This window comes from Occallatibacter sp. FHG110214_02, assembly GCF_059115385.1.
Map to the genome: position 1 here is coordinate 346030 of NZ_JBZYWK010000001.1, position 115343 is coordinate 461372.

At 57.3% G+C, this 115343-nt stretch carries 92 protein-coding genes (2 of these 92 only partly in view); 43 read left to right on the plus strand and 49 right to left on the minus strand.

Translation table 11 applies throughout. The annotated features are described in order from the left end of the window. Positions 1-92 carry the end of a serine hydrolase domain-containing protein gene (locus tag AC5S3R_RS01435; protein ID WP_494264824.1) on the plus strand. Its footprint begins 1552 nt before the window's first position, so the window shows 92 of its 1644 coding nt (coding positions 1553-1644); the start codon falls outside the window, past its left edge; the stop codon is at positions 90-92. On the opposite strand, the gene AC5S3R_RS01440 is transcribed toward AC5S3R_RS01435, so the two are convergent. Continuing rightward, positions 89-241 (minus strand): hypothetical protein, encoded by a 153-nt coding sequence (locus AC5S3R_RS01440; RefSeq protein ID WP_494264825.1) that lies wholly within the window; start codon positions 239-241, stop codon positions 89-91. The two genes, AC5S3R_RS01435 and AC5S3R_RS01440, sit on opposite strands and share 4 nt — an antisense overlap. Before the next feature lie 58 nt (positions 242-299). Between AC5S3R_RS01440 and AC5S3R_RS01445 the strand changes: the two genes are divergently transcribed. Then, positions 300-1889, plus strand: coding sequence for an EAL domain-containing protein (locus AC5S3R_RS01445; protein WP_494264826.1), 1590 nt, complete (start codon positions 300-302; stop codon positions 1887-1889). A gap of 149 nt (positions 1890-2038) precedes the next feature. Here the strand turns inward: AC5S3R_RS01445 and AC5S3R_RS01450 are convergent, their stop codons facing one another. The 8 genes from AC5S3R_RS01450 to AC5S3R_RS01485 form a co-directional block, all read right to left on the minus strand. After that, positions 2039-2758 carry a M15 family metallopeptidase gene (locus AC5S3R_RS01450; protein WP_494264827.1) on the minus strand — a complete coding sequence of 240 codons (720 nt, stop codon included), beginning with the start codon at positions 2756-2758 and terminating at the stop codon, positions 2039-2041. Positions 2759-2808: 50 nt separating this feature from the next. Next, on the minus strand, positions 2809-3990 hold the full coding sequence (locus AC5S3R_RS01455) for a cation:proton antiporter (RefSeq protein ID WP_494264828.1): 1182 nt from the start codon (positions 3988-3990) through the stop codon (positions 2809-2811). Between the two features lie 209 nt (positions 3991-4199). Beyond that, entirely contained in the window at positions 4200-5843 is a 1644-nt protein-coding gene (locus tag AC5S3R_RS01460) for a M28 family peptidase (protein ID WP_494264829.1), read from the minus strand. A gap of 9 nt (positions 5844-5852) precedes the next feature. Next, positions 5853-6896, minus strand: coding sequence for an A/G-specific adenine glycosylase (locus AC5S3R_RS01465; protein ID WP_494264830.1), 1044 nt, complete (start codon positions 6894-6896; stop codon positions 5853-5855). 119 nt (positions 6897-7015) lie between these two features. Beyond that, a complete protein-coding gene (gene alaS, locus AC5S3R_RS01470) occupies positions 7016-9706 on the minus strand; it encodes an alanine--tRNA ligase (protein WP_494264831.1) in 2691 nt (896 codons plus the stop codon). Between the two features lie 296 nt (positions 9707-10002). Continuing rightward, positions 10003-11316: an ABC transporter permease gene (locus AC5S3R_RS01475; RefSeq protein ID WP_494264832.1), complete on the minus strand. Its 1314-nt coding sequence runs from the start codon at positions 11314-11316 to the stop codon at positions 10003-10005. Further along, positions 11317-12270: an ABC transporter ATP-binding protein gene (locus AC5S3R_RS01480; protein WP_494264833.1), complete on the minus strand. Its 954-nt coding sequence runs from the start codon at positions 12268-12270 to the stop codon at positions 11317-11319. Between the two features lie 81 nt (positions 12271-12351). Continuing rightward, positions 12352-12822 carry a regulatory protein RecX gene (locus AC5S3R_RS01485; RefSeq protein ID WP_494264834.1) on the minus strand — a complete coding sequence of 157 codons (471 nt, stop codon included), beginning with the start codon at positions 12820-12822 and terminating at the stop codon, positions 12352-12354. 368 nt (positions 12823-13190) lie between these two features. On the opposite strand from AC5S3R_RS01485, the gene hutI reads away from it, so the two are divergent. The 4 genes from hutI to hutU are packed head-to-tail and all read left to right on the plus strand — an operon-like array spanning position 13191 to position 18759. Beyond that, the gene (gene hutI / locus AC5S3R_RS01490; protein ID WP_494264835.1) at positions 13191-14438 is read left to right on the plus strand and encodes an imidazolonepropionase; all 1248 of its coding nucleotides are present in this window, start codon (positions 13191-13193) and stop codon (positions 14436-14438) included. Continuing rightward, positions 14435-15580 (plus strand): M20/M25/M40 family metallo-hydrolase, encoded by a 1146-nt coding sequence (locus AC5S3R_RS01495; protein WP_494264836.1) that lies wholly within the window; start codon positions 14435-14437, stop codon positions 15578-15580. The genes hutI and AC5S3R_RS01495 overlap by 4 nt, the downstream gene beginning before the upstream one ends. Before the next feature lie 18 nt (positions 15581-15598). Continuing rightward, the gene (locus AC5S3R_RS01500; RefSeq protein ID WP_494264837.1) at positions 15599-16975 is read left to right on the plus strand and encodes a formimidoylglutamate deiminase; all 1377 of its coding nucleotides are present in this window, start codon (positions 15599-15601) and stop codon (positions 16973-16975) included. A 59-nt stretch (positions 16976-17034) separates the two neighbouring features. Further along, positions 17035-18759: a urocanate hydratase gene (gene hutU / locus AC5S3R_RS01505; protein WP_494264838.1), complete on the plus strand. Its 1725-nt coding sequence runs from the start codon at positions 17035-17037 to the stop codon at positions 18757-18759. Positions 18760-19041: 282 nt separating this feature from the next. Here hutU and AC5S3R_RS01510 read toward each other — a convergent pair whose 3' ends face one another. Further along, positions 19042-19536 (minus strand): RidA family protein, encoded by a 495-nt coding sequence (locus AC5S3R_RS01510; RefSeq protein WP_494264839.1) that lies wholly within the window; start codon positions 19534-19536, stop codon positions 19042-19044. Positions 19537-19642: 106 nt separating this feature from the next. Beyond that, positions 19643-20407 carry a GAF domain-containing protein gene (locus AC5S3R_RS01515; protein ID WP_494264840.1) on the minus strand — a complete coding sequence of 255 codons (765 nt, stop codon included), beginning with the start codon at positions 20405-20407 and terminating at the stop codon, positions 19643-19645. A gap of 280 nt (positions 20408-20687) precedes the next feature. Here AC5S3R_RS01515 and AC5S3R_RS01520 point away from each other — a divergent pair, with 280 nt between their 5' ends. Then, positions 20688-21959 carry a pyridoxal phosphate-dependent aminotransferase gene (locus AC5S3R_RS01520; protein WP_494264841.1) on the plus strand — a complete coding sequence of 424 codons (1272 nt, stop codon included), beginning with the start codon at positions 20688-20690 and terminating at the stop codon, positions 21957-21959. 278 nt (positions 21960-22237) lie between these two features. Continuing rightward, complete coding sequence (locus AC5S3R_RS01525) at positions 22238-23788, plus strand: flavin monoamine oxidase family protein (protein WP_494264842.1); 1551 nt, start codon at positions 22238-22240, stop codon at positions 23786-23788. Between the two features lie 18 nt (positions 23789-23806). On the opposite strand, the gene AC5S3R_RS01530 is transcribed toward AC5S3R_RS01525, so the two are convergent. Both AC5S3R_RS01530 and AC5S3R_RS01535 read right to left on the minus strand, forming a co-directional pair. After that, positions 23807-24940, minus strand: a complete 1134-nt coding sequence (locus AC5S3R_RS01530) for a P1 family peptidase (protein WP_494264843.1) — start codon at positions 24938-24940, stop codon at positions 23807-23809. Positions 24941-25088: 148 nt separating this feature from the next. Further along, on the minus strand, positions 25089-25952 hold the full coding sequence (locus AC5S3R_RS01535) for a ThuA domain-containing protein (protein WP_494264844.1): 864 nt from the start codon (positions 25950-25952) through the stop codon (positions 25089-25091). 223 nt (positions 25953-26175) lie between these two features. On the opposite strand from AC5S3R_RS01535, the gene AC5S3R_RS01540 reads away from it, so the two are divergent. Genes AC5S3R_RS01540 through AC5S3R_RS01560 form a run of 5 tightly spaced genes read left to right on the plus strand, consistent with a single transcriptional unit; the run spans position 26176 to position 30995 of the window. Next, the gene (locus AC5S3R_RS01540; protein ID WP_494264845.1) at positions 26176-26709 is read left to right on the plus strand and encodes a hypothetical protein; all 534 of its coding nucleotides are present in this window, start codon (positions 26176-26178) and stop codon (positions 26707-26709) included. Then, positions 26703-28046, plus strand: coding sequence for a Gfo/Idh/MocA family oxidoreductase (locus AC5S3R_RS01545; RefSeq protein WP_494264846.1), 1344 nt, complete (start codon positions 26703-26705; stop codon positions 28044-28046). Before AC5S3R_RS01540 ends, AC5S3R_RS01545 begins: the two co-directional genes overlap by 7 nt. A gap of 8 nt (positions 28047-28054) precedes the next feature. Further along, on the plus strand, positions 28055-28708 hold the full coding sequence (locus AC5S3R_RS01550) for a discoidin domain-containing protein (RefSeq protein ID WP_494264847.1): 654 nt from the start codon (positions 28055-28057) through the stop codon (positions 28706-28708). Continuing rightward, positions 28692-30155, plus strand: a complete 1464-nt coding sequence (locus tag AC5S3R_RS01555; RefSeq protein WP_494264848.1) for a flippase activity-associated protein Agl23 — start codon at positions 28692-28694, stop codon at positions 30153-30155. The genes AC5S3R_RS01550 and AC5S3R_RS01555 overlap by 17 nt, the downstream gene beginning before the upstream one ends. A gap of 3 nt (positions 30156-30158) precedes the next feature. Then, positions 30159-30995: an FAD:protein FMN transferase gene (locus AC5S3R_RS01560; RefSeq protein WP_494264849.1), complete on the plus strand. Its 837-nt coding sequence runs from the start codon at positions 30159-30161 to the stop codon at positions 30993-30995. 7 nt (positions 30996-31002) lie between these two features. Here the strand turns inward: AC5S3R_RS01560 and rbsK are convergent, their stop codons facing one another. Together rbsK and AC5S3R_RS01570 are read right to left on the minus strand one after the other, a co-directional pair. Beyond that, positions 31003-31926 (minus strand): ribokinase, encoded by a 924-nt coding sequence (gene rbsK / locus AC5S3R_RS01565; RefSeq protein ID WP_494264850.1) that lies wholly within the window; start codon positions 31924-31926, stop codon positions 31003-31005. A gap of 27 nt (positions 31927-31953) precedes the next feature. Beyond that, positions 31954-32946, minus strand: a complete 993-nt coding sequence (locus tag AC5S3R_RS01570) for a GRP family sugar transporter (protein WP_494264851.1) — start codon at positions 32944-32946, stop codon at positions 31954-31956. A 210-nt stretch (positions 32947-33156) separates the two neighbouring features. Between AC5S3R_RS01570 and AC5S3R_RS01575 the strand changes: the two genes are divergently transcribed. Both AC5S3R_RS01575 and AC5S3R_RS01580 read left to right on the plus strand, forming a co-directional pair. Beyond that, positions 33157-34188, plus strand: coding sequence for a galactitol-1-phosphate 5-dehydrogenase (locus AC5S3R_RS01575; protein WP_494264852.1), 1032 nt, complete (start codon positions 33157-33159; stop codon positions 34186-34188). A 9-nt stretch (positions 34189-34197) separates the two neighbouring features. After that, positions 34198-34980 (plus strand): SDR family NAD(P)-dependent oxidoreductase, encoded by a 783-nt coding sequence (locus AC5S3R_RS01580; protein WP_494264853.1) that lies wholly within the window; start codon positions 34198-34200, stop codon positions 34978-34980. A 7-nt stretch (positions 34981-34987) separates the two neighbouring features. Here the strand turns inward: AC5S3R_RS01580 and AC5S3R_RS01585 are convergent, their stop codons facing one another. The 3 genes from AC5S3R_RS01585 to AC5S3R_RS01595 form a co-directional block, all read right to left on the minus strand. Then, positions 34988-36121: a hypothetical protein gene (locus AC5S3R_RS01585; protein WP_494264854.1), complete on the minus strand. Its 1134-nt coding sequence runs from the start codon at positions 36119-36121 to the stop codon at positions 34988-34990. 122 nt (positions 36122-36243) lie between these two features. Next, entirely contained in the window at positions 36244-36423 is a 180-nt protein-coding gene (locus AC5S3R_RS01590; RefSeq protein ID WP_494264855.1) for a hypothetical protein, read from the minus strand. After that, complete coding sequence (locus tag AC5S3R_RS01595) at positions 36416-41485, minus strand: beta strand repeat-containing protein (protein ID WP_494264856.1); 5070 nt, start codon at positions 41483-41485, stop codon at positions 36416-36418. Before AC5S3R_RS01595 ends, AC5S3R_RS01590 begins: the two co-directional genes overlap by 8 nt. A gap of 511 nt (positions 41486-41996) precedes the next feature. On the opposite strand from AC5S3R_RS01595, the gene AC5S3R_RS01600 reads away from it, so the two are divergent. The 4 genes from AC5S3R_RS01600 to AC5S3R_RS01615 are packed head-to-tail and all read left to right on the plus strand — an operon-like array spanning position 41997 to position 44153. Beyond that, on the plus strand, positions 41997-42500 hold the full coding sequence (locus AC5S3R_RS01600; protein WP_494264857.1) for a phage tail protein: 504 nt from the start codon (positions 41997-41999) through the stop codon (positions 42498-42500). Between the two features lie 44 nt (positions 42501-42544). After that, positions 42545-43048 (plus strand): phage tail protein, encoded by a 504-nt coding sequence (locus AC5S3R_RS01605; RefSeq protein WP_494264858.1) that lies wholly within the window; start codon positions 42545-42547, stop codon positions 43046-43048. Positions 43049-43072: 24 nt separating this feature from the next. Continuing rightward, positions 43073-43594: a phage tail protein gene (locus AC5S3R_RS01610; protein WP_494264859.1), complete on the plus strand. Its 522-nt coding sequence runs from the start codon at positions 43073-43075 to the stop codon at positions 43592-43594. 46 nt (positions 43595-43640) lie between these two features. Next, positions 43641-44153: a hypothetical protein gene (locus AC5S3R_RS01615; protein ID WP_494264860.1), complete on the plus strand. Its 513-nt coding sequence runs from the start codon at positions 43641-43643 to the stop codon at positions 44151-44153. Positions 44154-44157: 4 nt separating this feature from the next. Here the strand turns inward: AC5S3R_RS01615 and AC5S3R_RS01620 are convergent, their stop codons facing one another. Both AC5S3R_RS01620 and AC5S3R_RS01625 read right to left on the minus strand, forming a co-directional pair. Further along, positions 44158-44595: a GNAT family N-acetyltransferase gene (locus tag AC5S3R_RS01620; protein WP_494264861.1), complete on the minus strand. Its 438-nt coding sequence runs from the start codon at positions 44593-44595 to the stop codon at positions 44158-44160. Between the two features lie 125 nt (positions 44596-44720). Next, positions 44721-46988, minus strand: coding sequence for a Tex family protein (locus AC5S3R_RS01625; protein ID WP_494264862.1), 2268 nt, complete (start codon positions 46986-46988; stop codon positions 44721-44723). Positions 46989-47173: 185 nt separating this feature from the next. On the opposite strand from AC5S3R_RS01625, the gene AC5S3R_RS01630 reads away from it, so the two are divergent. Both AC5S3R_RS01630 and AC5S3R_RS01635 read left to right on the plus strand, forming a co-directional pair. After that, a complete protein-coding gene (locus AC5S3R_RS01630; protein ID WP_494264863.1) occupies positions 47174-48145 on the plus strand; it encodes a hypothetical protein in 972 nt (323 codons plus the stop codon). A 1045-nt stretch (positions 48146-49190) separates the two neighbouring features. Continuing rightward, the gene (locus tag AC5S3R_RS01635) at positions 49191-52910 is read left to right on the plus strand and encodes an Ig-like domain repeat protein (RefSeq protein WP_494264864.1); all 3720 of its coding nucleotides are present in this window, start codon (positions 49191-49193) and stop codon (positions 52908-52910) included. Positions 52911-53012: 102 nt separating this feature from the next. Here AC5S3R_RS01635 and AC5S3R_RS01640 read toward each other — a convergent pair whose 3' ends face one another. From AC5S3R_RS01640 to AC5S3R_RS01665, 6 genes are all read right to left on the minus strand, one after another. Next, positions 53013-54470: a NapC/NirT family cytochrome c gene (locus AC5S3R_RS01640; RefSeq protein ID WP_494264865.1), complete on the minus strand. Its 1458-nt coding sequence runs from the start codon at positions 54468-54470 to the stop codon at positions 53013-53015. Positions 54471-54539: 69 nt separating this feature from the next. Then, complete coding sequence (locus tag AC5S3R_RS01645) at positions 54540-54848, minus strand: c-type cytochrome (RefSeq protein WP_494264866.1); 309 nt, start codon at positions 54846-54848, stop codon at positions 54540-54542. Positions 54849-54879: 31 nt separating this feature from the next. Further along, positions 54880-57423, minus strand: coding sequence for a hypothetical protein (locus AC5S3R_RS01650; protein WP_494264867.1), 2544 nt, complete (start codon positions 57421-57423; stop codon positions 54880-54882). Positions 57424-57464: 41 nt separating this feature from the next. After that, entirely contained in the window at positions 57465-58367 is a 903-nt protein-coding gene (locus AC5S3R_RS01655) for a DmsE family decaheme c-type cytochrome (protein ID WP_494264868.1), read from the minus strand. Between the two features lie 242 nt (positions 58368-58609). Next, complete coding sequence (locus AC5S3R_RS01660) at positions 58610-59755, minus strand: TIGR04053 family radical SAM/SPASM domain-containing protein (protein WP_494264869.1); 1146 nt, start codon at positions 59753-59755, stop codon at positions 58610-58612. 176 nt (positions 59756-59931) lie between these two features. Further along, entirely contained in the window at positions 59932-62352 is a 2421-nt protein-coding gene (locus tag AC5S3R_RS01665; RefSeq protein WP_494264870.1) for a S9 family peptidase, read from the minus strand. 323 nt (positions 62353-62675) lie between these two features. On the opposite strand from AC5S3R_RS01665, the gene AC5S3R_RS01670 reads away from it, so the two are divergent. Then, on the plus strand, positions 62676-65168 hold the full coding sequence (locus AC5S3R_RS01670; protein ID WP_494264871.1) for a TonB-dependent receptor domain-containing protein: 2493 nt from the start codon (positions 62676-62678) through the stop codon (positions 65166-65168). A gap of 66 nt (positions 65169-65234) precedes the next feature. Here AC5S3R_RS01670 and AC5S3R_RS01675 read toward each other — a convergent pair whose 3' ends face one another. The 4 genes from AC5S3R_RS01675 to AC5S3R_RS01690 all read right to left on the minus strand — a co-directional run bounded on the left by AC5S3R_RS01675 (position 65235) and on the right by AC5S3R_RS01690 (position 68155). Then, the gene (locus AC5S3R_RS01675) at positions 65235-66164 is read right to left on the minus strand and encodes a substrate-binding domain-containing protein (RefSeq protein WP_494264872.1); all 930 of its coding nucleotides are present in this window, start codon (positions 66162-66164) and stop codon (positions 65235-65237) included. 48 nt (positions 66165-66212) lie between these two features. Continuing rightward, on the minus strand, positions 66213-66692 hold the full coding sequence (locus tag AC5S3R_RS01680; protein WP_494264873.1) for a GAF domain-containing protein: 480 nt from the start codon (positions 66690-66692) through the stop codon (positions 66213-66215). 30 nt (positions 66693-66722) lie between these two features. Next, a complete protein-coding gene (locus AC5S3R_RS01685; RefSeq protein WP_494264874.1) occupies positions 66723-66962 on the minus strand; it encodes a hypothetical protein in 240 nt (79 codons plus the stop codon). A gap of 107 nt (positions 66963-67069) precedes the next feature. Beyond that, positions 67070-68155 (minus strand): thioredoxin family protein, encoded by a 1086-nt coding sequence (locus tag AC5S3R_RS01690; protein WP_494264875.1) that lies wholly within the window; start codon positions 68153-68155, stop codon positions 67070-67072. Positions 68156-68208: 53 nt separating this feature from the next. Between AC5S3R_RS01690 and AC5S3R_RS01695 the strand changes: the two genes are divergently transcribed. The 3 genes from AC5S3R_RS01695 (at position 68209) to AC5S3R_RS01705 (ending at position 71569) form a co-directional block, all read left to right on the plus strand. Next, positions 68209-68913, plus strand: coding sequence for a M24 family metallopeptidase (locus tag AC5S3R_RS01695; RefSeq protein ID WP_494264876.1), 705 nt, complete (start codon positions 68209-68211; stop codon positions 68911-68913). Between the two features lie 292 nt (positions 68914-69205). Beyond that, complete coding sequence (locus tag AC5S3R_RS01700) at positions 69206-70093, plus strand: aldo/keto reductase (protein ID WP_494264877.1); 888 nt, start codon at positions 69206-69208, stop codon at positions 70091-70093. A gap of 33 nt (positions 70094-70126) precedes the next feature. Next, positions 70127-71569 (plus strand): PQQ-dependent sugar dehydrogenase, encoded by a 1443-nt coding sequence (locus AC5S3R_RS01705; protein WP_494264878.1) that lies wholly within the window; start codon positions 70127-70129, stop codon positions 71567-71569. Positions 71570-71642: 73 nt separating this feature from the next. Here AC5S3R_RS01705 and AC5S3R_RS01710 read toward each other — a convergent pair whose 3' ends face one another. The 5 genes from AC5S3R_RS01710 to AC5S3R_RS01730 form a co-directional block, all read right to left on the minus strand. Next, on the minus strand, positions 71643-73031 hold the full coding sequence (locus AC5S3R_RS01710) for an MlaD family protein (protein ID WP_494264879.1): 1389 nt from the start codon (positions 73029-73031) through the stop codon (positions 71643-71645). A gap of 4 nt (positions 73032-73035) precedes the next feature. Further along, positions 73036-73779, minus strand: coding sequence for an ABC transporter ATP-binding protein (locus tag AC5S3R_RS01715; protein ID WP_494264880.1), 744 nt, complete (start codon positions 73777-73779; stop codon positions 73036-73038). Beyond that, complete coding sequence (locus AC5S3R_RS01720) at positions 73776-74507, minus strand: MlaE family ABC transporter permease (protein ID WP_494264881.1); 732 nt, start codon at positions 74505-74507, stop codon at positions 73776-73778. Before AC5S3R_RS01720 ends, AC5S3R_RS01715 begins: the two co-directional genes overlap by 4 nt. A gap of 123 nt (positions 74508-74630) precedes the next feature. Beyond that, positions 74631-75113, minus strand: coding sequence for a hypothetical protein (locus AC5S3R_RS01725; RefSeq protein ID WP_494264882.1), 483 nt, complete (start codon positions 75111-75113; stop codon positions 74631-74633). 227 nt (positions 75114-75340) lie between these two features. Beyond that, a complete protein-coding gene (locus AC5S3R_RS01730) occupies positions 75341-77134 on the minus strand; it encodes a hypothetical protein (protein ID WP_494264883.1) in 1794 nt (597 codons plus the stop codon). Positions 77135-77421: 287 nt separating this feature from the next. Between AC5S3R_RS01730 and AC5S3R_RS01735 the strand changes: the two genes are divergently transcribed. The 8 genes from AC5S3R_RS01735 to AC5S3R_RS01770 all read left to right on the plus strand — a co-directional run bounded on the left by AC5S3R_RS01735 (position 77422) and on the right by AC5S3R_RS01770 (position 86204). Continuing rightward, complete coding sequence (locus tag AC5S3R_RS01735; RefSeq protein WP_494264884.1) at positions 77422-77784, plus strand: hypothetical protein; 363 nt, start codon at positions 77422-77424, stop codon at positions 77782-77784. 257 nt (positions 77785-78041) lie between these two features. Beyond that, on the plus strand, positions 78042-79190 hold the full coding sequence (locus AC5S3R_RS01740; protein ID WP_494264885.1) for an HlyD family secretion protein: 1149 nt from the start codon (positions 78042-78044) through the stop codon (positions 79188-79190). A gap of 38 nt (positions 79191-79228) precedes the next feature. Further along, a complete protein-coding gene (locus AC5S3R_RS01745) occupies positions 79229-80827 on the plus strand; it encodes an MFS transporter (RefSeq protein WP_494264886.1) in 1599 nt (532 codons plus the stop codon). Positions 80828-80880: 53 nt separating this feature from the next. Then, positions 80881-82236, plus strand: coding sequence for a TolC family protein (locus tag AC5S3R_RS01750; protein ID WP_494264887.1), 1356 nt, complete (start codon positions 80881-80883; stop codon positions 82234-82236). 80 nt (positions 82237-82316) lie between these two features. Continuing rightward, positions 82317-82793 (plus strand): hypothetical protein, encoded by a 477-nt coding sequence (locus tag AC5S3R_RS01755; protein ID WP_494264888.1) that lies wholly within the window; start codon positions 82317-82319, stop codon positions 82791-82793. Between the two features lie 463 nt (positions 82794-83256). Beyond that, positions 83257-85116 (plus strand): hypothetical protein, encoded by a 1860-nt coding sequence (locus AC5S3R_RS01760; protein WP_494264889.1) that lies wholly within the window; start codon positions 83257-83259, stop codon positions 85114-85116. Positions 85117-85351: 235 nt separating this feature from the next. Next, positions 85352-85549, plus strand: a complete 198-nt coding sequence (locus AC5S3R_RS01765) for a universal stress protein (RefSeq protein ID WP_494264890.1) — start codon at positions 85352-85354, stop codon at positions 85547-85549. Positions 85550-85613: 64 nt separating this feature from the next. Then, positions 85614-86204, plus strand: a complete 591-nt coding sequence (locus AC5S3R_RS01770; protein ID WP_494264891.1) for an RNA polymerase sigma factor — start codon at positions 85614-85616, stop codon at positions 86202-86204. A gap of 99 nt (positions 86205-86303) precedes the next feature. Here the strand turns inward: AC5S3R_RS01770 and AC5S3R_RS01775 are convergent, their stop codons facing one another. The 4 genes from AC5S3R_RS01775 to AC5S3R_RS01790 form a co-directional block, all read right to left on the minus strand. Continuing rightward, positions 86304-87263: a helix-turn-helix domain-containing protein gene (locus tag AC5S3R_RS01775; protein ID WP_494264892.1), complete on the minus strand. Its 960-nt coding sequence runs from the start codon at positions 87261-87263 to the stop codon at positions 86304-86306. 591 nt (positions 87264-87854) lie between these two features. Beyond that, positions 87855-90980, minus strand: a complete 3126-nt coding sequence (locus AC5S3R_RS01780; RefSeq protein WP_494264893.1) for an efflux RND transporter permease subunit — start codon at positions 90978-90980, stop codon at positions 87855-87857. Then, the gene (locus tag AC5S3R_RS01785; RefSeq protein ID WP_494264894.1) at positions 90980-92158 is read right to left on the minus strand and encodes an efflux RND transporter periplasmic adaptor subunit; all 1179 of its coding nucleotides are present in this window, start codon (positions 92156-92158) and stop codon (positions 90980-90982) included. The genes AC5S3R_RS01780 and AC5S3R_RS01785 overlap by 1 nt, the downstream gene beginning before the upstream one ends. A gap of 11 nt (positions 92159-92169) precedes the next feature. Beyond that, entirely contained in the window at positions 92170-93462 is a 1293-nt protein-coding gene (locus AC5S3R_RS01790; RefSeq protein WP_494264895.1) for a TolC family protein, read from the minus strand. 186 nt (positions 93463-93648) lie between these two features. Between AC5S3R_RS01790 and AC5S3R_RS01795 the strand changes: the two genes are divergently transcribed. Both AC5S3R_RS01795 and AC5S3R_RS01800 read left to right on the plus strand, forming a co-directional pair. Next, positions 93649-94809, plus strand: coding sequence for a sensor histidine kinase (locus tag AC5S3R_RS01795; RefSeq protein WP_494264896.1), 1161 nt, complete (start codon positions 93649-93651; stop codon positions 94807-94809). Next, on the plus strand, positions 94799-96175 hold the full coding sequence (locus tag AC5S3R_RS01800; protein WP_494264897.1) for a sigma-54-dependent transcriptional regulator: 1377 nt from the start codon (positions 94799-94801) through the stop codon (positions 96173-96175). The genes AC5S3R_RS01795 and AC5S3R_RS01800 overlap by 11 nt, the downstream gene beginning before the upstream one ends. A gap of 102 nt (positions 96176-96277) precedes the next feature. Here the strand turns inward: AC5S3R_RS01800 and gyrB are convergent, their stop codons facing one another. Next, positions 96278-98881 carry a DNA topoisomerase (ATP-hydrolyzing) subunit B gene (gene gyrB / locus AC5S3R_RS01805; protein ID WP_494264898.1) on the minus strand — a complete coding sequence of 868 codons (2604 nt, stop codon included), beginning with the start codon at positions 98879-98881 and terminating at the stop codon, positions 96278-96280. A 366-nt stretch (positions 98882-99247) separates the two neighbouring features. Here gyrB and AC5S3R_RS01810 point away from each other — a divergent pair, with 366 nt between their 5' ends. Beyond that, positions 99248-99412, plus strand: coding sequence for a hypothetical protein (locus tag AC5S3R_RS01810; RefSeq protein ID WP_494264899.1), 165 nt, complete (start codon positions 99248-99250; stop codon positions 99410-99412). A gap of 469 nt (positions 99413-99881) precedes the next feature. Then, complete coding sequence (locus AC5S3R_RS01815; protein ID WP_494264900.1) at positions 99882-100649, plus strand: hypothetical protein; 768 nt, start codon at positions 99882-99884, stop codon at positions 100647-100649. Positions 100650-100887: 238 nt separating this feature from the next. Here the strand turns inward: AC5S3R_RS01815 and rpmA are convergent, their stop codons facing one another. Together rpmA and rplU are read right to left on the minus strand one after the other, a co-directional pair. Beyond that, the gene (gene rpmA, locus AC5S3R_RS01820; RefSeq protein WP_494264901.1) at positions 100888-101151 is read right to left on the minus strand and encodes a 50S ribosomal protein L27; all 264 of its coding nucleotides are present in this window, start codon (positions 101149-101151) and stop codon (positions 100888-100890) included. Between the two features lie 129 nt (positions 101152-101280). Then, positions 101281-101601 carry a 50S ribosomal protein L21 gene (rplU, locus tag AC5S3R_RS01825; protein ID WP_494264902.1) on the minus strand — a complete coding sequence of 107 codons (321 nt, stop codon included), beginning with the start codon at positions 101599-101601 and terminating at the stop codon, positions 101281-101283. A 416-nt stretch (positions 101602-102017) separates the two neighbouring features. Between rplU and AC5S3R_RS01830 the strand changes: the two genes are divergently transcribed. Then, on the plus strand, positions 102018-103208 hold the full coding sequence (locus AC5S3R_RS01830) for a glycoside hydrolase family 27 protein (protein ID WP_494264903.1): 1191 nt from the start codon (positions 102018-102020) through the stop codon (positions 103206-103208). Positions 103209-103278: 70 nt separating this feature from the next. Here AC5S3R_RS01830 and egtD read toward each other — a convergent pair whose 3' ends face one another. Then, positions 103279-104271 carry an L-histidine N(alpha)-methyltransferase gene (egtD, locus tag AC5S3R_RS01835; RefSeq protein ID WP_494264904.1) on the minus strand — a complete coding sequence of 331 codons (993 nt, stop codon included), beginning with the start codon at positions 104269-104271 and terminating at the stop codon, positions 103279-103281. A gap of 35 nt (positions 104272-104306) precedes the next feature. Then, the gene (gene egtB, locus AC5S3R_RS01840; RefSeq protein ID WP_494264905.1) at positions 104307-105632 is read right to left on the minus strand and encodes an ergothioneine biosynthesis protein EgtB; all 1326 of its coding nucleotides are present in this window, start codon (positions 105630-105632) and stop codon (positions 104307-104309) included. A 151-nt stretch (positions 105633-105783) separates the two neighbouring features. Between egtB and AC5S3R_RS01845 the strand changes: the two genes are divergently transcribed. Then, positions 105784-106617: a tetratricopeptide repeat protein gene (locus AC5S3R_RS01845; RefSeq protein WP_494264906.1), complete on the plus strand. Its 834-nt coding sequence runs from the start codon at positions 105784-105786 to the stop codon at positions 106615-106617. Between the two features lie 107 nt (positions 106618-106724). After that, positions 106725-107519, plus strand: a complete 795-nt coding sequence (locus AC5S3R_RS01850) for a DUF5666 domain-containing protein (RefSeq protein ID WP_494264907.1) — start codon at positions 106725-106727, stop codon at positions 107517-107519. Positions 107520-107692: 173 nt separating this feature from the next. Here AC5S3R_RS01850 and fabG read toward each other — a convergent pair whose 3' ends face one another. Beyond that, positions 107693-108439 (minus strand): 3-oxoacyl-[acyl-carrier-protein] reductase, encoded by a 747-nt coding sequence (fabG, locus tag AC5S3R_RS01855; RefSeq protein ID WP_494264908.1) that lies wholly within the window; start codon positions 108437-108439, stop codon positions 107693-107695. A gap of 1100 nt (positions 108440-109539) precedes the next feature. Here fabG and AC5S3R_RS01860 point away from each other — a divergent pair. Next, positions 109540-110172, plus strand: coding sequence for a PadR family transcriptional regulator (locus AC5S3R_RS01860; protein WP_494264909.1), 633 nt, complete (start codon positions 109540-109542; stop codon positions 110170-110172). Between the two features lie 12 nt (positions 110173-110184). Beyond that, positions 110185-111192, plus strand: coding sequence for a hypothetical protein (locus AC5S3R_RS01865; RefSeq protein WP_494264910.1), 1008 nt, complete (start codon positions 110185-110187; stop codon positions 111190-111192). Positions 111193-111323: 131 nt separating this feature from the next. Here AC5S3R_RS01865 and AC5S3R_RS01870 read toward each other — a convergent pair whose 3' ends face one another. After that, on the minus strand, positions 111324-112133 hold the full coding sequence (locus tag AC5S3R_RS01870) for a YqjF family protein (RefSeq protein WP_494264911.1): 810 nt from the start codon (positions 112131-112133) through the stop codon (positions 111324-111326). A 98-nt stretch (positions 112134-112231) separates the two neighbouring features. Here AC5S3R_RS01870 and AC5S3R_RS01875 point away from each other — a divergent pair, with 98 nt between their 5' ends. Then, the gene (locus AC5S3R_RS01875; RefSeq protein WP_494264912.1) at positions 112232-113761 is read left to right on the plus strand and encodes an FAD-dependent thymidylate synthase; all 1530 of its coding nucleotides are present in this window, start codon (positions 112232-112234) and stop codon (positions 113759-113761) included. 3 nt (positions 113762-113764) lie between these two features. Here AC5S3R_RS01875 and AC5S3R_RS01880 read toward each other — a convergent pair whose 3' ends face one another. From AC5S3R_RS01880 to AC5S3R_RS01890, 3 genes are all read right to left on the minus strand, one after another. Beyond that, positions 113765-114313 carry an ExbD/TolR family protein gene (locus AC5S3R_RS01880; RefSeq protein ID WP_494264913.1) on the minus strand — a complete coding sequence of 183 codons (549 nt, stop codon included), beginning with the start codon at positions 114311-114313 and terminating at the stop codon, positions 113765-113767. Between the two features lie 108 nt (positions 114314-114421). Next, positions 114422-115060: a PadR family transcriptional regulator gene (locus AC5S3R_RS01885; protein WP_494264914.1), complete on the minus strand. Its 639-nt coding sequence runs from the start codon at positions 115058-115060 to the stop codon at positions 114422-114424. Between the two features lie 281 nt (positions 115061-115341). Next, positions 115342-115343: a 2-nt sliver of a hypothetical protein gene (locus AC5S3R_RS01890; RefSeq protein ID WP_494264915.1), read on the minus strand. The gene runs 718 nt beyond the window's last position; only 2 of the gene's 720 nt are visible here; its start codon lies off the right edge, out of view — the gene reads right to left on this strand; only part of the stop codon is in view: it crosses the right edge, with 2 bases visible at positions 115342-115343.

The following is a 115343-nucleotide window of genomic DNA, read 5'->3' on the forward strand; positions in this document are numbered from 1 at the left end:
TCCTGCGTGATTCGAGCGGCCACGTGAATGGGTTAAGTCTTGGGGACTCCCGCATGTGGGATCTGCGTTTCCGGCGAGTTGTATCGCACTAGATTCTTTCGGCTTTTGCGGTCTTCGACATTGCGCCGGCATTGAGGATGCGGACCTTCAGCAGAACCTTTGCCCATCCAACAAAAAATGCGGTGACGAGGATAAGGCAGCAAGATAAGGGAATCTGCCGCTGCCGTTTATCGAAAATCATAAGCAGTGCTAGAATGTTTTCCTTCCCCCGGGTAACTATTTTTCCTTTGGAGCGAAGGATGGCGATCGGTTCTGCGGACGGTCTGGGCCTGAAGTCGCGTGCAGGAAGGCGGGATGTTTTTTTTCTCTTCCTGATGGCGCTGGCAGGTGCGGTGATTGCTGCGGCTGTAGGGCAGTATGCGTTTTTGCGGATATCACGGGCGCAGCTTGATAACTATACAAATGCGCTGTTGAACCAGGCTGCCGATGTGGCGTCGGTGAGCATGGAAACGCTGACGCTGGTGGGGAAAAGCCAGGAGCAGGTGTGCTCGGATGCGAACCTCAACGAGATGCGCTACCTGCTGTTTCAGCGGAAAGAGCTTTATGACATTGGGCGCGTGCAGGATGGCCAGCTTGTTTGTACGGCGGACTGGGGGAGGTTCAAAACACCGCTGCAACTGCTGCCTCCGCAACGTCAGGAGGCGAATGGCGATTTGCTTTGGCGGCGTGTGGAGGATGCTGCCGACCATCGGCTGATTGTGGATATGGCGAGCCATGGCACTGCAATTGTTTTTACTTCGCCGAGCATTTTTGAAAACTATGAGAAGTTTGACCCCTTGTTCAGTGCGATTGTTCTCACGTCCGATGGGAAACATATTTACCGGACGCTGGGGGATACGCGTGGGCTGCTGACGCATTTTCGGAAGAGCGCGCCGGCTTTTGAATGGGATATGCGGATGACGGGCTGGCAGTGCGACAAGCGGGTGGACGTTTGCATTGTTACTGGGCTGGCGAATGTGAACATTCTGACGCGGTCGCCGCTGACGGCCGCGGAGGTTGCAGGGGCGGGCGGCTTGGTTGCGGTCTGTTGTGGGTTGCTGGCGATTCGGAGACGGAGGCGGCAGTCGGTTCCGGCGGAGCAGGTGAGGCGGGCCATTGCGGATGACCGGCTGGGCATGGTTTACCAGCCGCTGGTGCATATTCGCAACAAGCGCATGGTGGGCGTGGAGGCTTTGCTGCGGCTGCGCGATGAAGAAGGCGAGACGGTTCCGACGGCCTTCATTATCGACATTGCGGAACAGGCGGGATTGATTGGTGCGATTACGCGCATTGTTATTCGCAAGGCGCTGACGGAGATGCACGATCGGCTGACGGGTGCGGAAGAGTTTTGCATCAATATCAACGTTGCGGTGAGCGATGTGATTGATCCCGCTTTTCATCGCTATCTGGAGAAGGAGACAGACCGGCTGAAGATACCGTGTCATCGAGTTGTGCTGGAGTTGACGGAGCGCTCTGCTACGGATGAAGAGAAGCTGCTGTTTGGCGTGGCGATGATTCGCAACCTTGGCTATGGGCTTTACATCGATGATTTGGGGACGGGGTATTCGAGCCTTGCTTATCTCTCCAAGCTGCCTATTAATGGAATCAAGGTGGACAAGATTTTTACGCAGTCGATGGGCAAGGAGGCTGTTAGCTCGACGATTGTGGAGAAGATATGCGCGATTGCCGAGACGCTGGGTGTTGCCGTTGTGATTGAAGGAATTGAGAGGCATGAGCAGATTGCTTATATTCGCGAACTGGCGCCGGATGCGATTGGGCAGGGATGTTTCTGGGGAATGCCGGTTGGCGCGGATCAGTTGGCTACGCTGGAGAAGAGCTGGGCGGCTTAAAGGCAGGGTATAGGGTATGGGGTATAGGGGATAGATAAAAATCAACGGCGTTTTAGATAAAGGGCAAAAGGCTAAAGTAAAAGCGCTATAAAGGGCGAACGCCTCATTGGGATGAGGCGTTGTTGGTGGATGGATAAAGCTAAGGTGGGCTATTGGCCCAGGTCTTCGTATTTTGTGTTGAGGATTGGGTATTGTTTCCATTCCTTATAGTCGAAGTGCCACCACTCCTTGGGATTGACGGCGAAGCCCTGGGCTTCCATGGCGTCGCGCAACAGCGTGCGGAGAGTATGCTCGGCTTCTGTGCCGCCGGGGTAGTTGGCGAAGGCTCGCTCGGTCATTTCGTCGTAGCCACTTGGCATCTGCACTTCCATGCCTGTTTTCAGGTCGTATAAGGACAGGTCTACGGCGCAGCCGCGGTTGTGGACGGAGCCTTTGGAGGGATCGGCGACGAAGATTTTCTGCTTGTCGGGCGTGGCGTCCCAGAAGATTTTTGTTACGTACCAGGGACGGTAGCCGTCGTGGATGATTAGGCCGTAGCCGTGTTGCTTGAGCTCGTGGTGAGCGCGGACGAGGGCTTCGGCGGCGGGGCGCTGGAGGAAGGCACGCGCCTGCGTGTAGACGGGCGTGCCGAGGAAGTCGTTGGTGGTGGCGTAGCGGATGTCGAGCTTGATGGTGGGGTCGAGTGTGATTAGCTCCACCAGTTCAGGCCTGCGGAAGGGGCCCGGTTCTTCCGGTGGATGGGCTTTGAGGGCTTCCGCTCGCAGCTCTTCGACGGGGCGCAGGGGCGTGATGTGGAAGCTGACCTGTTGCGCATGGCTGGTTGCGAGCAGCAGGCAGAGGCAGCAGAGACTACGCGTGAATGAGTTCATAGGGCTCAATAGAACGATATCGCAGAGTGCGCATTTGCAGGGAAGCAATTTTAAGAGGGGGTCGATGCGGACTCGGTGGAAGTGATGGGGTCTTCTGCTTCGGCAATCTTCAGTTCGGGCAGAATCAGCGAGGGCAGGATGGTTGTGACTGCTGCGTAGATGAGCAGTCCGCCATAGAGCGCATCGTTAATGTGGAAGGAGTCGCGGAGGATTTCTGCAACGACCAGCGTGAAGATGAGCGTGGGCACAAGCGATATCGAAACGCGAAGTGCGCCTTTTGCCGTGCGGCGGGAGATATAGCGTGCCTGCAGCCAGTTTTTGGCAAGGCGGATGGGGATGGCGATGATGCAGATTCCCGCGCCCCAGAGTAGCGAAGACCATACCAGCGCGTCGGCGGGAGCCTGCATGCCTTCATGGAAGAAATAAAACGGAATGAAGAAGGAGGCGAAGAGCCGGACGGCGTGCAGGTTTTCGCCGGATGCGAGAGTGGCGAGGCGCGTGCGCAGCAGGCTGGCTACCAGCCCGGCAATGAATGCGCCGATGAGGTAATGCACGCCGATGTTTTGCGTGATGACGGCGCAGACGATGCCCGCGAGCAGAAGCAGGGAGAACTCCGAGCCGGGCGCGTAGGGGACAACGTGCTTGCCAAGAAAGAGGAAGAAGAACGGCGTGATTACGATAAGCGCGAGAAGAATGATGCTGGAAGTGCCGAGCGTGGCTGCGGAGCTTGCCTGCGAGACGAGGAAGAGCACGAGGAGCGCGACGACTTCTCCGGAGATGGCGTTGATGGTGACTTCGGAGCGCTCCTGCTCGTCGAGCCCGGAGTTGGGGAGATTGTCAAAGATAAAGCCTGCGGATGGCGTCATGATTCCGAGACCGAGCAGTAATGCGGCTTGCCAGCCCAGGTTGAGGAATCGCGTGGCGATGACGGCAACGCCTGCAAGAAAGACGGCGAAGAGAACGAGGTAGACGCTGATTCGGCGCAGGTCGCGGCGGATTTCCGAGAGGTCCACTTCGAGGCCAGCGAGGAGGAAGAGCGATGCGATGCCCATGGTCGCCATGACCTCTGCACCGCGGTCTGCGGCGAGCGGCTTATAGAAGATGGAGACGAGAACGCCGAAGACAAAACAGGTGAGCTGTGCGGGCAGCCGGAAACGCTGCAGTGCACGGGGAATCACGAGAATGATGAGGACGATGGCTAGCTCAATCAGTGTCGCGGTCGAGAAGTGCACAGATATTGTTCTTCCTTCAATGAGAGAGTCAGGGCAAGCATTTCATCCAACAGGCTAAACGGACGGCCTCTTCCTACGGAATGGAGGAAGTAGGTGATGAGATGCCGTCCCGGTGCGAGATGTTGGCTTGTGAAGCGAGGCAAATAAAAACCCCTTCCTTTTCTTTGTCATGCAGAAAAGGAAGGGGTTTTTAATCTGGATGGCGAGCTTTATTGCTGGCTCTTTTTGCGGGCGGCTTCAAACTCGTCGCCGGAGTTCCATTGGATAGATTGAGGTTGTTCGCTGGCGAGCCACCCGAGGACGAAGCCGAAGCGGGCGAGCTTGGCGTTGCCTCGGAAGTCCCATGTGGGGTCGTACTCGTCGGAGGGCTGGTGGTAGTGGTGGGCGTTGAAGTCGGAGGCTTTTTCGCGGCCCCAGGCTTCATCGTGGCCTTCAAAAAGCTCGCCCTGGTCGAGCGAAAAAGCGGGAATGCCTACGCGGGCGAGGGAGAAGTGGTCCGAGCGGTAGTAGTGGCCCGCGCCGGGAGTGGGGTCGGGAAGTAGTTCGAGGTCGAATTGTTTGGCGACGGATTGTACGGTGGGCCAGAAGTTGATGCGCTCGGCTCCGCCAAGGGAAACGGAGCGCGGAATGCCGACAGGGAGAAGCATGTCGTAGTTGAGGTCGAGCGTGATCTGGCCAGCGGGAACGGGCGGGTGCATGCCGAGGTATTGCGAGCCGAGGAGGCCTTGTTCTTCTGCAGTGACGGCGGCGAAGTAGACGTCGTGCGGCGGCTTGATGGAAGACTGCGCGAAGGCGCGAGCCATTTCAATGAGGATGCCGCAGCCGGTGCCGTTGTCGGCGGCTCCGTTGTAGATGCCGTCGCCTTTGGCGGCTGGGTCGATGCCTAGGTGGTCGTAGTGGGCGGTGTATAAAACTGCGTTGCCGCCTGTTGCTGCGCCGGGAACTTTGGCTACTACGTTGGTGGAGATGTAGCGGCGGACGCGGCTCTCGATGTGGGCCTTGAGGTGGACGGGGAGCTCAATGGCGTGGAAGCCGGGCTTGCCTGCGCGGTCGATGATTTCGTCAAGGTTGCCGCTGCCGTGGATGGTGGTGACCAGCTTCTGCGCTACATCGTGCTGAATCCATGCGGCGGCTCGGAGAGTGGCGAGCGGGTCACCTTCGAGGTAGCTCTTCTCGATGATTTGCGAGTCGCGGACGACCTGCCAGCCGTAGCTTGCGAGGTCTGTGCGATGAATGATGAGCACGCCGATGGCTCCGCGGCGGGCGGCTTCTTCGTACTTGTAGGTCCAGCGGCCGTAGTAGGTCATGGCGCGGCCTTTGAAGAAGTTTTCGTCGGTGGAGGGCGGCTCATTGACGATGACGATGACGACTTTGCCTTTTACATCCACGCCAGCGTAGTCGTCCCAGTGGTATTCGGGCGCGTGGATGCCGTAGCCGACGAAGACTACGGGGGCGTCGAAGTCGGCGGTGGGATTGCCGGTCTGGTCCTTGGCTACGATGTCGGTGTTGTACGCAAGCGGGATGGAACCGCTCTTTGTCTCGAAGGAGAATGTGGTTTTGTCTTCGAGCGTGTGGACGGCGTAGAGCGGGACCTTCTGGAAGTAGCTGCCGTTGTCGCCAGCGGGCTTGAGGCCGTTGAGCTCGAATTGCGTGGCGATGTATTCGGCGGCGAGCTGGTCGCCGCGTGTGCCGGGGCCGCGGCCTTCGAGCAGGTCGCTGGAGAGGAACTTTACGTGGGCCCGCATGTGCTCGGGGTTGATGGAGTCGGCGGCTTGCTGGGCTGCGGGCGGGATGGTTTGGGCTTGTGCGGAGATGGCCAAGGCGGCAGCTAGAGCTAAGAGAGAGACGCGCATGGGTACAGATTATCGCGGCAGGAGTTTGAGTCGCGTGAGGATTTTGCGGGCGAGACCGGTGAGGGGGAGCGTGGCGGCTTCGGTGAGTAGCACCCAGCGGCGGTCTCCGCTGGCTACGGTGAGGGCGTTAATGGACTGCGCGGGCGTGGTGCGGACGCGGACATCGTAGTTGACCTGCATGATGGAGTGGCGCGCGGTGAGGGCCAGGTGCTCGGCGGGGACTTCCGGCGATTGCAGCATGGGCAGCTCCCAGAGGCCGGGCATGACGGATTGGGCAGCGGTGCGCTGTTCGAGGAGGACTTCCTGCTCGCCTTTGCGGGTGCGGAGTGCGAGCGCGTAGCCGATGGGGCGGGTTTCCATTTTGGGGCGCGGGGTGGTGGGGTGCTCGCCGCGGGTTTTGCAGACGGAGTGGAAGGGGCAGGTGAGGCACTGCGGATTGCGCGGGAGGCAGAGGGTTGCGCCCAGCTCCATCATGGCCTGGTTGAAGTCGCCGGGTTGCGCGGGGGCTAGGAGATAGGCGGCGAGGTCTTCGATTTTGCGGCGGATGCCGGGGGTGTCTTCGCCCCATCCGGCAAGGCGGGAGAGGACGCGCTCGACGTTGCCGTCTACTACGGCGGCGGCTTCGCCGTGGGCGATGGATGCGATGGCGGCGGCAGTGTAAGAGCCGATGCCGGGGAGCTTGCGGAGCTCGGCTGCGGTGGCGGGCAGGGTGGCGTGGCTATGGGCTACGAGGTGTTGAGCGGCCTGATGCAGGAGGCGGGCGCGGCGGTAGTAGCCGAGACCGGACCAGAGGGCCAGCACGTCCGGTTCGGGCGCGAGGGCGAGCGAAGTCACGGTTGGGAAGCGCTCCATGAAGGCGGTGTAGCGGTCGATGACGGCGGCTACGCGGGTCTGCTGGAGCATGATTTCCGAGACCCAGATGGCGTAGGGATCGCGTGCGCCGCGCCAGGGGAGGTCACGCTTGTTGGTGTGGTACCAGGCCAACAGCGCGGCACGGAGTGCGGGCGCAGGGAATTCTGAGAGAGACTGCGATGAAGTTTTGTGAGGAATCACTGAAATTAGATTAAGGTATCTTGCAGCGGAAACGAGTTCAAGGAAGAAACAGGGCGGTACGAGAGTACTGTGGCGAATATATGTTGCAAAAGGCCGCCCGCAAAGGCGGCCTTTTGTGGTTAGCCTAGCAGGTCGGAGAGGAGCTGCGGGGCGGCTTCGAGGGCTGCGGGGATTTGGGACTGATCCTTGCCGCCGGCTTCGGCGATGTCCGGTTTGCCGCCGCCTGCGCCGCCGACTAACTTGGCTACTGCGCCTACAAGCTTGCCGGCCTGGATGCGCCTGGTGAGGCCTGGAGTGACTCCGGCGATGATGGCGACTTTGCCTTCGGGCTGGGCTGAGGCGAGGACGACTACGGCTTCGCCGGCCTTCTGCTTGAGGTTGTCTACCAGCGTGCGGAGCTGGCCGCGGTCGAGTGAGTCGGCGCGGAGGCGGAGGAGCTTGATTCCCTTTATTTCCACGGCGGAGCTTAGGGCTTCGTCGAGGGTGCCGGAGGCGGACTTCATGCGGAGCTCATCGAGCTCGCGGCGGAGCTTTTTGATTTCCTCTTCCTGCGATGCGAACCTCTGGTCTAGCGCTGTCGCCGGGCCGAGGTCTTGCGACGGGGCGAGGCGGGCGGCGAGCTTTTCGACTTCAAAGTCGCGGCGGAAGGTGTCGAGCGAGCCGTAGCCGCTGATGGCCTCCACGCGGCGGACGCCGGAGCTGACGGCGGATTCGCCGGTGAGCTTGAGCAGGCCGATTTCGCCGGTGGCGGAGGTGTGCGTGCCGCCGCAGAGCTCGGTGGAGAAGCCGTCGGTGAGCTTGACGACGCGGACCTTGTCGCCGTACTTTTCGCCGAAGAGGGCCATGGCGTGGTACTCGTTGACGGCTACGTCGATGGGCACGTCTACGAGGGTCTCGACCTTGGCGTTGGAGAGGATTTCGCGGTTGACGATGGTTTCGATTTCGGCGAGTTCTTCGTCGGCGACTTGCGCGAAGTGGGAGAAGTCGAAGCGGAGGCGGGTGGGATCGACGAGCGAACCGGCCTGCTTGACGTGGGTGCCGAGGACTTGCCTGAGAGCTGCATGCAACAGGTGTGTGCCGGTGTGGTTGCGCTTGATGGCGTCGCGGCGGGGGGCGTCCACGAGAGTGTTAACGTGGTCGCCTACGGCGAGGTCTTGCTTGAGGAGCGCTTTGTGGGCGCGGACGCCTTGGACGGGGAGGACGCAGCCTTGGATTTCGGCGACGGTGGTGTTGCCGTCGGTTGAGACGAAGAGGCCGGAGTCGCCGATCTGGCCGCCGGAGTCGCCGTAGAAGCTGGTGTGGTCGAGGACTACATCGACCAGCTCGCCTGCCTTGGCGGCGGGGACGCCTTGGCCGTCTTTGACGATGGCGAGGACTTCGGAGTTCGTCGAGTTGAGCTGCTTGTAGCCTTCGAAGATGGTTTTGGGCAGCTCGCGGAAAGCGGGGCTGGCGGTTTTCTGGTTGCCGCCTTTCCAGCTTGCGCGGGCGCGGGCTTGTTCTTCGGCGCGGGCTTTCTCGAAGCCTTCTTCATCGAAGGCTACGCTTGCGTCGCGAGCTGCATCGACCATGAAATCGAGGGGCAGGCCGAAGGTTTCGTAGAGGTGAAAGGCCTTTGTGCCATCGAAGTTGTTCTTTAGCTCTTCATCTAGCTTGGACATGCCGAGCTTGAGGACGCGGTCGAATTGTTTTTCTTCCGCTTCGATGACTTTGGCTACGCGGTCGGCGGAGTCGTTGAGTTCGGGGTAGGCTCCGCTCATGAGGTCGCGGACGGCGTAGACCATCTGATAAAGGAAGGGCTTTTCCTGACCGAGGAGGCGGCCGTGGCGGATGCCGCGACGAAGGATTTTGCGGAGGACATAGCCGCGGCCTTCGTTGGAAGGGAGCACGCCGTCGTTGATTAAGAATGTTGCGGCGCGGGCGTGGTCGGCGATGATGCGCAGCGAAGCGTTCGATACTTCATCCGCTACGCCAGTGAGTTTGGCTGCTGCGGTGATGAGCGGCGTGAAGAGGTCCGTCTCAAAGTTGCTGATTTTGCTTTGCAGGACGGCGGAGACGCGCTCCAGGCCCATGCCGGTGTCGATGGAGGGCTTGGGGAGCGGGGTCAGTTTGTAGCTGGTCGCCTTGGTGACGGGATCGACTATGGCGCTGCGGTCGAACTGCATGAAGACGAGGTTCCAGATTTCTACGTAGCGGGCGTCGTCCTGGCCGAAGGGTAAATCCTTGCCTGTTTCGCTGGCTTCTAGGCCCATGTCGTAGAAGATTTCGCTGCACGGGCCGCAGGGGCCGGTTTCGCCCATCTGCCAGAAGTTGTCCTTGGCTCCGTACTCGAAGATGCGCTCCTTGGGGACGCCGACTTCGATCCAGAAGTTTTCGGCTTCGGTGTCGCGGGGGACGTCTTCGGTGCCTTCAAAGATGGTGACGTAGAGCTTGTCCCTGAGGATGCCGAACCACTCGGGGCTGGTGATGAGCTCCCATGCGTAGGCGATGGCGTCCTTCTTGAAGTAGTCGCCGAAGGAGAAGTTGCCGAGCATCTCGAAGAAGGTGTGATGGCGGCGGGTGAAGCCTACGTTTTCCAGGTCGTTGTGCTTGCCGCCCGCGCGGACGCACTTTTGCGAGGTGGTGGCGCGGGAGTAGTCGCGCTTTTCGGCTCCGAGAAAGACGTCTTTGAACTGGTTCATGCCAGCGTTGGTGAAGAGAAGCGTGGGGTCGTTGGCAGGGACCAGAGAAGACGAGTGCACGCGGCGGTGCGACTTCGACTCGAAAAAGCGCAGAAATGTTTCGCGGATATCGTTTCCGGTGCGGTATTGCATGGCTTTATTAGTTTACTTGGGGAAACTGGCGGTGGTGAAAGGGACTGGGGGACTAAAGGGACTAAGGGACTGAAAGGCAAAGGTGGGTCTGCGGGGGGATTGGGTTTGGGATGTGCACCCGGCGCTTGATGCGGTTGCCTGGACGTCTAGTCCTCCTGCCGGAGGGGCCCACTGCGCGTGGGGCGGGTGCCGTGGGCACCTTTTTACTGCGCCTTTGGCGCGGGGAGGCTTTTGTGGCGCTCCCGTTGGTCGCGGATATGGTTGTTTTTCTTGTCCCTTGTTCCCTTGTCCCTGCTTTAGGAAAATTCCCAGCGGCGGGCGAATCTTCTGGCTAAGAGGAATAAGGCTGCGCCTGCGGCTAGTAAGACCGCTACTTGCGGCCAAAGGGCCGAGACTGGCTGGTCACGCCAGAAGACCTTGGTGAAGCCGTCGATGGCCCAGGCGTTGAGGGTGAAGAGGCCGGCCTTTTGCATGGCGGGGCTCATGAGGAAGCGTGGGAACATGCTGCCGCCGATGGACGACATGGTGAGGATGAGCAGCGTGGAGATGGCTCCGAGCTGGGCGCGGGTTTTGGCCAGGCTGGCCAGCAGCATTCCAAAGGCGGCGACGGCGAAGGCCGTGCTGAGGCCCATGACGAGGAAGCCGGGGATGTGGCCCCAGAGATCCACGTGGAAGACGGCCCAGGCGTAAACGAACATGGCGGTGAGTTGCGTGAAGGCGAGCAGCATGTTGTAGGCAAGCTTGCCGCCGAGCAGCGTGGTCATGTTGATGCGTGAACTGAGTACGCGGTCGAGGGTGCCGCTTTCGGCTTCGTCGAGCAGCGCGCCGGCGGCGCCAGAGGAGGTGAAGAGCAGGAACATGACTCCGACAGCCGCGGCGTAGAAGGAGAGCATGGGCTTGTTCTGGGTTTCGCCAAGGACGGCGCGGGTTTGGACGGCGACGGGGCCGGCGAAGCTGTCGCTTGTGCTGGTGGTGGAACTGGTTGTAGCGGCGGCGTTGGTTTGCTCGCGTTGTTGCTGGAGGTTTTTGAGGTAGGAGAGGTTAGATTCCCACTTGCTGCGCTGCTCGGGTGTGAGCGTTCCGACGTACTTTTCGGTGTATTTCTGGCCCAGTTCGGCCATGGTGGCGGGCATGGAGGTCATGGCGGATTTCTGGAGCATGCCGCTGACGACCTGCGGGGCGATGGCGTCGCTGGAGTCGTAGAGAAGCTGGATTTTCGGGTTGGTGGAGTTGGTGTCGCGGCTGAAGTCGATGGGGTTGGCTCCCCAGCCTTGCGGGATGACGAGCGCCACGGAAACGTCTCCGGCTTTGACGGCAGCTTCGGCGGTCTGCGCGGTGTAGTTGGGCGGTTGGGGCTGGCCTTTACGCGTTTCAGGATGGGTGCGGACGATTAGGGTGTCTTCTTTTTCGAGAGCGTCGACGAGGCTGCGGGAGGCTTCGGAGTTGTCGGCGTCTACGACGATGATGTGGACGCGGGGGACGGTGTCGTGCTGCGAGCCGAAGACCATGGCGAAGATGGTGAAGAAGCCGATGGGCAGGATGAAGGCGAGGGCGAGCGCGGCTTTGTCGCGGCGCAGGCTGGCGATGGCGGTTTGAATGATGGCTAGCATTTAGTCACGTAACTCCCTTCCGGTGAGGTGGAGGAAGACGGATTCGAGATTGGGGCGTTTGAGGGAGAGGTCGTCAAGGTCGATGCCTGAGGAGGAGGCGTCGGAGAGGATGCTGGAGATTTCCGTGGGCTGGTTGATGGTGAACTCGGCTGCTTCGTCCTGCATGCTGCCGTTGTGGCGGGCGAGCCATGCGGCGATGGTTTCGGGCGAGCCGGTGATGCGGGCGGTGACCTGGCTGCGGGTTCCAAAGGCGCTGCGGACGAGGGCTTCATGCGTGCCTTCGGCGATGATGTGGCCGTGGTCGATGATGGCGATGCGGTCGCAGAGGCGTTCGGCCTCTTCCATGTAGTGCGTGGTGTAGATGAGCGACGTGCCCTGCGTCTTGAGGGCCTCAATCATTTCAAAGATGCGGTTGCGGGACTGGGGATCGACGCCGACGGAGGGCTCGTCGAGGAGCACGATGCGCGGGGCGTGGATGACGCCGGCGGCCATGTTGAGGCGGCGCTTCATGCCTCCGGAGAGCGTGCCTGCGATGGTTTTGGCGCGGTCGGTGAGGGCGGCCCATTCCAGGCACCATCGGGATTGCTCTTTGAGCTTGGGGCCCGACAGGCCGTGGTAGCGGGCGAAGGCTTCGAGGTTTTCTGCGCAGGTGAGGCGCGGGTAGATGGCCAGGTCTTGCGGAACCCATCCGAGGGCGCTGCGGGCGGCGGGGCTTTGGGCGGGGCTGCCGAAGATGGAGACAGTGCCGGAGTTGGGCAGGACGCGGCCAACAATGCTGCGGATGAGCGTGCTTTTGCCCGCGCCGTTGGGGCCGAGCAGGCCGAGGCATTCGCCGGGCGCTAGGGTGAGCGAGATGCCGTCTACTGCGGTGAGCGTGCCGAAGCGCTTGATGAGGGCATCGACCCGGAGCGGCGTGGCTGTGCCGGAGATGACGGCGGCAATGGTTGTGGACACGATGCGGGACTCCTTATTCCGAAAATGGGGGCGGAGTTTGCGGCAATCGTATATCAGGTACGGATGGATGGCGGAGAAAGTTCAGTCTTCCTGCGGTGGTTCGTCTTCGAGGTTGTCGAGGGCGCTGAGGGTTTCGTCGGGGATGTCCCACTGGCGGAGCACTTTATAGATGGTGCGCGTCGAGAATCCCGCAGCTATTAAGCGGCGCATGATGCGGGCGGTTTCTTTTTCGTTTTCGGGCTTTTTGAGGCGCTTGCGCTCGATGTGCTGGCGGGCGAGGGTTTCTTCGTCGGTGTTGGCATAGCGGGATTCGATGGCCTCGTTGGCGATGGCGTTGGGAACGCCTTTTTGCGCGAGCTTCTGGCGGACGGTGCGGGAGCCGAGCTTTTCGTTTTCTACGCGGAGGCGGGTGTAGGTTTCGGCGAAGGACTGGTCGTTGAGGTAGCCGTGTTCTTTGAGGCGGGTGATGACGGTGTTGATGGTGGATTCGCCGGAGTCACCGGGCTCAGCGCGCTGGCGCATGAGGCGGCGTAGTTCGGCTTCGGTGCGCATGGAGCGGCCTAGCGACTTGAGGGCGTAGTCGTAGAGGCCTTGCTCGTTGAGCGGGGCTTTCGGCTTGGCGGGCTTGAAGGGCAGCTTTTTGCTCCTGTTTTTGGGTTTGGGCCTTCTCTTTTGTAGAAGGCTCCGGTTTTCTGGGGCAAGGGGAAAGTCTACACTGCTGCGGGATGATGGGTGGCTACAGGTTTATCGAACGACAGATTCTGGAGGGAGTGCATTTTCATCTTCGCGATAGAAAGAAGTCGCAAGGATGGCGGCGCTTTGTTTGGTGGGATAGCGGTGAGGCGGGCTTGGTTGGAGGTGGGAGAATCTAGCTGAGTGCTGGCTTGAGGAATGTGAGGGGGATTGTTTTGGGAGAGATTGTGGGGCGGTCTGTATTTGTGGTGAATTGTGGGCAACTGTTGACGCTGGCGGGGCCGGGGCGGGCTCGGGTAGGGGCGGAGCTTACGGAGTTGGGGATGCTACGGGATGCGGCTATGTACGTGGTGGATGGGTGCATTGCTGCCGTGGGGAGCTATTCGGAGCTGAAGGGGCGGGTTGCGGCGGATGCTGCTGTTGTGGATGCCGGTGGGCGCGTGGTGATGCCGGGGTTTGTGGATGCGCATACGCACCTGGTTTTTGGCGGGAACAGGATTGGGGATTTTGAGCTGCGGGTGGGCGGGAAGACTTATTCCGAGATTGCGGCGGCAGGCGGGGGGATTGTTTCGACGATACGGCAGACGCGGGATGCCGGCGAAGACGAGTTGCTGGCGGCGGCGGGGCGGTATGCGGAATGGTTTTTGCGTGGGGGCACGACGACGATTGAAGCGAAGTCAGGGTATGGGCTGAGCGAAGAGGCGGAGTTGAAGATTTTGCGCGTGCTGCGAAGGCTGAGCGCGGAGACTCCGCTGGAGATTGTACCGACGCTGCTGGCGGCGCACATGGTCCCGCCGGAGTATCGCGAGAGGCGGGCGGAGTATGTGCGGCTGATTGTGGAGAGGATTCTTCCGAAGGTGGCGGACGAGGGGCTGGCGCGGTACTGCGATGCGTTTTGCGATGCGCATGCGTTTACGCTGGACGAGGCTCGGGAGGTGTTGCGCGCTGCCAAGCAGCATGGGTTGGAACTGCGCGTGCATGTGGAGCAGTTTGCGGCGGATGGCGGCGCGGCGCTGGCGGCGGAGCTGGGAGCGAAGACGGCGGATCATCTGGAATACACGCGGGAAGATGGCATTGCGGCGTTGAAGCGAGCGGGAGTGCAGCCGGTGCTGTTGCCGGGGTCTGTGTTTGCGTTGAGCAGGACGGAGTATCCGGATGCGCGGGCGATGATTGCGGCGGGGCTTGCGCCGGTGATTGCTACGGACTTTAATCCGGGGTCTTCGCCCACGGTTTCGATGCCGTTTGTGCTTTCCTTATCTGCTCTTTATATGAAGATGCTGCCTGCGGAGTGTATTGTTTCTTCAACGTTCAATGCGGCATGCAGCCTTGGGCTTGAGAGCGGGATTGGCTCGCTTGAGGCGGGGAAGCGCGCGAACTTTGTAATTCATGAGTGCGAAGACTACCGCGAGCTTTGCTATTTTCTGGCTACGCCGGTGAGGCCGCGCGTGTTTGTGGAGGGAAGGGAACTGGTTTGAGCGCGATTGGCTTATCTGTTGTGGAGATATTGGAAAAGCTGGTGGCGATTCCCAGTGTTTCTTCGATGTCGAATTACCCTTTGCTGGATGCGATTGCGGGAATGCTGGAGCCGCGTGGGTGGGTTGCGGTTCGGCAGGCGTATGTGGCGGCGGATGGGCTGGAAAAGGCCAATATGGTGGTGGTTCCGGAGCGGTTCAAGGATGCGCTGCCGCGGGTGGAACTGCTGTTTGTTTGCCATACCGATACGGTTCCGTACCAGGCGGGGTGGGCGGATGCTACGCGGTTGCATGAAATAGATGGGCAACTGCATGGGTGCGGTGCTTGCGACGTGAAGGGCGCGATGGCGGGGATGCTGGCGGCGGCGCTTGCTACCGATACGGCTGTGCTGCATGCGCCGGTGGCGTTTGCGTTTACTGCGGAAGAAGAGATTGGATGTGTTGGCGCTACGCGACTAGTGGGGAGTGGGCTTATCCAGGCAAAGCGCGTGATTGTTTGCGAGCCTACTTCACTGCATCCGGCTACGGCTGGTAAGGGGTATGGGCTGGCGGAGGTAAGGGTGCGCGGGCATGAGGCGCATTCGGCGTTGCCTGCGCAGGGTGTTTCGGCGATTCATGTGGCGGCGCAATTGATTACTCGGCTGGAGCGGGAGATGGCGGAGGGCGGCGTGGTGGATGCGCTGTTTACGCCGCCGCAGACTACTTTCAATGTGGGTGTGATTCGCGGCGGGACGGCGAAGAATATTCTTGCGGGGGAGTGTGAGTTTCTTTTTGAGTGGAGGCCGGTTCCGGGTGAGGATGCACAGCGCGGCGGCGAGGTGTTGAAGCGGGTTGCGGCGGATGTGGCGGCGGAATGGAAGTGCGGAATTGATGTGGATGTGAAGCGGGCGGATGTGGGCTTTCGGAATGCGGATTCCTCAAGGCTGGGGGCGGGGCTGGAGAAGCTACTGGCGCGGAGGCAGACGGGGATTTCGTTTGGGTCGGAGGCTACGCGGTTTGCGGCGCTGGCGGATGAGGTTGTGGTGATTGGGCCGGGCAATATGGAGACGGCGCATAGTGAGCGGGAATGTGTTCCGGTGGCTGAGCTGGAGGAGTGGGCGGCTGCTGTTGGGGAACTGCTGCTGTATGGTGTGCCGGTAGCATAACGGGAAGAAGGGGTTGGGATGGCGACGCTTTATCTGCCGGAGTTGATGTATATAGATGGGTGCTTTCAGGCAGGCGCGGGCCTGCTTGTGGGCGAGGATGGCGGCATTGTTGAGGCGGGGCGCGGGATTGCGGTGGATGGGCATGAGGTTGTGGCGATGCCGGGGCGCGCGGTTTTGCCGGGGCTGGTGAATGGGCATTCGCATAGCTTTCAGAGGCTGATTCGCGGGGCGGCGGAGCATGGCGGGCCGAATGGGGATGACTTCTGGGCGTGGCGGAACCGCATGTATGCGGCGGCGGAGCGGCTGAGTCCGGAGCAACTGTATGACGTGGCGCGGATGGCGTTTCTGGAGATGGCGCTGAGCGGCATGACTACGGTGGGCGAGTTTCATTACGTGCATCGCGATGTGGATGGGAAGGCGTATGCGGACCCGAATGAGCTGGCGAAGGCGGTGATTCGCGCGGCGGGGTCGGTGGGGATAAGGATTGCGCTGCTGCGGGTGGCGTATTTTCGGGCGGGGTTTGAGCTGCCGGAAAATCCGGGTCAGAGAAGGTTTTACGAGACAGCGGATGAGTTTCTGGAGGCTGCGGCGCGGCTGGAAGGCGAGTTGCCGGGACCAGGGAAGCTGGTTTCGATGGGGATTGCGCCGCACAGTATTCGCGCGGTGGAGCTGGGGGATTTGAAGCGGGTTTGTGGGTGGGCGAAGGAGCGCGGGTTGCCGTTGCATATGCACGCGGCGGAACAGCGGGCGGAGATTGCGGCTTGCCGGCGCGAGTATGGCGTGAGGCCGATTGCGCTGCTGGAGCGGGAAGGGCTGCTGGATGAGCGGTTCACGCTGGTGCATGCGATCCATACGGAGACGGAAGAGGTGGCGGCGATGGCTGCGGCGGGGGCTACGATTTGCTCGTGCCCGACGACGGAGCGGAACCTTGGCGATGGGATTATTGATGCGCATGAGGCTGCGGCGAAGGGCGTGCGGTTTTCGTTTGGATCGGATAGCCAGGCGACGATCAATCTGCTGGAGGATGCGCGGGAGCTGGATTACCACTTGCGGCTGAAGACGGAGCGGCGGGTTCCGCTGGATGCGATTGGCGGAGAGGATTTGTCGGCGCGGCTGTTTGGGTATGCCACGAAGGGTGGAGCGCGGAGCCTGGGGTTGCCGGTGGGTGAGTTGGCTGCGGGGCGTGCAGCGGATTTTTTTGCGATTGATTTGCATGATGTGGCTCTTGCTGGCGTGACGGTGGAGGAGCTGCTGCCGATGGTGGTGTTTTCACTGGAGCGGGCGGCGGTGAAGGATGTGTTTGTCAGCGGGAAGGCCGTGGTTCGCGAGGGACAGCATGCGTTGGCGGGCGAGATTGTGGCTCGTTATGAAGAGACGGCGCGGGTTGTGCAGTAGGGGCTTGCGCGTGGGTACGTTGGCTTCAACATTTTGATTTTTCTATGAGGATGGTTTTTATGTCTGTTTCTGCTGAGGCTGCGGGCGTGACGCCTCGCTTTGATTCTTCGCGCAGGGTGCGCGCGCCGCGCGGTACGGAGTTGAGCTGCAAGAACTGGCTGACGGAAGCGGCGTTCCGGATGATCCAGAACAACCTGGATGCCGAGGTTGCGGAGGCTCCGGAGAGCCTGGTGGTGTATGGCGGAATTGGGCGGGCGGCGCGGAACTGGGAGTGCTTTGACGCGATTCTGGATTGCCTGAAGAAGCTGGAGGCGAATGAGACGCTGCTGGTGCAGTCGGGCAAGCCGGTGGGTGTGTTTGAGACGCATGAGAATGCGCCGCGGGTGCTGATTGCGAACTCGAATTTGGTGCCTGCGTGGGCGAACTGGAAGCACTTTCATGAGCTGGACCGCAAGGGGCTGATGATGTATGGCCAGATGACGGCGGGGAGCTGGATTTATATCGGTTCGCAGGGGATTGTGCAGGGGACTTACGAGACTTTCAACGAGGCGGGGCGGCAGCACTATGGCGGCGACCTGCGCGGGCGTTGGATTTTGACGGCGGGGCTGGGCGGCATGGGCGGCGCGCAGCCGCTTGCGGCTACGTTTGCGGGTGCGGTTTCGCTGACGGTGGAGTGCCAGCAGTCGCGGATTGATTTCCGGTTGCGATCGGGATACCTGGATAAGCAGGCGAAGGATTTGGATGATGCGCTGGAGCTGGTGAAGCATCACACGGAGCGCAAAGAGGCTGTTTCGATTGGGCTGCTGGGGAATGTGGCGGAGGTTTTGCCGGAGCTGGTGCGGCGGGCGGACGCTGGTGGGCTAAGGCCGGATCTGGTTACGGACCAGACTTCGGCGCATGACTTGATTCATGGGTATCTGCCAGCGGGGTGGACTGTGGAACAGTGGAAGGCTGCCTCCGCTAACGCTGCGCAGCATGAGACTCTGCGCAAGGCTGCGGCGGAGGGCTGCGCGGCGCATGTGCGGGCGATGCTTGCGTTTCACAAGATGGGGATTCCTACTGTGGATTACGGGAACAATATCCGGCAGGTGGCGCTGGAGCAGGGCGTAGCGGATGCATTTGATTTTCCGGGGTTTGTTCCGGCGTATATTCGTCCGCTGTTTTGCGAAGGCAAAGGGCCGTTCCGGTGGGTGGCGCTTTCGGGGGATCCGGAGGATATCTACAAGACTGACGCGAAGGTGAAGGAGCTGTTTCCTGAAGAGCAGCATGTGCACAGGTGGCTGGATATGGCGCGGGAGCGGATTCGGTTCCAGGGGCTGCCGTCGCGGATTTGCTGGCTGGGGCTGGGGCAGAGGCATTTGGCGGGGCTGGCGTTTAACGAGATGGTGCGCAAGGGTGAGCTGAAGGCTCCGGTGGTGATTGGGCGCGACCATCTGGATACGGGGTCGGTGGCGAGTCCGAACCGCGAGACGGAAGGGATGATGGATGGGTCGGATGCGGTTTCTGACTGGGCGTTTTTGAATGCGCTGCTGAATACGGCTGGCGGGGCGACGTGGGTGAGTCTGCATCATGGCGGCGGCGTGGGAATGGGGTATTCGCAGCACTCGGGTGTGGTGATTGTTTGTGATGGCTCGGCTGAGGCGGATGAACGGCTGCGGCGGGTGTTGTGGAATGATCCGGCTACGGGTGTGATGCGGCATGCGGATGCCGGGTATGAGCTGGCGCGGGAGACGGCTAAGCGGCAGGGGGTTAAGTTGCCGGGGGTGCCGAATGTTGCTCCGTGATTGAGGCAGGGTGCAGGGGACGGGGTGCGGGGTACAGGGTTTTAGATACACGGCTAAAGGCTGTAAAGGGCAAAGACTGTAAAAGGCAAAAACTATAAAGGGCAACCGCAGATCCTTCGCTCCGCCTACCCCAATGCGCTTCGCTCAGGATGACACTACCTTCTTTTGTGGGAGAACTAGGGTGGGGAGGGCTCGCAGTATTGATATCCCACCCATGCGCGATGAAACTGCGCATGGGTGGGGCACCCAAGTTTTGTGGGGTGCGGCGAAGAGAATTGGCGATTATTTGGCGGGGCGGACAGCCAGGACTTCGATTTCTACTAATGCCCAGGGGGCTACCAGTGCGGCTACCTGCATGGCGCTGCGGGAGGGCTTGTTGGGCTGGTCGGGAGTGCCGAAGAACTTGTTGTAGGAGGCGTTCATGCCGGCGAAGTCCAGCTTGCCGCCCTTGGCTGGGTCGCCTGCCATGTAGACGTGCATCATTACTACGTCGCCCATGGTGAGGCCCTGCGTCTTGAGGATGGCCTGAATCTTGGTGAGGGCGCTTAGGGACTGAGCTTCGGTGTCGCCGTAGACGGCGGTGGTGCCTTTGGCCGGGTCGGCGGGTGTGACGGGCGAGGCTAGCTGGCCGCTGACGTAGAGTGTGTCGCCTGCCCATACGGCTGAGGCGATGGGGCTGGTGGGCGTTTGGATGTGCGTGACTTTTTGCTGGGCTGCGCCGAGTGTGGCGGCGGAGAGAAGCGCAATAGCTGCGGCGCAAAGGCGAAGTGAGTGCATGAAGGTCTCCTGTGAATTTGTGTGCGTGCGCGGTTAGATTGTTTGAAGACTGTTTTGGGGAGAGTTTGCGTACGTGGAAGTACGTGCGTGAAAGTGCGCATGGCTTTTAACTGGATACCTGAGGTTTGCTGCGCTTGACGTCTTCGATGAGGATGATGGCTTCCGCAATTTCACGGATGGGCTTGCGCTTTTGACGGCTTTGTTTTTGCAGGAGCAGGTAGGCGGCTTCTTCGTTGATGCCAAGGTCACGCTGCAGGACGCCTTTGGCGCGCTCCATCAGCTTGCGTGTGGCTAGCTGGTCGGCCAGCTTGGATTTTTCATCTTCGATGCGGGCGAGTTCGAGTTCTGCGCCTACGAGATAGCCGATGAGGGTAATCAGCCGGATTTCGCCCTGGGTGTGCTGGTGGGGATTGCGGTGCTGCAGGTTAATGACGCCAACGACTTTACCGCGACAGAGGATGGGAACGGAGAGGAAGGCTTCAAAACGGTCTTCGGGTAGACATCGAACGCGGGTGAAGCGCGGGTCCATCCACGCCTTGGCGGGCAGGGCTACGGTTTGGGAGTGTTCGGCAACCCATCCGGTGACTCCGTGGCCGACTTCGATTTCTAACTGGTCTACGACGTTGGCGTGGGGGTTTTTAGAGGCGCGCAGGACCAGCTTATTTTTATCGAGCATGTAGATAAAGCACGAGTCACAGGCGATGGCCTCGGTGACCATGTCCATAATCCACGTAAGTACTTCATGCAGTGAGTCGGCAGCATCCCTATGAGTGCCAATGTGATGCAGGAGGTCAATCTCATAGGATTCACCGCGTGTATGAGTTGAGTTGTCCAAGGGGAACGCCTCTGCTCCTTCGGAGACCTTTGTCATGTGCCAATTTCTTGACTTTTGTTTGGCTGTGTGAGTAATGTAGGACAACTTAAGCTTTGTGACAAGTTTGTTAAGCTTAGAAACAAGCTTAAGTTCTCCCCGCGGATTTCATGTTGCTTTTCCCCGTCCGAAAGGCATGTCCTGCGGCCATCTTCCATGTTGAAGATTTCCTCATAGTAATTCCCTACGTTGCAAGACAGGTGCGCCTTTTTTCGGCGCCGCTCGAAAGTATTTTTCCATCCAGGTGCAGTTTCAGTTGAGAGGAGATTTCTTCATGGGCATGGAGCAACTTCATTCCGCCGTATCCCGCCGTAACTTTGTGCGCTTGTTTGGCGCTGGAGTTACCGTCGCCGCAACACTACCTGGTCTTGCTCAACAGGCACAGCAGGCAGCCAGCAGCCCCGCGGGCGCTCCGCGCCGCAGGATGGGTATGGGCATGGGCAACATGCCGCAGCTTGCGCCGGACACTGTCATCATCAGCTCGAATGAAAATCCGCTTGGGCCTGCGTCTTCGGCGTTGTCGGCGATGACCGATGCTGGTCCGACGGGAGGCCGCTACGACAAGTTTGGCGTGGCGCGCGCTACGGTGAAGACCATCTCCGAGCAGTTTGGACTGAAGCCGGACTATGTGGAGCTTTATCCCGGTTCGGGCGGGCCGCTGGATATGGCGCTGATGTCGAATATCGGCCCGGATCGATGTTTGGTGTGCGCTGATCCCAGCTACGAGCAGGGACCTCGCGCCGCAGAGGCTTGCAAGGCTCCGCTGAAGATGGTTCCGCTTACAAGTACCTATGCGCATGACGTAAAAGCAATGCTTGCTGCCGGTGGCCCAAACGCTGGCGCTTATTACATAGTGAATCCGAACAATCCTACCGGCACAATGACCCCCAAAGAAGACATTGTGTGGCTTGTTAAGAACAAGCCGAAGGGCTCGGTTGTGATTGTGGATGAGGCTTATCATCACTTCTCCACGCATGAGTCGGTGATTGACCAGGTGGCTGCAGACCAGGACATTATTGTGCTGCGCACCTTCTCGAAGATTTATGGCATGGCGGGAATTCGCGCAGGGTTTGCCTTTGGGCGGCCTGACCTGCTGGAGAAGTTCCAGGCGATTTCACCGGATATCCGCTTGCGCAATGTAGCTTCGGTTTCGCTGCTTGCCGCGGCGATGGCGGGAGCCAGCTTGCGTGACCCGAACCTTGTGCCTACGCGGCGCAAGCTGAATACCGAGGTTCGCGAATCGACGGTCGAGTTCCTGGATAAGAAGGGCTACAAAGTTGTCCAGGGTTCGCAGGCGAATATGTTCATGGTGGATGTGGGCCGTCCGGGGCATGAGTTCCAGGCGAGCATGCTGAAGGAAAAGATTGCCATTGGCCGCACGTGGAAGGCGATGCCGACGTACGTTCGCGTTACGGTTGGCACGGCGGATGAGATGGCGAAGTTCCAGTCGGCATTTGTGAAGTGCATGGATATGCCGCCTGCTCCGGTTACGGCGTACCTGGAACCACATCACTCGGGGCTGTATGTTCCTTCGGAATTTGACTGGGCTTAACTTGTAATTAACTGCGAAGCGGGTCCGGGAGACTCGCTTCGCGGTCCGTCTCTTTTACTCTACTTTCACCCATTAACAAGTTTGCGAAGTTGTGCTGCGGGCAGCAGAGGCATTCTTCAGGGCTAAAGCCTGGTGCCTTTTGTGTGTCCTTGATTGCCGGGGTAAATCCCCGGCCTGCCAGTCGTGTTTTGACACTTCTTACATGCTTGAGGATTTGTCGGGCGCGGGCTGGTTGTCGTTATTCGATGGAGAGATTTCTGAATACGGGGAGAGATTTGATGGGAATTTCAAGACGTGAATTCATCACGCGTGTGGGACAGGCTGGTGGTTACGGCGCGGCATTTGCGGTTATGCAGAATCTTGGGTTGTTGCCGGCTGCGGCATCGACGGTGAAAGAGATTACGGCGGCGCCGGGAATTGGGAAGGGAATCAAGCTGGTGGTGATTGGCGGTGGCGTGGCTGGGCTTTCTACGGCCTATGAGGCGCGCAAGCTGGGGTATGACGTGACTCTGCTGGAGGCGAGGCACAGGCCCGGAGGGCGTGCGTGGAGCGCGCGCGGCGGCGACGTGGTGGAGTTTGTGGATGGGACGCAGCAGCACATTACATGGAGCGAAGGGTTGTATCAGAACATGGGGCCGGCGCGGTTGCCTTCTGTGCATACCACGATGCTGAATTACTGCCGCGAGCTGAAGGTGCCGCTGGAGGTGGAGATTAACACTTCGCGGTCCACGATGCTGCAGAACGACAAGGTGAATGGTGGCAAGGCGTATGTGCAGCGCAAGGTGGTTTGCGATACGCGCGGGGTTTTGAGCGAGCTGCTGGCGAAGGCGGTGTCAAAGGGCGCGCTGGATGCGGAGATTTCCGCGGAGGACCGCAGCCGGTTGCTTGAGGCGCTGGGGCGCTATGGCGCGCTCGACAAGACGGGCATGTACAAGGGGTCGGACCGCGGGAATATTTTGCAGTATCCCGGAGCAGGAACGCAGACGATGGAGTTTGATACGGACCCGATTTCGCTGCATGCGCTGCTGGATGGGAACTTCTGGAACGCGGAGATGTATGAGGAGGCGTGGGACTGGCAGGCGACGATGATGCAGCCTGTTGGGGGCATGCAGCAGATATCGAATGCGTTTGCGAAGGCGCTGGGGCCGGTGGTGGAGTTTTCGGCTCCGGTGACGGAGATTGCGAAGACGGCGAAGGGCGTGCGCGTGAGCTATACGAAGGGCGGAGCGTCGCACTCGATTGATGCGGACTATGCGGTTTGCGCGATGCCGCTTACGATTCTGCGGAAGATCAAGGCGGACCTTGATGCGGATCATCGCCGAGTGGCGCAGTCGGTCCAGTACAGGTCGTCGTTCAAGATTCCGTGGGAGTCGAAGCGGTTCTGGGAGACCGATTACAACATTTACGGCGGACTGTCGTTCCTGGCGCAGGGGCCGAGCCCGATCTGGTATCCGAGCGCGGGGCTTATGTCTGAGCGCGGGATTGTGGTTGCGGGCTACATGGACGAGTTCAACGAGGGCTTTGACAAGCTGACGATGGAGCAGAAGTTTGCGGCATCGCGGGCACAGATTGAGAAGCTGCATCCGGGGCATGGGAAAGAGCTGGAGAAGCCGATCTTCTGCGGATGGCGGCATATTCAGTGGAATGAGGGGTCGTGGATTGGGGGCATCTCGCAGCAGGACTATGACACGCTGAGCACGCCGGATGGGGCGATTTATTTTGCGGGCGACCATACCAGCCACCTGGTTGGATGGCAGGAGGGCGCGGCGCTGAGCGGCAGGCGCGCCGTGCAGATGATTAGCGACAAGGTGAAGGCGGCTCACGCCTAGGGCAATGGCAGGCTTTGCTCAGCCTGGTTGCGGTTGTGCGTTGAGGAGCGCGGCCAGCTTATCTAGCGGCAAGGCTTGAATGGTTTTGCCGTTGCTGGTGGTTGTGGTGGCGAAGAGCAGCGAGTTATAGACGGATTCCTCTACGGCTTCGAGCACAGCTTCAAACAAAGGCGAGATGGAGTTGTTGGAGAGCACGGTGTTCTCCGCATTTCCCTGCGCGGAGTTGGAGACGCGGTTGGCGGCGTGCGTGCTGAAGGCGATGGCGAAGTCTCCGCTGCCGTTGGAGTAGGCAGAGCCGGCGCGCGCGAGGCCGAAGACGGCACGTTTGGCGAGGCGATAGAGGTTGCGGTGGTCGAGCGGGGCGTCCGTCGCTACAACAATCATGCAAGAGCCGTCAGCAGGATAGAGCTTGTTGCCGAAGGCTTTGCCGACGGGGTGGCCGTTCATGGTGAGCAGTCCGCCGAAGTTGGTTTGCAGTAGTGCTGCTACTGTGTAGCCGCCATAGCGAACGGGCAGAAGGCGTGACGCGGTGCCGATGCCGCCCTTCCAGCCGAAACAGACCGTTCCTGTGCCTGCTCCCACGCAGCCTTGCGGTACGGGGCCTGTGGTTGCGCTGGCGATTGCGGCGAGCGCGTCGTCGGGCGTGACGCGCATGGCGCGAATGTCGTTGAGAACGCTGTCATTGGTTTCCCCAACGATGGCGTTGACGGAGACTACCTTTTCATTGCCGGGTTGGCGGAGGGTATGGAGGATGGCTCCTTCGATGCCCGCGGCGACGTTCAGCGTGTTGGTGAGAAGGATGGGTGTTTCGATGTTGCCCAGCTCATTGATCTGCGTGGAGCCGGCGAGCTTGCCGAAGGCGTTGCCGACATAAACGGCTGCGGGGACTTTCTGCTGGAAGAGGTTTCCCTGATGCGGAAGGATGGCGGTTACGCCGGTGCGGATGGAGTCACCTTCGATGATGGTTTTGTGGCCGACGGAGACGCCTTCTACATCGGTGATGGCGTTGTTTTTTCCGGTTGGAAAGACGCCGGGGCGCAGCTTTTCCGATAGTGCAATTGGTGTTGGCGGTACGGCGCTGGCGGGGAATGCCGGGTTTGCTCCGAGGAAGGATGCGCCTGCCATGAGCCGGGAGAAGTTTCTTCGATTCATTGGTTGTGTCCTGCTTGTTTTGCCGGGTTGAGGATGATTGTAAGCGGCCTTGATGGTGTGGATTTGTTTTGCTGGGAAAATAGAAAAGGTGAGACGCGATGTGTGGGGTCTCACCTTTTCTATTTTTGCTTTTAATGCGGAGGCTGGGTTATTTCTTCAATCCCAGTGCCCACTCGATGCCGCCGAGAAGATGCTTTTGATAAAGCTGGGCGGTCTCTACGGAGTTGATGCGGTTGGGAAGGCTGGGATCGGTGTCGCTAATGTCTTCGCGATGGCCAAATGAGGTGTAGAAGACGCGGCCTTTGCCGTAGCTCTTTTCCCATGAGACGGGGTAGAGGCCGGGGACGTGGGTCTGTGGGTGCTTGTCCATGGTGAGCAGGTTGTGGACCTTGGCGGGGTCGTAGTTCTTGAACTCGTAGATTTCTTCCTGCGGGATGGTCCAGGTTTTTGGGAGGTTTTTGGTGGCCGGGTTTGTTAGGTCCTGGTTGAGTGCGTCTACGCTGACCTGTTTGCCGTGTTCTAGGAACTCGCCGCCGATCATGTCGATGTATTCGGGCCAGTGGTGGAAAGTGTCGGAGGCTGCGTGGACGCCGATGAAGGCGTGGCCGGCTTTAATCCAATCGAGGAAGCCTTGCTTGTCGGGGATGGGCAGGTCGCCGGTGGTGCTGTCGAAGAAGACGCCGTCGTAATTTTTTAGAGATGCAGGCGAGAGTTTTTCGAGCACGGGTGCGAGGACGGTGGTTTCCCACTTTTCTTCTGCGGCCTGATAGGCGGCCTTGTCCGCGTCACTGGCGTTGGGGCCGGGCTGTGCGGGGCGGCCTTCGGGCTGGCGTACAAAGTCCAGTGTGAACTCGCTGGTGGACTGTGCGAGTTGGGTGAGGACTTTTTCAATGGTGGGAATAGAGCTGTGGCGGAAGCCGGTTGTGGTTTCTACAACGAGCAGCTTCTTCGGCGCGGCGTGGAGTGCCGCGGCGCATGAGAACAGGATGAGAAGCGCGATGGTCTTTTTCATAAGCCTCGTGGGAGATGGCGAAATTTGCGACAGCAAATTTTACGCCAATGGATTTGGGTTGCGTGAAGACGGATGTGATGCAGCTTCTTGCGCCGAGAAGCCGAGCCATGCAGGCGGTGAGGACGTATATATTGGTTGCGTACAGTTTTTTGCCCGGAGCGGGTAGCAAAACGCTTGCCTGCTGAGATATGCGGCAGATTTTTTCCGGAGTTAACGAATACAGATGAGCGATTCCACTGCAAAGGCCGGTTTTGCCGGTAATTTCGATTTCTCGCTGGCGTTCCTGGTGCTGCGCCTCTGGCTCGGCGTGCGGGCGTTGTTTGCCGGCGTCGAGAAATTTGGCGTATACCAGTCGGTGGCCGTGCCGGTGATTGATCCAACCACCGGACAGCCTGACGCCAGCGGCGTAATGGTGAATGTCAACGTCAAGCATTACGCGTTTTCCAGCTATGCGGGCGTGCCTGCGGGACTGCGCGATAAGTTTCTGCATGAGGTGCTGCTGCCGAAGTTTGCGCTGACGGCTTTTGACCATGTGCTGGGGCCGGCGCTGATTGTGGCGGGCATTATGCTGCTTATCGGTTTGGGCACGCGCATCTCGCTTGTGCTGCAAGCCGTGATCTATGTGGCGCTGACATTTGGCCTCATTCTTATCAACCAGCCGGATGGCATTTCGTACCTCGGAATTCATATCGGCCTGATTGCCGCCGCGCTTGTGCTGGCAAAAAGTAACAAATTTACAATTCTTAACAAATGGTAGAGAAGCCTCTGAATCGCCGTGAATTTTTGAGCGCGACGGCTGTGGCCGGCGCTGGCATGCTGTTGTCCGCTTGCAAAGACGATGCTGCGTCAAAGCAGGCGGCCGCGAGCACGTCTTCCGTTAACAAGCTCAACATTGCTCTCATTGGGTACGGCGAAGAGGGCAAGGTTTTGCTGGAGTCCTTGCTGAATATTCCCAGCGTGCGCGTGGTTGCGCTGTGCGACATCTGGGATTATCACCGTGAAGAGGGCGAGCGCTACCTGAAGAAGGTTGGCAACGAGGTCCGCGCGTATGAGAATTACGAGGACCTGCTTTCGAAGGAGAAGGACCTGCAGGCGGTGGTTGTCGCTACGCCGGACTTCTGGCATGCGCCGATTACGAATACCTGCCTGAAGGCCGGTCTGCATGTGTATTGCGAAAAGATGATGAGCAACACGATTGACGGTGCGCGCTCGATGGTGAAGACCATGCGCGAGACCGGCAAGCTGTTGCAGATTGGTCATCAGCGGCGCAGCAATCCGCGCTATCTTTTTGCGCTGAACCGCTTGTTGCATGGCGCGAATTTCTGCGGCCAGCTTACAGCGATGCAGGCGCAGTGGAATCGCGCGGTGAAGGAAGATTTTGGCTGGCCCAAGAAGTTTGAGATGCCGCAGGCTCAGCTTGCCAAGTATGGCTACAAGGACATGCACCAGTTCCGCAACTGGCGCTGGTTCAAGGGGCTTGGCGGCGGTATGCTTTCCGATTTGGGCGCGCATCAGATTGATATTTTCAACTGGTGGACGGGAACTACGGCGAGTTCGGTGATGGCCAGCGGTGGCCTTGATTACTACAAGAACCACGACTGGTATGACAATGCGATGGTGATTTACGAGTTCAAGCTGCCGGAGAGAACGGCTCGTGCCTTCTACCAGGTGCAGACTACGACCAGCGCCGGCGGCGGATACTTTGAGCAGTTCATGGGCGATGATGGCACTATCAAGATGTCGGAGGATCCGGCTATCTGCGCGATTTATCGCGAGGCTCGCGCTACCAGCGGCTCATGGGACGACCTGATTCAGAAGGGGCTTGTAGCTGCTAAAGAGACTCCTGCTGTGGATGCAAGCAAGGTGGATGTGCGCGAGACGGCGCAGCTTGCGCAGTATGAGATTCCAGTGTTCTTTAACAAGCCGCCGCACCAGCCGCATCTTGAGAATTTCTTCAACGCGATTCGCGGCACGGCCAAGCTGAACTGCCCCGGTGATGAGGCTTTCAGCAGCGAATACATTATTCACAAGGCGAATGAGTCCATCGCCCAACAGGCACGCATTGTTATTACGGAAGAAGAGGTAAAGGCTTGAGCGTAGTTATGAACAAAATTTCTCTCGCAATTCTGGCAGTCCCGTTTATTGCGGCTGTCTCGTCCGCACAGAATGTTCCGCTGAAGATTACGCTGCCGCCGCCGAACATGGTTGGCACGCCGGCGCCGATTAACGTGCCGAATCTTGAGCCGCCGATTAAGGGCAAGCGGCCTGACATGATGGTTCCCGCAGGTACGGTAAACCTTGCCAAGGGTAAGAAGGTGACTTCCAGCGATGACAGCCCGGTCACGGGCACACTTGACCTGATTACCGATGGCGACAAGGCCGGCGATGAAGGCTCGTGGGTTGAGCTTGGACCGGGCAAGCAGTGGGTGGAGATCGATCTGGCCAAGGAGTCGCATATCTTTGCTCTGGTTGTGTGGCATTTCCATTCGCAGGCGCGTGTGTATCGCGATGTTGTGGTGCAGGTGTCGGATGACCCGTCGTTCAAGAGCGGCGTTACGACTATCTTCAACAATGATTCAGGAAACCAGCTTGGGCTTGGCGCGGGAAAGGACCTGAACTATATTGACACGTACCAGGGCAAGCTGATTGACGCCAAGGGCGTGAAGGGCCGCTATGTGCGCCTTTACAGCAATGGCAATACAGCGAACAAGCTGAACCACTACATTGAGGTAGAGGTGTTTGGCAAACCAGCCTAAGCTGCTGCGCTGGGGAACTTTCCTCGTGCTTGCGCTGGCTGCGCTTGCGCTTCGCCTTCCGGGGCTTGGCGCGCGGCCAATGCACACGGACGAATCAGTCAACGCTTATCTAGTTGGACAAATACTGGCCGGCGCAGCGTTCCATTACGATCCTGTGGATCGTCATGGACCGGCGCTGGCCGCTTTTGCTTTGCCGCTGGCGAAGCTGGAAGGCGCGCGCGATTTTGCGGGGCTTACGGAAGCGGGGCTGCGGCTTACCTCTGTAATTGTGGGCGCGGCTACGGTTCTGCTTTTTGGCGCGGCTGTGGAATTGTTTGGGTTTGTTCCGCCGTTGGTGGCTGGGTTGCTGTTTGCTGTTGCTCCGCTGACTGTTTATTACAGCCGCGACTTTATTCACGAAACATTTTTTGTAGGCGCTACGCTTGGGCTGCTTGTTGCAGGCTGGCGTGCGGTGTATCGCTCTTCTACGCTTGCGGCTGGGATGGCTGGCGCTTGTGCGGCGTTGATGCTGGCGACGAAGGAAACGGCTGTTCTGCATTTTTTTGCTTTTGTTGTTGCGGCATGTGTTGTTGTGTTTGTGCGGAGAGCAGGCGCTACGCTGAAGCTTTTGCAGGCGCGGACTGCGTTGATTGTTGTGGCTGTGTTTGCTGTGTTGAGCGTGTTGCTCTTTACGTGGTTTGGTCAGAACTGGACGGTATTTTCTGACTTGGTGAAGGTTGCGCCGGACGTCATGGCGCGGGCGCATGGGCAGGGGCATGAGAAGCCATCCTGGTATTATTTTCAGCTTCTTGGCGGAGGGTGGTCGGGGGCTGTTCTTTGCGTGCTTGCGCTTGGCGGAGTTGTATTGGCGCTTCGTAGGACGATTCGGCGCACCTGGCTATGGCTTGCTCTCTACTTTGTGCTGATTACGGTTATCTATTGCATGATTCCGTACAAGACACCGTGGCTTGCGCTTAATTTGTGGCTGCCTGTCGTTTTGCTTGTGGGGCTTGTTGTTGAGAGTCTTTGGCGGGCGTCTGCCAAGATTGCTTTTCGTGCGTTGTTGATGGCGCTTTGTGTTGTGGTTTGCGTGCTTGTTGCGCATGATACGCGCAAGCGCGTTTTTGTTGAGGCTGCTGAAGAAACTAATCCGTATGCTTATGTGCAGACCTCAGAAGACCTGCTTGGTTTGCCGGACCGTTTGAATGAGCTTGTGCGGCAGCGCCATCTTGCGAATCCACGCATTGCGGTGATTGCTGCTGATCCGTGGCCGCTGCCGTGGTATCTACGCGGGTATTCGCAGACGGGGTTCTGGCAACCGGGGCAGCAAACCGGGGCCGCGGATTTTTTTGTTACTTCGACGGATGCCGCGGAGCAGTATCAAGAGCAGTTGAAGGATTTTCGCCCGGAGTTCTTTGGGCTTCGTCCGAATGCGCTGATTATTTTGTGGACTCCGGCGGATCAGTGAGCGATGAGCGAGATACATTCCTTTCGGCATAATGCGATGGCGACGCATTACGAGGTGCGCATTGCGAGTGAGGAGCGCGCTTATGTGGCGCAGGCTGCGCAAGCTGCTTTTGATTTGCTCGACCAGCTTGAGTCGCAGTTGAGCCGCTTTCGCAAGGGGAGCGTGATTACTCGCTTAAGCGAACTTGCTCCGGGAGAGCAAATGCGCGTGCCTGAGGCGGTGTTTGATTGCCTTGAGATTGCGAAGAAGATGGAAGTGGCTACGCGTGGGGCGTTTTCTATTTCTGCGGCGGCGTTGAAGACGCAGGTTACGATGCCGCAGTGGAGCTTGCTTGTTCGCGAGTCTTCTGTGCTTTGCGAGAGTGGCAAGTTGGAATTCGATTTAGGCGCTGTTGGCAAGGGGTTTGCATTGGACAAGATGGCGGGGCTACTTCGCGATTGGGATTGTGAGCCTTTTCTGCTTGTTGCGGGTGGCAGCAGCATTCTTGCGGGGGCTGCGCCGGAAGCGCGTGCGGGGTGGTCTTGCGGGCTTGGTCCAGATAATGCGCCGCAGCGGTTGTTGCTTGAGCATGCCTCATTGAGTGGTTCGGGGTTGGCGGTGAAGGGGCGCCATATCTTCGACCCGCGCAGTGGGCAGCCTGCTTTGCGGCAGAGCAGGGCATGGGCACTGGCGGATACTGCGGCTGAGTCTGATGCGCTCTCTACGGCTTGCATGGTGCTTACGGAAGAGGAGATTCAGGCCGTGGTGGAGGGTGAGCCTTCGTGGCTGGTTTTTCTTGAGGAGACACTGCTTGACCGTCCGTTGGGGGGACGCGCGCTGCCGCTGCGGGATGGGGTTTGAGTGCGGCTTATTGAGCCGCTAAGAAGGCTTCGACTTCTGGCATGGTGGGCATAGAGGCTTGTGCGCCCGCTCGCGTGACGGATATGGCTGCTACGGCTGAGGCGAAGAGGGCGCTTTCGTGCGGAGACTTGCCGAGCATGAGTGCGACTGCGAAGCCGCCGTTGAAGGCGTCACCCGCGGCGGTGGTGTCGATTGCTTTGACGGGGAATGCGGGGATGGTTTCGTGTTTTGCGGACGATGCGGCGAGATAGACGCCTTCGGAACCACGCTTGAGGATTACGTTGCTGGCTCCTTTGTTTCGCAGGGCTTCTGCGATGGCGGGAGGCTCGGCGCTTGTGACCTGGGAGTGGATGTAGAAGGCGGCTTCGGATTCGTTGGGCGTGAACCAGGTGGTGTGCTCGATGAGGCTTGCGGGGAGTTCGCGTGCGGGGGCGGGGTCAAGCATGAGAGGCACGTTGGCTTTGGCGCAGACGTTGGCTAGGAAGTCTACGGTTTCAAGAGGGATTTCAAGCTGTGCGAGGACAATGCCTGCGTTTTGAATGAGGGGGAGATTGCTGGTGATGTCCTGCGGCGTGACTTGGGCGTTTGTGCCGGGGGCTACGACAATGCTGTTCTCGCCTTTTTCTGAGACGACGATTACGGCTACGCCGGAGGGGCCTTCGGTGGTGAGCACGGCGCTGGTGTTGACGCCGATGCTTTCTAGATGAGCTCGCAGCTCTGTTCCGAATGCGTCCGTGCCTACGCGACCAATCATGTGAACTGGATAACCGAGGCGTGCGACTGCGACTGCCTGGTTTGCGCCTTTGCCACCGGGGTTGGTTTGGAAGCCGGTGCCGAGGATGGTTTCTCCGACGGAGGGGATTCGTTGTGCGTGGGCTACGAGGTCCATGTTGATGCTGCCGACGACGACGATGGGCTTAGGTGCGGACAAGGCGTGGCTCCTGATGATGTGGGATGGTTATCCGAAAAGTGGCGCTACGGCTATGGAGGCGAGGCCGCATAGGAAGAGGATAAACATCCAGAAGAGGAAGGTCTTGGAACGGGTGGGCGCGGAGGCGAATTCCTTCCAGATGAAGACTCCCCAGCAGGCGGAGACCATGGTTGCGCCCTGGCCGATGGAGTAGGAGACGGCGGGGCCTACTTTGTGGGCTTCTGAGGCTACGAAGTTGAGGACTGCGCCTGTACACCAGATTCCGCCGCCGAGGATGCCCCATAGGTGATGGAGAGACGGGGCTTTCAGGTAGCTTGCGAAGGCGGCGGGCTCGCGGCCGTCGAGTGGCTTGCGCATGAGCAGCCAGTTGAAAGGGAGAGCGGACGCTATGACGCCGATGGCGAAGAAGAAGACTGCTGCGTAGGGGCCGAGCGCGCCTGTGCCGGTCATGGATGCGGAGACGAAGGGGTAGAAGCAGCCCATGAGGATTCCGGCGATGAGGCTGATGAGGATTCCTCTGCGGCTGGTGGCGGTGGTGGTGGTTTCGCGCAGGCGGTAGGCGATGGCGTCAAAGACAATGGCCGCGACAACGAGCGCGATGCCGCCGAAGAGCAGCAGAGGATTTCCTTTGGGCGTGATGATGTAACTGCTGATGGCTCCGATGATGAGTGCGAGGCCGATGCCGATGGGAAAGGCTACGGCGAGGCCTGCTATATCAATGGCTGCGACGAGAAGCAGGTTGGCTATGTTGAATAAGATGCCTCCGGCGAGGGCCAGCAGGGCGAAGTGTGGAGTTGTGCTGGTGATGTCGGCGAGGAAGGATGTGCCTGTGTTGCCGATGCTGCCGAGGGTGAGGCCCCAGGCGCAGGCCACGAGGAAGAGGCCAATGACGTAATCCCAGTAGAAGAGCTGGAAGCGGAAGCCGGGGCAGAGCTTGAGTGTGTTGGCCCACGAGCCCCAGCAGAGCATGCTGACAATCATGAACGAGAGTACGATGATGTAGCTTTCCGGTTGATACATTCTTCGTGCCGCTCCTGTGGACTCTACGAGTGTAGCGTTGCTGACGGAGGGACTTTATTCTGCGTGTGAGGCAAAGTCAAATTTTCTGATGGGTGTGGTGATTTCTGCATGAGAAAGCGCTGTGCTTGACGCGCAGAATAGTGACAGGATGGAATACTTGCGTGAGGACAGCGCTGAGAAACGGCTTCTGTGGAGAGTGGGAGGAATGTTATGAAGGCACTTGTGCTTTCGGAATATAAGCAGCTTGAGCTAGTTGAGATGCAGAGGCCGGAGCCTGCGGAGGATGAGCTGCTGATTCGCGTACAGGCTTGCGGCATTTGCGGCAGTGATGTTCATGGGTTTGATGGCAGCACGGGGCGCAGGATTCCTCCGCTGGTGATGGGGCATGAGGCTGCTGGAGTTGTGGAGGCGGTTGGCGGCGCGGTTGCGGGGTTTCATGCGGGCGACCGGGTTACGTTTGACTCTACTGTTTATTGCGGGAAGTGCTTTTTCTGCCAGCGTGGGCAGGTGAATCTTTGTGACCAGCGTGAGGTGATTGGGGTTTCTACGCCGACGTTCCGGCGCATGGGCGCGTTTGCGGAGTACATTATTGTTCCGGCGCGGATTGCTTATCATCTGCCGGATAATTTGCCCTTTGAACATGCTTCGATGATTGAAGCGGTTTCTGTTGCGTATCATGCGGTGGCTTTGACGCCAATTGCGCAGGGGGATTCTGTTGTTGTGGTGGGTGCGGGCATGATTGGCCTGCTCACGCTGCAGTGCGTGCTGCATGCGGGTGCGGACAAGGCGATTGTGATGGATGTGGATGATTCGCGGCTGGCGCTGGCGCGCAGCATGGGGGCTACGCATACTTTCAATTCGCGGAATAGTAAGGCTGTTGCTTCCGTGCTGGAGATAACGGAAGGGCGCGGCGCGGATGCGGCGCTGGAGTGTGTGGGGATATCAGCGACGGTAGGGCTGGCGGTGGATAGCGTTCGCAAAGGCGGCGCAGTTACGCTGGTTGGCAATGTTGCGCCTACGGTGGAGTTCGGGCTGCAGTCGGTGGTGACGCGGCAGATTCGCTTGCAGGGCTCGTGCGCTTCTTCGGGGGAGTATCCGGAGTGCATTGCGTTGATGTCGGAGGGAGCTATTCGGGTTGCGCCGCTGATTTCTGCTGTTGCTCCACTGGAAGATGGGGCAGCTTGGTTTGAACGTTTATATCAACGGGAACCGGGATTGCTGAAGGTTGTTTTGCAGCCTTGATTGAGGATTATGACGAATCCATTGTTTGATTTATCGGGTAAGGTTGCGCTGGTGACGGGAACAAGCCGCGGGCTTGGGCAGTATTTTGCGCGAGCGCTGGCACGGGCTGGTGCGGATATCGCGATGACGAGCCGCGATGCGAGTACGCTGGCATCGTTTGAGCAGGAGATTCATGCGCTGGGGCGAAGGACGTTTGCAACAGCGCTGGATGTTCGGGATTTTGACAGTATTCAGCGTGCGGTTGCTGATGTTGAAGGGCACTTTGGGCGGATTGATGTTCTTGTGAATAATGCCGGGTGCAATATTCGCAAACTTGCGCTGGATGTGACATGGGATGACTGGAACACCATTCTGGATACAAATCTGCGCGGGTCATTTTTTGTGGCGCAGGCAGTGGCGCGTGGCATGGTGAAGCGCGGCTATGGGCGGATTATCAATATTGGCTCGGTGACGAGCGTGGCGGGTTATGCGGGGCTAGCTCCGTATGGCGCGAGCCGCGGCGGGATTCGGCAGCTCACGATGAGCCTAGCGGATGACTGGGGAGGCGATGGCGTGACGGTGAACTGCCTTGCGCCGGGATGGTTTCGCACGAATCAGAATACGGCGCTTTATGAGAATGATGCGTGGGTGAAGTATCTGACGGACCGCATTCCGGTAAAGCGGCCGGGGCTTCCGGATGATTTGGATGGTGCGGTTGTGTTTCTTGCTTCGGAGTCAAGCAGGTACATTACGGGGCAGACGCTGCTGGTGGATGGCGGCATTTCTACTGGGGCCACGAAGATTACGGCTTGAGTTGTAGCTAGGAAAGTGTGCGCAGGAGATTTGTAGCTGCAGGCAAGGAAGAGAAGGGCAGCGCGAATGCCGGGGTTTGGCATACGAGGAGAAGGAAGCTCTCAAAGGTTTCGCGTGTGCTGCCGGGCGCTAGAAGCATTCCTCCGGCATCGAGTTGGTGGAGTGTGCGTAGGGGGGGGAGGCGTTCTAGCTGCGCGGTGGCGGATGGAATGTAGCTGGGAAAGATGATGTGCGTGAGCGGCGTAGGCTGCCGCGCGATGTGTTGTTCGGGCGGAAGAAGCAAGCGGATGAGCTTGCCATCAGAACGCTTGTGGAGCGGCGCGTCGGCGAGGGATGGGCAGACGGGCTCGATGTAAGGCCAGCTTCCGGCTTTCAGGCTGATGGCGAGAGGAAGCGGCTGCGCTGTGCGTGAACTTAGCTGCAGCGGCACTGGTTCGTCTGCGAGGAAATTGAAGCCGTTGGCTGTCAGGTATGCCGTGAGCGTGCTTTTGCCGCTTTCGCATGGGGCGCATAGAAGGATGCCGTGGTTCTGTTGCGCGACCATGGCTGCATGAAATGCGATGTTATGGCTGCCAAGTTGATAGAGCGCGGAGCGCGTGGCGTGCAGGAAGCCCAGACCGAGTTGTTCTTCCCATTGAATTGGCATCCATAACTGGCCGTTTACGAAGATGGCCCAGCCGCGCTCTGTGTGGTGTGCGGAGATGTGGCACTGTGGTGGGTGTACTGTTGGTTGGCAGCCACGGAAGGGCGCGCGGCATAGTTCTTCAAGTGGGCTGGTGGGAAACTGCAGAGAAACTGAGATGCTTCCTATCTCTAAGGTTTCGCCGTGCAGGTTTGCGTTGAAGGCGGGCCACTCGGGTTGCGGTTCTGTTGCGGGGAAGATGCCCATGGCAAAGGCGTGGATGGATTCGATTGCATGGCCGGGGACGGGGGCTGCATGGGGATCTGCGTCGAAGGTGAGATATGCGGCGACACCTGCAGCATCGAGGCCTGCGAAGCGGTTGTGAGTTTCTGAGTAGACAATGCCGCCTTCACTGCCGAAGAGATAGAGCGACTGGCGCGGTTGAGTGCATGGGATGCGCTCGATGCCGTGGTTGTGCAAGGAGTCGCCGCTAAGCTGCACGTGAGGGGCCGAAGACATATGAGGCTAATGTATCAAGGCTGAGTAGGTTTATTGCTGCGGGAGGGTTTCAGTTTGTTTCCTGGTTGATTGAGAAGCGGAGAGCCGCGGCTCTCCGCTTTTTGCATGGGCGATAGCCCAATTTAAGGAGGGGTGTGAATGGCATGCGCCTTGGATACAAACAACAGCATGGGGCCGGCTACAAGTGCGTATTTTGTGTAGCGCTGAATCAATTCGCGGCGAGTGGACGTGTTGCTGTCCTGCGTCTCCGGGGTGTTTTTCGGAGCTGCCGGAGGATTTTGCATGTTGTTTGTTTTATTCATGTCGGACGGTTCTCCTTGATTTTTGAACTCCATCTCGCAATACGGAGCGTGGGAGGGCGTTGGGGGCGACAGCGTTCGGAGAATTGCTGCTGCCGTACTGGCTGGCGCTGTCGCGTGTGTAGGTGGCCTGGAGTGAGTCACCGGGGGTGAGAGAGAGGCCTGTGACCGGCGTTGAAATTTGAACTCCGCTCTGCAAGGTTCCGAGCGAGTTGCTGAAGCAGTTGGAGGTGACAAGGTCTGGCGTGCCATCGAGGTCAAGATCACCTACGGCGGCTGAGTAGGGATTTGAGCCAACGGGGAAGGAGCCCAGCGAAGTATAGGTTCCGTCGCTTGCGGCCTGCAGTAGGGTTACGTTGCTGCTGTCGTAGTTCGTAACCACCAAGTCGGGCAATCCGTCCCCGTTCAGATCGGTAAATCTTACGTCATCTGGCCCAGATCCGGTTGCCGTGACTGTTGGCGTACTAAAGGTGCCGTCGCCGTTGCTGTTCATCACGCTCACCGTGCTGTTTAAGTAATTAGCCACGGCGAGTTTCAAGCTGGTGCTGGTGCCGGTTATTGCGAGGGCCTGCGGGCCGGCACCAACATTCACTGTGCTTCTTGTGAACTCTCCATTCTGGCGGTTCAGCAGGATGGTTACTGTGCCATCTTCAAAGTTCGCGATGGCGAGATCACTATATCCGTCTCCGTTAAAATCTCCAGCGCGAACTGCCTCCGGGTCACGTCCCACGAGCGTTGGAGCACCAGAGGATTCAAGTCCTCCTGATCCGTCACCGAGCAGAACAGAGACCGTGTCATCTATGGTGTTTGCTGCCGCTACGTCCAGCTTGCCGTCATGATTAAAGTCGCCGGTCGTCAGAGACCATGCCCAGTTGCCAGCCGTGCCAGCGGTGTAGAACACGGGTGTCTGGAATGTTCCATCCCCGTTGCCGAGTAGCACTGCAATCTGGTTGGTGTTGAAGCTGCCGACAATGAGGTCCAACGTGCCGTTGCCGCGCAGGCTCACCAGGTGAGCTTCGGCTGGACCGTAACCGGCGCCAAGAGAGATCGTGGTGGCGGTCTGGAATGAGCCGTCCCCATTGCCAAGCTGCACGCTAACGGAGTCTGTTCCGTAGAGCGAAGCCACTACGTCTGGCTTGCCGTCTCCGTTCAGATCGCCTACCTCCGTCCAGACCGGGAAAGTGTTCGAGCCGGTGGAGGAGGTTCTCATGGGAAGCAGGGTGGGAGTGGCGGTGGCTGTATCGAGTGTGATGGGAGCTGTGGCGGGGGTGCTTGCTGTGATGTCCGTGAGCGTCACCTGGCCGGAAGGCGCGGCGGTTCCAAACCCGAAGACGTTCAGGGTTGCTGAAGTCGCGGTGAGATCGGAGATTGTTGCCCGGGCGAGCCGGAGGTTGGTGACCGGGAAGTTGTTGGTGAGTGTGCCGAGCGTGACTTGAACGTTGTATGGCCCGCCGGGGATGTTGTTGGCGGTGATGGCGCCGGAGCTGGCCTGGCCATTGACGTCCGTTGTTACGCTCTCGGTGGCTGTTGTGTTGGAGAAGGTCAGAGAGGGAGTCTGTCCGGATGGAGCGGTGAAGATTAGAGTCTGTCCGGGGACGGGGACTCCGGCGGCGTCTGTGAGTGTTGCAACCAGAGGGCTGGGGAATGCGGTGCTGATGGTTGTGACCTCACCGCTGCCGCTTGTGATTGCAAGATTGGCGGGCACCTGAAGAACGGATACGGTATCCGTGTTGGATTGGGAAGCTGTTGCCGGGGTAGTGTGGTGCAGATCTCCGCCGCCATAAACAGAAGCGATGTTACTTACCGAAGCCGACGAGTTGGCGGGGATGTTGACGGTAAGAGTAATTGTCGAATTTGTGCCTGCGGGGATGCCGGGCGTCGCCGTGCAGGTGATAGCGTTGGCGCCGGTGCAGGTCCATAGACTGCCGGTCGAAGTATATGAGTTCAGCGTGTAACCGGAAGGCAGCGTGTCCAGCACCGTAACCTGTCCGTAGGTCACTCCGTTTGCGGCGATATTGAAGACAGGAATGATCCATTGTCCCGTTCCACCCTGCTTGAATCCGCCAGAGTCGGTGAGGCCGGGATTCGTTATCGACAGGATCGGGGCCGAATCGATCGTAATGGTGTCGGAGGCTGTGGTGGCTGTAATGCCCCCTCCGCTGACGTTGACGCTGTTGTTAATGGTGCCGCTCCCGCTCTGCGAAACATTCACGTTGAGTACCAGCGTGGGATAAGCGCTATCCTGCGCCACCGCGCTGTCATTTGTGCAGGTGAGCTGGTTACCTGATGCTTCTGAGCAGCTCCATCCGGTTCCCGAGAAGCCGGTGTAGGTAAATTGCGAATTCAGCGTATCGACCACTGTGAGCGGGTCTGTGCCGGACGGGTCGCCAGTGGAGCCTGTGCCGAGGTTGGTGATGGTTGTGGTGATCTGCGCGTTGCTCTGGCCCTGCTCAAAGTTGCCGTTTATTCCGGCGCCGCTGTGGCTTTCGTTCACAGCTACGGTTGGAAGCTTTTCCGTGAAGTTCAGGCACCAGCCATTTGCAGTGCCCGCGGCATTGTCCGCGGTGGCCATGTTGAAGAACAGGCTCCATACTCCATTGGGACTTGTCCCGCCAAAGGTGCTTGCAAACGTACCTTCGCCGACGGGTTGCGAGTAGCTGAACGAAGGCGGCTTGTTGTAGAGGCCGCTCAGGCTGGATGTGAATGCATCTGTTGTGTTGTAGCTTGTGGGCTTGTATGAACCCGGGCCAAAGGTGCTGGCGGGCACTGCTTCGCTGGCGTCGTCTGTAAAGGTGTAGACGCCCTTGGTGATTGCGCCAGAGGTGGTTCCGCCTGTTCCCGAGAAGAAGTCCAAGGCGGCCTTTGTCGGGCCTTCCAGCATTGATTGGACCTGGTTAATCATGTCGGCTGTTGACGTGTAGAAGTTGTTCAGCGTTAACGACATGTCGGAAATGGTTCCCGGCACGTTAGGTACGAAGATATTCGACGGATTCGGAGCAAATGGACCTTTATTTCCCTGACTGGAGTAAATCGGTCCCGCATTGCATTCGCCATAGACATTCGTTCCTTTGGTGTGCGTAATTGAGCTTGCATTATCAATGCGCTCGACCATCGAGCCAAGGCTGGGATTGTCTGTGGATGTGCCGCTGTAGGTGGCGCTGATTGTGTGGTCGCCTTCATACACCTTGGTAGTTCCCGCTGAGCCAAGGTCAATCGGGATAGAGAGTGTGCTGGAGGAGAATGTGGCTGTGCCAGTTGCGCCCAGGCTCACTATGTTGTTGCCACCTACAGTGCCGTCCGGCGTTGCGTTGTTATCCAGGAACGTAATCGTGCCGCCTGACGTGACCGGGCTTCCGCCGCTGGTTACTGCTGCCGTGTACGTAATCAGCTGCGAGGGTGTAGTGAGACTATTGCTTGAAGTTACCGTGGTGGTTGTTGGTATGCCGGTGTTCAGCGTGAGGTCAACGCACCAGCCATTGGCAAGTGTTGAAGCTCCCGCGCCGTTAGCGTTTGTTATGTAGAGCGCCCAGTCGCCATTGGCCGGGGCGTTGTTGAAGTTGGAAAAGAAAGTCTGTGAGGCGCTGCCGAATGGCGCGGGATAGTGAATTGCTGATGGGGTCTGCGGAACGGCTGAGTCAATGGATGGAGCGCCGGAAGCAGGGAAGCTATCCTGCGAGCCTGCGGCTTGCGCGTCATAGGGTGTATAGCTGCCGGTCCCCGCAGTGCCTGTGGGGAGTTGGCCTGCGTCGTCCGCAAAGGTCAGGTTCACGGGGCCCTGGCTTGTCGTGCCGAAGGCGTTGTCCATAAAGTCCAGGTTCTGCCCGCTGCTGCCTGGCGCTACCAACAGGTATTGCCCGTTGATTCCACTGCTGCCTGACAGTCCGTTTAGATGCACCGCGACTGTGGAAACCGTTTGCCCGGCTGGGTATCCATTCACCTTGATGATGGATGGGTATACCTGTCCCACGGCATCATTGGGAACTGTAAGCGATGTGTTGTTGCACCATGTGTCCCCAGATATATTGACGGAAGCTTCTTCTACAAGCTGATTTGTTGATCCCTGGCTAGCCAGGAATCCGGATGTCGGCGCATAGGTTGCAGTGATTAGGGAAATTCCCTGTCCGAGGTTGCTTGCAGTCGCCGAGCAAGTTGCAATGCCGTTGCTGACTGCCGCTGCGGTGCAGAGCGTTGTCGCGGTTGTGCTTCCGTTTGGAGTTGCGGTAAACGTGACTGTGCCGCCATTTACTGGGGTGCTGTCCTGAGCATTTGTTACTGCCGCGGTAAACGTCACGGTGTTGGCGGCATTTGCCGGGTTAAGCGACGAGGAAACCTGCGTTGTTGTTCCCACTGTTGTAGGATTTTGCACGTAATTCAGCGTCAGCGTCCAGTTGCTTACCTGGATAGGCGTCTGGACCACGAAAGTCTGCGCCCACAGCGTCCATGTTCCGGCCGCAAGGTTTCCGGCTGTTGAAGTGGGGCCAAAAGCACTGGCCAGTGTGGCGCTGCCGTCGGTGGAAGGATACAGAACGCCGCTCAACGGCGCGCTGCCAAACACCGAACTGGCGTATGACGTTGGCTTCACTGTGAATGTGCCGCCCTGCGGGCCCCAGAATGCAGTAGTGGCGTTGTTCGCGCCTGGCGCGGATACGCTTGCGCTGTCGGCAATCGTGATGGTCGCGTTCTTCAATCCATTACCCGACGAGCCCTGTATATCGTTACCGTCAAAGCCGTCGCCGGTTGCGCCCAGCAGCACAAACTTCTGCCCGCTCGGAGACTGCAGCCAGAACATTGCGGTTTCCATGCTGTAGCCATCCAAACCGTCCGCGCTAGTTCCCATCGTCGTAACGCCGTTTAGCTTCACGGAGACAGAGCTGACCTGTGTGCCGTTTGGATTGCTTACGGTGATTGCCGAACTGTGCGCGCTCGAATCCGTTCCTGAAATGGTGATGGTGGGCGATGTTCCGGTCAGCGGAAAGGTCTGAGCTGCTTGCGCATTGGCAGAGGGCGCTGCACTTGTCAGCACAAAGAACGCAGCTGCCGCAGAAAGAAACGCTGATTTCAGCAAGGTGGATCGTCTGCCAGCGGCAGTCAGAGCACAGCACGGCATGGTAGTACCCTTTCGCTTTCCCGTGTTCTCAAGCCGCGCGGTGATTGTTTCGCAACAAGGCCGAGGGCGAGTGATACGGTTCTCAGTTTTTTCGGAGGGGTTGGGGAAGTGCTTGCCTCAGAATCACCCCGATTCGAGGAAAGCGGTCAAGTAAAGCGGCTTGCAGTGCCGAATCAGAGAATCAATTCTTGCTGTTTATCGGATGCTCTCTGGCTTCGTGACACTCAGATGAAATTTCCGGCACACTTACTCTGGGAAATGGAACAAGGTTACTGCAGCAATTCCATGATGAATTTTTCTGACCTGGCTGCTTTGTACATAAGCATATTCAATTTGCTCGACAAAGCAATAAAAATAGTAATGAAAAATTACTTGTCACGAAGTACGGGCGGGTGTTACTTATGTTTACGAATCTTCCTTTGGTCCATTGCTGCTCTTTTCCCCTCCGCTAACTAAGGAGAATTGCGTCATGAGTGAGCCGTTTGTCGGCGAAGTCAGGCTTGTCGGCTTTAATTTCAATCCCCAGGACTGGGCGCTGTGCGCCGGGCAGCTTCTTTCTATCGCGGAGAACCAGGTTCTGTACACGCTCATCGGGACTATCTACGGTGGCGACGGCGTAAGTACCTTCGGGCTGCCTGACCTTCGCGGCCGTGTCCCTGTCCATCAGGGCAACGGATATGTCATTGGACAGACAGGCGGCGTGGAGTCGGTGACACTCACCGCGAGTAATTATCCGGCTCATAACCACCTGGTTCCGGTCTCCGCCTCCGCGTCTAGTCCTGTCAGCAACCCGGCAGGGAACACGGTCGTCGGTGGTGTGGAGATTTACACCAGCCAGCAGCCTGCCTCTGCGATGAACAGCGCTACATTGAGCAGTTTTCCCGGCGGTGGCCTGCCGCACAGTAACATGCAGCCGTACCAGGCGCTGAACTGGGTTATCGCGCTGTACGGTATCTTTCCCAGTCAAAGCTGAGCTTCTCTGTTGGAACCGCGCATCACGCGGGTAAGGAGGAAAGTATGTCAATGCCGTTTATCGGCCAGTTGACCCTGGGTGCATGGAATTTTGCCCCAAAGAACTATGCGCAATGTAATGGGCAAACCTTGTCGATTGCACAGAATCAGGCGTTGTTTTCTTTGCTGGGCACATATTACGGCGGAGATGGAAGGGTAACTTTCGGATTGCCGAATCTGCAGGGACGCACCCCAATCGGTTTCAATAGTACGTTTCCGCTGGGACAGGCAGGCGGAGAGGCTAGTCACACGCTTAGCATCGTGGAAGTCCCGAGCCACACGCACACGCTCAATGCGGCTTCTGATAGTGCCAATGTCAATTCACCGGCTGGCGCGTCTTTAGCGAGCAACGGTCTGGCGGCGTATGGCCCTTTAAGCAACCCGCCGGCGCTCATGAATCCGCACGTGGTAGGTACGTTCGGCAACAGCCAGCCGCATGAGAATAGGCAGCCGTTTCTTGTTATGAACTGGTGTATCGCACTCACTGGAATCTATCCATCGCGCGGTTAAGCGCAATGATTTAGGAGAAACATCATGTCCGATGTATTTCTCGGTCAGCTCATGCTCGCTGGCTTTGATTTTGCGCCCCAGGGCTGGGCGCAATGTGCTGGTCAAATCATGCCGATTTCTTCCAATACCGCCCTGTTTTCTTTATTGGGTGTCTATTACGGCGGAAACGGAACGTCGAATTTCATGCTGCCCAACCTGCAGGGAGCCTGTGCGGTTGGAGCAGGGCAGGTGGTGGGACTCAGTAGCTACGAGCTGGGACAGTCCGGAGGATCGCCGACAGTGACACTGACGGCAAGTGAGGTTCCTCCGCATACTCATCCGTTCCAGGCGCAGAAATTTCTCAGTAATGCAACGACTCCTACCAGCAATGCCTTCGCGGATTCGCGGCCCGGAGATCTCTACACGAACGCGGCTTCTCCGCATACGGTTCCCCTGACCTCAGTTACTAATGCTGTGGGAGGCGGACAGGCTCACAACAACATGATGCCGTACCTCGCACTGAACTGGGTTATTGCGCTGCAAGGCATCTATCCACCGCGTTCCTGAGTTTGGTTGTACTGCATGTGTGGATAGGTTCTGGCTGACATTCTTTATGCCTCACGGATTTGATTTCTTCCGCATCTTTCTTTCTGCGCCGGGCGATCTGGAAACAGACCGCCGGGCTTGTCATGATGTCATTACTGAAACTAACGAAGCTGTTGCGATGCCAGAAAAGATGCTGCTCGCGGAAGTGGGGCTGTGCGACAACGCGCACATCGAGAGTTTTCGCAGTGCCGTTTCAGACAATGTGCGGTGGTGTACTTACTTCATCCAGATTTTTCAGGACGACTGGGGGCCTCGCGACCTCTTCCGCAAGCTTTTCTTGCTGGCGCAGGAGTGCCGCGAGAATCCTGAGATGCCGATGCGGGAGATTCTTGTCTGCCTGAAGGATGCGCCGCATGAAACGGATGCGCAGATTCTTGGCTTTCGCAAAGAGTTGGAAGAGTGCGCGGGTGTGCACCTTGTTCGCTATCAGACGCAGGACGAGATGAAGGCGCAGATTGCGCCTATTTTGACTGGCTGGGTGCAAGCTCTTATTGCGGAGAAGACGGCTGTTGCTTCCTGATGGTTTACGTGAATAACGGGATGGGCTTCCATTCCATGACGTGGTTCATCTCATCTTCTCGCACAACTGCAAAGCCCAGACGCTGGTGAAAACGCAGGGAGCCGGGATTGAATCGGTTCACAGTGGAAGAGATGGGGAGGCGCGTGGCGGCTGCTTCCTGTTGCAGGCGGCGCACCAGCGCGCTGCCGATGCCTTTCTTCTGCTGCGCGGGGTGTACGCCGATATCGACCAGATGGAATTCGCGTTCGGTTTGCGCTACCCATAAGCGACCTACAGGTTTTCCGTCGAGGAGAACGATGTGGTAGCAGGAGTTGGGATAGGTTTGCGTGTAGGCTGCTAGCTGCCCGTGGAATTGCATGCGGAGAAGATGGGTTCTCTGGTCGGCAGAGATGGGCATGAGCGCGAACTCGGGGCCGCGAATAGCGGTGTAGAGCTCGTACATGAAAATCTCATCCTGCGGAAGCGCAGGGCGGACTGCAAGGGTGGACATATTGAGAGAGTAACGCGTGCGTCGCGGGTCTTGAAGCTATCCGGTATTCGGCGAGGGCCGAATACCGGATAGCTGCTTTAGGTGCGCGTGCGCCACTTGGAGGACAGGGCTGCGAGCTGGTCGTTCATGGTGGCAGGTGGTGGTGGTGGCGTTGCGGGCTTTCTTGGCGCGGGCTTTGCGGCGGGGCCCATGAGCGCCTTGATGGAAAGCGCGATGCGTTTGGCTTTGGCTTCTACGCCGAGGACTTTTACCTTGACGATCTGGCCCGTCTTTACTGCTTCGGATGGGTCCTTGATGAAGCGGTTGGATAGCTCGCTGATGTGAACGAGGCCGTCCTGATGGACGCCGATATCAACGAAGGCTCCGAACTTGGTGACGTTGGTGACGACGCCTTCGAGAACCATTCCTACTTCGACATCTTCCAGCTTGTGCACGCCTTCAAGGAATTGGGGTGCTACAAACTTGTCGCGTGGGTCGCGGCCGGGTTTGCGCAGCTCGGCGAGGATGTCTTCGATGGTATAGGAGCCAGCAGCGAGGCTGGCTTTATCGACCTTTTCGAGGAGCTGTGGTTCGCGGATGATGTCGCTGACGGAGGTCTGGAGCGAGCTGGCGATTTGCTCGACGATTTTGTAGGACTCGGGGTGAACGGCGGTCATGTCGAGTGGATTTTCGCCGTTGCGGATGCGGAGGAAGCCGGCGGCTTGCTCGAAAATCTTCGGGCCTATGCCGGGAACGTCGAGTACCTGCATGCGGTTGCGGAAGCTGCCGTTTTCATTGCGGTACTGCACGATGTTGAGCGCGGTGCGCTCGGTGATTCCGGCAACGTGGCGGAGAAGCGTCCATGAGGATGTGTTGAGGTCTACGCCTACGCGGTTGACGCAGCTTTCTACGACGCTCTTGAGCGAGTCGGCTAGCTGGCGCTGGTCTACGTCGTGCTGGTACTGGCCGACGCCGATGGATTTGGGATCAACTTTGACGAGTTCCGAGAGCGGGTCCTGCAGGCGGCGGGCGATGGAGATGGCTCCGCGGACGGTGAGGTCGAGGTCGGGGAATTCCTGACGTGCGACTTCGGATGCGGAGTAGACGCTGGCGCCTGCTTCGCTGACGGTGACGGAGAAGATTTCCGCAATGCCTTTGTCGCGGAGGAAGTCGCGGACGAAGGAGTCGGTTTCGCGAGAGGCGGTGCCGTTGCCGATGGCGATGGCGCGGATGGTGTGCTTGCGGAGCATGGCTTCGAGCTTGGCGGATGCTTCGTCGGTGCCGTGCTTGGAGGTGTGGAGATAGAAGACATCGTGCGCGAGCAGCTTGCCGGTCTGATCTACGACGGCGACTTTGCAGCCGGTGCGCAGGCCGGGGTCGATGCCTAAGACAGAGATTGGTCCGGCGGGTGCGGCCAGCAGCAGGTTGTAGAGGTTGTCGCGGAAGACCTGGATGGCTTCAGTGTCGGAGCGGCGCTTTAGCTCCAAGCGGATTTCGCCCTGGATGGAGGAATTGAGGAGGCGCTTCCATGCGTCATCGATGGCGAGTTCGAGCTGGGGTGTCCAGTCGCCGCGCTGGCGCAGGATTTGGTTGCGCATGATGGCGAGGGCGCGCTCGGGCTCGACTTCGATGAGGAAGTAGAGGATGTTTTCGGTTTCGCCGCGGCGGATGGCGAGCATGCGATGCGAGGGGATGGTCTTCACCGGCTCGCGATACTCGTAGTACATCTTGAACTTTTCCTGCTCATCTACGGCGTCAATGGATTTGCGGCTGGTGACGACGCCTTCGTCGAAGACTAGCTGGCGGAGAAGCTTGCGGAGGTCGGCGTTTTCGCTGATCCACTCGGCGACGATGTGGCGTGCGCCTTCGAGGGCTTCGTCTACGTTGGCTACGCCCAGTTCTGCGTTGATGAAGGTGGGGGCGAAGTCGGTGAGGGACTGCGCGGCCGGTTCCTGTGCCCAGAGATAGGTGGCGAGCGGTTCGAGGCCCTTGTCGCGGGCGATGGTGGCCTTGGTGCGGCGCTTCGGCTTGTAAGGCAGATAGAGGTCTTCGAGCTCGTTGCGGTCGAGGGTTGCCTCGATGCGCGCCTTCAGATCGTCGGTGAGCTTGCCCTGCTCGGTGATGGAGGCAAGGATGGTGGCGCGGCGGTCTTCCAGTTCGCGGAAGTAGGCGAGCTTTTCTTCAATGGCGAGAATCTGGACTTCATCGAGGTTGCCGGTGGCTTCTTTGCGGTAGCGGGCGATGAAGGGAACGGTGCCGCCGTCGTCGAGCAGCTCGATTACGGCTGTGATTCCGCGGAGGGGAAGGTTGAGGATTTGCGCGATGTGAGCAAGAACTGCAGGAGGGAGGGTTTTCTTATCCGACATATAGGTTCTCTCAACATCCTAAAGGAGCGGGCGGGGTGGTGTGGGGTGAGGCTGTGCAAAACGGAGCGTGTGCCGATTCTGTTACTCCCGGAGAGTCTGCGGGGTGTGCAATCTGCTGTTCATCGGGACAGGGTATTCTGTCTTCCGGTTTCCTATCTATTAGAGATGTTCTGTTAAGGAGCTCTATGCGCCGTTGGTTTTGTTCTGTTGTTCTTTCTTCTTTTGCTGTGGTGGCTTCCGTGGCGTATGCGCAGGGGCCGGGGACGCGTACGGTGACGGATGCGCATAACTGCTATCCGTATGACGGGAAGTGGAACGACCGGATTGACCGGGCGCTTTCGGCGGGGTTTCCGGTGGCGATTGAGCAGGACCTTGGCTGGTATACCGATGCGAAGACGGGCAAGAGCTGGTCGGTTGTGACGCATGGCGGGCAACTGACGGGGCAGGAGCCCACGATGGAGCAGTACTTCTTTGAGCGGGTGCGGCCTATTGCGGAGAAGGCGCTTAAGGACGGGAATCATGGGGACTGGCCACTGATTACGCTGAACCTCGACTTCAAGGACAACAATCCGGAGCACCTGGCGGCGGTGCTGGCGTTGCTGAAGAAGTACGAGCCGTGGCTGACTACGGCGGTGAAGGGCGAGAGCATCGACAAGGTGCAGGCGCTGGACTGGAAGCCGATTCTGGTGCTGACGGGTGAGGCGGATGCACAGCAGACGGTGTTTTATGACGCGCTGAAGCCGGGGGAGCGCGTGCTGCTTTTTGGGGCGATTCATACGGGAAACAAGGATGCGCAGGCTGCTCCGAAGGTGATTGGAGCGGGGAAGGCTAGCAATTACCGGCGGTGGTGGAATAATCCCTGGGCCGTGGCGGAGCGCGGCGGGCAGACGCATGGGGGCGAGTGGACTCCAGAGAAGATGGCGCGGCTTGAGGCGCTGGTGAAGCGGGCGCATGCGAACGGGCTTTGGATTCGGTTTTATACGTTGGACGGGGCTACGGATAAGGAGCTGCTGGAGAATGGGTGGTTCCGGTTGTATAACTTTGGGTCGCTGGAGGCGGCTAAGGTGCGGTGGCGGGCGGCTATTGCGGCGCATGTGGATTATGTTGCTTCGGACCAGTATGAGCTTTTGGGGGCGGAGGTTCGGCGGGGGCATTGATGGTGGTTTAAGTTGTTTTTTATCTTATGGTTGTGTTGATTTTTCCATGTTTACTTGTTAGTTAATGGGTTTTGGAAAAGTGGTTACTTTTCCAAAAAAATAAAAATTCTTTCCTTTTTTCTGGTTCGGGGAGGGGTTCACGGTTGCGGTGACCCTCCTCCTGCTTGCCAGATGCGCAGAGATTGCAAAGCATGCCTCAGGGGCTACAGCCCTGGTGCTTTCTTTTGGCCTTGATTGCCGGGGATAAATCCCCGGCCTACCTTTTGTGCCGGATGCGTCTGGTGCTGTTGGTTTTCTTGTAATACTTTTAAATCAATCGATTAGATGCGAAATTTGGTGTTTATTGATTGGTTAATGGGTTTCTGAAAAGTGGTTACTTTGCAGAAAAATAGCTCGAAAAACTTTTTTGTGGTCTGGAAAGACAGAAAGCCCGGTTCGCTAGAACCGGGCTTTCTTGCTGGTGATTTTGAGTATGGCACAAAAGGGGTTAATTGAGCGCAAGAGTTATCCACAGATTTGGGATTTATTTTGCATTGCTTGCGGATGAGGGAAAACGCGGGGGCTGAAGCCCGGTGCTTTTTATGAACGCTTTCGGCACGACTGAAGTCGTGCCCTGATACAAAGCTTAAGTCTGGCGGAGGTGATATCCCACCCTTCTCCACCCCAGCGAGCACAAATTGCTCGCCGGGGGCCCCGGTGCGGACGGAAAAAATCGCAAGGATGGGGCACGGGAGAGGTGGAGTGGCGGCGCTCAAAAAGCAACTACAGGGCCTTTGGCTGTGCAGGGGCACCCGGCGAGGGGCAGGGGGCACCGCGCATCTGTGTTGTTGTGCTGGGGTGGATGGGGCGAGTGGGTTCGTTAAATCCTGATGTTTATTTTATGGGGGTGCTGGTTGAATTTTTACAGTTCGTTTGACGTGTGCGCAGGGCGTGGGTGATATAAACGCAAACGCTGCGCAAAATCTGTGCGGCTTTCGGAGTCTGCCTGCTTTGCGGCAGATGTCGTGACAATCAAGTTTCAGAAGAATTTTTTTGAGGATTTGACGTGAGAAAACAATCCCCCCGTTTTGCTCTTTGGCTGGTTGCGCTTCTTGTGTTCGGACTCGGTTCTGCTGTTGCGTCAGCGCAGACAGGGCTGGTGATTTCGCAGGTGTATGGCGGCGGCGGCAACTCTGGCGCGCCGGTTACCTACGACTATCTTGAGCTTTATAACCCGACGACTGCGCCGGTCAGCCTGAATGGGCTGAGCTATCAATATGCGTCGAGCACTGGCACCTCGTGGAACCATGTTTCGCTGCCGGATGTTACGGTGCAGCCGGGACATTACTTCCTGATTCAGGGCGCGGCGGGGACGACGGTTACCGGGGTGGACCTTCCGGTGGCTCCTGATTTTTCGAGCACTGCGATTAACTTCTCCGCCACCACGGGCAAGATTGCGCTGGTGAATGGCACGGCTGCGCCGTCAGGAACGGGCGCGGGCACGGGGCTGCTGGCGGGTGCGGGTTGCCCGCTGGGCGTGAACGTGGTGGACTTCATCGGCTTTGGCTCGGCGAACTGCTACTACGGAACGGGCGATGCTCCGACAGCGAGCAATACGACGGCGCTGGTTCGCACGGGATATACGAATGACAACTCGAAGGACTTTGTTGTCGGCGCGCTGAATCCGCATAACTCCTCTTATGGCGGCACGTCGGGGCTTGCGGCTTCCGGTTTGGCTACGCCTTCGACGGTGGCTTCGGGCGGACAGGTGCTGCTGACGGTCAAGGTGACTTCGACGAGCGGCACGGGTGTAACGGTTGCGGCGGACCTTTCGCAGATTGGCGGAGTTGCGGCGCAGACCTTCTATGACGACGGCACGAATGGCGATGCGGCGGCTGGGGATGGGACCTTCTCCTTTGCTACTACGGCTACTGCTACTGTTTCGGGCATGCTTTCTCTGCCGGTGACGGTGAAGGATGCGCAGGGCGATTCGACTTCCGGGAGCATCAGCCTGACGGTGAATGTGCCGGTGGCTACGCTGGCGATTCATACGATCCAGGGGAGCAGGTCGCTGACGGCTACTTCGGTTTCTCCGTATGCGGGGCAGACGGTGAGCACGGAAGGCATTGTGATTGGCATTGGCTCTGCCGGGTACTTTATTGAAGCGGCGGACGGGGACCAGGACGGCGATACGAGCACGCCTGAGGGTGTATATGTCTATGCCGGTTCGGGCAAGGTGCCGACGGACATTGCGGTTGGCGACCTTGTGCAGGTGACGGGCAAGGTGCAGACGTATCCGGCGGTGGCGAGCAGCCACACTCCGGCGACGGAGATTGATTCGACGACGGCGACGGTGGTTGCGTCGGGACAGGCGCTGCCGACCCCGGTGGTGCTTGACGTGACGAAGCTGACGCCTGGCGGCGGGTTGTACCAACTGACTCCGTATGAGGGAATGCGCGTCAGCTTTGCTTCGCTGACTTCGATTTCCGGCACGGATGGCTCGCTGACATCGGAAAAGACGGAAACGGAAGTTTCCAACGGGCAGTTCTATGCGGTGATTACGGGTACGCCGAGGCCGTTCCGCGAGCCGGGTATTGATATTCGCGACTCGCAGACGGGCCTGCCGCCGGATGCGGCGAAGTTTGATGACAACCCGGAGCGCATCCTGGTGGATTCGGACTTTTTGAAGGGTGGCACGGCGATTGACCTTTCGACGGGCGCGATACTGCCGAACGTGACGGGCATTCTGGACTTTACGTACAGCAGCGACAGCTACTATGACCCGAGCCGGTTGTTGCTTGATCCCTCGTACAGCAGCGCGCAGATTACGCCGGGAATCCCGGTGCAGCCTGTGCCTGCTCCGGCAGCGAATGAGTTCCGGGTGGCTGCTTACAACATTGAGCGGTTCTTCAATCCGAACTCTGGTGACGACATTGACTACAACCCGGTGACGGGCAAGACGGAAAACTCGAGCGCGGTGGATGTGACGCAGGATGCCTATAACCGGCGGCTTGCGAAGGTGTCGCTGGCGATTCGGAATGTGCTTGGCTCTCCGGATATTGTGACGCTGGAAGAGGCGGAGAACGAGTCAGTGGTTGCGGACATTGCGGCGCAGATCAGCAAGGATGCGCAGGCGGCGGGGCAACCTGATCCGCAGTATGTTGCATATGGCACGGGCACGAGCTATGCGCCGTATACGAATGACGTGGGTGGCATTTCGGTGGGCTTCCTTGTGAAGTCGTCTACGGTGAATACGGTGAGTGTGCAGCAGATGGGCGCGAGCACTCTGTTTACCGATCCGCGTGATGGAACGACGCAGCAGACGCTGAATGATCGTCCGCCGCTGGTACTGCATGCGGGCGTGAAGCGCGCGAATGCGAAGGATTATCCGGTGACGGTGATTGTGAACCATCTGCGGTCGCTTTCGGATGAGAACGATCCTTCTAGCGGCGTGTTTGTGCGCGCAAAGAAGGAGTTGCAGGCGGAGTTTCTTGCGAACCTGATTCAGACTTACCAGTCTGCGGGCGAGCATGTGATTTCTGTTGGCGACTACAACGCGTTTGAGTTCTCGGATGGATATATCGACATTCTTGGAACGGTGACGAACCAGAATGTTCTGCCTGCGACGCAGGTGCTGGAGCCGGGTGTGGCGGGGCTTGTGACGCCGCCTGCTACGGATCTTGCGACTCTGCTGCCGCCGACGGAACGGTGGTCGTACCAGGAGTATGGCAACGCGCAGATTCTTGACCACGTTGTTGCGACGGCAGACCTGGTAGGCGCGGGCGCGCATCTTGCATATGCGCACCTTGACGCGGATCAGCCGCTGTCAGCGTATAACGATGCGACGACTCCGGCACGCAGCTCTGACCATGACGCGGCGGTGGGCTACTTTACGCTGCCTGCTCCGTCGCTGACGGCTACGTTGACCGGGACTGGAAGCTTTGGTTCGGTGAGCGTGGGCAGCAGCTCGGCGGGTGAGAGCTTTGTGCTCACGAACACGGGTGAAGGCGAGTTGAGCATCAGCAAGATTGCGGCGAGCGGCGATTTTGCTGAGACCAATACTTGCGGCAGCACGCTGGAGATTGGCGATAGCTGCAACATCAACGTGGTGTTTACTCCGACGGCGGGAGGCGTGCGCAGCGGCACGCTGACGGTTACGACAAATGCGGGCGCGGCTTATACCGCGGCTTTGAGCGGTACGGGCGCTTATGATGCGGAGATCAGCCTGAAGGTGGCGAGCACGCAGTTGACGTATCCGGGCGCTACGAACATTACGGCTTGCCTGACGGATGCTCCGGGGAATACGGCGAACGGCTCGATGAAGATTTACGACGGGACGACGCTGTTGACCACGCAGCCGGTGCAGGGCGGCGGGTGCGCTTACTGGTATATCTCGCCGGGATTGGCGGCGGGTACGCACCAGTTGAGCGCGTATTACACGGGCGATGCGAGTCATCCTGCTGGTGAGTCTGCTCCGGTGGCTGTGACGGTGAATGCCGTGACGGTGAACCTGAGCGCGGCTTGCTGGAATCCTTCGTTTGCCTTCGGCGGCAGCTACCAGTGCACGGTGAGCGCGAGCTCGAATGCTGGCAGCGCGCCGGGTGTGATTGCGTATAGCCTGGATGGCGGCGCGGCGGTTTCTGTGCCGCTCAACTACGGGAATGCGCAGTTCACGATTGCACAGCCCGCGGTTGGCGCGCATAGCGTGGTGATTGCTTATCCGGCGCAGGGGAACTTTGCGGCGGCTTCGGCTGGGGCGAAGAGCTTTACTGTGACTTCGCACTGAGAAGCAACGCTTATCAATACTCTTCAACGCTCGTCAACTCTCTTCAACGCTCAAAAAATAACGGCCAGTCCTTTCGGACTGGCCGTTGTGCTTTTGAGGGTATTACTGCTGGATGCCGATTTCGTTGAGCAGCTTGGGATTGGCTTCATCCACGGCTAGCAGGTTGTGGCAGGCGGAGCAGTCGTTGGTGATGCTGGCGCTTGCGTTGGCGTTGCCGGTGGTTTTGGCTGTGTGGTCGCCGTCGTGGCAACGGAAGCAGCCGGGGTAGTTCATGTGGCCGATGTTGTTGGGATGCGTTCCCCATTCGACTTTCATGTAGGGGAAGACGTTCTGGCTGTAGATGGTGACGAGCTGGTTGGCCGCGGATTGTATCTGCGCGCTTTGCGAAGAGAGAACTTCGGGGTGCTCGCTGCGATAGAAGGCGGCTAACTGCTCGGGGATTTTGGCGCGGGCTTCTTCCTGGCTGGCGTATTTTGCCTTGAGGAGCGTGAGGCCTTCTTTGTGAATCCACGGCAGGCTGGGGTTGATGGCGCCAGCACTCATGGAGGCGTTGATGGCTTCCTCTGGCGTGACGAACTGATGCGCGGCGCGGTTGTGGCAGTCGATGCAGTCCATGGTGCGGCGCTCGCCTTGCGGGATGCCGTTGCCTGCGTCCTTGGTTGCGTAGACTGTGTCGGTGCCGTCGGGATTGCGGCGTGCTACCCAGGGGATGGTGCTGCGGGTTTTGTCGGTGGCGATGTACTCGATGTGGCCGAGGTGAACGCCGTGGATGCCGGTGAGGTGGTCGAGTGAGTCGCGGCCACCGAGGTGGAGCAGGACGACGGTTTGTGTCTTGGTGTTCTTTTCGTCGTCGGCGTAGCTGGTTTTGACGAGGAATTTTTCCCCGGCGAACTTTGCGGGCGTGTGGCAGCTCTCGCAGATTTCCCGCGCGGGGCGCAGGCTTTCAACCGGTGAGGGAATGGGGGTGGGGTAGCGGTGAAAGACGACTTCAACGAGCTGCTTGGTGCCGTTGGCCTTGGCGCGAATGTAAGAGCCAACGCCGCTGCCTACGTGGCACTCGGTGCATTCGACGTGGGAGTGCGGGCCGAGCTGGTAGGCGGTGTGTTCGGGATACATGACGTGGCAGGCCTGGCCGCAGAAGCTGGGCGAGTCCATGTAAGCGACACCGCGAAAGCTGGCGGTGCCGACGAGGATGAAGTTGACGAAGGTGGCGGCGAGAACGAACTCGACGCCGCGACGGAAGACGGGGTCCGAGAGATTGATTTGCGGGTATACGGAGGGGATGGCTCCGGCTGCGCGCATTTTGCGGCGATGGAGCCACATGCCGAGGGGAATAAGCAGGAGACCGAAGACGAAGACTGCGGGAAGCAGCAGGTCTACGAGGATGCCGAGGTATGGGTTGGTGCTGCCATGGCGGCCGAAGATATCGATAACCCAAAAGCCGATGAGCGTGAGCGCGGAGGCGGTGGTGAGCGCGCCTCCGATGAGGCTGATGGGGTTGTTGCCGAAGAAAAGTGCGGGACGTAGCCACGCTTCGCGAAAATTTTGAGATTGTGACATGTTGCCTCCACGAGCAGAACGGAAGGCCCGCGGCGACGCGGGCCTTCTTTGCGGCAATTCAGCGATACATTACTTCAAGGTGCGGAAGTATGTGACGGCGGCTTTGATCTGGTCGTCCGAAAGCTTACCGGCGAAGGGCTTCATCTTGTTCTTGCCGTTCTTGACGGCGTCGAACTGATCCTTCTCGGAACTCTTGTACTCGGAGGCAGCCTTGATGCTCATCATCTTTGCCATGCCGGCGCTGGGTGTGCCGGTGGCACCATGACAGCTCTGGCAATTGGCTTTGTAAAGCGCTGCGCCATCTTCGGCGAAGCTCATTGCACTGCCCACGGCAAGAACCGCGAGTAGTACGAGGTGGGGACGGTATGCGAGTTTCATCGTGTGTCTCCTTGAATTACAACCTTGTGGTTCAAAATTCATAGTGCACGCCAAGCGTTACGTGATTGGCATGGAAGTTCCGCGGTGCGGTTAGTCCGGCGGAGGACTCGGTCATGCCTGTTGGATACGGGAACGAGGCGCAGGGTGCAATTGTCGATGCGGTTGTGGAAGACGTGCTGCAGTATTCCGCACCGGAAGGGCCACCTTCTCCGTAGCCGTAGAAATCGTACCCCGCTTTCCATGTCCATGCCTTGCGGAATGTCCAGGCGACGTTTACGTAGGGCGACTGGTAGGTTGAGTTGAGCGAGCCGTTCACGTCGCGGGCGTTGTCGAAGAGGCGCGTTCCGCCTACGTCACTGATGCGATAGCCGAGGCTGGCACGCACGGTCTTGGTGGGAACGAGCGTGATGGCCGCGGAGCCGAAGTTGGTTGGTGCGTTCTGGAAGTCGCGCGAGTACCACTCGTACTGCGTTGGGCTGGAGCCGCGCACGCTTTGCGGGCAGATGCTGGGTGCGCCGCTTGCGGTGGGTGTGGCTGCGCCGGGCAGGTCGGCTTCCGCGCCGCTGGTGTAGCAGCTATTGGTGGCGGTGTAGACGGCCGAGTAGGCGTAGTTGATGTCGAACTCGTAGTGCTCGTTGGGAGAGACTACGGCACCGATGCCGAAGATGCGGCTGTGGTCGATGTGGTTGAGCGGTCCGAAGTACTTGGCTCCGGCGGTGGGGTTGTTGGTGTTGTTGTGGCGCTCCAAGTCGTTGTAAGTGGCGCTGATGGTTGCCCATGTGCGCGGCTTGTACATGGTGCGAATCTTGTAGTGCCAGAGCTGGCGTGGAGCAACGGCTGTGAGTACATCGTCAGCGTATGCGCCTTCGATGGTGCCGTTGATGCTCCAGTTATTGGTGGGGCGGAGAGCGGCGTTGAAGATGCCGGCGTTCTCATTGATGTTGACGGTGAGAGGCGTGTATGCAGCTGATCCTGTGGCCGTGTTGTAGGTCGTATCGTGCTCGCGATGACGCCAGCCAAAGGAGAACGTTGCGCGTGATGTCGCATCCCATGTAGCGGTCAGAGTGTTGGTGAGGAACTTCTGGCCGAAGTAGTTGGGCTCGTTGACGCCAGCGGTGTCGCCGTTGATGCTGCCGCCTTTTACCGAGGTGAGCGTGCCGTTGTAGTTGATGGTCTGCTCGGTTGCGGGCGTAGTCAGTTCCCGTCCACCGTTCCACGTGAGCAATGCGGGCTGGTGGGCAAGGTTGTAGTTGACCTGATCGGAGAGCGTGACGTTCTTGGCTACCTGCCAGACGACTCCGAAGTCCGTGGAGAAGACGTCGCGCTTGGCGCTGGAGTTGCCGGTGAAGGTGAGGTCGCGAACGCCGCCTGCGAGTCCCTGGAAGTTGTCATAGTAGTTGGGCAGGCTCATGTTCGCTTGCGTGTAGCGGACATCGCCGGTCACGGTGAGGCGCGGGATGCTGGAGCTTTGCAGGCGCAGCATTTCCGTTGGATAGAGGAAGCGCGTGGGCTGCGAGCGAAGGTAGTTGGTGGCTACGGCGCAGGCGGGGTCGATGATTGGCCGACCGCCGGACGTTTGGGACGGGTAGAGGATTGTGTTCGGGTCCTGCATGCTGGCGGTGTTGCAGGTGACGGCAGGGAACTCTTCGGTGTAGTTGCCTACGGTCACCGGCGTGCCGTCGGCTTCCTGCAGGATGAGGCTGCTGGGTGCGAGTGAGAAGAACGAGTCCGACTTGATGTGGTCTACGACTTCTTCAAAGGTGATGTGTGTCTGCGGGAGGGGCTTCCATTCGACGGAGCCGGTCCATGTGTCGCTGCTTTGACGCATGTACTCCTGCAGGAGCGAGGTTTCCAGGTAGGTTTCTCCGCCGGTGATGGCAAAGCCGGGGCTCAGCGTGGGACCTTCAAAGACATTCTGCGAGTAGCCGAAGCGGAAGGTCACCTTGGAGAGCGGCAGGAGGGTGAGATTGGTGTCCGTCATGCGGCGGACGGTGTTGAACATGAAGGGCGACTGCAGAACCTGCGGCCATGCGAACTGGCCAACCGGCGCGGCGGAGGAGCCAATCGGGATTGAGCTGCCGCCTGGGATGTTCGGGTTGCCGAGCAGGTCGTAGTCGAAGTACTGACGGTCGCGACGGAAGAGGCCGGAGAACTCGTAGTCCTTGCCCTTGTAGAAATTGAGCCGGGTATAGAGATTCGGGTCGCCGCCGAAGCCGTTGCTGAAGAGGGATAGCGAATCTACCAGCGTGTGCTTGGTTCCGGGCAGGGCGTGCAACTCGAAGGTTTCGCCTTGAACGCGGGGGCCGGATTGCAGATTGACCAGCGTGCTGTACATTGCGTCGCTGCCGGAGTTTTCTGCGATGCGTCCGCCGAGGTCAACGGAGTTGTGAACGCTATAGCCCGCTGGTACGGACATGGTTGTGGTGGGCGCCGGAAGCGGTGCGCCGGGCTGTGGATTCTGGCCGGCGGCAACGGTGGGCGGTATCAGGAGAGCGCACAGACCGATGGCGGATGAGAGCCTTGCGGCGAAGGGCGATTGTGCGCGTACTAAAGAAAAGCTAGCGAAATGCGTCATAACATGAAGCCTCACTTGCGAAGAAAAACGTTCTGCTTCCATCACCGGATGAATGCCGGGTTCACATTCGAGCCATGAATGAAGGTATGGCAGGTAATGCAGGGGTGCGATTCCTGAGAGCCAGTGCCCGCGCCGTGAATGGTGCCTGCCGCGACTGGGCTGTGGCACTGATTGCAGAGCGTGTTGATGCTGGGCATGTTCAGCAGGCGTGCGTTCTGCGAGCCGTGCGGAGTGTGGCAGCCTACGCAACCTTCCGACTTAACAGGGGCGTGCTCGAAGACGAATGGGCCACGGGTTTCCGTGTGGCAACGTGTGCAGATGGCGTTCTGGTCCGCGGTGGAGCGCAGATTCGTCTTGCTCATGGTGCCGTGCGTGTCGTGGCAATCGCTGCACTTGATGAGCCCTTCATTGACCTTGTGATGGAAGGGCATGTCGAAGGAGGGCTTCACGTCGGTGTGGCACTGGAAGCAAAGCTTGGGCTGGTCAACCTTGAGCAGCGTGGCCTGCGTGGTGCTGGCGTGTACGCTGTGGCAGGTTGTGCAGCCTACGTTGGCCTTGGCGTGAGCCGAGCGGTCAAAGTTAGCGTGCTGGCCGGCGTGGCAGTTGAGGCAGAGCGCATCGGCCTGCCTGGGAGATGCCTTGGCGGGGTTGAAGATTTTGGCTGCGTCCCCGTCTTCAGAGTGAGCTTTGCCCGCACCGTGGCAGTTCTCGCAGGTTACGCCGTTTTTGCCGTGCGCGAGTGCGAGCTTGCTGTGCGGATTCTCAGAGAATTTTTTGGCCTGGTCGTCATGGCAGTTGGCGCAGGTTTCATTGCCGACGAAGTTGGCGGGGTTAGTGTCGATTGTACGCGGAGGTGTGACGTTTGTTTTTTGTGCGCAAGCTACGCCGCTTGCAAGAATCGTCACCGCCGCAAAAACTGCCAGGCCTAAATAGCGCCGCATCATGACCACCTCATCTGGTAGCGGATGGGCTGTTTTTTGGAGCGAACATCTCGTCAGACCCTGCTGCCAGTCAGGAAATTTTTCAATAGCAGAGTAGCCTTGAAGGCGGGCGAATCACTGTGACATTCATCACCCTCGGACTAAGGCGTTTCTCAGGCTAAAGATACTGAATTTGTGATTAGGAGCGAGTATACACACGTATGTGCAACCTGGCAGTTGCACATGCGCGTAAAGTTAGAGAATTTTCATGCAGCGGGTGTGCATTTAAGGGCGGATTGGGGCTGATAGACGCATAAAGGGTCGCTGGCGAGCGGGTCTCCGGTGGCGGCGAAGGCGCGTGCGCGTGAGCCTCCGCAGAGGGCGCTGTATTCGCAGTGGCCGCATTTGCCGTGGAAAGCGCTTGGAGTATGGAGGGATTGGAAGATGGCGGAGTTGCGGTAGATATCGACGAGGTTGTCGCGGCGTACGTTGCCGGCGACAAGCGGCAGAAAGCCCGCGGGGTAGATGTAGCCTTCGCTGGAGACGAAGACGATGCCATGGCCGTCACGTATGCCGAAGCCACGGTAGACGGGCGTGCGCTGGATTTCGCTGGCGTGGCGGCCTTCTGCCTGCATACGCTGCAGGGCTACGCGGCGGTAGGAGGGGGCTTCGGTTGTTCCGATGGCGAAGGGGGAGCGCTGGGATAGGTCAAAGACCCATTCCATGCAGGTTTCGGCTTGTTCGGGGGAGATGGGCTGCAGTGTCTGGCCGCGGCCAACGGAGATGAGGAAGAAGAGGCTCCAGCGCGTGATGGTGTGCGTTTTGAGCACTTCATAGATGCGCGGGAGGTCGTCGAGTGTTTCCTGCGAGACGAGCGTGTTGACTTGAATGGGGAGGCCGAGGCTGGCGGCGTTGCGGAGGGCGGTCATGGTCCACTCAAAACAACCGGGGACCCCGCGCACGGCTTCATGGCGCTCGGAGCAGGAACCGTCGAGACTGATGCCGAGGGCTTCAATGCCGTGCTGCAGGAGCTTGACGAGGGTTTCCATGGTGAGCGCGGGGGTGACGCTGGGCGTGATGGAGACGGTGAGGCCGCGCTGGCGGGCTTCGTCGATTAGCTCGTAGATGTCGGGGCGGCGGAGCGGGTCGCCGCCGGTGAGGATGAGTTGCGGGCGCGGGTGGTCGAAGCGCGATATCTGATAGATGAGGTCTTTGCCTTCGGCACGGGTGAGCTCGGTGGGAAGCGGGTTGGGGACCGCTTCCGCACGGCAGTGGCGGCAGGCAAGGGCGCAGGCCTGGGTGGTTTCCCAGTAGACATTTAAGGGAGCGCGGGAGAAATCGTGTTTGCCGCTGTGGGCGTGCGGATGGACATGAGGGGCGGGGAGCATGGTGCGTATGTCGTTGGGGTACATGGTGCCGACCTCCGGGCGCGAAGGCTTGTTTGCCTGCGTGTCTTCAAGCTACTTGCGGAGTGAACGGCGCTCAGTGACTGGCGTCACATGGGCTGGTTTTGTGTCGAAACTTTGGTGCATCCACGGATATGCGGTGGGTGAGGCGGGGCATATCCGTGGATATCAACGTTGGGAGTTTAGTTGGATTGAGCGGAGTCAGCATCCGTTGCGGCGGAGTCGTCCGCGGGGCCGCCGCCGGCCATGGGAGGCGCGGGCGGCTTCATCTGGTATTCGTGCGGGGGGATGCCGTCGGCGAGATAGCGCACGAAGTAATCCCAGCGGCGGCGTGCCATGTAGTTGTTGTACGGGCCGTAGCTGTGTCTCTGGTTGGGCAGCAGAAGAAGGTCGAAGTCCTTGTTTGCCTTGATTAAGGCATCCACTACGAGCAGGGTGTTGTTGGGCGGCACGTTGTTGTCCATGGTGCCGTGGGCCAGCAGGAGATGGCCTTTGAGATTTTTGGCGAAGTCCTGATTGGCCTGGCTGGCGTAGTTGCTCTTGCCGTTGGCGTCCCTGGTTTCGAGGCCGAGCCACTTTTCTCCCCAGTCGTCTTCATACACGCGGTTGTCGTGGTTGCCGCTTTCGGAGATGCCGACCTTGAAGAAGTCGGGGAAGTGGAACATGGCTGCGGCGGTTGCCGCTCCGCCGCCGGAGTGGCCGTAGATGCCGGCGCGGTCGATGTCAATCCACGAATACTTTGCTGCCAGTTCCTTCATGCCTGCGACCTGGTCGGGGATGGTGTTGTCGCCCATGTCTCCGAAGAGTGCTTCATGAAAGGCTTTTGAGCGCGACGGGGTTCCCATGCCGTCGATGCATACGACGATGAAGCTGAGTTCCGCGAGTGATTGACGGTCGCCGTGCGCTGCTGCGAATCGACGTGATCCGCAGGAGCCGGTCTGCGGGCCGGGGTAGACGTTGTTGACGATGGGGTACTTCTTTGAGGCGTCGAAGGTTGTTGGTTTGAAGAGGAAGCCGTAGAGGTCCGTTTTGCCGTCGCGTGCTTTGACGGTGATGGGCACGGGGGGAACCCAGCCGATTGCTTTCAGTTTGGTGATGTCCTGACTGGGCAGTTGCACTACGGTTTTGCCGTTGGCGTCACGGATGACGGCTTGTGCGGGCTCGGTGGCTGTGGAGTAGATGTCGGAGAAGTAGCGGCCGTTCGGGGATATGGCTACGTTGTGGTCGGCATTTTCGGGAGTGAGCAGCTTTTGATTGGTGCCGTCGAAGTTGACGTGATAGAAGGCGGAGAAATAGGGGTCGCGGCCTGCTTCTTTGCCTACTCCGGCGAAGTAAATTACGCGAGCCTTGGTATCGACGGAAAGAACCTGGGCTACGTTGCCGTCACCGTGTGTGATTTGGTGCTTCAGCTTTCCGGTTGCGAGGTCATATAGATATAGCTGGCCCCAGTTGTCCTTTTCGCTGAACCAGAGGACTTCATTGGAGGCGGGGAGGTATTTCCAGTTGGTTTTGTTCTCACCGCTCTCAAAAAATGTTTTGACGGTTTCGCTGAGGACTTCGTGGACATCGCCGGTTTCGGGATTGGCTACGCGGAGCCATTCCTGCCGGTGGTCGCGGGATGTGGAGACGAAGGCGAGGCTCTTGCTGTCTTCGCTCCATTGGGTGTCGGCCCATCCGTCGCGGCAGGAAACGTCGTCGCAGGTTGTTGAGCGGTGGTAGTCGGCGGGCATCTTCAGGCGGACTACGTTCTTTGTGTTTACGTCGATGACTACACGCTGAATCATGGCGACTGTGGCATCGCCTGCGAGGGGATATTTGACGGAACTCAGCTCGGGGTGGCCGACTACGGTGGGCACGAGGTACATCTCTTTTACCTGGCGCTCGTCCTGCTGATAGGTTGCGATTTTGCTTGAGTCAGGCGACCAGACGAGGATGGCGCGAGGGCTTTGCTGCCAGCCTGCGTTGTCGGTTGCGTAGCCGTAGTTTTTTACGCCGTCGGTGGTGAGCTGGGTTTCGTTGCCTGTGGCGACGTCGCGCAGCCATAGGTTGCTGTCGCGGAGGAAGGCTTCTTTTTTGCCGTCAGGGGAGAGGTTGGCGGGGCCGTCGCCGGGTTTGACCTTGGTTTGTATGCGGGTGCAGGTGTCCTGCTCTGCCAGAGTGCAGCGGAATTGGCGGCCGCTTGCAGAGAGCAGGATGGTTTTGTCGCTGTCCTCGAACTTGAGCTCATTGATGGCCAGGTGCTTGGCGTCGAACTTTCTTGCACGATCATGAGCGCCTGTGGAGGGGGCGTTTGCTTCTGCGGCATTTAATGCGGCGGCTAGCTTTTCGCTATCGAATGCGGGGGCCTTTGTTCCCTTGGCCGGGTCAACCAGCGTGTAGGTTACGCCGTCTTCTCCGGCGTCAGCGAACCAGAAGCGGTTGTCTGCCAGCCATGTGGGATGCTCGACGGTATGCAGCACGAGCCTGTCCACGTTGTAGCCCATGAACTTCTCGGCCTGTGCGTAGTCCGCTGTCGTATAGACGCGGCCCTGTTGCGCGAAGCCTGTTGCGGGAACAATACAACTGAGAGCCGCAACCGTCCATGCGATACGCCTGCTAGACATCCACATCCTTTGCCTCCACCTGATTCAGCCCAAATTGAAATGCGATGCAATGAGTTTACAGGGCTGGTTTGCGGGCGGCGCAAAGGAAAGCGCGATGGAACGGTACATATATAAGGATTGCTAAAAACCACGATTCTTTGCGGATAAGTACGATTTACGATTTGTATTCGATTAAATTCGACTTGAATAATATAAAAATGAATTAAGGACAATGGAACTGGCGCGCAGCGCCGTACGCTTCCTTCCCCCCTTTTGCTCACTCCCACATCTCCGAGCGCCGCAGATTGCGGCCTCGTGCATGGTGGGAATTTTTTGAGGAGACCATGTCGCAAATTTCCAAGTTTTACTCTTATCTTCGCGGGCTTTCCTGCCTGTTCCTGCTGGGCTGTTTTGCATTGATTTGCGGAGCCGCTGGTGCGCAGGCGCAGGCTGGACAGGTTCACGGCATTGTGCACGATCCCGACCAGTCGGCGGTTGCCAATGCGGAGGTTCGTCTTACTAACCTTGCTACGAACGCTACTCGGCGCACTACCAGCAATGGAGCTGGGCAGTATAACTTTGCTTCGGTTCCCGCAGGCACGTATCGCGTGGAGGCGGAGAAGGATGGTTTTGCGAATGCTGTTGTTTCTTCGGTGAATGTTGCCGAGGGGCAGAGCCTTGTGCAGGACCTTGGCTTTACTACCGTCAGTGCCAGCACTTCGATTAGCGTTACGGCGGGGATTACGGGCACGGTTGCGCAGGCTTATGCGGTTCCTAATGTTGATTCGGGCGTGATGGGCGAGCAGCCTGTTGTGAACCAGCCTTATACCATCACGATTGCGTCGGCGGACCTGATTACGAATACGCAGGTTAAGAGCTTCAAGGACACGATGAAGTTTCTGCCGCTTGTTTCTTACACGGAGCAGCAGGGGCCTGAGGTTCTTCGTCCGGCTACGCGCGGGTTCCAGGGAAGCATTGCGCAGAACACACGCATGGACGGTATGGCGATGGCTATTACCGGCGGCAATCCTATGGAGCAGTACCAAGAGCTGCAGGTTGAGAACGGACTTGGCGCGGCGATGTACGGACCGGCGAATCCTTCGGGCATGTTTGATTTTGTGTTGAAGCGTCCTACGAACGAGCGCTTTGCGAATCTCTTTCTTGAGCAGGACAGCAGCACGGTTGGCACCGTTTATGGCGATGCTGGCGGACGGCTGGGCAAGCGCAAGATTTTTGGCTATCGCACGAACCTGCTGTATGGCGATGGCGGCATGTGGGTGGATGGCAGCTTTTTGCGGCGTCGCCTTGGCATGTTTGCTTTTGACTTGAAGCCGAGTGACCGCACTACGATTGACGCGCACTACAGCGCTTACGACATTGTGCAGCGTGGTTATCCGGGATGGTTTACATACGGGCCTAACAAGGCGATTGCCGGAACGGCGCAGAATCCTGCTCCGTCTATTGTTCTGCCGAATGCGCCTGACCCTACGGTGCGTGGGTATGGGCAGTCGTATGCAGGCGTGAACCTGACTACGCAGAGCACGAGCGCGCGTGTGTTGCATGACTTCAACGACAACTGGCATGGTGCGGCTGGTGGGCTTGCGCAGCGTCTTGACCGCTTTATCGATACGGAAGTGAATGCGCTTAGCAACAACAACGGCGACTATACTGCGTCGCTGGCTACGGGCTTTGCTCCGCGCTTTGGCGTGGAGAGCGACCTTGGCTATATCACCGGCCTGATTCATAAGTGGGGCGTGTCGCAGGATATCGTCATTGCGAGCGAGGGCTATCGCTTTAACCAGTATGGTTATGTTGCGCCTGCTGCGGCTGCGGTCAAGCTTGGTACGGCCAACGTTGCCGCGCCGGTTATCTTTGCGCCGCCCGCTGCTGGTTTGCCGAAGAACCAGAACATTTATCGCTCGTCGATCGTGCATCAGCAGGGCTTCAACATTGGCGACTTCATCAGCTTTCCGAAGTACTTTGCGATTCGCCTTGCGGCTAGCCAGGACTGGATTGGCGTAGACAACTGGAGCTTTAAGAATGGCGCGGCGGGTTGGGCCAGCGGCTCGCATAAGAACGGTGTCAGTCCTTCGGCCAGCATTCTGTTCAAGCCGGGGAATTCGATGACGGCTTATGCGACCTTTGCCAGCAGCTTGCAGCAGGGAGACATTGCGCCGGGTGGTACGGTGAATGCGAACCAGTCGCTTGCTCCTTATCGCAGCAAGGAGTGGGAGATTGGCTTCAAGACCGACCAGCATCCTATTACGTTGACTACGGCACTGTTCCGCTTGGAGAGGCCGTTTGCTAACACTGTTGCTTATGGCAACACCGGCAAGACCATCTTTGAGATTGTTGGTCAGCAGGTGAACTATGGCGCGGAGATTTCCGGGCAGGGAACGCTGTTTCATCGGCTGCTGCTGGATGGCGGCTTTACGGCGCTGAATGCGCGGCTTAACGACACGGGCATTACGGCTACGGATGGTAAGCGCTTTGTTGGTATTCCGGCTTACCACTCGAACCTGTATGGCGAATACAAGGTGCCGGGCGTGGCAAACCTGGTGGTTACGGGCAACTGGCAGATTACCGGGAGCCGTGTGCAGGACGATGAGAACCTGCACTATACGCAGGGATTCCAGACGGTTGACCTTGGCTTCCGCTATGCGCATGCCGTGTGGGGCAAGCTGGCTACGCTGCGCTTTGGCAGCCAGAACGTGGGCAATGTGCGGTACTACTCCACGATTGCGGCGGGTGATATTACGGGAACCAATGCGAGCAGCAACACTGCGCATCTTGGTTCGCCTCGTACTATCTCTACCTCTCTGCAGATTGCGTTCTAACGCGGTTGCAACTCAGCAGAAAAGCCGCCGTCTCGCAAGAGACGGCGGCTTTTTGTTTGCGCGTTTTTATGCGCGGAGAATGGGGGCTTTGCCCGGCGAGATGAAGCCGTTTGCCTGGAATAATGCTTGTGCTTCGGATGCTTGCAGCCATTGCAGGAAGGCTGTGGCTCCTGCTGCGTTTGAGGCGTTCTTTAATGCGGCTGCGTAGAAGACCAGCGGGTCGGGATAGAAGGTTTTGCCTTCAATTGCCAGGCTTACGTCTGGGTTTGCGCTGTGTACGTCGTCGCGGCTGAGGTTGATTTCTTCCGGTAAGGAAACATAGGGAAGTGAGCCGTTTACTATGCCTGTTTTGTACGACGCGGTGGCGTCGAGGTCGCCGCTGCGAAGCTTGTCCTGCACGCCGGGGACTAACTGCGCGGGGTTCTGCGGGGCTCCTAGTAGCTTTTCTGCCAGACCGGGCTGGTTGTATTTCTTTTCGGCCAGCATCATGGCGAAGAGGATTGCCCGCGCACCGGGGTCGGCTGCGGGATTGCCGCGGCCAATGCGGAATCCGGGCTGCTGCATGACTTCCCACCAGTTGGCTTTGCCTGTTGCGGCGTCTGCAAGCTGGGAGGCAAAGCGGCTCTTGGGGCTGTAGGCCAGCACGAGCTCCGTGCGCGCGACTGGGACGGCTTGCTCTGCTAATCCGGCTGCGAAGAGCGTCTTGATTGGGGTTGCGGTGATGGGCAGAAAGACGTCGGCGTGCAGGCTCCCGGCTACCAGCGCTTTGGCTACTGCGTCGGCGCCTTCGGAGTGCGCATGCAGGTCCAGATGAAGGGTTTTTGCGGCTCCGGTTTTCAGTGCGCCTTCCAGCATGGCTCGCACGGAGCCGGCAGAGGCTACGTTCAGTTGCTGCAGTTCCTGCGCGAGAAGATGCGTGGGGAGTCCGGTGGCGATGCCTGCGGCGAAAGCTGTGCTGCGCAGTAGGAAGTTGCGGCGAGAGGGAAGAGTGGTCATTTTCAGATTGATATTACCGGATGTCTGGGTGCCTGAAACTTGTACGCGTTATGCGGGATTCTTTTCGATGAAATTGCATACAATCTCAGCGCATTGTTCAAGAAATTCTCTGTCAGCGTTGGAGAATGCCGCGAGGTTGTGGCTGTCGATATCAATTTCACCAACGACGGTTCCGTTGGCCCGGATGGGAACAACGATTTCGGATTTTGTCTCGATGGAGCAGGCTAGATAGCGCGGGTCGGAGTTTACATCGTCCACGATTACGGTGTTGTTTTGCGCGACGGCGGCTCCGCAGATTCCCTGATTGACGGGAATGCGGATGTGCTCGGTGGGCGCTCCGCGAAATGGGCCGAGGACTAGTGTTTCCGCGTCGTTGGGGTCGAGCATGTAGAAGCCTGTCCAGTTGTAGTACGGCAGGCACTGCGGAATGATTTCTACGATGACGTTTTGCAGCCCGGCGAGATCTGCCGCGGTGTTTGCGGCGCTTGCGATTTCGGCGAGGATGCTTTGAAAGTCCGGAGTGGTCATACTTTTTTGTGGTGCATGCGCGGTTTGGAGCTAATTGCGCACGCCTCCCTGCAGCCAGTATGCCAGTATGTCCAGTTGCTCATCGCAGACCTGGGTGGGGACTGGCGCGGTCATGTAGGCAATGTTGGTGGGCAGGCCAGCGGCTTTCAGGGCTTCCCGCAGGTCGTTGCAATCCAAGAACTGGAAGGGGAAGGACCATCGATGTTCGGGATCGGTGCAGCCGAGGTCTACGTACGCCGAACCCGGCCAGCGGCAAAAGAAGAATTTCACCGTTCGCAGATTTGTTAGATTTGCCGACGCTACGGGCATGCGTCGATTTTATACGTATCGATACGGATTTATGATCGAAAATGTGCGATTCTTGCTATGATTTTTCTTCAGCCGAAGGTGAAGGAGAATGCCTGCACGCCGGGGTCGAGGAATTCTATTTCGAAAACGTGGTCGGCTACGGGCTCTCCAATTTGCCTAACCAGTTGATATAAACGGTGTTCTGTTACGGTGCCGTTTCCATCGGCGTCGGTGTCTACTCCGTGGCTGGTGCCGAGGGCGTGGCCGTCGATGGTTACGCGAAAGCGTACGGGCTTGCCGTCGGCAGTAGGGCCGAGGACGAGATGGAGGTCGCGGGCGTAGAAGCGGAAGGCGATTTTTCCGCCTGCTGCTTTAAGCTCGGCTAGCTGCCCGCGGTCCAGCCACGCGCCAGAGAGGCCCCATTCGTTGATGCGGAGGTCGTTTGGGAGGGAGTAGAGGATTTCGCGGTCGGGCCTGATTCCACCGGGCGAGCCAAAGTGGCGGGCGCGGGTGTAGCCGATGTAGGTTTCAGGGGAGCGAACGGAACTTAAATCGGCGGCGGCCAGAATGCCCTGTCCTTTTACGCTGACGGTGTTGTCGGGCATGGGCTTCTGGTTGGCCTCTTTCAGCAGTTCCTGTATCCAGCGCTCGGATTGGGCGTACTCGCCTTCTCCGAAGTGCTGGTAACGGACCTTGCCTTTGGCATCGAGGAAGTAGTGGGCGGGCCAATACTGATTGTGGAAGGCGTTCCAGATGTCCTGGTTGCTGTCGAGGGCGACGGGGTAGGAGATGTCGAATTTTTTGACGGCTTTCTGGACGTTGGGGAGTTGTTTTTCAAAGTCGAACTCTGGCGTGTGGACGCCGATTACGACCAAGCCGCTGTCTTTGTATTTCTCTGCCCATGCGCGGATATACGGGAGGGCGCGGAGGCAGTTGATGCAGGAGTAGGTCCAGAAATCGATGAGAACGACTTTGCCTTTGAGGTCTTTTGCGGTGAGGGGCTTGGAGTTGATCCATCCGGTAGCGCCTGAAAGTCCGTAGAGTGGGGAGCTGCCCAGGATGCTCTGCGGCTCTTGCGCTGCGACTGTGGGCTGACTGGTAATTGTGCAGCACAAAGCCGCAACCACCGCTATTATCGAGAGCAGTCCTTTTCGGCAATGGGGAATAACTCGCATGGGGTCCAACTCCTTCCGTCGGCAACTATAAATGTTAGTGAGGTGTTCGTCCTATGATTCGTCCAGTAGATGGCTTGGAGGAACAAAAGGTTACAGAGCTTCGCGCCGCGCAGGACAAGGCTGTGCAGCTTTTTCATGAGGTGGAAGCGCGTGGGCTGATTCGCGCCGGCATTGCGGAAAGCCAGCTTAACCAGGAGATTTACGACCTGGCAAGGGAGATGTTTGGAATCTCGACCTACTGGCATAAGCGGATTGTTCGTGCGGGGGCCAATACGCTGCTGCCTTATGCGGAGAATCCGCCTGACAATACGATTGGCGAAGATGACATTCTGTTTCTCGACCTTGGACCTGTCTTTGAAAAGTATGAGGCGGACTTTGGCCGGACATTCGTGCTTGGCTCGGACCCTGCGAAGCTGAGAATGCGCGAGGATGTGGGGAAGGCCTTTGCGGATGGGAAGCGATACTTCAAGGAGAACCCGGGGATTACGGCGAGCCAGCTTTATGCGCATGCTGTTTCTCTCGCGGAAAAGTATGGCTGGGAGTTTGGCGGGCCGATTGCCGGGCATTTGATTGGGCAGTTTCCTCACGAGAAGATTGCGGAGGATAAGGTGACGCTTTACGTTCATCCCAAGAGCAATTTGCAGATGCGCTCAAGCGATGAGAATGGGAGCGTGCGTCACTGGATTCTGGAAATCCACTTTGTGGACCGCGAGCGACAGATTGGTGGATTTTTTGAGGAGCTACTGTCTATCGACTGATGGTTGTGCGGTTTTGATTGCATTCATGATTTGCTTATTTGTCTTTGCTCAAACTTGTGGCTCGGGTATGCGATTGAGAGCGGGCTGATATATGCTTCTTTCCGTGCTGTGTGGCAAGTTGTTTCTGCGCCTGTATCCGGAAGAAATGCGTAGCTAATTTTCACGGGCTATACTTCTATGCAAATAAAATTCCGGCTGAGCTCCAGGCGGATTGGAAGCACCGCGCCGTTATTTTTTCGTGCAGCATTTATCACGTACGAATCATAGTTCGCCAACCAGAGAAGGAGTTGTTATGAGCAAAGCACAGGCATTGCCGGCTGCAGCGGCAGGCACGTTTACTATCGGCGGCGACCTTGTTGTGAATCGCATGGGCTATGGCGCTATGCGCATTACTGGCCCCGGCATCTGGGGGCTTCCCGCGGATAAGGCTTCTGCTCTTGCGACTCTACGCAAGACTACTGAGCTTGGTGTGAATTTGATCGACACAGCAGATTCTTATGGGCCGGGTACTTCAGAAGAGTTGATTGCGGAAGCGCTTTATCCCTATCCCGCTGACCTGGTGATTGCCACGAAGGGTGGATGGGAGCGTCCGGGGCCCGGACAGTGGACGCATAATGCCAGCCCCAAGCATTTGACGGCGGCTTTGGAGGGCAGCCTCAAGCGCCTTCGCGTGGAGCGCATTGACGTGCATCAGCTTCATGCGCCGGATAACGCGGTTTCGTTTGAGGCGTCTGTCGAGGCGCTTGCCAAGCTTCGCGAGCAGGGGAAGATTCGCCACGTTGGGCTTTCCAATGTGACCCGTGAGCACATTGAGCGCGCTCGCAAAATTGTGCCGATTGTTTCGGTGCAGAATCGCTATAGCTTTGCTGATCGGGAGTCGGATTTCATTGTTGATTACTGCGAGGCTAACGGTATTGCGTTTCTTCCGTGGGCTCCGATTGGCCAGGCGCGAGAGGCACATGAGGCCATCAAGTCGGTGGCGGGTGAGCTTAAGGCTACCCCGCTGCAGGTTGCTCTTGCATGGCTGCTCAAGCGCTCTTCGGCTATTCTGCCGATTCCCGGAACGTCTTCCATTCCGCATCTTGAAGAGAACGTTGCAGCCGCTTCGCTTGAGCTTCCGCAGGCTGCTTATGAAAAGCTATCCGCTGTCAGCCATCCGCCTGCAAGTCTGCGCGGATAACTTGCAACTACTTTTTTGAAACGAGAGGAAGGCATGAAAACCTTATCCGCTGCAATTCCGCAAGCCACTTTAGCGCTTGCCGTCATGTTGTTGCCCTCTGTTGCGCCTGCCCAGAATATTTCTACGGGGCAGGCGGCCTTTGCCGACTGGAACCAGCAGCAGCCGGGCGTGCGCCGCAAGATTACTGTTGCGGACCTGCCTGCTCCCAAGCCCGAAGAGGCCGTGAACAACACGCCGCACCTGGTTCCGCGTCCTGCGGATGCATGGCCTGTTGCGCCTGCGGGTTTTAAGGTGACGCTTTATGCCGGTGGCGACACTGCTCCCATGCAGCGTGCGGAAAACAAGGAGCACATGCAGCAGAGCGGCGGCACCTTTACCATGCCGCGTCTTATTCGCACTGCGCCGAATGGTGACATTTTTGTTGCGGACTCGGGTGCGGGCACGGTTCTTGTGTTGCGCGGCGTAACGGCTACGGGCAAGGCTGCGCACGTTGAGAAATTTGTTACCGGGCTTGATCATCCTTTCGGTATTGCGTTTTATCCCGCGCAAGATCCGAAATATGTCTACGTTGGTAACGCTACGACGATCCAGCGCATTCCGTATCATGTGGGCGACTTGCATGCCAGCAGTGCGCCGGAGACTGTTGTGCCGGATATTCCCGGTTATGCGCAGCTAACGGGCGGCGGCCACTGGACACGTGATGTTGTCTTTACCAAGGATGGCAAGCACATGCTCATCTCTGTGGGTTCGGGCTCGAATGCAGATGATCCAGATACGCATCCCAAGGAGTTTCATCGCGCCGCCGTGCTTGAATACACGCCGGAGGGCAAGTTCATCAAGGTGTATGCTTCTGGCATTCGCAACTGTGTTGGCGAGGCTATCAATCCCATTACCGGGCAGCTCTGGTGCTCCACCAATGAGCGCGATAATCTCGGTAACCATCTTGTTCCCGATTACGTTACTTCTATTAAGGAAGGTGGTTTTTACGGCTGGCCCTGGTACTACATGGGCAACCACCGCGACCCGCGTCTGCCGCTGCCTTGCGCTGATGGCACTGGGCCGAATGCACAGGCTGCTGCGCTTACAGATGCGCAAGCTAAAGATTGCAAGCGTGTAGATATTGGCTCCAAGGTCACCGTGCCGGATGTGCTGGTGCAGCCGCACATGGCTTCGCTTGAAATGACCTTCTATCCCTCTGGTGGAAGTTTTCCGAAGGAGTATGGCGGAGATGCGTTTGCCTCTGAGCATGGTTCATGGAACCGCGCCAACCGCGCTGGCTATGAGGTTATTCGCATTCCGATGCGCAATGGCCACTCTGCTGATGGCAGCTATGAGGACTTCCTTACTGGTTTTGTTACCAAGGATGGCCAGGTATGGGGTCGCCCCGTGGGTGTAACTGTTGGAACGGATGGTGCGCTCTATGTTAGCGATGATGGCACGCGCAGCGTATGGCGCGTTGCCTATGCAGGCAAGTAGCATTGCTTACACGAAGGCCCGCTCCTTATGGGAGCGGGCCTTTTTCTGTGTGCGGTTTCCTGTAGCGATTGGGCTAGGGCTTTGTTCTTACAAGGACGATGCAGATGCCATCCCAATTTGTATGTGTGAGCCCTGTTGGCGGCAAGTTGTTCATTGGTACGAGGCCGAAGTTGCCGGCATTCAATTGGAAATGGCTTTGGATGTAGTTCCGAACTAAAATTGCTCGATTTTGCGATTGAGCCAGTTGGGCCGTTACATCGCCACTGCCGGAATAGCCTTCAACTACGATTGGGCTTACAACGATTGCATCGCCAAACTGTGCGACGGCGTTATCGAGCATGGCTTTGCCCTTGGTCGTGAGTTGTTCTTTTCCGTCTGCGTGCGTCTCAAAGAGCTGATCTGCGGAAAGCCATGCTCGCATGTTGGACGGATTGGTGAACAAGTGATCCTGACGGTATTTCTCCGGCGACAAGTGCGCGAGATTGTAATAACCGCGATGACGGAAAAATCCACGGAAGAAGAAGTTGTGTTTGAGCGCTTCCGTTTCATCTGCCATGTTGGCAGTGGCAGACTGCACGCTGGAGAGCGATTCGCGTATGCTTGCGCCTGCACTTATGCCGGAAGCATCTGGCGCGGTTGCTTCTGCAATGGTTTGATGGATCTGACGTGATGTGGCATCGAGATTGGATGCTGCGCTCTTTACGGTGCTCAGGGTGTCGTCGATTTTCTGAGGGAATTCGCGCGACTGGATGGCGGAAACGAGTGTATCCGCCTGATTGGAGGCGTGGTTAAGGCTGGCAGTTGCTGCCTGGACATTCGTCATGGTCTGGCGGATTTGGTTTGCGAGGTTTGGATCGCGCAAGAGCATGCCTGCAGGGCCGCGCCCTTCTTTGAGTCCGAGCACAACATCATTGGCGTTGGATACTGTGCTTTTTACTCCTGTAAGCGTGCTGTTGAGATTGCCGCCTACTGATGACAGGAGGCCGTTTGCATTCTTGACGGTGTTGTCTACGTCGGTGAGCAAGCCTTTGCTTTGATCGAGGAGATCGGCTATCTCCGTCGGCTCTTTGCTCGATAGAGTGAATTGAGCGGGGGCTGCAGAAGCCGCCGGGGAGCCTGGATGAATGAGGAGAAACGTGTTGCCTACTACACCTTCTGTTCCAACTGTGGTGATGGAATCAGTCCTAACGAGACCGTGGAGATTTTCATTGATGCGTATGTGGACGCGGAACTTTGAGGATGGGTTTTGTGGCACGCTGATGCCTGTGATTTGCCCGGCGTCCATTCCGGCGACCTGAACCTTGCTTCCTTTTGCCAGTCCGGAAAGATTGGTGAACTCCGCGTAGTACTCGACGTGGCGTGCAAATGCCTCATGCCGGTTGCCGATGAGGAACAGGCCTGCGGTGAAAAGCACAAGCCCCGCGAGAACAAACAGGCCGACCAGGAAGTTTCGATTCGCCATAGTATCAGTGCTCCGAAATTAGTCTGCGAGCCGTCTCGCTTTCACTTTGTTCGACTTCAGAGGCCGTTCCAAAGGCGACCAGATCTCCTTTGTCAAAGACCGCGAAGCGATCTCCGACGCGCCGGGCTCCATGCACGTCATGAGTGACCACAATGACTGTTGTTTGATGTTCGGTCTTCTGGCGGATGAGCAGCTCATCAATCTCCGAGGCGGTGATTCGGTCAAGGCCGCTGCTTGGCTCATCTGCCAGCAGGATTCTTGGCTCAAGCACGAGTGCACGAGCAAGTCCTGCACGCTTGCGCATCCCACCGGATAACGCGGCAGGCATCTTCTGCTTGTCTCCGGCGAGGCCTACCTCTTTGAGAACCTTGTCTACTGTGGCATCGATCTCGTCCTGAGACTTGTGCGTGAGGCGATGCAATGGCAGAGCGAGGTTTTCGTAGAGTGTCAGGGAATCGAATAGCGCCGCATCCTGAAAGAGAAAGCCCATCTTTCGGCGAACTTTTGAAATGCCACTTGCCTTCAGATGAGTGATCTCATCTTCTTCTACCCAGATTTTGCCGTGGTCAGGTTTGATGAGAGACATGAGCAGTTTGAGCGTGACGCTCTTTCCTGTACCACTGCGGCCAAGGATGCAGACGGCTTGCCCGGCGGGCACCTCGAAGGAAATGTCGCGGAGTACTTGCTTTGATCCAAACGATTTGGATACGTGTTCAAAAACGACGGCCAATGCGCTCTTGCCGGTCATAGCGCATTCTCCGGAAGGATAAAGAAGATCAGCTTGATTAAGATCACATCCGCAAGAATGATGAGCAGGGAAGAGACCACTACACTTCTTGTTGCTGCGTTGCCTACTCCTTGTGCTCCTTCATTGGTTGTGTATCCGAAGAACGATGAGACGGTGCCGATGATGAAACCGAAGACAGAGGTTTTTAGAGTGGGTGGGATGAAGTTGGACCACTCCAAATCAGAAAAGGCGCGCGAGATATAGAGATGAAAGGAGATGCGCGAGGAGAAGAACTCCGATAGATAACCGCCGAGAAGTCCGGAGAAATCCATAAAAAGCGTTAGTAAAGGAAGAGCGATGACACATGCCACAACTCGCGGGACAACGAGGAATTTGAATGAATCAATGGAGAGGGATTCAATTCCATCGATTTGCTCTGTGGCTCTCATGTTGGCAAGCACTGCGCCGATTCCGGAACCGACACGCCCGGCCAACAACAGGCCGGCAACGAGAGGACCTATCTCCAGAAAGAAAGCAAGCGCCTGAACGGTTGGGATCATTGAGCTTGCTCCGAATGTGACAAGCGTGCTGCGCGTGTGCAGCGTCATTACTGTTCCCAGAGCAAAGCCGGACATGATTACGAGTGGAAGAGAGCGATAACCTGTTTCCACAACCTGGCGTGATATTTGTCCGCCCTCAAATGGAGGCCGGAAGAAATTCGTCACTACCTGACAGGCAAAGCGGCTCACTTCTCCAATGAATTCAATTGGCTTTATCAACTGAGCACCTTTCCATCTGCAGTGTTGGCCTTTGTGTGAGAGCGGTAGCTGTGTGCGCGTATGAACTGGAAGAATGTTACGTCAGATAGAAGCTCAGGCGGCTGGTTTGCTTCGGTACCGTCTTACCGCAAAGATGCACAAGGCTATGAAGAACAATGCCGCTACGGATTCCGAGATGAAGAGTGATGCCTTTGATGCTTGTGGGCTTGTAGCCGCAGATAGCGAAAGCCAGTGGAACAGATCCTGAATTGCTACAAACACTTCAAGGCAGAGCGTGCAGATGAGACTCAGAGCGAATACAAGTCCCCAGGTTCGCGTTAAATGAAACCATCTCCATGCCAGCGTTGCAATGCCTGCAGCGTAGACTGTGGCCATAGCTGCCAGTTGTACGGATAGAAGTTTACCCATGGGAAACAGCATGCCGATTACGCTGACGATGAGTGCGGATTGAAGAGTGAAGATTGCCCAGTGCTCAAAGGGGCGGCCTGCAAATATTTTTGACAGAGTTATATATCCGGAAAAGATGCTGAATGCTTCAAAAGAAGAGTGAATGGATTCGAGAAGATAGAGGAGCATATACACCTCCTGGTATGTTGGTGCGAATCGTGCAATATTTTCTTGCTGTCAAGAGCCGGGGCTCTTCGCCTGGCTGCACCAGGCGAGCGCGCATCATTGCTGCCTCATTTGGGCGTTCGTAATATATATACTGTTCCATCTTGAGAATGGCTCTGCAAGAGACTCACTGCTAGATAACAGTTAGGACTTGTTCTGAGCAGACAGCTTGATGAGCGACGGAAATTCAATTACTCAAAATTTCGAGTTCGAATTCGAGTAACCATTTCCATGAGCTGCGGGACTGAGTGGATTTTATTGAATCTATGATCGACGGCAAAGTAGGGAAGCTCCGCTTCTCTATCCTCGAAGGCTTCCGTGAGCAAGGACGTTGCCTTGCCGGCATCGCCTAGCGCGATGGCGAGAAGCGCTTGTCTATATTTACTCAACTGGGCGCGGCCTGATCGCATGTCAATCTCTGCTGTGATTTTTTCAGCGAGACTGCGTTCTCCACAAAGGGCAAAGAGTTCCGCACTCCAGCCAAGTAGGCTCCATTGCGAGCCTGCGCTTCTGTAAGCGAACTGCGCGATAGCCTTAACCTTTTCATGATTGCCGAGTTGAGCGTGGATGAGGGCCAGGTATAGGCTTGCTTCGACTGGAATCGGACCGTATCGCATGGGCTCGGAAAAATACTCAAGCGCATCTTCATAACGGCTGCTGAGATAGAAAAACCGGGCGCAGGCGATTTTTTGGAGAGAAGAGAAGGGATCAATCTCCTGAGCGTTTTGCAGATAAACCCACGCCTCATTGAAACGGCCTAGCTGGGAAAGGAGCACGGCGTATTGGCGACTTCCGGCTGGGTGAGATTGAAACTTAATAGCATTGTGAAAGCTCTTTTCGGAATCTTCCCAATTCCATTCGAGAGCCTGAACGCTGCCTACTGCGATGAGTGCTTCGATCATGCCTGGGTCGAGTTCCAGGGCGCGCTCTGCTGCAGCTCTAGCGTTCGCTGCAAGCCCGGAAGAACGTGCAGCCCCGTGGAGAGCCATCCAGATAAAGCATTGAGCTATGCCGCAAAGTGGGCGTGCATAGCCGGGGGCAGCCTCTGCGACTTCGCGGAACCTGGCTAATGCAGATTGAACATCGGGGACGGTGCCTTCTTCCAGAAGCGATTCTGCCTTGAGAATGTTTGGGTAGACGGCCAGCACGATGGGCCCAACGGAAGCTTCCGCAGCGCGGATAATCGACTGCTGGGGACGCACGCGGCTTACCAGTGCAGAGGCAAACTGTTCTTGAATAGTGAACAGGCTTGATGAGTCGGTCTCCGCATCAAAGCGTTGGGACCAGAGTTGAAACCCATCGGAATTTACGATCCTTGCGGTTACGCGCACGAGGTTGCCTTCTTCCCGCACGGTTCCCTCAAAAATGATTTGAACGCCGAGTTTACGAGCGAGGCTGGGGACATCCGATGATTGCGCGCCAAGGTGTGCGATTGAGTTGGCTGAGACGACGCGGCATCCTTCGCTTTGCATCAGTTCATGCACAAGCTCATCGGTAACTCCCCTGGCGTACTTACTTGATAGTGGCTGTCCCGAGACGTCGAGAAACGGTATGACTGCGACAGGAACTCCTGCTCCATCTACAAATAAGTCATCGGGAGAACTTCCGATGACGATCTGATAGCTTGCGTCGGAATCTTTCATTCGGAATACGGGCACGTAGCTTCCGGGACGAAAGTAAATGAATATGGGATCGTTCTTGCCTTCTGATTCGTAATATTCTTTCAGCTTGGAGCGAAGCCTTCGTGCTTCCGTGCGAACAATTGAATCCTGGCTCGGATGATAAGGCGGCCTGCGGTCATACACATCCGTGCCGATTGCAAATTCCTTCAGAGGCTCTTCTTTGCCGCTAAGGACATGCTCCACCGCATAGCGCAGGAAGCGCGTGAGCCGATCTGATTGGACAAATATAGGACTCTGCAGGATACGGGTCAGCTCCTGCCGAATTGCGCTGTCAGAGACTCTATTTTCAAATGGCGCGTTCAATCTGCACTTGCTCCTATCTGGCAGTTCCTTCGCTCAATCGCAGTCGTAGCCTTCGCTGAATAAGATAGGGAAGCATTTGCTTTGTGAGGGCGACCAGAACATCCTTGTGCTGAATCGCAATTTTACTTTATCCGCTCCGGCAAAGAAATACGTTCTCATCACAGTTAGATAACAGTTGCAGGTAATTCAGAAGAGGAAAATCTGTCATTCTCGCGGGTAACTGCATGAGGTTCACCATGACAGAACGGTCTGAAAGAGTGCGCGTCCTTGCTATAGTAGCTTCCGATATGGAGAACGAGATTCGACAGAAGCTTACTTCATTTGGCGCGATGGGGACACTGGTCAGGCGGGCGGAAGATTTTGTGCAGGAACTGAGAAGTGGTGAAACTTATCATGTTGTTCTCTTGCCGGTGTCTCTTTCCAAAGAAGATGATTGGTGGGCTATATGGGGAGAGCTTTCCGTTATGGATGTGAGACCGGCGATTCTTGTCTATGCCCAGACTGGAAGTTTTCAACTATGGTCAGGTGTGCTGGAAGCCGGCGGATACGATGTCGTGGTGGAACCTCTTACAGATGACAAGCTGAAGGATGCGGTGCTCAGAGCGGCTGGAAGTCACAATGATGTCTCCAGCGACAGCGAAGATCAGTAAGCAGGCGGCTTGCTGCTTCCTTTCACAGCCTGCATGGCGGCTCTCTATAGAGAAGTGCTAATTCGCCTACTGTGGATTTTCATAACGGTTATCTAACAGTTTCCCACGCTGTAATTCAGGCGTAAATTTGCCAAGCTTGTTTTTGCACTGGCCAGGTGAGGCTTGTCATCCGTTCCTCTTGCCTGCGCGCGTGGCAAGGGCACAGGAATCTTTCTACCACGCAGCCTCTGGTCTTTTTCAGGAAGGTCGATGATTCAATGTTGAAACGATCCATCATCATTCCGATTCTGGTGGTCGGCGTTGCAGCCGGCTTGTTCTTCATGATTAGCGGGTGTTGGACTTCCTGGGAAGGTGGAAGAAGCGAGCAGCGCACGGATGATGCGTATGTCCGGGCTGATATGACGCCGATGAGTACGCGTATCTCTGGCACGGTTAAGAAGGTTGACGTAGAAGATTACCAGGCGGTGCAGCCCGGGCAGACGCTTGTTGAGCTTGATGATTCTGACTACAGCGCGATTCTTGCGGAAGCGGAATCGGCTCTGGCTGGCGCGCAGGCGGAGTATGACGATAATCAGGCAGCTAAGCGGATTCAGGATGCAAAGATCAAGAATGCTGAGACTGTGATTGCACAATCCGCGGCCGCTGTTGAAGCAGCTAAAGCGGGAGTGGCTGCTGTTCAGTCTGACGTTACGCGAACGGGGTTAGAGCAGCGGCGTCAGCAGGCTTTGATCGCGTCGAAAGCTGCAACACATCAGCAACTGGAGCTTGCGGATGCGGATGCGGTTCGGTTTTCCGGAATGCTTGCCAGTCGCCAGGCAGATCTTCAGCGCGCAGAGGCTGCTCTTGAGAGCAGCCGGACTCTTCTTGAAGCGGAGAAGCGGCAGCGTGCCGCACTCGATACCCGAGACAGTCTTTATCAGGCAGGTATTAAGGCCAAGGAGGCTGCAATCGTTGTAGCCAAGGTGAACCTGGCGTATACAAAGATCGCTGCTCCGGTTGCGGGTGCGGTTGGAGAACGCCATGTGCAGGAGGGGCAACTGGTCGCGCCTGGAATGCAGGTTATCGGTCTTGTGAAAGGTGACGTGTGGATCCAGGCGAATTTTAAAGAGACGCAATTGACAAACATACGCGTGGGGGATACGGCGGAGATTCGCGTTGATACTTTTCCTGACGTAGTGTTGCATGGGAAAGTGATTGAGATTGCTCCTGCGAGTGGCTCGCAGTTTGCATTGCTTCCACCTGATAACGCGACCGGGAACTTTACCAAAATTGTTCAACGAATTCCTGTGAAGATTGCACTGGAACCGGCGCATGCCCTGCAGGGGAAGCTGCGTCCCGGCTTCTCTGTAGTCGTTGTGGTTCACGCATCCGGCAAGCAAGCGAAATCAGAAGGGGCTCAGCAGTGAGTGACGCGCCTGTGCCTACATCTCCGTCGAGTGCTTCAGTGAAGAGCGCTTCGGTGCTTTCTACTCATCCACTCCTTGGTATTTTTGGAGTGCTGTTTGGGGCGATGATCGCTACATGTACTGGAAGGCTTCTGAGTGTGGGGCTCACAGATATACGAGGGGCTCTGCATCTAGGTTTTGACGAGGCATCATGGATTAGTACGGCATTCAATGGCGCGCTGATGTTCATTGGGCCTTTTTCGGTCTATCTTGGCGGTCTTCTTGGGCCGAGACGGGTATTGCTGGCATGTGCGGCGATCTTTACTGTGGTTAGCCTTGCGCTTCCTTATGCTGGAAGCTTGCAGGCGATGTTGACACTGCTTGTGCTTGCGGGACTGACTTCAGGAACGTTCTATCCCTTGACTCTTTCTTTTGTACTTCGCAACCTGCCGCAACGCTACGTTCTTGTGGGCATTGCAATGTATGCCATGGACATCATCTTTACAACGAATTTCTCTACTTCTCTTGAAGCCTGGTATATCGATCATCTGTCGTGGAGATGGATCTTTTGGAACAGCGCTGTGCTTACGCCGGTCATGATGGTTTTGATTTACTACGGAATTCCCAGGCAGCCACTGCCGCAACCAAAGGAGGGACAGCCGAGGCCGAATTGGAGAGGTTTCCTTTATGCCAGTCTTGGATTCTCACTTTTGTATATTGCTCTCGATCAAGGGCAGAGGCTTGACTGGTTGAACTCCGGAATGATCGTTGGTCTCCTCGTTTCTGGTGTGTTCCTGCTTCTGGCTACCGTGATACGAAGAATGCGGCAACCGAATCCATTGATAAATTTCAAATTTCTGCAGCGGCGCAACACCTTATTGCTGGGATGTGTGCTGATCTTTTTCAGATTTGTTCTGCTGGCAACGGTGGTCATCATTCCCAGCTACCTGGGATCGGTTAAAGGGTTTCTGCCTTTGCAAACTGGTCCGGTGTTGTTGTGGGTGGCTATTCCGCAAGCTATCTGTGGGGTTCTGGCAATTTATCTTCTCAAGTACATTGATGCGAGGCTCATCCTGACATTGGGGTTTGGACTGGTTGCACTTGCCTGCATGATGAACACGAGCCTTTCTTCAGGTTGGGCCGGGGAGAACTTTACAGCGTCTCAACTGGTGATGGCGATTGGTTATGCGATGGCGTTCAACTCGTTGGTCGGCGCCATCATTCTTGAAGTATTCAATACCGGTGCGCTCAGCCGCCCTATCGATGTCCTGACATTCGCGGGTTACTTTCAAACTGTTCGCTTGCTTGGGGGCGAAGCTGGTGCTGCGTTCATGCAGCACTTTATTCCAGTGCGTGAGCAATTTCACTCCAACATCCTAGGGCTCAGAGTGCAGGCCGGTCTTGTGCTGACTGATGAGCGTCTGCTCGGGCTTACGCTCGGCATGACAAGCCGCAGTGCGGGGTTACCCATTGCAGCGGGAAGAGCTGCTGAGATTTTGGCGCTGCAGGTGAGACAACAGGCCTTTACGCTTGCGATCACGGATTCGTTCACGCTGGCTGGATGGTCTACGGTGTGCTGCCTGTGCTTTGTCGCATTCATGGCGCGGGTGCCTACGCAGTATCAGCAGATTGTGTCTGCACCAACCGCTCAGGCCTGAACAGGATGGAAGTAAGATCAAGAGCAGATATGAGACTCTCAACAGGAAGACGAATGTTTTGCAAGCCGCCCTCGATGATGCTGGTTTGCGCGGTAGTGCTTGCCGCTGCCATCTCTGCTGAAGCGCAGAGTTCCTCTCCCGTCTCGCTGACTCTTGGCCAGGCCATTGATATGGCGCTTAAGCAAAATCGGAATATTAAACTTGCGCAGCTTTCAGTTACGGAAAGCGAGTACAAGAAAGATGTGGCGCGCTCTGCTTATCTTCCTCACATTAAGAATGATTCCAATCTTCTTCATGTGACTGAACTGGCAGGAGTGGAAATTCCAGCCGGCGCATTTGGCGTTCCGCCCGCAACAGGAGCGATTCCCGCGAAGAATCTGTTTATCGATCAGGGCTCTCTGACTTCTTATACCAGTGGGACGCAATTGACGCAGCCATTCACCCAGATGTTCAAGATTCGTGAGTCGAATCGGGCTGCGACTGCGGATATCAACGCTGCGAAGATTCAGTTGACGCAAGCAGAAAATGAGATTGCCTTGAAGGTTCGCCAGCTTTATTTTGGATTGCTGATTGCGCAGCTCAAGCTAGACGCTGCAAAGGATGAAGTGAGTGCCAGTGCGGCTAAAAATCAGGAGAGCATGGATGCCGTGGCTAAGGGCCGTGCGCTTGATGTGGTTTCTCTTGAGAGCCATGCGGCTCTTCTCGACGCCCAGCAGAGGGAACTGACGGAGAATCTTCAAATTCGCGATTTAACGCTCTCGTTGAATGACCTGCTTGGATTGCCTCTAACGTCTCAGCTTGTACTTGACCCAGATGCTGCCGGCACGGAGTTGCAGGTTCCCACTCGCGAAGAAGGTCTCAAGATGGCGCTGGAGTTGAGTCCCGCGATTCGTTCTGCAGAGCAGTCTGTTGCTAAGGCGAAGGCTGGGCTTGGAGCTGCGAAAGATGCCTATATACCCGATATAACCGGACTTGCGCGCTATAGCTATCAGAGTGGCGTTCCTCTGCTGGTTCACAACTTTGGGACATTTGGATTCAACTTGAGTTATGACCTGTTTGACGGCGGGCGCAGAGGTGCGGAAGTTCGAGAGGCAAGGACCGTGTTGTCGCAGGCAGAGATCAATCTCGAAAGAGTCCAGGATGAGGTTACTGTCCAAGTGCAGTCTGCTTACGACAAGGTTGAGCAGCTTCAGAATCTGGTTCATGTAGCAGGAGAGGCGTTGAGTGTGCGTACAGAGGCCGCGAGGCTAGCAGACCGTCAATTTGAGCAGAATGTTGCACTTGCGTCCGCACAGGCAGAAGCGCATGCCAAGGCAACCTCAGCGAAGGCCTCACTGATGGAAGCAGGACTGGGGTTATCGCTTGCCCAGGCGGACCTTAAACGAGTGATTGGACAGATGCCACGCTGAAGTCCGGGCCCCGATTGATTTGATTGTGGAAAGAACCCACGCCAGATAAAGGCTTCTACATAGAATCGAGGTACCTAGCTGTGTCGTTATCTCCAGCAATGGTCAGCGCTATTGCCGCGCTGGCAGGCTCTGCTATCGGTTCGCTTGCACAGATTCTTACAAACTACGTTTCCCTGGTGAGTGCAACACGCAGAGACCTTCTGAATCGTCAGCTAAGCCAGAGGGAGTCCCTTTATTCAGACTTTATCAGCGAGTCGTCACGACTTTATGCACATGCAATGACGCACAAGCTCGAAGAGATTAGCGGGCTTGTGGCTCTTTACGCTCTCGTAAGCAGAATTCGCCTGCAGGCATCCGAGCCTGTTGTTGAGGCTGCGGAAGAGTTTGTGCGGCTGATTGTTGAACACTATGGCGATCCCAATATGACCGTCGAGGAAATGCGTGCCGCCGCTCTATCGGCAAAAGTTGAACCGCTGGCCGTCTTCAGTTCCGCCTGCCGCAGGGAACTTCACGAGATTCTGCAGCGAGGGCAGCTAAGCGCGCCAATCAAGCATTGAGCGATCTTTCAGTGCACGAATGCTTCCTCTGTGTGAATCAAGGGCACATCCGCGATCCCGGCTCGGCGAGATTGAGAGCGTTGTTCAGCCTCAGTGTATTGATAGCCATATTTAACGCCTTTTAGCAGTTATCTCCCTGTTATGTGGCTGTTGCTAACGCTGCTACGCGGTTGCAATCTGCCAGAGTGGAAAGAGTAAATTCCAATTTTCTGGAATATGGGCTGATTCAGCAATTCTCTTCAAGCGAATAAGTTCGTGGATTGGCCTCGATTTACACGTGCAACAACGAGATTCCATGAATAGCAATTCTGGGCAATACAGATCCCTAAGCCATGGGTAGGATCAAGGACGAGGATGCGCTCCAAGCCGGCCAGCATTATCGACGATGAGCGGCACAGGCATCGTTATTCGAAGGTAATGTACGAATTGTTATCGCATCCGACCGTGAAGGGAGATCACGAAGATGGTAACTCAATCAAGCACAGAGGGCAGGACGCATGCACGGACACCTTCCTGGAAGGAGCAGTTACCCTCAGATGGCCGATTTACGGCGGATCTCATTCGAGAACAAGTCTTACGAATTGCGCGGAGTCCCATATTCGCGCAATCCGCAAGACTGACTCGCTTCCTTCGCTTCGTAGTCGAAACCTGCCTGGCAGGAGAGGAACAGAACCTAAAAGAGTATCTGATTGGGATAGAGGTGTATGATCGCAAACCTCCGTATCATCCGAGCATTGATTCCATTGTTCGTACCGAAGCGCGGCGGCTTCGTTGTAAGCTGAAGGAATATTACGAATCAGATGGTGCAGCCGATCCGATCTATATCTATTTCCGTACTGGAAGTTATATTCCAGTGCTGTCTTCTCGGGCGTTTCTCAATGTAGATGACGGCTCCAAGAAGATGTCCGCTACGAATGCTTCTTTGGGTCCGAAGAGCATTCGCATTGTTGTTAGACCGTTCGAGGTGCTCGCTCATTCGCTTCTCGTTAATGAGTGCTCGATGCTGATTGCGGAGACATTGAGACATAGTCTCATGCTGTCCGGCGGCTGTCATGTTGTTGAAGCCGGAGTGAGTTCTAATACCTACACTGCTGCTCATGAGGAGTTGAAACAATATCTCGATGAGTGCAGTGAGCTCTCGCTTTCTGGAAGTATATGCAGGTATGAACATTTTCTTCGCTTTACTGTGCACCTGGCAGACTGCCAGGGAACATATATCTGGTCTCAGCACTTTGATCTGATGGCTAACGATACACAGTTATTTGAGTTAAGCCACCAGGTGGCCTCGGCGGTTGTGAATAGGTTACGGGTTCCTCTGTTTTCTTCTGCCGACATAAGCGGTATGACGATGATGGAATACTCTCGCATCCTGGCAGCGGAATCTTTGATCGAGCAAGGAGACGCAATTGACTGGTCGAGGGCTTTCGAGCAGCATGAGACTGTATCCACGCTGTCTTCATGTCACCCACGAATGATTACGGCGATAGCGCAATATCTCAACGAAGCGACGTTTTCAGGAGTTTGTTTGCCGGCATCGTTTGCTTCTACGGCTAAAGAACAGTATCTTCGTGCACTTTCGCTCGACTCAGAGTGTGAAGCCGCTCATGCAGGTATCGCGCTTCTCCTGGCTGCAGATGGGGAATTTGATAAAGCCGAGCGCCACTTCAGGCAGGCATTCGCCCGGAATCCGGATGCTGAAGTTTATCGTTTGTACGGATTGGTGGAAGCCTCTTGTGGACGATTTGATGATGCATGGCACTATGTTGAAAAGGCGCAGGTGATCGATCCGTTCTCTCGCCGCCAGAAGATTGCGCGTTCGAGAGTGCTCTATCTGAGCCGGAGATTTGAGTGCCTTATCTCGGAACACCCAGGCAGAGGAATCTATGGCGGCATGCCCCAGGAATCTCAGATGTATGCCGCGCTGGCTTATCTTGAGATGGGACGCATCGACGAGGCACGCCCGATTGCTCATCACCTTAGGCGGGAGTCCATTGCGCGGCCATATCTCACTGCAGCGGCAGCTGAGATATTAGCGCGATGTGGCGACGCTTCTATGGCGCTGCGTATCGCGGAAGGACATTCTCTGTTGTCCCATGACTCACCCATCAGCAATCTGCGGAAGTCCCTCCTGCTGGACGCATTGGGTAGAACTGCGGCTGCGAGCAGAGCATTGGAACGGGCATTCGAGAGCCGTGAGCCGGAGACTCTTTGGGCTTCGGCTGATCCGCGATTCGCCTTCTACCGAAAGACTGCAACGCTGCTTAGTATCAAATCCGCTATTAGTTCGCTGCCATCGGCGCTCGCGGAGTTGGAACTGGCTTAATGTCTATGCTGTTCGCATGATTGCTGAATGCGTGGTGAGTTGGTGTCAATGCAAGCGGGGAAGGCATTGTTTAACCATCTGCAAGATAATTGTTTGCTGTGTGGAAGGATTTTGCTGTGCTGGAATGCGCTTGAGGATACTCAACTGTTTGCGCCAGGTTATCTAACGGTGATGATCACTGCCACTGGACTGAAATCCCGATTATGCTGCCATCAGTAGATCAGGAAATTCTGTTATGACATCAAGGGACGATACGCTTTCCATGTACAACAAGATTGCAATTGCGTACGACGGATCGCCTGAAGCCGAACGCGCTCTCGCTACGGCGATCTCTGTCGCAAAGATGTTTAACGCGAAGATCGCTATCCTTACTGCGGTGGAAGATCCACCTCTTTATACCGGCTATGAGGCATCCATACACAGCAGGTTTTAGCCGAAAAGACGCACGTGAAAGCGCGCGAGGTGAAAGATGTGCTGCACAGGAAGGTGCTCTTGCAATGCATGCAACTCTCTCTGAGATGGAAGAGCTGGTACGTCTTGCCAAAGCAGGTGAGTTGCACGCCTTTGCACGCCTTAGTGAATTGCACTACAGCCGCTTACTGAGACAAGCTCATTACATAACCAGAAATTGGGAAGATGCAGAAGATGCCGTGCAGTGGACGCTGATGAGAGTTTTCACGCATATCCACTTGTTCGACGGGCGATCGACATTTTCGACCTGGGTTACCCGAATTGCTATCAATGCAGCGTTGGCAATACTACGAAAGAGGCGGATCCAGCAGCAAGTTCCGATGGAACAAGACTGGACCGAGAGTGATGGATGGAGGTACGAGCCGGCCTCGGATGCATGGTCCAGTCCACATGCGCTGCTTGAACAACAGGAACAGGAAAGGCGCCTGTTTCATGCGATGTCGCTTCTTCGGCCTTCTTTAAAGCATGTCTTCAATCTCCATTACGTAGATGAGCTACCCCTGAAAGATATTGCCCGGCGCCTGGATATCTCAGTGCCCGCAGTGAAGTCTCGATTGTTGCGAGCGAGGCAGGAAGTGCGTAGTCGTGTTGAGCGTCTTTCGCGTTCAATTAAATAAACCAATGCTCCCGTCACTCATTCCATCGAGCGGCTAGAGAATTTTGCTATACCTTTTACTGCTAAGAGACTAAGTTTCAGACACTCAATGTAACGGTAATCAGCATGCGGCGCAGGGAGCATTTTGGAGGCAGAACTGTCTTGACGTGCGTATGCCGAGGCTCATGGCGTAGATAGAGGGTGCGCATCCTACATGGATACGGAATCGTCGGGTGAAGTGGCTCTGATCTGCAAAGCCGACCTCCAGCGCAATCGCAGACAGAGAGAGCTGTTTCTTTTTGATGAGGTCCTGCGCTCTACGTATCCTATTCTGCTCCACGTACATGATGGGGGATACACCTGTGCTCATCTTGAACATCCTTGCGAAGTGAAAGCGGCTTACATTCGCCATCCTGGATAGAGTGTCCAGTGATATTGCCTTATTCGGATGCTCTTCAATATAGGCAATGACCATGGCCAGAGTGTGCGGCGCAAGGCCGGTAATCTTCTCTTCCCCGTGCCGGAATGCATCATAGTTCCGCAGCAGATGCCCTGCTAGAACATAGGAGATGGATTCAATCAGGAGCGGTTGCGCGGGATGCGCAGGACGTTCCAGTTCCGAGACAAGAATTGGCGCCAGCTGTCCAATGAACAAATCTCTCATATTGAATGCGTCGATGAGCTCCGGAGTACGCCCTGCATTGTTTCCGGCTTCTGCTGCAGTCTCTGCCAGGAGCGCGGTGGGAATACGGATTCTGAGGCTTGGGGCAATTGCGCCTCTCCAGGAGCGCGAGCTGCCAGCGGGCATGACAAGTACACTGCCTGTGCGGATCACGCTCTCATGGGTGCGTCCTCCTCTGCGCTGCCACAGCCTTCCGGCTCCGTGGAGACAATAGCCGACGGTGTGGTGATCGGCGGGAGGCGTATCCAGATCAACATGGGAGACATGGTCGTAGACATCATACGTAATGCCATTCCAGTTGCGGTCCCTGCTCGTCGCGACCAGACCTTCCGTCGTCATATACAAAATCGAGTTGGCTATCGTTAGATAAGTTCCATGCGTGCGTGCTGCGCTCTCCATGGGCCACCTCCGAGATTGGGAATTCTGCAAGTAAGCCACCAGGCCGGCTTTGCTGCCCGATAGGCAGTCTGTCGCGATGATCGCGAGAATAGGGCTCGCAATCTGATATTGCTACTGATAGTAGGGAGGCGCATGCTTATGCACAACGCACTTTCGAGGATCTTTTGAATCACACGATGGAGGTGGTGCTCCCCTGGCGCGGGAATGATAGAGCTCTTTGCCGGGCGCAGTCAGAGTTGCCCGTGTGAGCGATCAGTAGCAAGGGGGAGATAGCTACGTAATCGTGAAGATGAAAGCAGAGATGCACAGATAGTGAATACTATCCACATGCTTAGTAAAAACGAGTAGCAAGTACTTCAGCCTGTCCGCTGCCGCTGTTATTCGGAGATGCCGCATTTAACAGGACTTCAAAATTGCCGACTCCTCCCTGACTTTGTCTTGCTTTCGCAAGGAGGGGAGTTATTTTTTGTCGTTGAACAGGAAGTTGACTGCGGCTTCTACTCCAACATGGGATGTTCCTTCAACAAAAAGAACTTTGCCATCCCAGCGAATCGGCAATTGGGGATAAAGACGATAAGGACTGAACTCAACTCAACTCAGCAGATGGTGCTCCATTTCTTTGTCTTCGATGTCTTGCGGTTTCCCTTCAAAGACGCCGTAGAGGCAAGGAAGGATGATGAGAGTGAGCATGGTTGAGGTAACAAGGCCGCCGATGACTACGATGGCAAGCGGCCGCTGGATTTCAGAACCTGGGCCTCGCGCAAAGAGGAATGGCACGAGGCCAAGAGCAGCTACGGTTGCGGTCATCATGACGGGGCGGAAGCGAAGGCGCGTGCCTTGCCGTACGGCTGCGGATTGCGAGAGACCTTCCTGACGTAACTTGCGAATGTAGGAGACAAGCACAACGCCATTCAGCACGGCGATTCCCCACAAGGCAATGAAACCTACGGATGCGGGAACGGAGAGATATTCATGCGTGAGGAAGAGGCCAAAGATTCCGCCGATGGATGCAAGCGGCAGCACAATGATGATGAGCGCCGCAAAGCGTATGGAATGAAAGAGCAGGAATAAGAGAAAGAAGATGGCTCCGATGGTGACAGGAACAATAATCATGAGGTGGTGCATGGCGCGCTGCATGTTCTGGAACTGTCCACCCCATTGGATGAAGTAGCCGGAGGGAAGAGGGACATTTTGATTGACGGCGTGTTGTAGTTCTGCGACGTATCCTCCGAGGTCTCTGCCCTGCACGTTGATGCCGACAACAATGCGGCGCTTGGCCATGTCGCGGTTAATCTGCGCAGGCCCCTCCAGCAAGCGAATGCTGGCCAGGTCTTCGAGCGGAACTCTTGGGCCATTTGGCGAGGAGACCATGATTTCGCGAATGTCTTCGATTTTGCTGCGATAGGAGGACGGTAAGCGCACGATGGCCTGAAAGCGGCGTTCGCCCTCGTAGACCTCTGTTGCGCTTTTGCCAGCGATTGCCATTTCGATGGTGCTGTTGACGTCGGCGGCATTGATGCCATAGCGAGCGATGGCAGAACGGTCGATGTCGATGACGAGGTATTGCTGGCCGCCGACACGATCGACACGCGTGTCCTGCGTGCCCTGAATGGAAGAAGCGGTTTTTGCGATTTCCTGCGCTTTTGCAATGAGTGTATCGAGGTCGTCGCCGAAGACTTTGACGGCTACGTCGGCGCGCACGCCTGTAACCATTTCATCGACACGGTCAGAGATGGGCTGGGACATTACGAGATTGATGCCGGGGATTTTTGCGAGGGATTCACGCATCTGGTCCGCGATTTTTTCCTGTGTGAGTTCGCGCGGACGCTTATCTACGGGAGTGAGATTGGCGATGACGTCCGCCTCATTTGGCCCGGCTGGGTCTGCTGGGGACTCGCCGCGTCCAAGACGCGATACTACATTTTCGACGCCGGGAATATCGCGCATGATGCGCTGCATGGCGAGTTCCATTTTGATGGATTCGTCGAGTGAGATGTTGGGAACACGGTCGGCGTTGGGGCCGAGCGTGCCTTCCTGCATCTCCGGAATAAATGCCGTGCCGAGCAGTGGGAAGAGTGCGAGAGAGGTTATGAATAGAACGATGACAGCGGCTACGCTCTTGAGCTTGTTGCGCATTGCCCAAGCCAGCACGCGTTCGTAGGGCGCGCGCAAGTTACGGACCAGCCATGTGTCTTCTTCTTTTCCGCCTTTGAGCCAGAACATGGACAGTGCTGGCGACAGTGAGAGCGAGAGGCCCAGAGAGAGCAGAAGCGCGATGGCGATGGTGTAAGCAAGCGGCGCGAACATTTTGCCTTCGGTGCCTTCGAGCGTCATGAGGGGAAGAAAAACAAGAACGATAATCATTACGCCGAAGATGACAGGCGTTGCTACTTCCGCTACCGCGTCACGTACTGTGTGCAGCCGGCTTTCGCCATCGCCGTGGCTGAGGCGAGCAAAGACATTTTCTACAACTACTACGGAACCATCGACCATAAGGCCGATGGCAATGGCGAGTCCACCGAGCGACATGAGGTTTGCGGACAGGCCTACGCGATTCATGATGAGAAACGTGAGCAGTGGGGTGAGGATGAGATTGGCGCTGACAATGAGGCTGGAACGGAGGTCGCCGAGGTAGAGGAAGAGAACAATGACAACCAGGACGATGCCTTCGGCAAGCACTTCCGTTACGGTGTGGATTGCCGCATCGACGAGGCGCGAGCGGTCATAGTAAGGAACGATTTTGAGCCCGCCGGGGATTGTGTTGCCGCTGTTGATTTCTGCTACGCGCTGCTTGATGCGGGTAACGACTTCTTTGGCGTTGCCGCCGGCAATCATCATGACTACGCCGCCGACTGCTTCTGTATATCCGCCTTTGACCATGGCACCGTAGCGAACCTCTTCGCCAATGCGCACTTCGGCAACGTCGCGGATATAGACGGGAGTTCCGGCGCTTTCTTTGAGCACGATGTTGCGAATGTCATCGACGCCGCGGATGAGACCGATGCTGCGAATGAGATATTGTTCGGCGTGCTCGGAGAGAATGCCTCCGCCTGCGTTTTCGTTGTTGCGCCTGATTGCCTCATACGCATCGTCGATGGAAAGGCCGTAATAGCGCAGCTTTTGAGGGTCAACGAGCGTTTGGTACTCCTTGACGTAGCCACCTGTGGAATTGATTTCTGCAACGCCGGGAATGGAGCGCAGCAGAGGGCGTACGACCCAATCCTGAATTGTGCGGCGTTCGATGAGCTCTTCACGTGTCAGGGCACGCTTTTCATCTGTTGGGCTTTCCAATGTGTATTGATAGACCTCGCCGAGTGCGTTGGAGACTGGGCCTAACAGCGGCGTGACGCCTTCCGGCATGTGGTCGCGCAGTTCATTGAGGCGTTCACTGACTAGCTGGCGCTCGAAGTAGACTCCCTTTCCGTCTTCAAAGACGAGCGTGATGAGAGACAGGCCGGGCTTGTTGAGCGAGCGCATGTCCGTAAGACCGGGAAGGCCGGTCATGCCGATTTCAATAGGGACGGTGATGAAGCGCTCTACTTCTTCAGGAGATTTGCCGGGGGCTTCGGTGGCGATTTGCACCTGAACATTGGTTACGTCTGGAAAGGCGTCTACGGAGAGATGCTGCGCGGCGTTTACGCCAAAGGCGAGCAGGATGAGGGAAACAACAAGAATGATGAGGCGCTGATGGAGGACGCCAGCAATCAATGCGCGCATTATTGTCCCCCCTTGAGCTGATCCTGCTTGCGCTTGTTGTTCAGATGGAATGCGCCGTCAAGAACGATTGTGTTTTCTGCTGCAATGCCGTGGAGCACTATTCGCCGGTCATTGACTTCCTCTCCCAGTTCCACTTCCTGTAGCTGGAATTCGTTGGGTGATTTTTGCAGGAAGACATAATCCTTGTTGTCTTCACGAACGACCGCAGTTGTGGGAATGGTGAGGCCATGTTCGGGCTGGCTCTCAAAGGTCATGGAGGCAAGCATCTCCGGCTTAAAGAGCCCTTGTGCGTTGGGAAGGTTCATGCGGGCTTGCACGGTGCGTGTGTCCGGATTGACTACCGGGCTGACAAATGAGAGGCGGCCTCGAATCGACTGGTCAGGCAATGCGGGGATGGTGGCGATGACCGTCTTGCCAACGGAAAGCGCTCCAGCATGCTCTTCCGGGACTTCTGCAACGAACCACAAGTTAGAGAGGTCCGCTATGAGGAAGGCTGGGTCTGCGGGTTGCACGACCTGCCCTATGGTGATTTTGCGCTCGATGACTGTTCCCGCGATGGATGCAACGATGGGGTAATCCGAGTTGAGCTTGCGCGTTGTCTCCAGCTTTTGAATGGCATTTTCTGACATGCCGAGTCCGTGTAGTTGTGCGCTCAGCGCGGATACTTCCGTGGTGCTTTGCAAAACCTCTGCTTCGCGCTTTTGCAGCTCTGCTTTTCCGATTACGTCTGACTGCACAAGCTGGCGGGCACGTTCGGCGGATTGTTCCGCCAGCTTTTCCTGCGAAAAGGCTTTGACGAATGCGAATTGCGTGTCTGAGAGCGCGTTGCTGTGAAGCATGGCCAGCACTTGGCCCTGATGAACCCGTTGCCCTTCAAAGACGAGCACTTTTGTTATGCGGCCATCTACAGGCGAGCCAATGCGTGCAACACGCGAGGCGTCCGTTTGAATGCGAGCGGCGGCTTTTTGCTTTGTAGTGACTTCCTGCCACTGTGGCTTGCCGAGAGTCAGGCTTGTGAGGAGCTCTTGCGGGACCTGCACTTTGAATGGGTCTTTGGCGGCAGAAGATTCTGCCGGCGTTTCCGTGGAGGTTGTTCCGACGGCGTGCTTGCATCCGGAGATGGCAGGTAGCAGTATCGCCGCAAGCATGATGGTTACTACGAAAAGATTCTTTTGCATGGGAATGGGCCTCACGGTTGCACAGCTCCTAGCTCTTGCAGGTCAATCAATGCGGACTGTCGCGCATACAGTGCGTCGAGCATGTCGCTACGCACGCCTTGCAGGACGCGTTGCGCGTCGAGCACTTCGACAATTCCGCGTTCACCGAATTTGTAGGCGGCGCGTGCGGCTTCCACGGCTGCTTCCGCTTCGCGTAGAGAGCCTGACTGCAGGCTCTCCACCTGCTGATTGCTTATCTGGTATTGGTCATAGGAACGTTCGAGGGCGGCCATGATTTCCAGGCGCTTTTGACGCGCGGATGCTTGCACACGCTCGACTTCCGCCCTGGCTTCCGCAATGGGGCCTTTGCGGCGGTTCCACAGTGGAAGAGGGACAGTGACGCCGAAGCGATAGAAGGAGATATCGGGTTGGCGTTCGTATTCGCCGTAGGCAGTTGGCTCGGGAATGCGCAAGGCTTGTTCATGCGTTACCAGGGCCTGAGCCTGCTCGGTTTGCGCACCTGCCTGGGCTAGCGCGGGATGACTGGTGAGAACGTGCTGGCGCATCTCTTCAAGTTGATCCATTTGCACGGTTTCGTTGAGGGAGCCGGTGGCGTCGAATGTCTCGCTGGAAGAAGCGCCAATAAGGGCTTTCAACATGGCACGTGAGTTTGCCAGTTGCACATCCGCGCTTCTGACTGCCGCGTTTGCGCGTGCGAGTTCCGCCTCGGCCCGGGTTAGTTCGAGCTTGCCTTTTTCGCCAACCTGGACCTCCATCTGGACGCGGCTGCGAAGGTCTTCTACCAGTGCGAGATTGTCCGTGGCATGTGTGAGTTGTTCCTTGCGGCGCAGCACGTCATAGAAGGCACGCTTCACGTCAGAGATTACGGAAAGACGAATTGCTGCAAGCTGAAACTGGCTGCTATCGAGGTTCAACTGGGATGCTCGTATACGTGCGCGGCGCTCCGAGGGGATTTCAATTGTTTGCCCGGCCGAATAATGGAGCAGAGCACCGGGCACGCCGGGAGTTGCGATGGGCCGCGCAGACTGGTGGCCGCCCAGAAACTGAAACTCCGGATTGGTGTATGCCCTGGCGGTCTGCATGCCAGCTTGCGCATGGCTTACAGTGGCGGAGGCCTCTTTTAATATGGGGCTGTTCTGTTCCGCGAGCGCGAGCGCTTGTGTGAGATTGAGCGAGCGAAAATTGTCTGTGGAGATGACGTCCGCGTTTGCGGGTGGTGGAGCTTCATTCAGCTTGCCAGACTGACTGAAGCATGCAGAGGTGGCGCAATGCGCAAATAATAGGAACAGGATTCGGGATCGCACGGGATGCCATGTTGCACGCTGCATGCCAACTCAAAAATGCTGCATTTTCGGGGAGTTGGGTTTTGCCGGTCAACACATTTGGTACAGCAGTGCTGGTGAAGCTGTCCCATTTGGTACAGCCAGCGCGCCCGGCTGGCGCAGTTGCAGGTGGTTGCAAATGGCCCCAGAGTTGCAGGTTTACGGGCAATGCGTAGCTTTGAGGCGCTGGACCTGAAAATCTCCAGCTATGCTCTTCGTATGAACGTGTTTGAGCGATTCGGAACGCGAAAGCGTCCGACGGGCGCCTTGCTGATTGCCGTGCCGATTGTGTTGATTGCCGTGCTGACAGTTTTCATCCCGGGCTCCGATATTACTGCACACAATATTTTGCATCACCTGAATTTTCTTCCGCTTATGATTGCCGGGATGTTATTTGGCTGGCGTGGAGCAGGCCTCATGGCCTTATTTACCGCGCTGGTTAACGCTCCGCTGATAGCGCAGCACTGGCTTGAGTGGCCTCTTGATGCGAAGGACCAGGTGGTGGAGTTGTCGATTTTCAGCGCGGCGGGATTGATTGCCGGGTATCTTTCGGACCGTGAGCGGGCACAGCGCAGAGACCTTGAGCGGACACGTCACGAGCTGGAAAGTGTCTATCTTGAACTGCGTGAGAATATTGCCGAGATGAAGAAAGCGGAAAGACTTTCTGTTGCGGGGCAATTGGCTGCGAGCCTTGCTCATGAGATTCGTAATCCGCTGGCGAGTATTTCCGGGGCTGCCGGCATTCTGCAGCGCGGCGCCGCGCCGAAAGAACATCTGCAGGACAGCCTGGATATTATCCACAAAGAATCGCAGCGGTTGAATAAGCTGCTTACGGGGTTCCTGAATTTTGCCAAGCCTCGTTCTCCACGTCTGCAACGCACGGACCCGAATGCGTTGCTTTTCTCCGTCGTTTCGCAGGCGTCGCACACGGCACAGCAGAGCGGGATTACGCTGGAGTTTACGCCGGAATCAGAGGGCGAGATAGAGTGCGACCCGGAGCAGCTTAAGCAGGTTTTACTTAACCTGGTTATCAACGCGATTGAAGCCTCGCCTGTGAATTCGCGGATTCGACTTCGCTCCATTCAAGAGGGAGATAGTCTTGGCGTTGAGGTGGAAGACCATGGAAGCGGAATTTCGGATGCAATTGCCGAACATATCTTTGACCCTTTCTTTACGACAAAGGCCGGCGGAACCGGACTTGGCCTTGCGATTTCCTCGATGATCGTGTCTCAACACAACGGCGCACTTTCATGCCGCAGAAATTCCGCAGGCGGAACAACATTCCGCATCGAGCTTCCCGCAGGGCAGGAGACGGTGCATGGCGAATGATGCGATTCTGATTGTGGATGATGATGTCAGCGTCCGGCGTGTGTTGCAGATGCAGCTTCAGGAAGCTGGTTATCGTGTGATTGCCGCTACCAACGGAGAAGAAGCACGGCGGATTCTTTTTGAACAACGCCCCAAGCTCCTGATTACCGACCTGCGGATGCCGGAGATTGACGGCATCGAGCTGATGCGCTCCATTGCGGAGGATGAGATTCAAACAACGGTGATTATGATTACTGCGTTTGGTTCGATTGAAACCGCTGTGCAGGCGATGCGACTGGGGGCTTACGACTACATCACCAAGCCGATTGACTATGAAGCGTTATTGCTGGCAGTTCATCGCGCGATGGAACGCCAGAACCTGATTGATGAAGTGCGGAATCTGCGTTCGGCGCTTGACCGGCGTTATGGATTTGAACACATCATCGGCCATTCCAAGAGTCTGCTGCGCGTTCTTGAGATGGCGTCTCGCGTTGCTCAGCACGATACTACCGTGCTTATTAACGGCGAGACAGGGACCGGCAAAGAACTGCTTGCGCGTGCAATTCATCACAATAGCCTGCGACGCAACCAGCCGTTCATTACGATTAATTGCGGTGCGATTCCGAAAGACCTGATTGAGGCGGAACTGTTTGGATTTTCCAGAGGAGCCTTTACGGGAGCGCACAACAGCAAGCAGGGCAAGGTTGAGCTGGCGGATGGCGGCATTTTATTTCTGGATGAAATTGGAGAGCTGCCGCTGGAGTCGCAGGTAAAGCTTCTTCGCCTGATTCAGCACGGAGAAGTGGAGCGCGTTGGCTCGACAGAAACCAGAATTATCAATGTGCGCATCATTGCAGCTACGCATCGCAACCTTGTAGCAATGGTGGAAGATGGAACGTTTCGGGAAGACCTTTTTTACCGGCTGGCCGTGGTGCCGCTTCATCTGCCGCCTTTGCGTGAGCGGAGGGAAGATATTCCTGAGCTTACGGAACAGTTGTTTCGCAAGGCAAAGGAGCGTCACAAAATGCAGAACATTCGCATAGTGTCGTCGGTGATTGCGCGCTTCAGTGCTTACAGGTGGCCGGGGAATATTCGCGAGCTTGAAAATGTAATTGAGCGGATGCTTGTGCTGTCCAATGGGGAGCAGATATCCGAAGCGGATCTGCCTGAGGAACTGCAGGCGAGCTCTCCTGCTGATTCAAACAAGAGGCTATTGCTGGAGCTGCCGGATGAAGGCGTGAGCCTTGAGGCAATTGAGCGCGAGCTATTGCTGCGTGCGCTGGAAAAGGCTGGCGGAAATCAGACGCAGGCGGCTCGTTATCTGGATATCAGCAGGCGCACTCTTATTTATCGCATGGAAAAGTATGGACTGCGGCAGGACGAGTAAAACGAACAAGTGATTCTCCAAAAACAAAAATATCTGGAAGCTAGCCTTATTCGGCTTATGCTTCCAGATATTTCAACTTATGTGTCTCGCTACAACTGGCAGTTAGATGTCGAGGTTCTTTACGTCGAGTGCATTGTCCTCGATGAACTTGCGTCGCGCTTCCACATCTTCACCCATTAGCGTGGTGAAGATGGTTTCCGTTTCTGCAATGTCTTCGAGCTTGACCTGCAGCAGCGTACGGCGTTCGGGATCCATGGTGGTTTCCCATAGCTGCGGGGCAGTCATTTCACCAAGGCCCTTGTAGCGCTGCACCTGGTAATCCTTCTTGCCCTGCTCGACAACGTACTCGAAGAGCTCGCGAGCGGTCTGTTTTTCGACGGGGTCACGCGGGATGCGCGAGGCGCGGGCGGCTTTTGTTTCGGTTGCAGCCTCTTCGCCTTCACCCTCTGCGTCTTCATCGGTCGCTTCCTTGGCCGCGGCCGCCTTGGTGACGAACTCAATCAGGAACGGCGGCTCCAGATATTCCTTAATCTGCGAGTATTTCGCCATCATCTGGCGGAACTCAGGACTGGTGGCCAACGTTGTATCGATGGTGCGATGTGCGCCCTGCGCGTCAGTAAACGAAACTGACCACGCATGGTGCTCCTCATCGCGCACAGGCTCTGCGACCTTAATCTGGAATTCGTCTGCAAGCTCCTGCAGTTCCTTGTAAAGAGCGGCAATCTTCGCGGGTATCTCATTCGCCTCGGTGGTGGAGAGGAAATCTGCGCGCTGCGTAAACTCCTGGCGGGCAATCAGCTCGACAAGACGTTCATTGCGAATCCGCTTATCGACCTTTTCGATGAAGCTGAGATATTCGCCAAGTGTGCTCATAAAGCGCACTCGGTCTGCGCCCTCAATCTTCTGCGCATTCTCGCCGTGCCGGATGGTCGTGCTCTCTGAGGCCCGCTTCACCATTACCTTTACAAACTCGCGGTCGTCCTTGATGTACTGCTCAAAGCGGCCCTTCTTGATTTTGTAAAGCGGTGGCTGGGCGATGAAGACGTGGCCGCGCTTAATCAGCTCCGTCATGTGGCGGAAGAAGAAGGTCAGCAGCAGCGTGCGGATGTGCGAGCCATCCACGTCGGCATCGGTCATGAGGATGATTTTGCCGTAGCGCAGCTTGGCCGGGTCAAAGTCGTCCTTGCCAATGCCGGTGCCGAGTGCGGTAATCATAGCGCGGATTTCTTCATGGCCCAGCATCTTGTCGTAGCGGGCCTTTTCCACGTTGAGAATCTTACCCTTGAGGGGCAGAATCGCCTGGAACTTACGGTCGCGGCCCTGCTTGGCCGTGCCGCCTGCGCTTTCACCCTCGACGAGGTAAAGCTCGCAGCGTTCCGGATTCCGTTCGGAGCAGTCGGCCAGCTTGCCGGGCAAACCGCCGGAGTCCAGCGCGCCTTTGCGGCGGGTCAGGTCGCGGGCCTTGCGGGCTGCCTCGCGAGCGCGGGCTGCGTCAATTGCTTTGTTGATGATGCGCTTGGCAACCGGAGGGTTCTGCTCAAGGAACGCGCCGAGCCGCTCATTCACAAAGGCCTGCACAATGCCGGCAATGTCCGAGTTGAGTTTGCCCTTGGTCTGCCCTTCAAACTGCGGCTGCGAGAGCTTTACGCTGACCACAGCTACCAGACCTTCACGAACGTCATCGCCTGAAAGCGACTCCTTCATGTCTTTGAAGAGACCGAGCTGCTGCCCAATTGCGTTAATCGTGCGGGTCAGCGCCGAGCGGAAGCCGGAAAGGTGCGTGCCGCCGTCCACCGTGTTGATGTTGTTGGCAAAGCTGAACAGCGTATCTGAATAGCTGTCGTTGTACTGCAACGCTATTTCGATGGCTACGCCATTGCGCTCAGCTTCCATCGTGATCGGCTTGTCGTGCAGAACCTGCTTGCCGCGGTTGAGGTGCTTTACAAACTCGGCAATGCCTCCGGCATATTTGAATTCAGCACGCTTGGCCTCGCCGGTCTTCGGGTCGGTAATGCGCTCGTCGGTGAGCGAGATTTCAAGTCCCTTGTTCAGGAAGGCGAGCTCGCGCAGGCGCTGGGCCAGTGTGTCGTAGTTGTACTCCGTGACGGAGAAGATGGTCTTGTCGGGCAGGAAGTGGACCTTGGTGCCGCGGCGCTTGCTGATGCCTGCTTCGCGCAGGTCGCTCACTGGCTCACCGCAACTGAAGTCCATCTCATAAGTGTGCCCGTCGCGCCAGATTTCGACGTTGAACTCCTGCGCAAGCGCGTTAACGCAGCTTACGCCGACGCCGTGCAGGCCGCCTGAAACCTTATAGGTGGAAGAGTCAAACTTGCCGCCGGCATGGAGCTTGGTAAGCACAACCTGCACCGTGGGCATCTTCTCGCCGTTTGGCAGGGTCTTCATGTCCACAGGGATGCCGCGGCCGTCGTCAATCACGGTAATCGAGTTGTCCACATGGATGATGACGTCAATCCGGCTGGCGAACCCCGCAAGGGCTTCGTCAACGGAGTTGTCGACAACCTCATAAACCAGGTGGTGCAGACCCTGCTCGCCGGTCGAGCCAATGTACATGGCCGGGCGCAGACGGACAGCTTCCAACCCCTCAAGAATCTTGATGTTATCGCCGGTATAGCTGGCAGCGGGCTTGGGGGTGGGAGTCGAAGCTGGATTCGATTCGGGGGACAAGGGAGTGCTCTCAGTCGCCATAAGGTTCCAATCGGAATTTGTTCCGCAAGTTCCGGGGCTTGGTTTTTCTCAGCTTCTCCGATTGCTCGAATGGGCTTAACCAGTTGAAAAAACGGATACTTTTAGACAAATTTGCCTGAAGTTATTTTATCACGCGGCGGTATCAAAAAGGGGATTTTCCTGCCATCCCGGGAGGGGCAACCCCAGTGGTCCATGGCGGCATTGGACCACGTAACGGCAGGGAATGAGTACCAAAGTGGGCTGGGGATCCGTGAAATTGCGTGAATATGCTATCTCACGGCAACGGTACCTGGGTTACCATCCGAGGTAACAGGAGAGATTCTCCTGAATACATTTTAAGTCACCTCCGAAGGAGTCAATTCGACCATGAAACTCGTTATTCGCGCTTTTGCCCTGACCGTTGTTCTCGCCGGTGCGGCTGCTGCCATCTCTTCGCCTTCCACGCGTATCGCTTCCAGCCATCTGGCTTCCGGTCCCGGATTCCCTATTCCTGCTTGTGGCCCCAGCGTGCCGACCTGCCCCCAGAAGTAGTCCCTGCCAACAAACATACTCTTCGACACGTTCAAGATTCTTAAGGAGCTTAGTTCAATCATGAAACTCGTTATTCGCGCTTTTGCCCTGACCGTTGTTCTTGCTGGTGCCGCCGCTGCAACCGTTTCCTCTTCACCCTCTCCGCGTATCGCGTCCAGCCATCTGCTCTCAGGTCCGGGATTCCCTATTCCTGCTTGCGGGCCCGGCGTGCCGACCTGCCCTAAGAGTACTCAGAAATAGGGAAACCTGTCCCTGGTTGGGGCAGAAACGGTCTGTAGCATTAAAAAATCCAACTATTTCGTTGGTATAGAGGACTTTTCGCGTTATTCTGTGTGCACCTCAGATTGGCGGACGGATTTTTATGCCTCTAAATCCTGCAATGTGGGCTATGACTCTGGCAGAATCTGTGCTCTGGACAGCGCTTACGTTCCTCTTTTGGCGTAAGCAGCTGCAGAAGCGCTTCCCGGCGATGAACGGGTATTTACTGCTGCAGACTGCCTCTTCGGCCATATTCCTGGCACTTCTCTATATTCAGTCGCAGCCGGGACATGCCAACTGGTATGCCGCCTACTTCTTTACTTACTGGGGCGTCTATATCGCCAGTTCCGTGCTGCAGTTCTTTGTCCTGCTTGAGGTCTTCCGCTCGGCACTGGGAGGCTTTACCGGCCTGATGCGCCTGGGAACAATCATCTTCCGCTGGGCGGCGCTGGTTTCCGTCATCCTGAGCCTCACCACTCTCAGCCTGGCCCGCGTTGACATTATGCTGCTGCCGGACTTCGCCTTCCGGTTGATGCGCTCTGTCAGCGTGATGGAGCTTTGTCTGCTGGCGTTCCTCTGCATCAGCCTGAATGCGTTGCGTCTTTCCACGCGCGACCTGTGCTTCGGCATTGCACTGGGATTTGGCATCCTTTCTTCCACGGATTTCATTTCGTCTGCTGTGCTTTCACGCAACAGCACGCTGACGGACCCTATCCAGTTCGCCGAGGTGGGGATTGCGGTCTTTGTCCTTGGCATCTGGATTACATACGCGAACCTGCCCGAGCTGGCGCGTAAGCCGGTCGTGGTAGCGGCCAACTCGACAATCTATCGCTGGAACGAGATTGCCACCGCCCTCGGACACAAGGGAGCTAACGTTGCCGTGCAGCAGCCCGCCAACAGCTTCTTCCTTACCGATGTGGAGAAGGTGGTCGAGAAGGTTCTGACCCGCACCCTGCAGGAGAGCGAGTCGAACTCGTAAGGTGTGTCAGGGAATAGAAAACAAAGGCCGCAGCGCAAGCTGCGGCCTTTGTTTTTGCACACGCAATATATGTCGCAGATGCACAAAAGCGGAACTATCGGGCAAAATTGGCTTCAGCCGTGCCGAAACCAGCGAAGATATCTCCGGGCTTTAGCCTCCGAGCGTCATAAGCAGCAAAAAAACGAAAGGCCGCAGCTTGCGCTGCAGCCCCTCGTCATTCAGGAAACCCTGTGTGTTGTTACTCAGCCGCGATGGGCTCAATGGAAGCAAAGCGACCGCGGTTGCCGTGGTCAGAGAACTTCACGTGTCCGCTGATCTTGGCGAAGAGCGTATCGTCCTTGCCGATGCCCACGTTCAGGCCCGGCTTGATGCGGGTGCCGCGCTGGCGAACGATAATTGTGCCGCCAGTGACGAGCTCGCCGCCGAAGGCCTTCACGCCCAGGCGCTGTGCATTGGAATCGCGTCCGTTTGTGGAGCTGCCTCCACCCTTTTTATGTGCCATTGCCGAATTCCTCTCTCAAAAGCAGCCATTAGCTTTTAGCCGTTAGCTCTTAGCTGTTTCGGTTAAACCTAAATCTGTCGTTCCTGCACCAACAAGCTAAAAGCTAAGAGCTAATAGCTGGAAGCTGCTTTACGCCGTGTAGGTCACGCCGTCGGCCTCAATGGCCTTGATGCGAACCTCGGTGAAGTTCTGGCGGTGTCCCTGCAGCTTCTTGTACTGCTTCTTCCGCTTCAGGTGGAAGACCAGAATCTTGGCGCCACGGCCTTCGCCGACGACTTCAGCCGTAACCTTGGCCGCGCCGGGCTTCACAATGCCTGCATCGCCGGAGACAGCGAGAACGTCGCTGAACTCGATGGTGTTGTCAGCCTCAGGGGTGACCGTCTCAATTTTCACAACGTCGCCGGGGGCGACACGATACTGCTTTCCACCGGTGCGAAGAACCGCGTACATAAACCCTCCGGAGCCCGGACGCAAAAACGCGCCTGCTCCCATAAAATCCACAAAACTAGCTCGGGCGGAAACTTGCGCGCCGAGGGACGATGTTTGTCACGCTTCCAGCTTTCGAAAAACTCACGAAAGCGAGCGGCACACCCCTACGTCGACTGGCATGAATCGCCAAACTAAGGTAGTTTACCTTCTTTGCTCCTCCCGGTCAACTACTGGTCGCAGGGGCGATTGCGGCCTTTGGCTGCCAGGCTGCTTTTGTGGTTCTCCCGGTGGTCGCAAGGGAGCTTTTGCCGGCTTGCAGCAAGGCGAATTGCATGAATTTGGGCGAATTATTCATTAATCATCTTTTTATTGCCTAAAACGCAGTTATCGATATAGGATTCCGCACGGAAACGTTTTCATTTACAGGAGAGAGATTTATGTCCCGCGTCTACCGTGTGTCTCTGGCCTTGCTCACAGTCTTCTGTTGCGGCATGCTTTCTGCCGCCGCGCAGGTGGCACAAACCCCGCCGATGGGCTGGAATAGCTGGAATTACTTTGCTCACAACGTAACTGACAAGGACATTCGCGATTCAGCCGACCAGATTGTGTCCAGCGGCATGCGCGATGCCGGCTACATCTACGTGAACATTGACGACACATGGGAAGGCACGCGTGACGCCAGTGGGGTGCTGCATACCAACGAGAAATTTCCTGATATGAAGGCGCTTGCCGATTATGTTCACTCGAAAGGGTTGAAGATTGGCATTTATTCGTCGCCTGGGCCCAAGACTTGCGCGGGGTTTGAAGGCTCTTACGGACATGAGGAGCAGGACGCAAAGCTCTACGCCGAGTGGGGTATCGATTATCTGAAGTATGACCTGTGCGGTTTTCGCCAGATTATGCGCGAGCAGGCTCCCAATGATGAAGCGGCGCAGATGAAGTTAATGATTGCCGCCTATGACAAGATGGGGAAGGCTCTGAAGGCTACGGGGCGGCCGATTCTGTATTCGCTTTGCCAATATGGTTGGGATGCCTCCTGGGAATGGGCTCCGTCGATTGGCGGCAACGCGTGGCGCACAACAGGCGATATCAAGGAAAACTGGAACAGTATTTACACCCTGCTAAGTCAGCAGGAGGGCTTGCAGAAGTATGCGGGGCCGGGACATTGGAACGACCCTGACATGCTGGAAGTGGGGAACGGGAAGCTGACGCTTGCGGAAAATCGTACGCACTTCTCGATGTGGTCGATGCTTGCCGCGCCGTTGCTGGCGGGCAATGATTTGCCGCATATGAAGCCGGAGATTCGCGAGATTCTGACCAACCGCGACGTGATTGCGCTTGACCAGGACAAGCTGGGCAAGCAGGCAGAGCGCGTTTATAGCGAAGGCGAAGTGGATGTATGGAAGAAGCAGCTTGCAGGCGGCGCCGTGGCGATTGCTGTGTTGAATGCAGGCAGTAACCGCTATTCCACGCATCCGTTCCATCTCGATTTGGCCAAGCTCGGTCTGCACGGCACGCTGAAGGGCAAAGATCTGTGGACGGGCAAGGAAGTCGAGCTGAAGAACGATATGCCGATTGAGATTGCCAGCCATGACATTCTGCTGGTGCGGATTGCGAATCCGAAATAAGTACAAACGGAAACAGCAATGAGGCCCGCGGCGATGCTTGCCGCGGGCCTTGTTGCTGTTTCAGGGCGTTTTATACGGCTTGCGCCATGCAGACGGAAAACCAGTCTTGCTCGTCATTCCATGTGCGCTTGGGTGCAAAGCCGCAGGCTCGCAGTATTGCCTCTGCTTGTCCGGGGCGGTACTTGTAGCTGTTTTCTGTATGGATGGTTTCGCCGCGTGCAAACTCGACCAGCACATCAATGCTCGGATGCAGGCCGGGAATGGTGACAATCTGCCGCAGGCGGCTTTCCAGGTGCATTTCAATGCGCGATTCGATGGGGTTCCAGATGGCGCGATGGGCGAACATCTCCGGCTTGAAATTTGCGCCAAGCTCGCGATTCAGCCGGTGCAGCACGTTGCGATTAAACGCTTCTGTTACGCCCGCGGCATCGTTATAGGCGGCGTGAAGGAGGGGTTCGTCTTTGACGAGGTCCACGCCAAGCAACAGCATGTCTCCTGGCGCAAGCGTGGCGCGAATGCTGGAGAGCAGCGCGTGCGCTTCCCCCGGTTCAAAGTTACCGATGCTGGAGCCGATGTAAAGTACCAGTCTGCGTTCGCCGCAAAGCGGAGCATCAAGAGCAAGCTCACGAGTGTAATCCTGCACGCGTGGAGAAACCAGCACTCCGGGTATGGTGGCTTCGATGGTTTCTCGCGCAGCCTCCAGCGGAGTTGCGGAAACATCCACCGGTTCATAGAGCACGGTGTCTTGCCGTTCTACGGCAGCGCGAAGAAGGATTTGTGTTTTATCGCACGACCCTGCGCCAAGCTCGATAATCTGCAGCGCGTGAGACTCGGCGGCCAGAGCGATAATTTCTGCCGCGTGTGCGGAGAAAATTGCGCGTTCTGTTCGTGTGGGATAGTACTCGGGCAGTTCGGTTATCTGGTCGAAGAGGCGCGAGCCGGCTTCGTCGTAAAACAGCCATGCGGGAAGAGTTTTCGGTGTGGAAAACAGTCCGTCATTTACAGCCGCTGCAACAAGAGGTGCGGCTAAAGTGCTACTGGGGGAGAACGTCAATGTCGTCATGCAGACCCTTAAGATGCGTTTCAGCGTGAAAGGTTTTATCTGCTTGCTAGTCTGATACCGGAAAATTGCCAGCGTGTTTCCGGCGCGAAAAAATTGCGATAACTGGCCCGAATGTGTGCCGCGGGAGTACAACACGACCCGCCGCGCAAAATCATCTGTCCGCTCATGAACTTGCCGTTGTATTCGCCCAGGGAGCCGGACAGCGGTTCGAAGCCGGGATAGGGCAGGTATGCGCTTCCTGTCCACTCCCAACAGTCTCCGTAAAGTTGCGTTGCGTCTTCTTCTGATTCTCGAACGGATTCGTCCTGAACGCATTCGCCTTGGACGCAGGCCGAGGCAGGAAGTGGGCGGAGTTTTTGTGCATCGAGTAGATTCCCTCCCACGGTTTGGGATTCCGCTGCGGACTCCCATTCAAACTCTGTCAGCAACCTGCATTCGGCCCAGCGGGCGTACGCGTCGGCTTCATAAAAACTCACATGGCTGACTGGCGCGTGTGCTACTTGAGCAAAAGGCAGCGTGCCGCGCAGGGTAAAGACGCTCAAGTCGTCGCTACCGTTCGTGGCGAGTTTATCCACAGGCCCGTCCCAGTAGAGCGGCGCGCGCCAGTGGTTTGCTTCTACTGCTTTCCAGCCATCGGAGAGCCAGAGTTCGGCTCTCCTGTAGCCTCCATCGGCAATAAACTCTGCATATTCAGCGCAGGTCACCAATCGGTCACCTAAGGCGAACGGCTCAAGCCAGACTGTATGGCGTTGCAATTCGTTGTCAAAGCAGAAGCCGTCGCCGGAATAACCTGTTTCATGCAATCCGCCGGCGAAGGGGAGGAATTGCAGCGTCTTTGCGGGTTTGCTGATGGGTTCCACTTCGGCTGACTGATATGCAGGGCGCAGTGGGTTGGTGTAGAAGGCGTGCAGGGTGTCGGTGAGCAGCAGTTCCTGGTGCTGCTCTTCGTGATTCACGCCCAACTCAATACGCTTGAGCACTTCGGCATTTGGATTGACTTCGAGAAGCCGCTCAATGCCTGCTTCCACATGGGTGCGGAAGCGCAGGATTTCCTCAATGCCGGGGCGTGAGAAGGAGGAGCGGAGCCGCTTTTCGGGAAAGGCTGCGAAGGACTGGTAGTAGCTGTTGAAAAGCCAGATGAAGTCTTCGTTAAAGATGCGGTAGCCGGGAAGGAACTCGCGCAGAATGAAAGATTCAAAGAACCATGACGTATGCGCCAGGTGCCACTTTGCCGGAGATGCCTCCGGGCATGATTGCACCATCATGTCTTCTGGTGTGAGCGGCGCGACCAGCGCCAACGTTTGCCTGCGCGCGGAACGGAAGCGCAGACGCAGGCGCTCGGCTGGCGTGGCGAGTTCCATTAAGGGAGCCGCAGTAACGATGACCTTGCCTCCGTGTAATACCGGAAAGTCTACTCCAGAAGAAGATGCCTGCGTGAAAAGAAAGTTGCAGCAAACGGAACAGATTCGGGGATATAATTTCGACCATTCCTTCGGGGCATTGGAGGGATTCATGAATCACGACACTGCACTACGCATCGAGACAGCGCTGCTGCTGGCAGCATCGATTGGCGGAGCGCCGTTTCCGGGGTACTCCCAAATTCCGGACAGCACGGCAAATGAAACGCAAACTTCCCTACGCATTCCTGTGCCGCAGACCGGACAGGTTACAAATCCAGTTGTGGTGGTGAACCAGGAGCAGATTACGCCGGAAGATGAAGGCGATTCGCTTCTTGGGCATCAACGCTACCAGGCAGCCATTGCGGCCTACCAGCGAGCGTCGCAGAACAAGCCCGCTGTGTGGAACAAGATGGGCGTTGCCTACCAGCTTTTGCTGGATACGGACGATGCGGAGCGCTGTTACCAGATGGCGCACCGCCTGGAGCCGAAGAACGCTACTGCCATCAACAATCTTGGCTCGCTGGCAATGGCTGCAAAGAAGTACAGCATTGCGGAGAGGCTTTACAAGAAGGCAGTGAAGCTGGAGCCGCATAATGCGCTTTATACCAAGAACCTTGGCACGGCGTATCTTGCCGATAAGCGCTACAAGCAGGGCTGGGAGGCGTATCGCTCGGCTCTTACGCTTGACCCGAATATCTTTATGCATTCGGCGGGCGTGCGCGTGGAGAATCCTTCTACCGTGCAGGAGCGCGGCGCGCTGAACTACTACATGGCGAAGGGATGCGTGCTTGCCGGGAAGACGCAGCAGGCGATTGAGTATCTGCGACTGGCGTTGAATGAAGGGTTTGTTACGCCGAAGAAGGTGATTGAAGATAACGAGTTTGCCGTGCTGCGCGATATTCCTGCCTTCCAAGAGATGATGCAGGCGAATCTCAATCCTCATTGATTATTGGCTGCTTTGGGAGTGACTCCATGGGGGGTGTCGTCTTCGCGATGCGGCTGTGCGTCTATTCTCTATGGGAGAGATTGTGCGTCTTTTCCGGGAGATGAAGGATGAAGTTGCGTTTATCAGGCGTGTTGGTTGTGGCGTTGATGCTGTGTTCTGGCGTGGCGATGGCGCAGGATGCGAGTGCTCCTCAGCAGGGCGGTTTTCCGCGGGGACGCGGCGGGCGCGGCATGGGGTTTGGTCCCATGGGGCGCGGCATTGGCGGCACGGTTACGGCGGTGAATGCTGACTCGTTGACGGTGAAGACGGAGCAGGGCGAGAGCTACACGGTACATTTCAGCGCAAATACGCGGCTTTTGAAGCAGGCTCCGCGGCCTGCGAATGCGCCGGATAATGGCGGCCAGCCGGGTGCGGGCGCTACGCGTGGCGGCGGCAATGGCGGACGCGATGGTTTTGGCGGCGATGGGCAGGGACGCCGGATGGACCCTCCGGTGGCGATTAAGGCTACCGATATTCACGTTGGCGATGCGGTGATGGCTGGCGGCGAGGTGGATGAGGCTGGGAAATCCGTTGGCGCGGTGATGATTTTGCAGCTTGACCCGGAGCGCGCGAAGCAGATGCGCGAGATGGAAGCCAACTTTGGCAAGACGTGGCTGATGGGGCGCGTTACGGCTGTGAACGAGACGAAGGTGACGCTGCAGAGCAATGTGGACAATGCGGCGCATGCCTTTGTTGCCGATGAGAACACGACCTTTCGCAAGCGGCGCGATCCGATTACGCTGGCCGATGTGCAGGTGGGCGATATGGTGCGCGTGGAAGGCGCGGTGAAGGGCGGAGCGTTTGTGGCTACCAGTGTTTCGGTGATGGGGCAGAGGCCGCAAGGGGGAGCGCCGCAGCAGTAAAGCGGGTGAGGGACCAAGGGAACGAGGGAACAAGAACTACCCGCGAAACGAACAGCTTGTAATCAAGAAGGCCGCGAATCCAGTTGAGATTCGCGGCCTTCCTGGCTTCAGAGTGCGCCTTGGCAAAGCAGCAAGCGTACTGCTGTTTCTTGTCCCTCTTCCCTTGTCCCTGCTTAATTCATGTACATGCCGCCGTTGACGTCGAGGACGTGGCCGGTGATGTAGCTGGCGGCGTCGGAGGCCAGGAAGGCTACGGCGTTAGCGATGTCTGCGCCGGTGCCGGTGCGGCCTAGCGGGATTTGCGTGAGCATGGCTTCGCGGACTTTTTCGTCGAGGACTTCGGTCATGGCCGTTTCGATGTAGCCGGGGGCTACGGCGTTGACGGTGATGCCGCGGGAGGCGACTTCGCGGGCCAGCGAGTGCGTGAGGCCGATGATGCCGGCCTTGGAGGCGGCGTAGTTGACCTGGCCGGCCTGGCCGGTGCGGCCCACGACAGAGGTGATGTTGATGATGCGGCCCCAGCGGTTGCGGAGCATCTGGCTGAGGAGCGTTTGCGTGAGCAGGAAGGCTCCGGTGAGGTTGGTGGAGAGTACGTCGTCCCAGTCGGGGCGCTTCATGCGGAGCACGAGGCCGTCGCGGGTGATTCCGGCGTTGTTGACGAGGATTTCTACCTTGCCGAACTTTTCGAGGACGGCCTTTGCGCCGGACTTGATGGAGTCTTCGCTGGCGATGTCGAGCGAGAAGGCGGCAGCAGTGCCTCCGGCGGCTTCGATTTCGGCGACTGCTTCGGCTAGTTTGGCCTCGTTGCGGGCGGCGAGAGCTACGGTGGCTCCCTGTTTGGCCAGCTCAAGCGCTACGGCGCGGCCGATTCCCTGCGATGCGCCGGTGACCAGCGCGACTTTTCCCTGAAGGTTGGACATGGGTCTGCTTTCCTTGTTTCTGGTTCCGAAGGACATTATAGGAAACGGGGGACAGGGTACAGGGGGCAGGGTACAGGGGAGTGGGAGATTGCCGGTTGGCTGGTGGGTGGGGTGGGTTGCATGTTTTTGATGGTGGTGCTGGTAAATTGTTGATTAGTTGGTGGATATGTGCGGTTTTTGGTGTTTACTGATTGGTATACAGGGGCGGGGAAAGTGGTTACTTTCTCAAAAAAATAAAAATTCTTTCCTTTTTTTTGGGTTTTGGGGGCGGGTTCGCGACGGCAGTGAACCCCCTCCTGCCTGCCTGATGGTAGAGATTCCAAAGCATGCCTCAGGGGCTAAAGCCCCGGTGCTTTCTTTTGGCTTTTGATTGCCGGGAATAAATCCCCGGCCTACCTTTTGTTTCTGATGCGTCTGGTGTTGCTGGTTCTCTTTTAAGATTTATTAAATCAATATGTTAGATGCTGAATTTGGTGTTTATTGATTGGTTAACAGGTTTCTGGAAAGTGGTTACTTTGCAGAAAAAATAGCCCGGAAAAACTTTTTGGGGCGAAATGGCGAACGGCCCGATTCCGTGGCAGAATCGGGCCGCTCTTCTTACTGATTTTGAGTATGGCACAAATGGGGTTAAATGAGCGCAAAAGTTATCCACAGATTTGGGATTTATTTTGCATTGGCATTGCATGCAGCGGATGCGCGCTTGGCGCGCCACGAGGATTTTGTGGCCCTCCCGGTGGTCGGGGGCTGAAGCCGGTGCTTTTTATGAGTGCTTTCGGCACGACTGAAGTCGTGCCCTGATACAAAACAGGATTGCTGGCTTGATTGCCGGGGGTAAATCCTCGGCCTGGTAGTCGTGTCCTGGTACGAGGCTTAAGTCTGGCAGGAGTGTTGCGGTATGGTTTCCCCGGTCCCCAAATGCCAGGGACCGGGGGCAGCCGGAGCTCATGGGAGAACTGGTGGTGTGAGTATCCCACCCTTGCGGCAGAAAGAAGTCGCAAGGATGGGGCACGGGGCTCTGGTGGGATTGGAAACTCAGGGCGTTAGGATTTTCCGGGCATTTTATTAGTTATGGTGATATAGTTCGTTTGAACTATATGGGTATGAGCGAAGACAAGACGGGGTTGGGGGTGTGGGAGATTGCGGTGCTGGCGCTGCTGCGCGAGGAGCCGATGCACCCTTACCAGATGCGACGGCTGCTGAAGGTGCGGCATAAGGACGAGATGCTGGCGTTGAAGCATGGCTCGCTTTACCACGCGATTCGGAGGCTGGAGGGCGGCGGGTTGATTGCCGTGGAGGCTACGGGGCGTGATGGGAAGCGGCCGGAGCGGACGACGTACCGGCTGACGGAGGCTGGCGAGCTGGCTCTGCTCAGGAGTTTGCGCAGGATGGTGGCAGGGCCGAGGCGGGAATCCTCTGAGTTTATGGCGGGGATGAGTTTTCTTGTCCACTTGCCGGCGGGGGAAGCTGCGGGGTTGCTGCGGGAGCGCGAGGCTGCGTTGCGCGGTGAGATTGCGGCGCGGGAGGCGGAGCTGGCCGGGGCGCGTGGGCGTGTAGAGCGGATTCATTTGATTGAGAGCGAGTACCTGGTTGCCGTGCTGCGGGCGGAGCTGGCATGGGTGGCGGGGCTGGCGGAGGAGCTGGAGGCGGGCAGGCTGGCGTGGGATTTTGCGGAGGTGCTGCGGGCGGCAGAGAAGGATCGCGAGAGTGCGCGCGGGGAGAAGAACGGCCACTAAGGAGGACGAGAGATGGCTATGGGGATTATGGCTGAGCCGGAGGTGCGGTATCGCGGGGCGATTTGGACGCTGCTGATTCTGGCGCCGGTGATTGCGGAGGTTCTGAGTGGCTCGACGCGGCTGAGCGTGCTGTTTGTGCTGCTACCGGAGGTGCTGGTCTGGGGGATTGGGGCGCTTTTTTGCCGGGAGCTGGTGCGGCGGTGGGGCGCGGGCTGGGTGAGCCTGGTGCTGCTGGGTGGCGCTCTATCGGTGGCGGAGGAGTTTTTGATTCAGCAGACTTCGATTGCGCCGCTGGCGTTTCCGGGGGCGAATGCGGGGTTTGGGCGATGGGGCGGGATGAACTGGGTTTACTTCGTCTTCATGCTGGTGTTTGAGAGCTTGTGGGTGGTGGTGATTCCGGTGCGGGTTACGGAGATTGTGTTTCCGCGGTTTGCTTCGCAACCGTGGCTGAGGGTGCGCGGGGCGATTGCTTGTGTGATTGGGTTTTTGATTGGGTGCCGGGTGGCCTGGTTTGGGTGGGTCAAGGTTGCTCGGCTGCGGTTGGGGGCTGCGCCTTATCAGCCGCCGGTGGGGTTGCTGGTGGCTGGGGTGGTTGCGATTCTGGCTCTGGCTGGATTGGCGTGGTTGCTGCGTGGGGTGGGGGTGGGCAGGGTGGAGCGCTGGGTTGTACCGGCGTGGGTTGTGGGTGTGGTGGCGGCTGTGGCGAGTGCGGGGTGGTTTTATTTGCTGGGGATGATTTTTCAGCAGAAGCCTCCGCTGACGGATGTGCAGGCTTTGCTTTGCCAACTGGGGCTGGCGGTGGTTTCGGTGGTGCTGTTCGCGCGGTGGGTTGGGTCTGCGGGATGGACGGCGATGCACGGGTGGGCTGCTTGTTTGGGGGCGGTGGTGGCTACGGGTGTTTGCTCTTCGCTGGATAGGGCGGGGTATTCGGTTCCGGATTATGTTTTTAAGTGCGGGATGGATGTGTTGGGATTCGCGGGGTTGGTGTGGGTGAGGGTGAAGGCAGGGATTAAGGGATAGGGGTCTGAAAGACAAAGGCGATTTGTGGTGAATTTGGCTGTGGTGGTATCCCAGGTCCGAACACACGGACCTGGGGCAAATGGCAACTGCTGAATTGGGGTGGAAGCGAGGTTGGTTTTCTATTCCCTGTTTTACGTTGAGGGGACGGCTGTGGCGGGGATGCGCTGGGTGCCGTGGCTGCGGTGCATGCGCTCCAGTTGCCAGACGTAGATGGCCATGCGGCGGGAGTAGTGGAGGACGGGTGCGGCTCGGGGCAGGCGGATGCCGATGGCTGCGGCGAGGTCGTTGCGTTCAATTTCGGCTTCGGCGTCTTCGAGCGGCCAGGGGACATGGTGGATGCTGGCGCGGGCGAGTTCGCCGTCGCGGTCGCGAGTGAAGAGGCAGTAGCGCTCGGTGAGGAAGAATTCGAGGGAGCCGGGACGGGCTTCTACGAGTTTGCGCGAGGGGCCGAGGCCGCGGTAGCGGGCTTTGAAGATGATTTCCCTGGGGGCGAGGCGGCGGCGGCTGAAGAAGGCGAACTCGCGCTCGGAGCGCTGCTCGTGGCGCATCTCTGCCCAGTGGCAGGGCAGGTTGTAGAGCAGGCGGGCGGCGGCGGAGCCGAAGATGTTGTTGGCGTCGATGGAGAGGAAGTAGACGCCGGGCATGCCGGTGCGCGGGTCACGGACGTAGGTGCGGAGGTTGACCTCGGGGAAGTGGCGCGAGACGGGGATGGTGGGCAGGCTGCGGAGGCGCACGCGGTCCATCCAGAAGGGGACGACGCCAAGCCAGGCGGAGTTCTGGCAGGTGTCGAGCTGGAGACCTTCGGGGATGAACGGGGAGAGTGCGGAGGGTGGCAGGGGCCAGTGGGCGAACAGGAGATCGTTGAGGCGCTGGGTCATTACCCAGCGGCCCGAGGGGAGCGGCCTCGGTTTGTGCGACGTTCGGATCTGGAATTCACGCATGACCCGTTACTCAACTGGCACGTTGATTGGTAGACGCAGGGGCCCGGTGGAAATCGTTGCCAGTCCCTGTGCAGTATTCTGGTCGCGAGCCTACTCGTATGTCCAGTGAATCTTTTGCTTCTTCCGGCACGCTTTCCCAGACGGCTGCCGGCGCCCGTAACCAGACCGATGTTTACGCCGTCCACGGGGCTGACCCGGAGGTGCTGGCGTATGCGATGGCCAAGTATTCGCGCTCGGCGCTGTCGATGAAGGAATCGCTGGCGGAGATTAGCTCGCAGCGCGCGGAGCAGTTTCTTAACACCTTTTATTTTCAATATGGTCACCGCTCGATTGCGGATTTGGCGCATATTGCTTTTGCCGTGGAACGGCTGAGCCTGCTGGCGGCGATTGTGCTGGTGGACGAGCAGCGGTGGGATGGACAGGAGCGCTCTACCAGGTACCAGAATTTTTTGAAGTCGGGATGGTATTTTCCGGATTTTGGCGCGGATGCGGAGTCAGGGAAACTGTATTCCGAGACGGTGAATGGGCTGTTTGCGGCGTATGAGCGGACGACGGCGGCGGTGCTTGGCGCGCTGCGGGAGCGCGTGGCGCGGCCTGAGGAGATGAAGGCCGATGCGTATGAGCGGACGCTGAAGGCGCGGGCCTTTGATGTGGCGCGGTATCTGCTGCCGCTGGCGACGAATACTTCGCTGGGGCAGATTGTGAATGCGCGGACGCTGGAGACGCAGGTTTCGCGGTTGTTGTCGCATCCGGTGGCGGAGGTTCGCGAGCTGGGGCAGAGGCTGAAGGATGCTGCGGCGGGCGTGGCCTGGAATCCTAACCCGGATGCGAAGGAAGTGAAGACTGCGCCGACGCTGGTGAAGTATGCGGAGCCGAATGCTTACCAGATTGCGACGAAGAAGGAGCTTGCTGAAGCCGCTGCTGCGGTGATGGGCGGGCTGGCGATTGCTGCGGCGCCTGTTGTGGATTTAGTGGAGCAGACGGAGACGCTGGAGGTGGAGCTGGCGGCTTCGCTGCTGTATTCGGCGAGTCATTATCCGTACCGGCAGGTTCGCGATGTGGTTGCGGCGCTGCCTGAGGCACGGGTGCTGGAGATTATCGAGCTTGGGCTGAAGCATCGCGGGCGGCATGATGAGGCGCTACGGGCGTTTCATGCGGGGGCGGCGCTGCGGTTCGATATTTTGATGGATATTGGCGGGTTTCGCGATATGCACCGGCACAGGCGCGTGACGCAGATTATGCAGGATTTTACGGCGCTGCATGGGTATGATGTGCCGGAGACTGGCGACGCTGCTGGGCTGGTTGAGGCGGGGATTGTTTCCGACTACAAGGCTGCGATGGATGGGGCTTTGGCGGCTTCGGTTCGGATTGCCGCGGGGAGTGCTCCGGAGGCTGCGGAGTCGGCGCTTTACTTGCTGCCGCTGGCTACGCGGGTGAGGTGCCTGTTCAAGATGGACTTTGCGGAGGCGCAGTATATTTCGGAATTGCGATCGGGTCCAGCTGGGCACTTCAGCTATCGCCGCGTGGCGTGGGAGATGTTTGTGGAGCTTGAGAAGCAGCATCCGGCGCTGGTGAAGTATGTGCGGGTCACGGATTTTCGGGAGCCTATTGATTTGTTGAAGCGGTAGAAATCAGGGATTCGTGCGGAATTCCTGTTTAGGCCAGATAAGGTTATATGTCTCGGCGTGTATCCGCGCGTAGTCTTTGAGAAGCGTGCCTGAAACGACAGCAATATGCAGATCCTCTGTTGAGTTTTGCAGGGTGTCCAGCGCCTGAATAAATCGTTCATAACTAATGCTGGAATCTGGAATTACAAAGATGACTCGTTCTGCGCGGTTTTGCATCAATTCAGAAACTATCTGTCCTAATTGACCAGATGGTATTTCTCTCTCGTTGATTTTTGTCCGTCCATCCGCAAGTAGTTGAACGAATTCAGAGCGCCCATCCACGCAGCAAACGTTGGCTATGCTCTTGGGGAGCCGAAGTACTGGGATATAGATTCCCTCTGACTCGGGTTTGCGGAATGCAAACGCGCATAGGCTCAGCACAAGAAACAGGCTGGCCATGGGAGCGGCGAGCCACAGGCGTAGTTGCGAGGCGGTCATGTTTGTTTGGACACCGGGGAAGAGATAAGTGTTCCGGTTTTTCGCGGCATCTTTGAAGTGCGATTGGAAAAGCATACCTCAGGGCCTGAAGGCCCTAATCTCTTAAAACGGCTTGATTGCCGGGGCTGAAGCCCCGGCCTACCTGTTATGGCTGCGCGCTGCTCGTGTTGTGGATACGGGCTGCTACAGTTCGTCGATTTCTTTGGCTACGCGGTTGACGATTTCGGCTAGCTTTTGAATCTGCTCCGGGGTGGCGCGGCCACGGCTCAGGCGTGCCCAGATTGCGCCGCGGAGGTTCATGAAGGCCTTCATCAGCTCGGGGGAGCGGCCACGCTGGAACTCTTCGCTGGCTTCCTCTATGCGCATGAACAGTTCGCCGATGCGCTCCTTGTTGGCTTCGAGGAACTCCGCGCCCTGTTCGGTGACGGAGTAGACCTTCTTGTTGCCTTCGGATGTGGACGCTGCAATCAAGCCCTCTTCTTCCAGCATGGTCAGCGTGGGGTAGATGACGCCGGCGCTGGGTGTGTAGCCGCCGGCGAGGCGTTCTTCCATGGTCTTCATTAGCTGGTAGCCGTAGCTGGGCTGCTCGGAGAGCAGCTTGAGGATTACCAGCTTGATGTCGCCTGCATCGAAGAGGCGCTCGCGGCCTCCGCGGCCAAAGCCGCGCCAGGGGCCGCGGTTTCCGAATCCGCGTCCGCCGAAATCGGTGGAGTCAAAGCCGGGGGTGTCCCGGCGGCGATGGCGTTCTCCGTGTTCGTGGTTCCAGCCTCCGCGACCAGCAAACCGCCAGTCTATACATCCTGCAAATCGATGTTCTCTCATATTCGTTCTCCTTTCGTTATGTCGAAAGATATATCTTATCCAAGTGCGTGTCAATATATTTTGAGATATATCTTTTGTGAAGTGAAAAATTATTTAAGAACCTTAGCGAAGGAGTAAAGCGCCGGGTGAACAGGGGCAGGTGGTGCCTGACGAGTCGATTGCTCGATAGTGAGGGGAAAAGCATCCCTCCGGGGCTAAAGCCCACGAATTTGGCTATCTATTGCGTACGGGCTAAAGCCCGTGCCCTTCAAAAACGATTCATCAGACACTGCCTGGCGCGGCT

Excerpts from the sequence above, each read along its gene's own strand:
- AC5S3R_RS01605 (WP_494264858.1), top strand. The coding sequence starts at position 42,545 with ATGTCAATGCCGTTTATCGGCCAGTTGACCCTGGGTGCATGGAATTTT.
- AC5S3R_RS01865 (WP_494264910.1), top strand. The coding sequence starts at position 110,185 with ATGGCTATGGGGATTATGGCTGAGCCGGAGGTGCGGTATCGCGGGGCG.
- AC5S3R_RS01525 (WP_494264842.1), top strand. The coding sequence starts at position 22,238 with ATGGGAATTTCAAGACGTGAATTCATCACGCGTGTGGGACAGGCTGGT.
- AC5S3R_RS01785 (WP_494264894.1), bottom strand. The coding sequence starts at position 92,158 with ATGCAAAAGAATCTTTTCGTAGTAACCATCATGCTTGCGGCGATACTG.
- rplU (WP_494264902.1), bottom strand. The coding sequence starts at position 101,601 with ATGTACGCGGTTCTTCGCACCGGTGGAAAGCAGTATCGTGTCGCCCCC.
- AC5S3R_RS01735 (WP_494264884.1), top strand. The coding sequence starts at position 77,422 with ATGGAGAACGAGATTCGACAGAAGCTTACTTCATTTGGCGCGATGGGG.
- AC5S3R_RS01510 (WP_494264839.1), bottom strand. The coding sequence starts at position 19,536 with ATGCACTCACTTCGCCTTTGCGCCGCAGCTATTGCGCTTCTCTCCGCC.
- alaS (WP_494264831.1), bottom strand. The coding sequence starts at position 9,706 with ATGCAATACCGCACCGGAAACGATATCCGCGAAACATTTCTGCGCTTT.
- AC5S3R_RS01665 (WP_494264870.1), bottom strand. The coding sequence starts at position 62,352 with ATGTCTAGCAGGCGTATCGCATGGACGGTTGCGGCTCTCAGTTGTATT.
- AC5S3R_RS01570 (WP_494264851.1), bottom strand. The coding sequence starts at position 32,946 with ATGTATCAACCGGAAAGCTACATCATCGTACTCTCGTTCATGATTGTC.
- AC5S3R_RS01450 (WP_494264827.1), bottom strand. The coding sequence starts at position 2,758 with ATGAACTCATTCACGCGTAGTCTCTGCTGCCTCTGCCTGCTGCTCGCA.
- AC5S3R_RS01610 (WP_494264859.1), top strand. The coding sequence starts at position 43,073 with ATGTCCGATGTATTTCTCGGTCAGCTCATGCTCGCTGGCTTTGATTTT.
- AC5S3R_RS01530 (WP_494264843.1), bottom strand. The coding sequence starts at position 24,940 with ATGAATCGAAGAAACTTCTCCCGGCTCATGGCAGGCGCATCCTTCCTC.
- AC5S3R_RS01725 (WP_494264882.1), bottom strand. The coding sequence starts at position 75,113 with ATGCTCCTCTATCTTCTCGAATCCATTCACTCTTCTTTTGAAGCATTC.
- AC5S3R_RS01775 (WP_494264892.1), bottom strand. The coding sequence starts at position 87,263 with ATGGAGAGCGCAGCACGCACGCATGGAACTTATCTAACGATAGCCAAC.
- AC5S3R_RS01695 (WP_494264876.1), top strand. The coding sequence starts at position 68,209 with ATGATTCGTCCAGTAGATGGCTTGGAGGAACAAAAGGTTACAGAGCTT.
- AC5S3R_RS01880 (WP_494264913.1), bottom strand. The coding sequence starts at position 114,313 with ATGCTTTTCCAATCGCACTTCAAAGATGCCGCGAAAAACCGGAACACT.
- AC5S3R_RS01875 (WP_494264912.1), top strand. The coding sequence starts at position 112,232 with ATGTCCAGTGAATCTTTTGCTTCTTCCGGCACGCTTTCCCAGACGGCT.
- AC5S3R_RS01670 (WP_494264871.1), top strand. The coding sequence starts at position 62,676 with ATGTCGCAAATTTCCAAGTTTTACTCTTATCTTCGCGGGCTTTCCTGC.
- AC5S3R_RS01590 (WP_494264855.1), bottom strand. The coding sequence starts at position 36,423 with ATGAATAAAACAAACAACATGCAAAATCCTCCGGCAGCTCCGAAAAAC.
- AC5S3R_RS01445 (WP_494264826.1), top strand. The coding sequence starts at position 300 with ATGGCGATCGGTTCTGCGGACGGTCTGGGCCTGAAGTCGCGTGCAGGA.
- AC5S3R_RS01870 (WP_494264911.1), bottom strand. The coding sequence starts at position 112,133 with ATGCGTGAATTCCAGATCCGAACGTCGCACAAACCGAGGCCGCTCCCC.
- AC5S3R_RS01780 (WP_494264893.1), bottom strand. The coding sequence starts at position 90,980 with ATGCGCGCATTGATTGCTGGCGTCCTCCATCAGCGCCTCATCATTCTT.
- AC5S3R_RS01845 (WP_494264906.1), top strand. The coding sequence starts at position 105,784 with ATGAATCACGACACTGCACTACGCATCGAGACAGCGCTGCTGCTGGCA.
- AC5S3R_RS01800 (WP_494264897.1), top strand. The coding sequence starts at position 94,799 with ATGGCGAATGATGCGATTCTGATTGTGGATGATGATGTCAGCGTCCGG.
- AC5S3R_RS01860 (WP_494264909.1), top strand. The coding sequence starts at position 109,540 with ATGAGCGAAGACAAGACGGGGTTGGGGGTGTGGGAGATTGCGGTGCTG.
- AC5S3R_RS01715 (WP_494264880.1), bottom strand. The coding sequence starts at position 73,779 with ATGACCGGCAAGAGCGCATTGGCCGTCGTTTTTGAACACGTATCCAAA.
- AC5S3R_RS01705 (WP_494264878.1), top strand. The coding sequence starts at position 70,127 with ATGAAAACCTTATCCGCTGCAATTCCGCAAGCCACTTTAGCGCTTGCC.
- AC5S3R_RS01600 (WP_494264857.1), top strand. The coding sequence starts at position 41,997 with ATGAGTGAGCCGTTTGTCGGCGAAGTCAGGCTTGTCGGCTTTAATTTC.
- AC5S3R_RS01650 (WP_494264867.1), bottom strand. The coding sequence starts at position 57,423 with ATGACGCATTTCGCTAGCTTTTCTTTAGTACGCGCACAATCGCCCTTC.
- AC5S3R_RS01760 (WP_494264889.1), top strand. The coding sequence starts at position 83,257 with ATGGTAACTCAATCAAGCACAGAGGGCAGGACGCATGCACGGACACCT.
- AC5S3R_RS01660 (WP_494264869.1), bottom strand. The coding sequence starts at position 59,755 with ATGTACCCCAACGACATACGCACCATGCTCCCCGCCCCTCATGTCCAT.
- AC5S3R_RS01690 (WP_494264875.1), bottom strand. The coding sequence starts at position 68,155 with ATGCGAGTTATTCCCCATTGCCGAAAAGGACTGCTCTCGATAATAGCG.
- AC5S3R_RS01585 (WP_494264854.1), bottom strand. The coding sequence starts at position 36,121 with ATGTCTTCGGCCCCTCACGTGCAGCTTAGCGGCGACTCCTTGCACAAC.
- fabG (WP_494264908.1), bottom strand. The coding sequence starts at position 108,439 with ATGTCCAACCTTCAGGGAAAAGTCGCGCTGGTCACCGGCGCATCGCAG.
- AC5S3R_RS01710 (WP_494264879.1), bottom strand. The coding sequence starts at position 73,031 with ATGGCGAATCGAAACTTCCTGGTCGGCCTGTTTGTTCTCGCGGGGCTT.
- AC5S3R_RS01540 (WP_494264845.1), top strand. The coding sequence starts at position 26,176 with ATGAGCGATTCCACTGCAAAGGCCGGTTTTGCCGGTAATTTCGATTTC.
- AC5S3R_RS01625 (WP_494264862.1), bottom strand. The coding sequence starts at position 46,988 with ATGTCGGATAAGAAAACCCTCCCTCCTGCAGTTCTTGCTCACATCGCG.
- egtD (WP_494264904.1), bottom strand. The coding sequence starts at position 104,271 with ATGACGACATTGACGTTCTCCCCCAGTAGCACTTTAGCCGCACCTCTT.
- egtB (WP_494264905.1), bottom strand. The coding sequence starts at position 105,632 with ATGGAACTCGCCACGCCAGCCGAGCGCCTGCGTCTGCGCTTCCGTTCC.
- AC5S3R_RS01500 (WP_494264837.1), top strand. The coding sequence starts at position 15,599 with ATGGCGACGCTTTATCTGCCGGAGTTGATGTATATAGATGGGTGCTTT.
- AC5S3R_RS01810 (WP_494264899.1), top strand. The coding sequence starts at position 99,248 with ATGAAACTCGTTATTCGCGCTTTTGCCCTGACCGTTGTTCTCGCCGGT.
- AC5S3R_RS01700 (WP_494264877.1), top strand. The coding sequence starts at position 69,206 with ATGAGCAAAGCACAGGCATTGCCGGCTGCAGCGGCAGGCACGTTTACT.
- AC5S3R_RS01850 (WP_494264907.1), top strand. The coding sequence starts at position 106,725 with ATGAAGTTGCGTTTATCAGGCGTGTTGGTTGTGGCGTTGATGCTGTGT.
- AC5S3R_RS01630 (WP_494264863.1), top strand. The coding sequence starts at position 47,174 with ATGCGCCGTTGGTTTTGTTCTGTTGTTCTTTCTTCTTTTGCTGTGGTG.
- AC5S3R_RS01885 (WP_494264914.1), bottom strand. The coding sequence starts at position 115,060 with ATGAGAGAACATCGATTTGCAGGATGTATAGACTGGCGGTTTGCTGGT.
- AC5S3R_RS01770 (WP_494264891.1), top strand. The coding sequence starts at position 85,614 with ATGCATGCAACTCTCTCTGAGATGGAAGAGCTGGTACGTCTTGCCAAA.
- AC5S3R_RS01575 (WP_494264852.1), top strand. The coding sequence starts at position 33,157 with ATGAAGGCACTTGTGCTTTCGGAATATAAGCAGCTTGAGCTAGTTGAG.
- AC5S3R_RS01815 (WP_494264900.1), top strand. The coding sequence starts at position 99,882 with ATGAACGGGTATTTACTGCTGCAGACTGCCTCTTCGGCCATATTCCTG.
- AC5S3R_RS01520 (WP_494264841.1), top strand. The coding sequence starts at position 20,688 with ATGGAGCAACTTCATTCCGCCGTATCCCGCCGTAACTTTGTGCGCTTG.
- rpmA (WP_494264901.1), bottom strand. The coding sequence starts at position 101,151 with ATGGCACATAAAAAGGGTGGAGGCAGCTCCACAAACGGACGCGATTCC.
- AC5S3R_RS01485 (WP_494264834.1), bottom strand. The coding sequence starts at position 12,822 with ATGCGCACCGAAGCCGAACTACGCCGCCTCATGCGCCAGCGCGCTGAG.
- AC5S3R_RS01580 (WP_494264853.1), top strand. The coding sequence starts at position 34,198 with ATGACGAATCCATTGTTTGATTTATCGGGTAAGGTTGCGCTGGTGACG.
- AC5S3R_RS01440 (WP_494264825.1), bottom strand. The coding sequence starts at position 241 with ATGATTTTCGATAAACGGCAGCGGCAGATTCCCTTATCTTGCTGCCTT.
- AC5S3R_RS01545 (WP_494264846.1), top strand. The coding sequence starts at position 26,703 with ATGGTAGAGAAGCCTCTGAATCGCCGTGAATTTTTGAGCGCGACGGCT.
- AC5S3R_RS01640 (WP_494264865.1), bottom strand. The coding sequence starts at position 54,470 with ATGTCACAATCTCAAAATTTTCGCGAAGCGTGGCTACGTCCCGCACTT.
- AC5S3R_RS01560 (WP_494264849.1), top strand. The coding sequence starts at position 30,159 with ATGAGCGAGATACATTCCTTTCGGCATAATGCGATGGCGACGCATTAC.
- AC5S3R_RS01675 (WP_494264872.1), bottom strand. The coding sequence starts at position 66,164 with ATGACCACTCTTCCCTCTCGCCGCAACTTCCTACTGCGCAGCACAGCT.
- AC5S3R_RS01515 (WP_494264840.1), bottom strand. The coding sequence starts at position 20,407 with ATGACAAAGGTCTCCGAAGGAGCAGAGGCGTTCCCCTTGGACAACTCA.
- AC5S3R_RS01615 (WP_494264860.1), top strand. The coding sequence starts at position 43,641 with ATGCCTCACGGATTTGATTTCTTCCGCATCTTTCTTTCTGCGCCGGGC.
- AC5S3R_RS01645 (WP_494264866.1), bottom strand. The coding sequence starts at position 54,848 with ATGAAACTCGCATACCGTCCCCACCTCGTACTACTCGCGGTTCTTGCC.
- AC5S3R_RS01680 (WP_494264873.1), bottom strand. The coding sequence starts at position 66,692 with ATGACCACTCCGGACTTTCAAAGCATCCTCGCCGAAATCGCAAGCGCC.
- AC5S3R_RS01765 (WP_494264890.1), top strand. The coding sequence starts at position 85,352 with ATGACATCAAGGGACGATACGCTTTCCATGTACAACAAGATTGCAATT.
- AC5S3R_RS01795 (WP_494264896.1), top strand. The coding sequence starts at position 93,649 with ATGCGTAGCTTTGAGGCGCTGGACCTGAAAATCTCCAGCTATGCTCTT.
- AC5S3R_RS01830 (WP_494264903.1), top strand. The coding sequence starts at position 102,018 with ATGTCCCGCGTCTACCGTGTGTCTCTGGCCTTGCTCACAGTCTTCTGT.
- AC5S3R_RS01655 (WP_494264868.1), bottom strand. The coding sequence starts at position 58,367 with ATGATGCGGCGCTATTTAGGCCTGGCAGTTTTTGCGGCGGTGACGATT.
- AC5S3R_RS01460 (WP_494264829.1), bottom strand. The coding sequence starts at position 5,843 with ATGCGCGTCTCTCTCTTAGCTCTAGCTGCCGCCTTGGCCATCTCCGCA.
- AC5S3R_RS01740 (WP_494264885.1), top strand. The coding sequence starts at position 78,042 with ATGTTGAAACGATCCATCATCATTCCGATTCTGGTGGTCGGCGTTGCA.
- AC5S3R_RS01620 (WP_494264861.1), bottom strand. The coding sequence starts at position 44,595 with ATGTACGAGCTCTACACCGCTATTCGCGGCCCCGAGTTCGCGCTCATG.
- hutU (WP_494264838.1), top strand. The coding sequence starts at position 17,035 with ATGTCTGTTTCTGCTGAGGCTGCGGGCGTGACGCCTCGCTTTGATTCT.
- AC5S3R_RS01750 (WP_494264887.1), top strand. The coding sequence starts at position 80,881 with ATGTTTTGCAAGCCGCCCTCGATGATGCTGGTTTGCGCGGTAGTGCTT.
- AC5S3R_RS01535 (WP_494264844.1), bottom strand. The coding sequence starts at position 25,952 with ATGAAAAAGACCATCGCGCTTCTCATCCTGTTCTCATGCGCCGCGGCA.
- AC5S3R_RS01550 (WP_494264847.1), top strand. The coding sequence starts at position 28,055 with ATGAACAAAATTTCTCTCGCAATTCTGGCAGTCCCGTTTATTGCGGCT.
- AC5S3R_RS01475 (WP_494264832.1), bottom strand. The coding sequence starts at position 11,316 with ATGCTAGCCATCATTCAAACCGCCATCGCCAGCCTGCGCCGCGACAAA.
- gyrB (WP_494264898.1), bottom strand. The coding sequence starts at position 98,881 with ATGGCGACTGAGAGCACTCCCTTGTCCCCCGAATCGAATCCAGCTTCG.